124 protein-coding genes and 1 tRNA gene (1 of these 125 only partly in view) are annotated in these 101,659 nt (G+C 63.6%); 74 read left to right on the top strand and 51 right to left on the bottom strand.

The genetic code is table 11. The annotated features are described in order from the left end of the window. Positions 1-229 precede the first annotated feature (229 nt). Positions 230-400, top strand: coding sequence for a hypothetical protein (locus tag GTK01_RS05210; protein ID WP_252924783.1), 171 nt, complete (start codon positions 230-232; stop codon positions 398-400). A 210-nt stretch (positions 401-610) separates the two neighbouring features. Here GTK01_RS05210 and GTK01_RS05205 read toward each other — a convergent pair whose 3' ends face one another. Continuing rightward, positions 611-2,050: an FAD-binding oxidoreductase gene (locus GTK01_RS05205; protein ID WP_252924782.1), complete on the bottom strand. Its 1,440-nt coding sequence runs from the start codon at positions 2,048-2,050 to the stop codon at positions 611-613. A 229-nt stretch (positions 2,051-2,279) separates the two neighbouring features. Here GTK01_RS05205 and GTK01_RS05200 point away from each other — a divergent pair, with 229 nt between their 5' ends. Both GTK01_RS05200 and GTK01_RS05195 read left to right on the top strand, forming a co-directional pair. Then, positions 2,280-2,597 carry a c-type cytochrome gene (locus GTK01_RS05200; protein WP_252924781.1) on the top strand — a complete coding sequence of 106 codons (318 nt, stop codon included), beginning with the start codon at positions 2,280-2,282 and terminating at the stop codon, positions 2,595-2,597. Positions 2,598-2,805: 208 nt separating this feature from the next. Continuing rightward, a complete protein-coding gene (locus tag GTK01_RS05195; protein ID WP_252924780.1) occupies positions 2,806-4,098 on the top strand; it encodes a sorbosone dehydrogenase family protein in 1,293 nt (430 codons plus the stop codon). A gap of 167 nt (positions 4,099-4,265) precedes the next feature. Here GTK01_RS05195 and GTK01_RS05190 read toward each other — a convergent pair whose 3' ends face one another. Beyond that, positions 4,266-4,550 carry a DUF6074 family protein gene (locus GTK01_RS05190; RefSeq protein ID WP_252924779.1) on the bottom strand — a complete coding sequence of 95 codons (285 nt, stop codon included), beginning with the start codon at positions 4,548-4,550 and terminating at the stop codon, positions 4,266-4,268. A 174-nt stretch (positions 4,551-4,724) separates the two neighbouring features. Next, a complete protein-coding gene (gene gpmI / locus GTK01_RS05185; protein ID WP_252924778.1) occupies positions 4,725-6,233 on the bottom strand; it encodes a 2,3-bisphosphoglycerate-independent phosphoglycerate mutase in 1,509 nt (502 codons plus the stop codon). Positions 6,234-6,408: 175 nt separating this feature from the next. On the opposite strand from gpmI, the gene GTK01_RS05180 reads away from it, so the two are divergent. Further along, positions 6,409-7,725, top strand: coding sequence for an NAD(P)H-dependent oxidoreductase (locus GTK01_RS05180; protein WP_305883883.1), 1,317 nt, complete (start codon positions 6,409-6,411; stop codon positions 7,723-7,725). A gap of 824 nt (positions 7,726-8,549) precedes the next feature. Here the strand turns inward: GTK01_RS05180 and proC are convergent. Beyond that, positions 8,550-9,365: a pyrroline-5-carboxylate reductase gene (gene proC / locus GTK01_RS05175; protein WP_252924777.1), complete on the bottom strand. Its 816-nt coding sequence runs from the start codon at positions 9,363-9,365 to the stop codon at positions 8,550-8,552. Positions 9,366-9,550: 185 nt separating this feature from the next. Here proC and folD point away from each other — a divergent pair, with 185 nt between their 5' ends. After that, the gene (gene folD / locus GTK01_RS05170; RefSeq protein ID WP_252924776.1) at positions 9,551-10,450 is read left to right on the top strand and encodes a bifunctional methylenetetrahydrofolate dehydrogenase/methenyltetrahydrofolate cyclohydrolase FolD; all 900 of its coding nucleotides are present in this window, start codon (positions 9,551-9,553) and stop codon (positions 10,448-10,450) included. Between the two features lie 16 nt (positions 10,451-10,466). Next, the gene (locus GTK01_RS05165; RefSeq protein ID WP_252924775.1) at positions 10,467-11,429 is read left to right on the top strand and encodes a GlxA family transcriptional regulator; all 963 of its coding nucleotides are present in this window, start codon (positions 10,467-10,469) and stop codon (positions 11,427-11,429) included. A gap of 101 nt (positions 11,430-11,530) precedes the next feature. Here GTK01_RS05165 and GTK01_RS05160 read toward each other — a convergent pair whose 3' ends face one another. Then, positions 11,531-12,631 carry a GTP-binding protein gene (locus GTK01_RS05160; protein WP_252924774.1) on the bottom strand — a complete coding sequence of 367 codons (1,101 nt, stop codon included), beginning with the start codon at positions 12,629-12,631 and terminating at the stop codon, positions 11,531-11,533. A 5-nt stretch (positions 12,632-12,636) separates the two neighbouring features. Beyond that, complete coding sequence (locus tag GTK01_RS05155; RefSeq protein ID WP_371924273.1) at positions 12,637-13,740, bottom strand: D-alanyl-D-alanine carboxypeptidase family protein; 1,104 nt, start codon at positions 13,738-13,740, stop codon at positions 12,637-12,639. Between the two features lie 177 nt (positions 13,741-13,917). Here GTK01_RS05155 and GTK01_RS05150 point away from each other — a divergent pair, with 177 nt between their 5' ends. After that, positions 13,918-15,081 (top strand): M20 aminoacylase family protein, encoded by a 1,164-nt coding sequence (locus tag GTK01_RS05150; protein ID WP_252924772.1) that lies wholly within the window; start codon positions 13,918-13,920, stop codon positions 15,079-15,081. A gap of 87 nt (positions 15,082-15,168) precedes the next feature. Further along, positions 15,169-15,245: transfer RNA gene (locus GTK01_RS05145), tRNA-Arg, on the top strand. A gap of 9 nt (positions 15,246-15,254) precedes the next feature. Here GTK01_RS05145 and GTK01_RS05140 read toward each other — a convergent pair. The 13 genes from GTK01_RS05140 to GTK01_RS05080 all read right to left on the bottom strand — a co-directional run bounded on the left by GTK01_RS05140 (position 15,255) and on the right by GTK01_RS05080 (position 23,574). Continuing rightward, positions 15,255-16,328 carry a tyrosine-type recombinase/integrase gene (locus tag GTK01_RS05140; RefSeq protein WP_252924771.1) on the bottom strand — a complete coding sequence of 358 codons (1,074 nt, stop codon included), beginning with the start codon at positions 16,326-16,328 and terminating at the stop codon, positions 15,255-15,257. Continuing rightward, positions 16,328-16,510, bottom strand: coding sequence for a hypothetical protein (locus GTK01_RS05135; RefSeq protein ID WP_252924770.1), 183 nt, complete (start codon positions 16,508-16,510; stop codon positions 16,328-16,330). The genes GTK01_RS05140 and GTK01_RS05135 overlap by 1 nt, the downstream gene beginning before the upstream one ends. Positions 16,511-16,512: 2 nt before the next feature. Further along, complete coding sequence (locus GTK01_RS05130) at positions 16,513-17,664, bottom strand: DUF5131 family protein (RefSeq protein WP_252924769.1); 1,152 nt, start codon at positions 17,662-17,664, stop codon at positions 16,513-16,515. Beyond that, positions 17,657-18,148 (bottom strand): MazG-like family protein, encoded by a 492-nt coding sequence (locus GTK01_RS05125; RefSeq protein ID WP_252924768.1) that lies wholly within the window; start codon positions 18,146-18,148, stop codon positions 17,657-17,659. The genes GTK01_RS05130 and GTK01_RS05125 overlap by 8 nt, the downstream gene beginning before the upstream one ends. Then, positions 18,145-18,357, bottom strand: a complete 213-nt coding sequence (locus GTK01_RS05120) for a hypothetical protein (protein WP_252924767.1) — start codon at positions 18,355-18,357, stop codon at positions 18,145-18,147. Before GTK01_RS05120 ends, GTK01_RS05125 begins: the two co-directional genes overlap by 4 nt. A gap of 3 nt (positions 18,358-18,360) precedes the next feature. Continuing rightward, a complete protein-coding gene (dnaN, locus tag GTK01_RS05115; protein WP_252924766.1) occupies positions 18,361-19,491 on the bottom strand; it encodes a DNA polymerase III subunit beta in 1,131 nt (376 codons plus the stop codon). Positions 19,492-19,556: 65 nt separating this feature from the next. Next, entirely contained in the window at positions 19,557-20,480 is a 924-nt protein-coding gene (locus tag GTK01_RS05110) for a DUF2303 family protein (RefSeq protein ID WP_252924765.1), read from the bottom strand. A 27-nt stretch (positions 20,481-20,507) separates the two neighbouring features. Next, positions 20,508-20,867, bottom strand: coding sequence for a hypothetical protein (locus tag GTK01_RS05105; RefSeq protein WP_252924764.1), 360 nt, complete (start codon positions 20,865-20,867; stop codon positions 20,508-20,510). An 11-nt stretch (positions 20,868-20,878) separates the two neighbouring features. Continuing rightward, the gene (gene ssb / locus GTK01_RS05100; protein WP_252924763.1) at positions 20,879-21,373 is read right to left on the bottom strand and encodes a single-stranded DNA-binding protein; all 495 of its coding nucleotides are present in this window, start codon (positions 21,371-21,373) and stop codon (positions 20,879-20,881) included. Next, on the bottom strand, positions 21,370-22,008 hold the full coding sequence (locus GTK01_RS05095; protein WP_252924762.1) for a hypothetical protein: 639 nt from the start codon (positions 22,006-22,008) through the stop codon (positions 21,370-21,372). The genes ssb and GTK01_RS05095 overlap by 4 nt, the downstream gene beginning before the upstream one ends. Beyond that, positions 22,005-22,595 (bottom strand): hypothetical protein, encoded by a 591-nt coding sequence (locus tag GTK01_RS05090; RefSeq protein ID WP_252924761.1) that lies wholly within the window; start codon positions 22,593-22,595, stop codon positions 22,005-22,007. The genes GTK01_RS05095 and GTK01_RS05090 overlap by 4 nt, the downstream gene beginning before the upstream one ends. Before the next feature lie 10 nt (positions 22,596-22,605). Further along, positions 22,606-22,761 carry a hypothetical protein gene (locus GTK01_RS05085; protein ID WP_252924760.1) on the bottom strand — a complete coding sequence of 52 codons (156 nt, stop codon included), beginning with the start codon at positions 22,759-22,761 and terminating at the stop codon, positions 22,606-22,608. An 81-nt stretch (positions 22,762-22,842) separates the two neighbouring features. After that, positions 22,843-23,574, bottom strand: coding sequence for a S24 family peptidase (locus tag GTK01_RS05080; RefSeq protein ID WP_252924759.1), 732 nt, complete (start codon positions 23,572-23,574; stop codon positions 22,843-22,845). Positions 23,575-23,586: 12 nt separating this feature from the next. On the opposite strand from GTK01_RS05080, the gene GTK01_RS05075 reads away from it, so the two are divergent. The 33 genes from GTK01_RS05075 (at position 23,587) to GTK01_RS04920 (ending at position 50,645) form a co-directional block, all read left to right on the top strand. Beyond that, complete coding sequence (locus GTK01_RS05075) at positions 23,587-23,811, top strand: carph-isopro domain-containing protein (protein WP_252924758.1); 225 nt, start codon at positions 23,587-23,589, stop codon at positions 23,809-23,811. A 250-nt stretch (positions 23,812-24,061) separates the two neighbouring features. Next, a complete protein-coding gene (locus GTK01_RS05070) occupies positions 24,062-24,550 on the top strand; it encodes a hypothetical protein (protein WP_252924757.1) in 489 nt (162 codons plus the stop codon). Next, on the top strand, positions 24,547-25,080 hold the full coding sequence (locus GTK01_RS05065) for a GcrA family cell cycle regulator (RefSeq protein WP_252924756.1): 534 nt from the start codon (positions 24,547-24,549) through the stop codon (positions 25,078-25,080). Before GTK01_RS05070 ends, GTK01_RS05065 begins: the two co-directional genes overlap by 4 nt. Then, positions 25,077-27,698, top strand: coding sequence for a DNA methyltransferase (locus GTK01_RS05060; protein ID WP_252924755.1), 2,622 nt, complete (start codon positions 25,077-25,079; stop codon positions 27,696-27,698). Before GTK01_RS05065 ends, GTK01_RS05060 begins: the two co-directional genes overlap by 4 nt. Next, entirely contained in the window at positions 27,695-27,928 is a 234-nt protein-coding gene (locus GTK01_RS05055) for a helix-turn-helix domain-containing protein (RefSeq protein WP_252924754.1), read from the top strand. The genes GTK01_RS05060 and GTK01_RS05055 overlap by 4 nt, the downstream gene beginning before the upstream one ends. Next, positions 27,928-28,188, top strand: a complete 261-nt coding sequence (locus tag GTK01_RS05050; protein ID WP_252924753.1) for a hypothetical protein — start codon at positions 27,928-27,930, stop codon at positions 28,186-28,188. The genes GTK01_RS05055 and GTK01_RS05050 overlap by 1 nt, the downstream gene beginning before the upstream one ends. A gap of 15 nt (positions 28,189-28,203) precedes the next feature. Further along, positions 28,204-28,413: a hypothetical protein gene (locus GTK01_RS05045; protein ID WP_252924752.1), complete on the top strand. Its 210-nt coding sequence runs from the start codon at positions 28,204-28,206 to the stop codon at positions 28,411-28,413. Further along, a complete protein-coding gene (locus GTK01_RS05040) occupies positions 28,410-28,601 on the top strand; it encodes a hypothetical protein (protein WP_252924751.1) in 192 nt (63 codons plus the stop codon). The genes GTK01_RS05045 and GTK01_RS05040 overlap by 4 nt, the downstream gene beginning before the upstream one ends. Then, a complete protein-coding gene (locus GTK01_RS05035; RefSeq protein ID WP_252924750.1) occupies positions 28,598-29,845 on the top strand; it encodes a primase-helicase zinc-binding domain-containing protein in 1,248 nt (415 codons plus the stop codon). Before GTK01_RS05040 ends, GTK01_RS05035 begins: the two co-directional genes overlap by 4 nt. Next, positions 29,842-31,650, top strand: a complete 1,809-nt coding sequence (locus GTK01_RS05030) for a phage/plasmid primase, P4 family (RefSeq protein ID WP_252924749.1) — start codon at positions 29,842-29,844, stop codon at positions 31,648-31,650. The genes GTK01_RS05035 and GTK01_RS05030 overlap by 4 nt, the downstream gene beginning before the upstream one ends. Positions 31,651-31,987: 337 nt before the next feature. After that, on the top strand, positions 31,988-32,779 hold the full coding sequence (locus GTK01_RS05025) for a hypothetical protein (RefSeq protein WP_252924748.1): 792 nt from the start codon (positions 31,988-31,990) through the stop codon (positions 32,777-32,779). 127 nt (positions 32,780-32,906) lie between these two features. After that, the gene (locus GTK01_RS05020) at positions 32,907-33,263 is read left to right on the top strand and encodes an HNH endonuclease (RefSeq protein WP_252924747.1); all 357 of its coding nucleotides are present in this window, start codon (positions 32,907-32,909) and stop codon (positions 33,261-33,263) included. Positions 33,264-33,266: 3 nt separating this feature from the next. Beyond that, positions 33,267-33,518: a hypothetical protein gene (locus GTK01_RS05015; RefSeq protein ID WP_252924746.1), complete on the top strand. Its 252-nt coding sequence runs from the start codon at positions 33,267-33,269 to the stop codon at positions 33,516-33,518. A 108-nt stretch (positions 33,519-33,626) separates the two neighbouring features. Next, positions 33,627-34,112, top strand: coding sequence for a hypothetical protein (locus GTK01_RS05010; RefSeq protein WP_252924745.1), 486 nt, complete (start codon positions 33,627-33,629; stop codon positions 34,110-34,112). Beyond that, positions 34,099-35,805 carry a terminase large subunit domain-containing protein gene (locus GTK01_RS05005; protein WP_252924744.1) on the top strand — a complete coding sequence of 569 codons (1,707 nt, stop codon included), beginning with the start codon at positions 34,099-34,101 and terminating at the stop codon, positions 35,803-35,805. Before GTK01_RS05010 ends, GTK01_RS05005 begins: the two co-directional genes overlap by 14 nt. 4 nt (positions 35,806-35,809) lie before the next feature. Continuing rightward, the gene (locus GTK01_RS05000) at positions 35,810-37,114 is read left to right on the top strand and encodes a phage portal protein (RefSeq protein WP_252924743.1); all 1,305 of its coding nucleotides are present in this window, start codon (positions 35,810-35,812) and stop codon (positions 37,112-37,114) included. Further along, positions 37,092-37,949 (top strand): head maturation protease, ClpP-related, encoded by an 858-nt coding sequence (locus GTK01_RS04995; RefSeq protein WP_252924742.1) that lies wholly within the window; start codon positions 37,092-37,094, stop codon positions 37,947-37,949. Before GTK01_RS05000 ends, GTK01_RS04995 begins: the two co-directional genes overlap by 23 nt. Positions 37,950-37,963: 14 nt before the next feature. Further along, on the top strand, positions 37,964-39,340 hold the full coding sequence (locus GTK01_RS04990; RefSeq protein ID WP_252924741.1) for a phage major capsid protein: 1,377 nt from the start codon (positions 37,964-37,966) through the stop codon (positions 39,338-39,340). Positions 39,341-39,404: 64 nt separating this feature from the next. Next, on the top strand, positions 39,405-39,722 hold the full coding sequence (locus GTK01_RS04985) for a hypothetical protein (RefSeq protein WP_252924740.1): 318 nt from the start codon (positions 39,405-39,407) through the stop codon (positions 39,720-39,722). 61 nt (positions 39,723-39,783) lie between these two features. Beyond that, positions 39,784-40,392, top strand: a complete 609-nt coding sequence (locus tag GTK01_RS04980) for a hypothetical protein (RefSeq protein WP_252924739.1) — start codon at positions 39,784-39,786, stop codon at positions 40,390-40,392. Then, positions 40,392-40,739, top strand: a complete 348-nt coding sequence (locus GTK01_RS04975; RefSeq protein WP_252924738.1) for a phage head closure protein — start codon at positions 40,392-40,394, stop codon at positions 40,737-40,739. Before GTK01_RS04980 ends, GTK01_RS04975 begins: the two co-directional genes overlap by 1 nt. Beyond that, positions 40,739-41,200: an HK97 gp10 family phage protein gene (locus GTK01_RS04970; protein ID WP_252924737.1), complete on the top strand. Its 462-nt coding sequence runs from the start codon at positions 40,739-40,741 to the stop codon at positions 41,198-41,200. Before GTK01_RS04975 ends, GTK01_RS04970 begins: the two co-directional genes overlap by 1 nt. Then, positions 41,197-41,616, top strand: coding sequence for a DUF3168 domain-containing protein (locus GTK01_RS04965; protein WP_252924736.1), 420 nt, complete (start codon positions 41,197-41,199; stop codon positions 41,614-41,616). The genes GTK01_RS04970 and GTK01_RS04965 overlap by 4 nt, the downstream gene beginning before the upstream one ends. Beyond that, on the top strand, positions 41,613-41,822 hold the full coding sequence (locus tag GTK01_RS04960; RefSeq protein WP_252924735.1) for a hypothetical protein: 210 nt from the start codon (positions 41,613-41,615) through the stop codon (positions 41,820-41,822). The genes GTK01_RS04965 and GTK01_RS04960 overlap by 4 nt, the downstream gene beginning before the upstream one ends. A gap of 74 nt (positions 41,823-41,896) precedes the next feature. After that, the gene (locus GTK01_RS04955) at positions 41,897-42,349 is read left to right on the top strand and encodes a phage tail tube protein (protein ID WP_252924734.1); all 453 of its coding nucleotides are present in this window, start codon (positions 41,897-41,899) and stop codon (positions 42,347-42,349) included. Next, on the top strand, positions 42,349-42,774 hold the full coding sequence (locus GTK01_RS04950; protein WP_252924733.1) for a gene transfer agent family protein: 426 nt from the start codon (positions 42,349-42,351) through the stop codon (positions 42,772-42,774). The genes GTK01_RS04955 and GTK01_RS04950 overlap by 1 nt, the downstream gene beginning before the upstream one ends. Further along, positions 42,771-42,893: a hypothetical protein gene (locus GTK01_RS20950; protein ID WP_256483542.1), complete on the top strand. Its 123-nt coding sequence runs from the start codon at positions 42,771-42,773 to the stop codon at positions 42,891-42,893. The genes GTK01_RS04950 and GTK01_RS20950 overlap by 4 nt, the downstream gene beginning before the upstream one ends. Beyond that, positions 42,893-44,932, top strand: a complete 2,040-nt coding sequence (locus tag GTK01_RS04945; protein ID WP_252924732.1) for a tape measure protein — start codon at positions 42,893-42,895, stop codon at positions 44,930-44,932. The genes GTK01_RS20950 and GTK01_RS04945 overlap by 1 nt, the downstream gene beginning before the upstream one ends. After that, entirely contained in the window at positions 44,933-45,604 is a 672-nt protein-coding gene (locus GTK01_RS04940) for a hypothetical protein (RefSeq protein ID WP_252924731.1), read from the top strand. After that, positions 45,604-46,194, top strand: a complete 591-nt coding sequence (locus GTK01_RS04935; RefSeq protein WP_252924730.1) for a hypothetical protein — start codon at positions 45,604-45,606, stop codon at positions 46,192-46,194. The genes GTK01_RS04940 and GTK01_RS04935 overlap by 1 nt, the downstream gene beginning before the upstream one ends. A gap of 2 nt (positions 46,195-46,196) precedes the next feature. After that, positions 46,197-46,580 carry a hypothetical protein gene (locus GTK01_RS04930; protein WP_252924729.1) on the top strand — a complete coding sequence of 128 codons (384 nt, stop codon included), beginning with the start codon at positions 46,197-46,199 and terminating at the stop codon, positions 46,578-46,580. Next, on the top strand, positions 46,577-48,388 hold the full coding sequence (locus tag GTK01_RS04925; protein ID WP_371924271.1) for a fibronectin type III domain-containing protein: 1,812 nt from the start codon (positions 46,577-46,579) through the stop codon (positions 48,386-48,388). Before GTK01_RS04930 ends, GTK01_RS04925 begins: the two co-directional genes overlap by 4 nt. A 91-nt stretch (positions 48,389-48,479) precedes the next feature. Then, positions 48,480-50,645 carry a glycoside hydrolase family 55 protein gene (locus GTK01_RS04920; protein WP_252924728.1) on the top strand — a complete coding sequence of 722 codons (2,166 nt, stop codon included), beginning with the start codon at positions 48,480-48,482 and terminating at the stop codon, positions 50,643-50,645. Between the two features lie 2 nt (positions 50,646-50,647). Here GTK01_RS04920 and GTK01_RS04915 read toward each other — a convergent pair whose 3' ends face one another. Continuing rightward, positions 50,648-51,859 carry a hypothetical protein gene (locus GTK01_RS04915; RefSeq protein ID WP_252924727.1) on the bottom strand — a complete coding sequence of 404 codons (1,212 nt, stop codon included), beginning with the start codon at positions 51,857-51,859 and terminating at the stop codon, positions 50,648-50,650. A gap of 195 nt (positions 51,860-52,054) precedes the next feature. On the opposite strand from GTK01_RS04915, the gene GTK01_RS04910 reads away from it, so the two are divergent. Further along, positions 52,055-52,477 carry a hypothetical protein gene (locus tag GTK01_RS04910; RefSeq protein WP_252924726.1) on the top strand — a complete coding sequence of 141 codons (423 nt, stop codon included), beginning with the start codon at positions 52,055-52,057 and terminating at the stop codon, positions 52,475-52,477. A gap of 41 nt (positions 52,478-52,518) precedes the next feature. Here GTK01_RS04910 and GTK01_RS04905 read toward each other — a convergent pair whose 3' ends face one another. Further along, positions 52,519-53,499 carry a methyltransferase domain-containing protein gene (locus GTK01_RS04905; protein ID WP_252924725.1) on the bottom strand — a complete coding sequence of 327 codons (981 nt, stop codon included), beginning with the start codon at positions 53,497-53,499 and terminating at the stop codon, positions 52,519-52,521. A gap of 157 nt (positions 53,500-53,656) precedes the next feature. Here GTK01_RS04905 and GTK01_RS04900 point away from each other — a divergent pair, with 157 nt between their 5' ends. Genes GTK01_RS04900 through GTK01_RS04880 form a run of 5 tightly spaced genes read left to right on the top strand, consistent with a single transcriptional unit; the run spans position 53,657 to position 56,033 of the window. Next, positions 53,657-54,526, top strand: a complete 870-nt coding sequence (locus GTK01_RS04900; protein WP_252924724.1) for a hypothetical protein — start codon at positions 53,657-53,659, stop codon at positions 54,524-54,526. After that, positions 54,526-54,894 carry a DUF6527 family protein gene (locus GTK01_RS04895; RefSeq protein ID WP_371924270.1) on the top strand — a complete coding sequence of 123 codons (369 nt, stop codon included), beginning with the start codon at positions 54,526-54,528 and terminating at the stop codon, positions 54,892-54,894. The genes GTK01_RS04900 and GTK01_RS04895 overlap by 1 nt, the downstream gene beginning before the upstream one ends. A gap of 46 nt (positions 54,895-54,940) precedes the next feature. Continuing rightward, the gene (locus GTK01_RS04890; protein ID WP_252924722.1) at positions 54,941-55,270 is read left to right on the top strand and encodes a hypothetical protein; all 330 of its coding nucleotides are present in this window, start codon (positions 54,941-54,943) and stop codon (positions 55,268-55,270) included. Continuing rightward, on the top strand, positions 55,270-55,743 hold the full coding sequence (locus tag GTK01_RS04885; protein WP_252924721.1) for a hypothetical protein: 474 nt from the start codon (positions 55,270-55,272) through the stop codon (positions 55,741-55,743). The genes GTK01_RS04890 and GTK01_RS04885 overlap by 1 nt, the downstream gene beginning before the upstream one ends. Beyond that, a complete protein-coding gene (locus tag GTK01_RS04880; RefSeq protein WP_252924720.1) occupies positions 55,725-56,033 on the top strand; it encodes a hypothetical protein in 309 nt (102 codons plus the stop codon). The genes GTK01_RS04885 and GTK01_RS04880 overlap by 19 nt, the downstream gene beginning before the upstream one ends. 132 nt (positions 56,034-56,165) lie before the next feature. Here the strand turns inward: GTK01_RS04880 and GTK01_RS04875 are convergent, their stop codons facing one another. Both GTK01_RS04875 and GTK01_RS04870 read right to left on the bottom strand, forming a co-directional pair. Next, positions 56,166-56,354 carry a hypothetical protein gene (locus GTK01_RS04875; RefSeq protein ID WP_252924719.1) on the bottom strand — a complete coding sequence of 63 codons (189 nt, stop codon included), beginning with the start codon at positions 56,352-56,354 and terminating at the stop codon, positions 56,166-56,168. Beyond that, complete coding sequence (locus GTK01_RS04870) at positions 56,351-56,740, bottom strand: hypothetical protein (RefSeq protein WP_252924718.1); 390 nt, start codon at positions 56,738-56,740, stop codon at positions 56,351-56,353. Before GTK01_RS04870 ends, GTK01_RS04875 begins: the two co-directional genes overlap by 4 nt. Positions 56,741-56,822: 82 nt before the next feature. Here GTK01_RS04870 and GTK01_RS04865 point away from each other — a divergent pair, with 82 nt between their 5' ends. After that, positions 56,823-57,077: a hypothetical protein gene (locus GTK01_RS04865; RefSeq protein ID WP_252924717.1), complete on the top strand. Its 255-nt coding sequence runs from the start codon at positions 56,823-56,825 to the stop codon at positions 57,075-57,077. A 142-nt stretch (positions 57,078-57,219) separates the two neighbouring features. Here the strand turns inward: GTK01_RS04865 and GTK01_RS04860 are convergent, their stop codons facing one another. Further along, positions 57,220-57,396 (bottom strand): hypothetical protein, encoded by a 177-nt coding sequence (locus GTK01_RS04860; RefSeq protein ID WP_252924716.1) that lies wholly within the window; start codon positions 57,394-57,396, stop codon positions 57,220-57,222. Between the two features lie 163 nt (positions 57,397-57,559). Here GTK01_RS04860 and GTK01_RS21045 point away from each other — a divergent pair, with 163 nt between their 5' ends. The 3 genes from GTK01_RS21045 to GTK01_RS04845 all read left to right on the top strand — a co-directional run bounded on the left by GTK01_RS21045 (position 57,560) and on the right by GTK01_RS04845 (position 59,678). After that, on the top strand, positions 57,560-57,934 hold the full coding sequence (locus tag GTK01_RS21045) for a BLUF domain-containing protein (protein ID WP_371924269.1): 375 nt from the start codon (positions 57,560-57,562) through the stop codon (positions 57,932-57,934). A 146-nt stretch (positions 57,935-58,080) separates the two neighbouring features. Then, positions 58,081-59,289 carry an NAD(P)/FAD-dependent oxidoreductase gene (locus GTK01_RS04850; RefSeq protein ID WP_252924714.1) on the top strand — a complete coding sequence of 403 codons (1,209 nt, stop codon included), beginning with the start codon at positions 58,081-58,083 and terminating at the stop codon, positions 59,287-59,289. Then, on the top strand, positions 59,286-59,678 hold the full coding sequence (locus GTK01_RS04845) for a hypothetical protein (RefSeq protein ID WP_252924713.1): 393 nt from the start codon (positions 59,286-59,288) through the stop codon (positions 59,676-59,678). The genes GTK01_RS04850 and GTK01_RS04845 overlap by 4 nt, the downstream gene beginning before the upstream one ends. On the opposite strand, the gene GTK01_RS04840 is transcribed toward GTK01_RS04845, so the two are convergent. From GTK01_RS04840 to GTK01_RS04825, 4 genes are all read right to left on the bottom strand, one after another. Further along, the gene (locus GTK01_RS04840; protein ID WP_252924712.1) at positions 59,675-60,736 is read right to left on the bottom strand and encodes an ABC transporter ATP-binding protein; all 1,062 of its coding nucleotides are present in this window, start codon (positions 60,734-60,736) and stop codon (positions 59,675-59,677) included. The two genes, GTK01_RS04845 and GTK01_RS04840, sit on opposite strands and share 4 nt — an antisense overlap. Beyond that, entirely contained in the window at positions 60,733-61,521 is a 789-nt protein-coding gene (locus tag GTK01_RS04835) for an ABC transporter permease (protein ID WP_252924711.1), read from the bottom strand. The genes GTK01_RS04840 and GTK01_RS04835 overlap by 4 nt, the downstream gene beginning before the upstream one ends. Continuing rightward, the gene (locus GTK01_RS04830) at positions 61,518-62,405 is read right to left on the bottom strand and encodes an ABC transporter permease subunit (RefSeq protein WP_252924710.1); all 888 of its coding nucleotides are present in this window, start codon (positions 62,403-62,405) and stop codon (positions 61,518-61,520) included. The genes GTK01_RS04835 and GTK01_RS04830 overlap by 4 nt, the downstream gene beginning before the upstream one ends. Before the next feature lie 75 nt (positions 62,406-62,480). Then, complete coding sequence (locus tag GTK01_RS04825; protein ID WP_371924274.1) at positions 62,481-63,539, bottom strand: ABC transporter substrate-binding protein; 1,059 nt, start codon at positions 63,537-63,539, stop codon at positions 62,481-62,483. Between the two features lie 511 nt (positions 63,540-64,050). Between GTK01_RS04825 and GTK01_RS04820 the strand changes: the two genes are divergently transcribed. Both GTK01_RS04820 and GTK01_RS04815 read left to right on the top strand, forming a co-directional pair. Then, positions 64,051-64,464 (top strand): hypothetical protein, encoded by a 414-nt coding sequence (locus tag GTK01_RS04820; RefSeq protein ID WP_252924708.1) that lies wholly within the window; start codon positions 64,051-64,053, stop codon positions 64,462-64,464. Positions 64,465-64,532: 68 nt separating this feature from the next. Next, a complete protein-coding gene (locus GTK01_RS04815) occupies positions 64,533-65,729 on the top strand; it encodes a PqqD family peptide modification chaperone (RefSeq protein WP_252924707.1) in 1,197 nt (398 codons plus the stop codon). Here the strand turns inward: GTK01_RS04815 and GTK01_RS04810 are convergent. The 6 genes from GTK01_RS04810 to GTK01_RS04785 form a co-directional block, all read right to left on the bottom strand. Further along, positions 65,726-66,505 carry an anti-sigma factor gene (locus GTK01_RS04810; RefSeq protein WP_252924706.1) on the bottom strand — a complete coding sequence of 260 codons (780 nt, stop codon included), beginning with the start codon at positions 66,503-66,505 and terminating at the stop codon, positions 65,726-65,728. The genes GTK01_RS04815 and GTK01_RS04810 overlap by 4 nt on opposite strands. Next, positions 66,502-67,044, bottom strand: coding sequence for an RNA polymerase sigma factor (locus tag GTK01_RS04805; RefSeq protein ID WP_252924705.1), 543 nt, complete (start codon positions 67,042-67,044; stop codon positions 66,502-66,504). Before GTK01_RS04805 ends, GTK01_RS04810 begins: the two co-directional genes overlap by 4 nt. A gap of 165 nt (positions 67,045-67,209) precedes the next feature. Further along, a complete protein-coding gene (locus tag GTK01_RS04800) occupies positions 67,210-67,416 on the bottom strand; it encodes a dodecin (RefSeq protein ID WP_252924806.1) in 207 nt (68 codons plus the stop codon). A 61-nt stretch (positions 67,417-67,477) separates the two neighbouring features. Continuing rightward, positions 67,478-67,765, bottom strand: coding sequence for a GNAT family N-acetyltransferase (locus GTK01_RS04795; protein WP_252924704.1), 288 nt, complete (start codon positions 67,763-67,765; stop codon positions 67,478-67,480). Then, positions 67,765-68,382 carry an alpha/beta hydrolase gene (locus GTK01_RS04790; protein WP_252924703.1) on the bottom strand — a complete coding sequence of 206 codons (618 nt, stop codon included), beginning with the start codon at positions 68,380-68,382 and terminating at the stop codon, positions 67,765-67,767. Before GTK01_RS04790 ends, GTK01_RS04795 begins: the two co-directional genes overlap by 1 nt. Positions 68,383-68,389: 7 nt before the next feature. Further along, a complete protein-coding gene (locus tag GTK01_RS04785) occupies positions 68,390-69,322 on the bottom strand; it encodes a VOC family protein (RefSeq protein ID WP_252924702.1) in 933 nt (310 codons plus the stop codon). Positions 69,323-69,477: 155 nt separating this feature from the next. Here GTK01_RS04785 and GTK01_RS04780 point away from each other — a divergent pair, with 155 nt between their 5' ends. Beyond that, the gene (locus GTK01_RS04780) at positions 69,478-71,019 is read left to right on the top strand and encodes a sulfatase-like hydrolase/transferase (RefSeq protein WP_252924701.1); all 1,542 of its coding nucleotides are present in this window, start codon (positions 69,478-69,480) and stop codon (positions 71,017-71,019) included. A gap of 79 nt (positions 71,020-71,098) precedes the next feature. Here the strand turns inward: GTK01_RS04780 and GTK01_RS04775 are convergent, their stop codons facing one another. Beyond that, positions 71,099-72,208 (bottom strand): PRC-barrel domain-containing protein, encoded by a 1,110-nt coding sequence (locus tag GTK01_RS04775; RefSeq protein WP_252924700.1) that lies wholly within the window; start codon positions 72,206-72,208, stop codon positions 71,099-71,101. Positions 72,209-72,353: 145 nt separating this feature from the next. Here GTK01_RS04775 and GTK01_RS04770 point away from each other — a divergent pair, with 145 nt between their 5' ends. Continuing rightward, positions 72,354-73,340, top strand: coding sequence for a diacylglycerol kinase family protein (locus tag GTK01_RS04770; RefSeq protein ID WP_371924268.1), 987 nt, complete (start codon positions 72,354-72,356; stop codon positions 73,338-73,340). Positions 73,341-73,390: 50 nt separating this feature from the next. Here GTK01_RS04770 and GTK01_RS04765 read toward each other — a convergent pair whose 3' ends face one another. Genes GTK01_RS04765 through GTK01_RS04755 form a run of 3 tightly spaced genes read right to left on the bottom strand, consistent with a single transcriptional unit; the run spans position 73,391 to position 74,454 of the window. Beyond that, positions 73,391-73,624, bottom strand: coding sequence for a hypothetical protein (locus GTK01_RS04765; protein WP_252924699.1), 234 nt, complete (start codon positions 73,622-73,624; stop codon positions 73,391-73,393). A gap of 21 nt (positions 73,625-73,645) precedes the next feature. Then, positions 73,646-74,110, bottom strand: coding sequence for a hypothetical protein (locus GTK01_RS04760; RefSeq protein ID WP_252924698.1), 465 nt, complete (start codon positions 74,108-74,110; stop codon positions 73,646-73,648). Between the two features lie 8 nt (positions 74,111-74,118). Continuing rightward, positions 74,119-74,454 carry a YqjD family protein gene (locus GTK01_RS04755; RefSeq protein ID WP_252924697.1) on the bottom strand — a complete coding sequence of 112 codons (336 nt, stop codon included), beginning with the start codon at positions 74,452-74,454 and terminating at the stop codon, positions 74,119-74,121. Positions 74,455-74,580: 126 nt separating this feature from the next. Here GTK01_RS04755 and GTK01_RS04750 point away from each other — a divergent pair, with 126 nt between their 5' ends. Next, entirely contained in the window at positions 74,581-75,684 is a 1,104-nt protein-coding gene (locus GTK01_RS04750) for an AI-2E family transporter (protein WP_252924696.1), read from the top strand. 7 nt (positions 75,685-75,691) lie between these two features. Here GTK01_RS04750 and GTK01_RS04745 read toward each other — a convergent pair whose 3' ends face one another. Continuing rightward, a complete protein-coding gene (locus GTK01_RS04745) occupies positions 75,692-76,453 on the bottom strand; it encodes a cyclic nucleotide-binding domain-containing protein (RefSeq protein WP_252924695.1) in 762 nt (253 codons plus the stop codon). A gap of 181 nt (positions 76,454-76,634) precedes the next feature. On the opposite strand from GTK01_RS04745, the gene GTK01_RS04740 reads away from it, so the two are divergent. After that, the gene (locus GTK01_RS04740; RefSeq protein WP_252924694.1) at positions 76,635-77,039 is read left to right on the top strand and encodes a response regulator; all 405 of its coding nucleotides are present in this window, start codon (positions 76,635-76,637) and stop codon (positions 77,037-77,039) included. Here the strand turns inward: GTK01_RS04740 and GTK01_RS04735 are convergent. Both GTK01_RS04735 and GTK01_RS04730 read right to left on the bottom strand, forming a co-directional pair. Then, positions 77,025-77,573 carry a sigma-70 family RNA polymerase sigma factor gene (locus GTK01_RS04735; protein ID WP_252924693.1) on the bottom strand — a complete coding sequence of 183 codons (549 nt, stop codon included), beginning with the start codon at positions 77,571-77,573 and terminating at the stop codon, positions 77,025-77,027. The genes GTK01_RS04740 and GTK01_RS04735 overlap by 15 nt on opposite strands. Before the next feature lie 2 nt (positions 77,574-77,575). After that, complete coding sequence (locus tag GTK01_RS04730; protein ID WP_252924804.1) at positions 77,576-77,767, bottom strand: NepR family anti-sigma factor; 192 nt, start codon at positions 77,765-77,767, stop codon at positions 77,576-77,578. 252 nt (positions 77,768-78,019) lie between these two features. On the opposite strand from GTK01_RS04730, the gene GTK01_RS04725 reads away from it, so the two are divergent. From GTK01_RS04725 to GTK01_RS04710, 4 genes are all read left to right on the top strand, one after another. After that, positions 78,020-78,814: a response regulator gene (locus GTK01_RS04725; protein WP_252924692.1), complete on the top strand. Its 795-nt coding sequence runs from the start codon at positions 78,020-78,022 to the stop codon at positions 78,812-78,814. Between the two features lie 108 nt (positions 78,815-78,922). Further along, positions 78,923-79,090: a DUF1328 domain-containing protein gene (locus tag GTK01_RS04720; protein ID WP_252924803.1), complete on the top strand. Its 168-nt coding sequence runs from the start codon at positions 78,923-78,925 to the stop codon at positions 79,088-79,090. Between the two features lie 79 nt (positions 79,091-79,169). Next, positions 79,170-80,156, top strand: coding sequence for an HWE histidine kinase domain-containing protein (locus GTK01_RS04715; RefSeq protein ID WP_252924691.1), 987 nt, complete (start codon positions 79,170-79,172; stop codon positions 80,154-80,156). A gap of 273 nt (positions 80,157-80,429) precedes the next feature. Further along, a complete protein-coding gene (locus GTK01_RS04710; RefSeq protein WP_252924690.1) occupies positions 80,430-80,612 on the top strand; it encodes a hypothetical protein in 183 nt (60 codons plus the stop codon). Between the two features lie 7 nt (positions 80,613-80,619). Here GTK01_RS04710 and GTK01_RS04705 read toward each other — a convergent pair whose 3' ends face one another. Continuing rightward, positions 80,620-80,769: a histidine kinase gene (locus GTK01_RS04705; RefSeq protein ID WP_252924689.1), complete on the bottom strand. Its 150-nt coding sequence runs from the start codon at positions 80,767-80,769 to the stop codon at positions 80,620-80,622. Between the two features lie 148 nt (positions 80,770-80,917). Between GTK01_RS04705 and GTK01_RS04700 the strand changes: the two genes are divergently transcribed. The 3 genes from GTK01_RS04700 to GTK01_RS04690 are packed head-to-tail and all read left to right on the top strand — an operon-like array spanning position 80,918 to position 83,959. Continuing rightward, positions 80,918-81,505, top strand: coding sequence for a shikimate kinase (locus GTK01_RS04700; protein WP_252924688.1), 588 nt, complete (start codon positions 80,918-80,920; stop codon positions 81,503-81,505). A 1-nt stretch (position 81,506) separates the two neighbouring features. After that, positions 81,507-82,616, top strand: a complete 1,110-nt coding sequence (aroB, locus tag GTK01_RS04695; RefSeq protein ID WP_252924687.1) for a 3-dehydroquinate synthase — start codon at positions 81,507-81,509, stop codon at positions 82,614-82,616. Beyond that, complete coding sequence (locus GTK01_RS04690) at positions 82,613-83,959, top strand: HlyC/CorC family transporter (RefSeq protein ID WP_252924686.1); 1,347 nt, start codon at positions 82,613-82,615, stop codon at positions 83,957-83,959. The genes aroB and GTK01_RS04690 overlap by 4 nt, the downstream gene beginning before the upstream one ends. 6 nt (positions 83,960-83,965) lie before the next feature. On the opposite strand, the gene GTK01_RS04685 is transcribed toward GTK01_RS04690, so the two are convergent. Continuing rightward, positions 83,966-84,268 (bottom strand): BolA family transcriptional regulator, encoded by a 303-nt coding sequence (locus tag GTK01_RS04685; RefSeq protein ID WP_252924685.1) that lies wholly within the window; start codon positions 84,266-84,268, stop codon positions 83,966-83,968. A gap of 134 nt (positions 84,269-84,402) precedes the next feature. Between GTK01_RS04685 and GTK01_RS04680 the strand changes: the two genes are divergently transcribed. The 4 genes from GTK01_RS04680 (at position 84,403) to GTK01_RS04665 (ending at position 88,982) form a co-directional block, all read left to right on the top strand. Further along, on the top strand, positions 84,403-85,023 hold the full coding sequence (locus tag GTK01_RS04680; RefSeq protein WP_252924684.1) for a J domain-containing protein: 621 nt from the start codon (positions 84,403-84,405) through the stop codon (positions 85,021-85,023). A 75-nt stretch (positions 85,024-85,098) separates the two neighbouring features. Beyond that, the gene (cobS, locus tag GTK01_RS04675) at positions 85,099-86,085 is read left to right on the top strand and encodes a cobaltochelatase subunit CobS (RefSeq protein ID WP_252924683.1); all 987 of its coding nucleotides are present in this window, start codon (positions 85,099-85,101) and stop codon (positions 86,083-86,085) included. Between the two features lie 9 nt (positions 86,086-86,094). Continuing rightward, a complete protein-coding gene (gene cobT, locus GTK01_RS04670; RefSeq protein WP_252924682.1) occupies positions 86,095-87,990 on the top strand; it encodes a cobaltochelatase subunit CobT in 1,896 nt (631 codons plus the stop codon). Continuing rightward, positions 87,987-88,982 (top strand): esterase-like activity of phytase family protein, encoded by a 996-nt coding sequence (locus tag GTK01_RS04665; RefSeq protein WP_252924681.1) that lies wholly within the window; start codon positions 87,987-87,989, stop codon positions 88,980-88,982. Before cobT ends, GTK01_RS04665 begins: the two co-directional genes overlap by 4 nt. 25 nt (positions 88,983-89,007) lie before the next feature. Here GTK01_RS04665 and GTK01_RS04660 read toward each other — a convergent pair whose 3' ends face one another. Both GTK01_RS04660 and rpmB read right to left on the bottom strand, forming a co-directional pair. After that, complete coding sequence (locus tag GTK01_RS04660; protein WP_252924680.1) at positions 89,008-89,631, bottom strand: queuosine precursor transporter; 624 nt, start codon at positions 89,629-89,631, stop codon at positions 89,008-89,010. An 83-nt stretch (positions 89,632-89,714) separates the two neighbouring features. Then, positions 89,715-90,011 (bottom strand): 50S ribosomal protein L28, encoded by a 297-nt coding sequence (gene rpmB, locus GTK01_RS04655; RefSeq protein WP_252924679.1) that lies wholly within the window; start codon positions 90,009-90,011, stop codon positions 89,715-89,717. 250 nt (positions 90,012-90,261) lie between these two features. On the opposite strand from rpmB, the gene GTK01_RS04650 reads away from it, so the two are divergent. Genes GTK01_RS04650 through GTK01_RS04640 form a run of 3 tightly spaced genes read left to right on the top strand, consistent with a single transcriptional unit; the run spans position 90,262 to position 92,610 of the window. Continuing rightward, positions 90,262-91,011, top strand: coding sequence for a DUF3108 domain-containing protein (locus tag GTK01_RS04650; RefSeq protein WP_252924678.1), 750 nt, complete (start codon positions 90,262-90,264; stop codon positions 91,009-91,011). A 52-nt stretch (positions 91,012-91,063) separates the two neighbouring features. Further along, a complete protein-coding gene (locus GTK01_RS04645; RefSeq protein WP_252924677.1) occupies positions 91,064-91,939 on the top strand; it encodes a DMT family transporter in 876 nt (291 codons plus the stop codon). Then, on the top strand, positions 91,939-92,610 hold the full coding sequence (locus GTK01_RS04640; protein ID WP_252924676.1) for a lysoplasmalogenase: 672 nt from the start codon (positions 91,939-91,941) through the stop codon (positions 92,608-92,610). Before GTK01_RS04645 ends, GTK01_RS04640 begins: the two co-directional genes overlap by 1 nt. Here GTK01_RS04640 and gloB read toward each other — a convergent pair. Then, positions 92,607-93,374, bottom strand: a complete 768-nt coding sequence (gene gloB, locus GTK01_RS04635) for a hydroxyacylglutathione hydrolase (protein WP_252924675.1) — start codon at positions 93,372-93,374, stop codon at positions 92,607-92,609. The genes GTK01_RS04640 and gloB overlap by 4 nt on opposite strands. Before the next feature lie 78 nt (positions 93,375-93,452). On the opposite strand from gloB, the gene GTK01_RS04630 reads away from it, so the two are divergent. Further along, the gene (locus GTK01_RS04630) at positions 93,453-94,223 is read left to right on the top strand and encodes a class I SAM-dependent methyltransferase (protein WP_252924674.1); all 771 of its coding nucleotides are present in this window, start codon (positions 93,453-93,455) and stop codon (positions 94,221-94,223) included. A 98-nt stretch (positions 94,224-94,321) separates the two neighbouring features. On the opposite strand, the gene edd is transcribed toward GTK01_RS04630, so the two are convergent. The 3 genes from edd to zwf are packed head-to-tail and all read right to left on the bottom strand — an operon-like array spanning position 94,322 to position 98,296. Further along, on the bottom strand, positions 94,322-96,136 hold the full coding sequence (gene edd / locus GTK01_RS04625) for a phosphogluconate dehydratase (protein WP_252924673.1): 1,815 nt from the start codon (positions 96,134-96,136) through the stop codon (positions 94,322-94,324). Positions 96,137-96,150: 14 nt separating this feature from the next. Further along, a complete protein-coding gene (gene pgl, locus GTK01_RS04620) occupies positions 96,151-96,825 on the bottom strand; it encodes a 6-phosphogluconolactonase (protein WP_252924672.1) in 675 nt (224 codons plus the stop codon). 1 nt (position 96,826) lies between these two features. Beyond that, positions 96,827-98,296: a glucose-6-phosphate dehydrogenase gene (gene zwf, locus GTK01_RS04615; RefSeq protein ID WP_252924671.1), complete on the bottom strand. Its 1,470-nt coding sequence runs from the start codon at positions 98,294-98,296 to the stop codon at positions 96,827-96,829. Between the two features lie 158 nt (positions 98,297-98,454). On the opposite strand from zwf, the gene GTK01_RS04610 reads away from it, so the two are divergent. Further along, positions 98,455-99,582 carry a beta-ketoacyl-ACP synthase III gene (locus GTK01_RS04610; protein ID WP_252924670.1) on the top strand — a complete coding sequence of 376 codons (1,128 nt, stop codon included), beginning with the start codon at positions 98,455-98,457 and terminating at the stop codon, positions 99,580-99,582. Positions 99,583-99,846: 264 nt separating this feature from the next. Next, positions 99,847-100,101 (top strand): hypothetical protein, encoded by a 255-nt coding sequence (locus tag GTK01_RS04605; protein WP_252924669.1) that lies wholly within the window; start codon positions 99,847-99,849, stop codon positions 100,099-100,101. A 56-nt stretch (positions 100,102-100,157) separates the two neighbouring features. Here the strand turns inward: GTK01_RS04605 and GTK01_RS04600 are convergent, their stop codons facing one another. Together GTK01_RS04600 and GTK01_RS04595 are read right to left on the bottom strand one after the other, a co-directional pair. Beyond that, positions 100,158-101,444, bottom strand: coding sequence for an FAD-binding oxidoreductase (locus GTK01_RS04600; protein WP_252924668.1), 1,287 nt, complete (start codon positions 101,442-101,444; stop codon positions 100,158-100,160). 9 nt (positions 101,445-101,453) lie between these two features. Next, positions 101,454-101,659: the 3' end of a glutamine synthetase family protein gene (locus GTK01_RS04595; RefSeq protein WP_252924667.1), read on the bottom strand. It continues 1,162 nt past the right edge of the window; the window shows 206 of its 1,368 coding nt (coding positions 1,163-1,368); the start codon falls outside the window, past its right edge; the stop codon is at positions 101,454-101,456.

Here is a 101,659-nt window from a genome sequence, read left to right as displayed (position 1 = left end):
GCCGCCAGCACCGGAGGTCTTCATCCCAGCCTTCGCCGCGCGGACGGCCCTGCAAACCCAACCAGCGATGCCGCCCGCGCTGGCAACAAGACCGTCAATGCACTAACATTCCAGCCGGACCCGTCAGTGGGGGCTGATCAGCAGGGAGGCCGTTGCTCAGCGTCATGCAGCTCAATTTGAACAGGCGGGCGCGAAAAATCTCGACCTGACGGTGGATGAAACGCGGCAAGTGGGTGACGCGATCTATCAGTCTGGCACCTACTCGATGACCGTCAACGGGCCGAACGGAGAAATGCCTGTTGCCGGGGATTGGCTTGTCCTGGCCGAGCCAGGGGCTGATGGAAACTATGTGATCACCCGCCACATCTACAATATCGATATGCCGCAACCGGCGCAGTAAGGCTTGATTGACTGTCTGGGCGGCCTTTATCCGATCGGGTGGGGTCGCCCAACGGGAATTTGCGAAGGCCACGGCCAACCGCAACGTCGCCTCAAACTCGAATGCGAGATGAGTTCGGCCCCGATCATCCGAGCCTGGCTGGCAAGTCGTGCACATCCACTGGTCGAACCGATACCGTTTCTTCACTGATTGCGCCGCATTGCCTGGTCCTCATGCCGCGCGCACCTCTGCCATCGGCCGTATGTTCTGGTTCATCCGGAACACGTTCAATGGATCATATTTGCGCTTCACCTCGACGAGGCGCTTGTAGTTGGCGCCATAGGCTGCCTCGACCCGGTCCATTTCGTCCTCGGGCATGAAGTTGATGTAGGCCGTTCCGGCCGCATAGGGCCGTGCGGCATTGAACAACTCGCGCGCCCAGTCGATGCAGGGCCGGTCCATGCGGCTTTCGCGCCAGCGGGCGTGGACGTTCATGACATAGTGCGCGTTTCGCTGCGGGAAGGCCGTCGCGTCGGTCGCGACGCGGCCCGCGGCGCCGCCGACATGGCCGAGGAAGACTTCGCATTCGGGACCGGGCAGGCGCCCGATCGCGTCGGTGAGGACATCGATCGCCTTGTCCGGCAGTTCGGTGAAGTCGTGGCTCTTCCAGTAGTTGCGGGCGCCGGGAGTGAGGAGCGGGTCGAAAGCCTGCTGCCAGGCGACGAACGGGGTCGGGCCCACCACGTCGGCGATCGGCGTTCCGATCGAACGCAATTGCGCCGTCGCCTTCTCGCCCTCTTCGAGGTCGCCGCAATGGCAAATGGCGAGGACGATCACCTCCTTGCCATGCCATTCGGCGGGCAGGAAGGGCAGGGGCGGCGCCTGGCGCATGACGGCCCAGCAGGTGAGTTCGTCGGGGGCGGTTTCGAGCGCCTTGCGATACGCCTTCAGGACGGAGCGCGCCTCGGTGAATGGATGCACCACGAGGCCCGACAGGACCTGCGGACCGACCTGATGAAGCTGGAATTCGAAGGCGGTGACGATACCGAAATTGCCGCCGCCGCCGCGGATTGCCCAGAACAGGTCCGAATTTTCCGAAAGGCTGGCTTTCAACAGTTCGCCGTTGGCAGTCACCACATCGGCGCTCATCAAACTGTCGATGGTAAGGCCGAACTTGCGTGTCAGCCATCCAAAGCCTCCGCCGAGCGTGAGCCCGGCGACGCCGGTCGTCGAGTTGATCCCCGTGGGCACCGCGAGGGCGAATGCCTGGGTTTCCTTGTCGAGATCGGCAAGGAGCGCACCGGGTTCGACCCATGCGCGCCGGATCGACGGATCGACGCGAACCGAACGCATCTGCGACAGGTCGATCAGCAGGCCGCCTTCGCAGACGGCGTTGCCGGCAATGTTGTGTCCGCCGCCGCGCACCGAGACGAGCAGGCCGTGCTCGCGCGCAAAGCGGACCGTGTGGATGACGTCGGACGCACCGGCACAGCGCACTATCAGTCCCGGCCGCCTGTCGATCATGGCGTTCCAGATCGAGCGCGCCTCGTCATAGGACGGATCCCCCGGTTCGAGGACGCTTCCGCGCAATCTGGCCGCAAAAGCTTCGATCTCGCTGGCGCCGACCGTGGTTGTCCCGTTTTCGAGATTGGCGATTTTCGTGTCGCGCATGACCCGCTCCTCCAGGTGACTGGATCCGCCCACCGCCAGGGCCATCGTGCGCCCGCGGCGAAATGCCGGCAAGTCGGATACGCGACTATGGCACTCAACTCTTCGGGCTACCCGCACCGCGTGTGCAGGCATGCATGTCTCTGCCTCAAGCGCTCTGACCAGCCGTAGACGAAACCGACTTATCGTCGGATACTGGCCGGGCCACAATCAATCAGAGCCGGATTCTCCGATGAAAAACATACTCTTCCGAACTGTCGCTGCGGTCCTGGTATCGGGGCAATGCTCCGCCTTTGCGCAGGATTTGGCTGCTGGCGAGAAGCTTTATCAAGGTAGTTGCCGGGCGTGCCATGGTCCCAGCGCTCAAGGCATGGCCAGCTTCCCCAAGCTGTCGGGCAAACCCGCAGAACTTCTGGTCGAGCGGCTGCAGACCTATCGCGAGGGTGAGAAGGTTGGTCCCAATTCCGCATTGATGATCCCCCATGCGACTAAACTGACAGACGAGGATATCGAGAACATCGCAGCCTATATTACGACGTCGTTTCCGTAAGTTTTTCTGCGCGGCCATGCGTGCGATCTGGAGCTTGCGCGCGGATGGATCGTTGCCGCTGCCTTGTGGGCTGCCGGTCGCCGGCCTCACTAAGTATGGCTTGATGTAGCAAGACGCCGGAGTTAGCTTCGTGACCCCCTCCAGGAATGGGGGAGAATTGTACCAACGTTTGAGGCTGCAGCCTCAACAGCACTGGGAGGAGTGAATGTTGGAAAGATCTCTTATTTCAAAGACTTTGCCGTATGCGGCCGCGCTGGCGGGTTCGCTGGCATTCGCGGTTCCTGCGGTAGCGCTTGCTGCGAATACCACCAGCCTGCAGCACAGTGTCGTGCTGGAAGGGCTGCAGGCACCCTGGGATATGGCGTTCCTCCCGGATGGGACGATGTTCTTTACCGAAAAGTGTCACGGTCTCTCAGTTCTGCTGCCTTCGGGCGAGGTCAACAAGCTGCTCGGAATGGGCGGAGCGGAAGGCTATGCCACGACGGCCGACGATCTCGTTTGCGAAGGGCAGGCGGGCATGAACGGCGTGGCGGTCGATCCAGACTTTGAGGAAAATCGCCGGATCTATGTCTATTCGACCTCCAGCATGTCCGAACCGCGGACCAACAGGGTCCTGCGCCTCGAGGTCAACGAGGATTTGAGCGACGTTTCGAACCGAACCGATATCGTCGACGACATTCCGTACAAGGTCGCTGAATCCGACCATCCGTTCGGCGGCCCCGGCGCGCACAATGGTGGGCGCATCCGGTTCAACCCGGGAGACGGTTTCCTATATGTGACGACCGGCGACAATCACAACAGCGAAATCCCCCAGAGCCCAACCATCATGGGCAGCAAGGTGCTCCGCATCGACACGGACGGCAATGCCGCTCCCGACAATGCCCCGCCCGAGGGGTTCGACCAGCGCACCTATACTTACGGGCACCGCAATGTGCAGGGGATCGCGTTCCACCCCCAGACCAATACGCCAATCATCGTCGAACACGGGCCCTGGCACTCGGACGAGATCACCGTGCTCGTCAATGGTGGCAATGGCGGCTGGGACCCGCGGCCGAACATGGCCGGACGCGAAGATTGTCCGGATGATTATTGCGGCTATTCCCCCAACCAGATGGAAGGCATGAACCGCTATGAACGCGCGGCATTCATGCCGATGACCGACCTTCAAACCTACCCGGATGCCATGAAACCCATCTGGGACAACAACGGATGGTCGCAGGGTTCCGGCTCGGCCGAGTTCCTGACGGGGGAACAATGGGGCGACTGGGACGGTGCGATGGTGGTCGGCGTCATGGGGATCGGCTTCGGCGGCACGCCGATCGGTCAGCGCATCGATGTCGTTCAGCTGAATGAGGAGGGGACGGAAGTCGTCGACGTGACCGAGATGACGTTGCCCATGGAAGCCGGTCGCTTCCGCTCGGTCGTGCAAGGTCCTGACGGAAGCCTCTACACGGCTGTCGATGAAGGCATGATCCACAAGCTGACCCCTTCAGCGCAGTGAACATGCGCCGCTGCGCCGTCTTCGGGCGGCGCAGCGCTTTCAGTGTGGTGGCGAGTGACGAACTCTCATGTCGGCGCGCCTTGGCCCGTTTGAAGCGGCACGCCGACGAGACGTATCCAGACAGATCTCCCCGGTGAGAACGAGCGAAGGAAAGGTGTCGATCGACTTCAGTAAATCGGGCCATCGCGCATTTTGCCGAGGCGCACGAGCTCATCTCGCACTGCATCCTCGAACATGTAGAGTTCTGTGGCGATGACGACCGGATCTATGCCAACGCGCTGCAGCTCACTAGCAAGGGCATCCGTGACGCGAATCCAACGTCTCACCGCCATGTCCTCGGTCAAGCATCGCACGGTGAGAGCTTTGACAGCATGACGAACCGCTGCTGTGCGCGCGCGTAGCGGGAACGGCAAAACCGCCGCCGCGTTCGATGGCGATAGCTGTTCGTTCATGTCGATCCCTCCCGATCATACTTTAGTATATCGAGGGGGACTGGCGAATAGACCGATCGATCTAGACTGGCGACCGATCTTCCAGGTTGCGCTTCACTTGCGCCAATCAGGCCTCAGGCCGTCTTTCATCCGCTCGACTTGAGCCGGTAGAAAGGTCGATCCTCGCGGCTCCAATCACCTCAGCAGCGACCTTCCCGTCATCGCCTTTGGCTGCGCGATGCCCATCAGTTGCAGCAGCGTCGGCGCGACGTCGGCGAGGATGCCGTCCTGAACCGTCCCGTCCCACGGCCCCACGATGACGGGCACGGGGTTCGTCGTGTGCGCCGTGTGCGGCTCGCCCGTCACGCGGTCTATCATTTCCTCGCAATTGCCGTGGTCGGCGATGATCATCAGCTTGCCTCCGCGCCGTTCCACCGCCGCCGCGATGCGCCCCAGCGCTGCGTCCACGGTCTCCACGGCGCGGATCGCCGCGTCGAGGTCGCCGGTGTGGCCGACCATGTCCGGATTGGCGAAATTGACGACGACGAATTCGTAGCTGCCGCCGTCGATCGCCTCCAGCACGCGCTCGGACAGTTCCGGCGCGGACATTTCCGGCTTCAGATCATAGGTCGCGACCTTGGGCGAAGGCACCATGACGCGCTCTTCGCCGGGGAAGGGCGCTTCCTCGCCCCCATTGAGGAAATAGGTGACATGCGGATATTTCTCGGTCTCGGCCAGGTGTACCTGGCGCAACCCCGCCTTGGAGACGGTTTCGCTCAGGCCTTCGGCAAGCGTCTGCGGCTCGAACAGCACCTTCATATGTGCGTCGAGACCGCCGCCATAGGAAACCATGCCGACACGCGCGGCAAAATCGATGCGACGTGGCCGCGCGAATCCGTCGAAGGCGGGATCGACGAGCGCAGCCAGGATCTCGCGCGCGCGGTCGGAGCGGAAATTGAAGAAGACGAGCCCGTCGCCGTCCTGCATGCCGCCATAGCTGCCGATCACGGTCGGCGTGACGAACTCGTCGGTCTCGCCGCGCGCCTGCGCTTCGGCCAATGCCGCGCTGGCCGTTGCCGCGCGCTCGCCCGTCGCCTCCACCATCGCGTCATGGGCAAGCTTCACCCGCTCCCAGCGCTTGTCGCGGTCCATCGCGAAATAGCGGCCGCTTACCGTCGCGATGAAGGCGCCTTCGGGCCGCCGGCGTTCCAGATCGGCGAGGAATTGCGGCGCCGAAACCGGCGCCGTGTCACGCCCGTCGGTGAAGGCGTGGAACGCGACCGGAATGCCTGCCCCGGCAATAAGGCCGGCGAGCGCCAGCGCGTGTGCCACATGGGCATGAACACCGCCATCCGAGACGAGTCCGGCAAGGTGGCAGGTCCCGCCCGAAGCCTTGAGCGCATCGATGAGCCCGGTCGCGGCCAGACGCTCGGCAAGCTCCGCGCCTTGGGCCGCATGGTTGATGCGGGGCAGTTCCTGGTAGACGATGCGGCCCGCGCCGATGTTCAGGTGTCCGACTTCCGAATTGCCCATCTGGCCTTCCGGCAGGCCGACGCTCGGGCCGAAGGTTGTCAGCGTGGCATGCGGCCAGGTCGCCCATAGCCGGTTGAAGTTCGGCGTCGCTGCCAGCGCCACCGCATTGCCCTCCGCCCGGTCGCTGAGGCCCCAGCCATCGAGGATCGTCAATACCACCGGTGCGCTCATTCTCGGCCCTCTACTTCGCAATTCCGCTCGTAGATAGGCCAGTCACGCCCAAGGCCAAAGCGGAAAATCGTCATTTGCCGCAGTGAGCCGAAGGGTCGAATATCGCCCGCTTGGTTGACAAGCCGATGGCCGGTCAGTCATCTGCCGCGACTTTTGCGCCCTGAGGAACTGCCTGATGTCGAATGTCGCCCTGACGGGGCTCGCCCGCGATCTTGCCCGCCGCGCCGAAAGCGGCCACCCGGTACGCATCGGCGTCATCGGCTCGGGCGAAATGGGCACGGACCTGGTCACGCAGGGCATGCTGATGCCCGGTATCGAGGTGGCGGCGATCGCGACCCGCCGGCCCTGGACGGCCCGCGCCGCCATCAAGATCGCCTATGGCGACGAGTCGCGCGCGGCGGAGGCCGACACCCCGTCGAAGGTCACGGCGGCCATCGAGGCCGGCCGCATCGCCATCACCTCGGTCGAGACGATGGTCACGAACCCGCTGATCGATGTCGTCATCGACGCGACGGGCAAGCCGGGCGTTGCCGCCGACTACGACCTCATGGCGATGGAGCACGGCAAGCATCTCGTCATGATGAATGTCGAGGCGGACGTGACGATCGGCGCGTGGTTGAAGCGCGAGGCCGACAGGCTCGGCGTCGTCTACACGGTCGGCGCCGGCGACGAGCCGTCGTCGTGCATGGAACTCATCGAATTCGCGACCGCCCTCGGCCTGCGGGTCGTCTCCGCCGGCAAGGGCAAGAACAATCCGCTCAATCACGACGCCGTCCCCGACCAGTATCGCGAGGAAGCCGAGCGCCGGAACATGAACCCGCGCATGCTGGTCGAGTTCATCGACGGCTCCAAGACCATGGTCGAGATGGCCGCCATCGCCAACGCGACCGGTCTTGTGCCGGACAAGCCGGGCATGCACGGCCCGAACGCCGGGCGCGAAGATCTCGCCCGCATCCTGATCCCGCGCGAAGATGGCGGCGTTCTGTCGAAGAAGGGCGTGGTCGACTACACGATCGGCAAGGGCGTCGCGCCCGGCGTCTTCGTCGTCGTCGAGGCGACGCACCCGCGCGTCATCGAGCGCATGGACGACCTCCATGTCGGCAAGGGGCCATACTATGCCTTCCACCGGCCCTACCATCTGACCAGTCTGGAAGTCCCGCTCTCCTGTGCCCGCGCGGTTCTTTATGGCAAGGCCGACATGGTGCCCCTGGCACGGCCCTTCGCCGAAGTCGCCGCCGTCGCCAAGCGCGACCTCGCCGCCGGCGAAACCTTCGACGCCATCGGCGAGACCTGCTACCGCTCCTGGACTATGACGGCCGGCGAGGCCGCCAACGCCCGTGCCGTCCCGGTCGGGCTTCTCGAAGGCGGCAAGGTCCTGAAGCCGGTCAAAAAGGGCGACCTCCTCACCTTCGAAAACGCGACCCCCGACACCACCACCCGCCTCTGGGCCCTCCGCCAAAAGCAAGAAGGGATGGTCGCCACCCTCGGCTAGCGGCGACGGTCTGCGCTCTACGAACACCCCCACCCTCTATCCCTCCCCACAAGGGGGAGGGAGGTCGCCAGCGTCGCTCTCTTGTCCTCAAGCTTGGCAAGAATGCCGACGAATGTATCGCCGCGCGAATGCCCTCCCTCCCCCTTGTGGGGAGGGATAAAGGGTGGGGGTCTCCTTCACAAAAACCACCAACGAACCACCAGCCCAGCGCAACCCGAATTGGCTCCCCCGAGGAACCACAAGGCCTTGGTCTGCCCGTCAACACGGCTCTCACACCAGATGAAAGGCGCCACGCCGACGCCCTCCCTCCCCCTTGTGGGGAGGGATACAGGGTGGGGGTCCCCTTCACAAAAACCACCAACGAACCACCAGCCCAGCGCAACCCGAACTGGCTCCTGCCAAGGCGTAGGAGCAGGCGGCAGATCTACCTTCCACCCACTCTCACAAAAATTTATCCCCGTCCCCTCAACCTCACCCATAATCCCCCCATCGCCCTCGTGGGAACCGGTGCGCACCGGGTGTCGGGAGGGCGGCGATGACCTCCCCCTGACGGGCGTCGGAACCTGTCGGGCACGTGAGGGCTGGGAACAGGCCGGCGTCCGCTGGAGCGCGAAAGCGCCCCGAAGGATGCGGGAAAAGCCGCGGCGGAGGTGATCTTCGGATCGTTCCGCTGTGACCGGCCGAAAGCCAGACAGCCATCGGCGGGGTGCGCGGGTTCGCGCCACTCACAAAACCATAGGAAGGCACGGCCCGCGCGCCCCGCTTCCCGTTCTTTGACAATGGCCGGATGCCGAAAGGCAGGCGCGGCGCCGATCTTCCGCGCCTTACGACCGGCCTAGTTCCACGGACCGCGCGCGCGCTGCCTCGACGGCCTTGCCAACCAGTTTTTCCAGCCGGCCCTCATCCATGAACACGGCCAGCGCGGCGGCGGTGGTGCCGTTCGGGCTCGTCACCTGCCGGCGCAGTTCGGCCGGTTCCTCGGCGCTCTCGGCCGCCAGACACCCCGCGCCATAGACCGTCTGCATGGCGAGCAGCTTTGCGACATCGCTCGGTAGCCCGGCCGTCTCGCCCGCCTTGGTCAGGCATTCGATGAAGTGAAACACATAGGCCGGCCCGGAGCCCGACACCGCGGTCACGGCGTCCATCAGCGCCTCGTCGTCGATCTGTGCCACCTTGCCGCTCGCCGAAAGCAGCCCGGCCACGAAATCCTTCGTCGCATCGGAAACCTTCTCGTTCGCAACCGTCACCATCATCCCGCGCCCGATCGAGGCCGGCGTGTTCGGCATGCAGCGGATGATCGGGACGCTGCCGCCCAGGAGCGCCTCGAAGGTCGCGATGCTCGTCCCTGCCGCGACGCTCAGAAACGTTGTGCCGCCATCGGCCAAATGCCGGTAGGCCGGCACGACCTCTCCCATCACCTGCGGCTTGACGGCGAAGATGACGAGTTCGGGCCGTGCGTCGGCCAGTTCTGCAACGGATTCGTGCGCATGGGTGCCAAGTTCGTCGGCCCGCAGCCGCAGCACGTCGTTCGGTTCCACCACGCCGACCTCGCCGGCCTCGAGCCGTCCCGAGGCGAGCCATCCCGACAGCATCGCAAAGCCCATATTGCCGCATCCGACGAGAATGACTCTGATACCCATCTTTGTTCTCCCTTGAAGTTTCATTGCTCATGGACCGGCAATCGATTCCGTGCAACCGATGTCGCGTCGCCGAAAACCGGCTGGCGGTTCTGGCTTTATCGCGTCAAAGAAGGACGCGCAGGCAAAAGCGCGCCGCGGCGTTTTGGTGACGATGCGATACGGCTTGAAGGGCAGGGGAGCTAAGAATGGCAGAACGGATCGACGGCAAGCAGGTGGCCGAGGAAGTGGTCGCGAAGGTCAAGGCGGCCGCGAGCGATCTCGTCGCTGAGACCGGCGTCACGCCAGGTCTGGCGGTGGTGATTGTCGGCGAGGACCCGGCAAGCCAGGTCTACGTCTCGTCGAAGTCGAAGAAGGCCAAGGAATGCGGCTTCTTCTCCGATCAGCACACGCTGCCCGAAGACACGTCCGAGGCCGATCTTCTCGCGTTGATCGAAAAGCTCAACGCCGACGAGCGCGTTCACGGCATCCTCGTCCAGCTCCCGCTCCCCGGCCACATCGACTCCGGCAAGGTCATCCAGGCGATCGCGCCGGAAAAGGACGTCGACGGCTTTCACTTCGTCAATGTCGGCAAGCTGGGCACCGGCGAAATCGACACGGCCTTTGTCCCCTGCACCCCGGCCGGCTCGATGCTGCTGGTGGAAAAAGTCCGCGGCCGCGATCTGTCCGGCCTTTCCGCAGTCGTCATCGGCCGATCAAACATCGTCGGCAAGCCGATGGCCAACCTGCTTCTGGCCGCCAATTGCACCGTCACCATCGCGCACAGCCGCACCAGGGACATCGCCGCGCTCTCCCGCACGGCCGACATCCTCGTCGCTGCCGTCGGCCGCCCGGAAATCGTCAAGGGCGACTGGGTCAAGCCCGGCGCGACGGTGATCGATGTCGGCATCAACCGCATTCCCGCGCCCGAGAAGGGCGAGGGCAAGTCCCGGCTTGTCGGCGACGTCGCCTATGACGAGGCGGCACAAGTCGCCGGTGCCATCACGCCGGTCCCCGGCGGCGTCGGTCCGATGACGATCGCCATGCTGATGGCCAATACGCTTGCCTCCGCCTGCCGCGCCGCCGGGCGCGAGCCGCCGCGCTTTTAAGGGGGCATCCACCATCATGCCCGAACCGTCGCCCAACGGCCGCCAGTTCGCCTTTCTGCTGGTGGACCGCTTCTCGATGTTCTCGCTCGCCGCGGCCATCGACACGGTGCGTTCGGCCAACCGCCTGCTCGGTCGCGACGTCTATTCCTGGACCACGGTTTCGGCCGATGGCGAGGCGGTCTCGGCCTCGAACGGTCTGCCGATCAAGATCGACTATGCGATCGCCGACGCCCCGCCGGTCGACATCTTCTTCGTTTGCGTCGGGCTGACGACGGAGTTTCCGGGCAAGAGCAAGGCGCTTGCCGCCCTGCGCAATCTCGGCCGTCGCGGCGCGACGCTGGGCGCGCTCTCCGTTGGATCATACCTCTTGGCCGAGGCCGGCCAGCTCGACGGCCACCGCTGCACCATCCACTGGGAAAACCGCGCCGGCTTCAAGGAGCGCTTCCCCGACATCGAATGCACAGGCAACGTCTTCGAGATCGACCGCAAGCGCTACACCTGCGCCGGCGGCACCACCTCGATCGACCTGATGCTGGAGATCGTCCGCGCCGATTTCGGGCAGAACCTTGCCAACGAGGTGGCCAACCAGTTCCAGTACGAGCGTATCCGTTCGGCCGGCGACCGCCAGCGCGTCGGGCCGGAACGCGACCTGACGGGCAAGTCGGAGAAGCTGAAGAAGATCGTCGAACTGATGGCCGACAATCTGGACGAACCATATTCCGCGGTCGAGCTGGCAAAATCAGCCGGGCTGTCCGTGCGCCAGGTCGAACGGCTCTTCCTGCGCCACCTCAACGTGACGCCCGGCCGCTATTACATGCGCCTGCGCCTCGAGCGCGCCCGCGAACTCCTGCGCCAAACCAACCTGCCGATCCTAGACGTCGCCATCGCCACCGGCTTCACCTCGCACTCCTATTTTGCGCAAAGCTACCGTCTGCTCTTCGGCCGCCCCCCAAGTGAGGAACGCCGCACGACGTATTAGTCGCGAGACCGCCCGAAGCGCGGAGCCAGGTTGCCGGTACGACCTGCGGCTCGTGTCAGATGGGGGTAGTTCCCGCGCTGACCGATCCGGTCAGCGACCAACTACCCGGCGCGAAATCCCGCGATCGCCAGCGGGTTATCCACCATCGCCGCGCGGTCCGGCGCGTCCACCGCCGGTTGCCCCACGAACGCACCGAAAAGTCGCCGGACGTAATCCTCCGGCAGATCGTGGGTGATCAGCACCAGCCGCGTCCCGCGCTGGCCGTCTGGCCAGGCAGGAAGCCGTGCGGGTGGATGCAGCAGCTTCTGGACGCCATGAATCACCAAAGGCCGGTCCGGGTCCTCGGCGATCTCGATGATGCCCTTCATGCGCAAGAGCCGCTCGCCCTGCGTGGAGCGCAGGAGGTCGAGAAACATTTCGATGGTCGACCATGACACCGGCCGGTCGTGAACGAGCGAGAAGGTGCGGATCGAAGCGTCATGGTGCGAATGCGCATGGTCGTGCGCGTGATCGTGATCATGGTGATGGTCGTGATCGCTCTCGCCCAGCCAACGCGCGACGTCTGCCGTCTTCGTCGCGGGGTCGTAGAGCCCGCAGGCGATCAGCGCCGCCGTGCCCGATGTCGCGTCTGCGGCCTCGACGATCTCGGCGCCCGGATTGAGCCCGCGCAGCTTCGCCGTCAGCTCGGAAACCTCGTGCCCATCAGCCAGGTCCGTCTTCGACAGGACGATGCGGTCCGCGACCGCCACCTGACGCCGCGCCTCCTCATGCTCCAGGAGCGTTGCGCCGCCATTGACGGCATCGACGACGGTGACGACCCCGTCGAGACGGAAGGCGTGCATCAGCGCCGGATGGCCCATCACGGATTGCAGCACCGGAACGGGATCGGCAAGGCCGGTGGTCTCGATCACGATCCGGTCGAGCGCGGCGACCTTGCCGGTCTGCACCCGGTCGACGAGATCGGCCAGCGTGTCGACGAGTTCGCCGCGCACCGTGCAGCAAAGGCACCCGTCGGAAAGCTCGATAATCCCGTCGCCCGACTGTTCGACCAGTAGATGGTCGATCGCGACCTCGCCGAACTCGTTGATGATGACGGCGGTGTTGGTCAGTGCCGGGTCCTTCAGGAGCCGGTTGAGCAGCGTGGTTTTTCCTGAACCGAGGAATCCGGTGAGGATGGAAACGGCAATCGGGTCCGTGCGCATTTCTACTAGCCGCCCTGCGCCTGGACGGATTCCGGTGAGTAGGCGGGGCGGGGCGTCGGGATCGGCACGTTGGCGTAGCGCGGCTGCGTCGAGCGCGGACCGGTGGCGCCGCCAAGGCTAATCGCCATCGCGACGGGCTCGCCAACGCGCTCGGTGAGGAATTTCGAATGGTAGATCGGCTTGCCTTCCGCGTCGCGCCGTTTGGCACGCTCGCGCCAGGCCTCTTCTGTGCACACGACCGGTCGCAGATTGGTCGCCTGGGGGTCGACATTGGCGGCGGGCTGGAGATTGGCGAGAAGCGGAGCATCGCCGGCCGGTTTTGCAAAGGCGTTGCCCATCAGGTCGGCGGCCTTGTCGGCGCGTTCCTCGGGGGAGAATTCGCCGATAACGACGGCGAGCAGCGAGCGTCCCTGCTGGGTGGCGGAGGCGACGAGGTTGAACCCCGCCGGGCACGTATAGCCCGTCTTCATGCCGTCAGCGCCCTCGAACCGGCCCATCAGCGTGTTGTGGTTCTCCATGATGTTCTGGCCGTCGGCCAGCGCATCGAGCTTGAAATAGTGCGCATGCTGCGGAAAATCGCGGCGAAGGGCGATCGCGAGCACGGCAAGGTCGCGCGCCGACGTGTATTGCTGATCCGAATGCAGGCCATGCGCATTGACGAAATGCGACTGCGTCATGCCGAGCCTTTTTGCCTCGGCATTCATGCGCTGCGCGAAAGCGGATTCGGAGCCGCCGATGTTGATGGCGAGCGCGGTGGCGATGTCGTTCGCGGACTTCACCATCAGGATCTTGATCGCATTGTCGAGCGTCAGCACCGAACCGGCGGCATAACCCATCTTGGAGGGCGGCTCCTTGGTCGCTTCGGTGGTGATTTCGATCGGGCTGTCGAGTTGCAATTCGCCGGCCTGCACCGCGCGGAACGCGACATAGGTCGTCATCAGCTTGGTGAGTGAGGCTGGGTAGGACGGCTTGAATGCGTCTTCCTGCGCCAGCACCTGCCCGGTGTTGAGGTCGACCAGGATCGAGGGGCCGGCGAGCGCGGGTCCATGCCACGCCGCCACTGTGAGCGCCGCCGCCAGCGTCGCCAGAACAAGCCTATTGCGCATCATTGACCAATTGCCTCTTGCCGTCGCCATCGTCCGGTATTTAGTCTCATGACCGGGCGGGTCGAGGAACGCTCGCCCGCCACCCGTGAAGAACAGCGGACCCCGCCACCGTCGTCTCTCGACTATTTAGACTATGTGACGCCAAAATGGCAGGTCGACCGGACAAGGAACTCCTCCCACATGCCGATTTTGAACCGAGCTGCCGAGATGCAGGAAGAAGTCGCCGGTTGGCGGCGTCACATCCATTCCAACCCCGAAATCCTCTACGACTGTCACCAGACGGCGGCCTTCGTCGCCGAACGGCTGAAGGAATTCGGCGTCGACGAGGTCGCGACGGGCATCGGCCAGACCGGCGTGGTGGGGCTGATCAAGGGCAATCTCGGTGACGGCCCCACGATCGGCATGCGCGCCGACATGGACGCGCTGCCCCTGACCGAGATAACCGGCAAGCCATATGCCTCGACGACGGAAGGCAAGATGCACGCCTGCGGCCATGACGGGCACACGGCAATGCTTCTGGGCGCGGCGAAGTATCTTGCCGAAACGCGCAATTTCAAGGGCGCGGTCGCGGTCATCTTCCAGCCGGCCGAAGAGGGTGGGGCCGGCGGCCTCGCCATGGTCAAGGACGGCATGATGGAGCGTTTCGACATTGCGCGCGTCTTCGGCATGCACAACATGCCCGGGCTGCCCGTCGGCCAGTTCGCGCTGCGCCCCGGCCCGATGATGGCGGCGACGGCGGAGTTCACCATCAAGGTCAAGGGCAAGGGCGGCCACGCGGCCATGCCGCACGGCACCATCGACCCCATCGTCACCGGCAGCCAGATGGTTCTGGCGATCCAGACCATCGCCTCGCGCTCGGTCGACCCGATCGAATCGGTTGTCGTCTCGATCACCAAGTTCCACGGCGGCGACGCCTACAACGTCATCCCGGAGGAGATCGAGTTTGCCGGGACGATCCGCACGTTGAAGCGCGAGGTTGCCGAAAAGGCGATCGAGCGCATGCGCGCGATCTGCCAGGGAATCGCTCTTGCCGGCGGCGCCGTCGCCGATGTCGACATCGACGTCAATTACCCCGTCACCTTCAACGATCCAGAGGAAACCGTCTTCGCCACCGGCATTGCCAAGGGCGTCGCGGGTGAGCCGAACGTCAACGACAAGATCAATCCGGTGATGGGCGGGGAGGATTTCTCCTACATGCTGGAATCCCGTCCCGGCGCCTTCATCTTCATCGGCAATGGCGACACGGCGAACCTTCACAACCCCGCCTACGACTTCAACGACGAGGTCATCCCGCACGGCGTCAGCTACTGGGTGCGCCTTGCCGAAACGGCACTCGCCGCCTGATCGGCCGCGCGTTGACAACAACGGCCCGCAGCCGCGGGCCGTTTGCACTTGGCGAACGCGCACGCCGGGTCTATGACTCCCAGCCGTGGTCCCGTAGCTCAGTAGGATAGAGCATCAGATTCCTAATCTGAGGGTCACTGGTTCGAATCCAGTCGGGATCACCAAGCCTTTTCTTAGGCGCTGTTTTTGCTGATCTTTCTGGACTGATCCCCGCACCCGGATTGCTGGTGCGGGTATAGAGCGTTCGCGGCCCGTTCCGCTCCCGCCATCCGGTTGGCCTTGCGGATGTAGACTTCCGCCATGCGGGTGTTCTTCCAGCCGTACATCGCAGCGAGGTCGAGTTCGTTGGCACCGTTCTGCGCGGCGAAGGTGGCGCCTGCCTTGCGCAGGCCGTGCGCGCGGCCGGGAACGCCTGCGGCGATGCATTGATCGGCAAACCAGTTGCCGAACGATTCCGTTGTCCATGGCCCGCCTCTGCTGTTGCACAGTAGGGCAAGGTCACCCGTCTTCGTCGCTGCGATCGACGCCGCCAACGGCGGCAGAAGCGGGATGGCGATCTCCATGCCGTTCTTCGTCGCGCGATAGCGAATAAGGCCGTTGCGGATGTGCTGGTGACCGATTTTCGCCGCGTCACCACGGCGCAGGCCGGTGTAGAGCAGCACGTCGAGTGCCAGGTGCGCCTGCGTGCCGATCGGATGCGCCTCGCGGAACTGCTCGACTTCCTCGATCGTCCATGTGTGATGGCCGTCGGTCGCCGGCGCGGACTTGTCCGCTTTCGTCGCCGGGTTCTCCTCGAGATAGCCGGCGTCGACCGCGAAGGCGAAGAGCTGGTTCATCACCTTGACGTAGTTCTGCGCGGCGAAGGGCGTTGCCTCGCGGCGCACCTTGCCCTTCATGATGTCCTTCGTGGTGATGGTCGCGAAGGATCTCTCGCCGCCCGTCGAGCAGACGTTGAGCAGAATCGCACGGCGCATCTTCTGCGTCCCGGGCGCAAGGCGGACGAACCGGCCGCTTTCCATGTAGCGATCGACGAGCCAGCGCAGTGTCGTGCGCGGCGTCGAGATGTGCGGTTTGATCGGCAGTCCCGTCAGCGCGGCATGGTAGCTCGCCTCGAACTCTGTCGAGCCATAGTCGCCGTCGAGCCGGATGCGCTTTTCCTTGCCCCGGCGGAAGTACCAGACGGTGCGACCATGGCGCGTGACTTCGCGCTGGATGTAGGGCTTGCGAGGGCGGGGCATCGCGGCCATCAAAGATAGCCCTTCTCTTCCTCGTCAATCCGTCGGCTGTCCTGTGGAGGAATTGCGTGTTGTTCGGGGATAAGGCGCACGAAGACATTGCCGATCTGGACAACAGGTGCATAGCCGGCCTGCTTCGCGCCTTCGCATAGCGCGGTGACCTGCCGACGTGTGAGGGCGAGAGGCTTGGTCATGGCTATCGCTCCTTTGGCAGAGCGCTGTGCTCTACTCCATCCAAGAGCCTGCCAGCGGCCTTCTTTCCGACTCTACGCATCACGTGGAATCTCTCGCCGTGGAATCCACGTCCTCCGGCTAAATTTATCCAGCGCGATTTGCCTCGATCAATAAAGTCTCTGGAGTAGTCTGCGCGCCAATCAGCGTCATCTCGATCACGGTCGATTGCCGTTTCCCATTCACCCCATTGCTTGAAAAAGAATGGTGTTCCCGCATCTCGGCACTGGTCGCGCAAGGAACGAGCCCAGTCCGGATGCATAGGTCGCGCATTGGCTCCGCTCTCACCGCCGACGATGACCCAGTCGAGCATTGAGCGCTCGACACCAGACCTGTCGGCAACCGCGTAGCCATCAAGGGCGTCAATGATCGTATGATGATCGGGGGAGATGCGAACTCGCCGCAGATTGATAGAGCCGATTAACGGCTCTGCCGAAAGAAATCTCACCGCTGCCGGCGTCGCCAGCAAATCAGGAATTCGCTCGTTGGCGCGGACTTGATCCTCGGCTGAGACGCCGAGCCAAACATTGGGAAGCGGTGCGCGAGGCCAAGCAGGTCTGCCGAGCAGCTTGCCGTCTTCGGTCCAAAAGCGCGCATCGTCAGGAATCGAAAGCGCATCGATGGCCGATTCGACTTGGTGCCAGCGGTCATCAATACCCGCAGGCTGTGCCGGTATGCTGAGATCGCCGATGTGGAAGCCTTCACGAGCCGGACGCTGCCATGTTTCCTCGAAGTACGCGCGCATGCGACCAGCGCGCTTCGTCAGCACCTGATATGTATGCCAAGGGGTGATTGCCATGATAGCAAAGACCTGGTCGATCCAGGCATCAGGAACGCTCTCGTGAAACAGGTCTCCGTGCGCGCAGACGAAGATCAATCGCGGGCGTTTCCATCTTAACGGATCGCTGAGCGATTCCTCGTTAAGGCGGACCTTCCCGTTCCAAACCGGGCCGTTCTTCGAATCGACTGTTAAACCTGCGCGGCTTGAAATGTGACGCAGGCGGGATCCGGCCAACTTCATGGCGTAGCAATTTGTGCAGCCGGGCGAGACGACGGAACAACCAGTGATCGGGTTCCACGTCGCATCCGTCCATTCGATGAGAGATGTTTCAGCCATTGCGCAACTCCTGCAAGCTGACGCTGAGGCGGTTCTTTTCTGATGTCGCATTGAATTTGGCGACGACGCATTTCTGCAGGTCGATGCCCGCTGTTATTGCGCACAGGACGGCTGTGTGGATGACGTCCGCAAGCTCTTCGCCGAGATCGGACACGGATGCTCGCGAGCCGCGCCAGCCGTGCCGCTCGCGTTCGAGCTTCTTGATGATGTTGCAGGCCTCTCCAACTTCACCGGCCATCTCATTGCCGCGAAACGACAGGTCTGGCTTCTGCTCAGGACACCATTCTTCCTGCCGATCGACATGCGCCTTCTGAAGCGCGCGGAATGTCAGTCCCAGCTTCAAGGTCGCGACCTCGCGCAGTGCGGCGGCGCGCTCCTCTATGACTTGCTGGTGCAGCCGGCTCCATTCGGCATCGGCAGCGCGGAGCCGGTCGATCTCGGACGTGAGGGCATCGATCGATGCGCGATTTTCTTGAACGGTCATTGGCCGCCCCAGTGCTGCTCGTCCTGCAGGAAGTCCTCGTCGACCTGCCTGTCGATCCGCTTCAGGATGAACAGGAGCAGGGCGAGCAGGATCAAAAACAGGAGCGGGAAGCCGTAGATCAGGACGCGATCGGGCGTCAGGCGGGCGACGATCGCCATGAAGGCGAGGCCGACGGTGGCGCAAAGCGCCAAGGCGATTGCAATCTTCATGGGTCAGACCCTCATCGGCATGAGAACGAAGAGATCGGCGCTGTTGGCGCCGGTGATGACGGCGGGCGATCCGGGATCGGCGAGGGCAAAGGTGACGTTCTCGCCGACCACTGCGCCGAGCGCGTCGTGGCAATAGCGGCCGTTGAAACCGATCTCGGTTTCTCCCTCACCCTCAGTGCCATCGACAACGACACTGTCGCTGGCCTCGCCCATATCCGGATGCATGCATTCAAGCTGCACCTCTTCGCCGCCGAACCGGAACTTCACGGCCCGCCCGCGCTCGGCCGAGATCGTCGACACGCGATCGACAGCGGATGCGAGCGCTGCGACCTTGAGCGTGTAGCGCTTTGGATTGCTAGCCGGGATGACGCGCTGATAGTCGGGATAGGTGCCGTCGATCAGCTTCGACGTCAGGACGGTGCCGTCCGGCATCGACAGGCGGACCTTGGCCGCGGACACTTCCAGTACGAGCCGTTCGGCATCGTCGATGCCCTTCGTCAGCTTCAGCATCTCCGCGACGGTCTTGCGGGGGATGATGATCGCGGGCATCTCGCCGCTATCCGTGGGCGCAGGCATTTCGCTGCGCGCCAGGCGGTGGCCGTCCGTCGCGACGGCGCGCAAGGCGGCTTCCCCATCGCTCGCTGCCCGGTGGAGATAGATGCCGTTCAAATAGTAGCGCGTCTCCTCGCTCGAGATCGCAAACTGGACCGTCGACAGGATGCGCGCGAGGGCCTGCGGCGCGATCTCCATGCGCGTGACGAACTCGCCGCCCGCCAGCTCGGGGAAATCCTGCGGCGGCAGGAACGGAAGATGGGCGCGGGTACGGCCGGCCGCGACGCGGATGCGCCCTGTCTCGCCTGCCGTGAACTCGATGATCGCCGATTCGGGAAGCTTCTTGATGAAGTCGCCCAGCAGCGCCGCCGGCAAGGTGACGTCGCCTTCGCCGGCACTCTGCAATTCCGCGGTCGCGGTGATCTCCATGTCGAGATCGGTGGCCGTCATGCGCAGCTGGTCACCCTCGACCGTCATGCGCATGTTGGCGAGAATCGGGATGGTGTTGCGACGCTCGACGATGCGACCGACGCGATCGAGCGCGGGCAGAAGCGCGGAGCGGTGGATGGTGAATTGCGTCATGCGTCAGGTCTCGCGCTCGATCGGGATCAGGGGCGGGCGGCCATCATCGGCCGCCCGCTATGGGCTCAGGCCTCGGGCTTGCCTTCGAAGGTCGGCAGCTCGGTCTTGGTCGCCGCGTCGAAGAGCGTCGCGCGGACGTGCTCGGTGATGAACTGGTCGGGCCGATAGACCTGGTAGAACCAGACCGTCTTGCCGCCGGTGATCCGGTAGCGCAGCCTGACCGGGATGCGAACCTTCTCGCCCATGAAGAAGGGCGCGATCGACAGGATGAAGATGCCCGGCACCTTCAGCGGCTTGCCATCGGCACCCTGATGCTCCTCGACGAAGCGGATCTCGCCTTCGCCCGACTGGAGCGTCGTCGCCGCCTTCACCTGCGCGGCGACGTTCACCTGCAGGCCGCGCGACAGTTCCACGACCTGGCTGGGCGTCGCGATCGTCGTGGCGAAGTCGCGCTCGTAGCGAATCTTCTCTTCTTCGGTCGGCGCCGACAGTTCTGGGATGCGATCCTCGAGGAACCAGGCGAAGTCCTTCTGCTCCATCGGGGTCTTGTCACTCTCCATCCACGCCTTCCATTCCTCGGACAGTGGATAGGCGTAGTGGATGCGATGCTGGAGCCAGTCGGCCTCGCCGTCGCTTTCGTCCTGGTGATAGTCGACGACGGTCGTCAGCGAGGGTTTCCGCCAGTCCATGTCGGCAAAGATGGCGCTGTCGTCCGTCTTGTGCCGGTTCGTCAACTCGCAGAAGCTGGCGAAGGTCTGCGCGATCGCGGTGCCCTTCTTGCGTGCAGGATGGATGCGGTACTGCTCCAGCACATTGTCGATCGCCTTGACCTGCGGATTGTCGCCACGGATCAAAGCCAAAGGAACTTCGGCCGGCAGGCCGACGAAGCCCTTCGGCAGCGTCACGTTCTCAATCTCGACACCGCCGGCGCGCTCGGCCAGCTGGGCGATGGTATCGACCTCGTTCTGGAAATCGGTCTCGTCTTTCACGGAAGGTTCCTTTCGGGGCTCAGGCTATCAGGCGCTTTGGACGCCGGGATGCGTGCGATCGCCGGCCTCGCGCGGGCCGGAGAACATGTCTTGCTGCTGGGGGTGCTCGGTCGAAAGCGAGCCGTCGTCGAGAACCCAGAAGAACGAAGAACCGCGCAGCGGCTTCGGTGTCTTGGCATCGATGTCGGCCGTGATTGTCGCAGTGCCGGCCTCGACCTCCATATTGATCTTGAGGGTGACCGAGCCCTTGACCTTGTTCTTCGGCCGGTTGCCGGCGAGTTCCTTCAACTCGGCAAGGGTCTTGGTGATCATGCGGGTCAGCTCGGCGGCGGTTTCGCCGGACTCGAGCGAGCCGATGATGGTCTGCGAATCCCGAATGCGCTTCATTTTGGCCTCTCTCAGAAGGGGATTTCGTCGTCGAGGTCGCGCTCGCCGCGTGACTGCGACGTGCCCGACTGGTCGGCATAGGAACTGGAAGACGAGGATCGGGTGCCGGTCTGGCCGTAGTCGTCGGGCCCCGCGGCCCCCGGTCGGCCGGTGCCCTGGCCGTTCGGCATCAGGATCAGCTCGCCGTTGAACGCCTTCAGGACGACCTCGGTCGAATAGCGCTTGACGCCGGCCGTGTCCTCCCACGAACGGGTGGCCAGCATGCCCTCGACAAACACCAGATTGCCCTTCTTCAGGTACTTCTCGGCGATGTCGCACAGCGCCTTGTTGAAGATGACGACCGTGTGCCACTCGGTGCGCTCGCGCTTCTCGCCGGTCTGCTTGTCGCGCCAAGTCTCGGACGTAGCGAGGCGCATGTTGACGATCGGGTCGCCGCTGTTCATGCGGCGGATCTCCGGGTCCGCGCCGAGGCGACCCATGATCTGAACCTTGTTGAGCGAACTCATGCGCCCCTCCATTCGATGCCGAGATAGCGGTTGAGCCGTTCGAGCCACGCTTCTTCGGCCTTCATCGCTGCCCAGGCGCGGATTGCACCGGTGAGACGCGGGGCAGGGCGGTCGGCAGCGGGACAGTGGAGCGCGGCCTGCGAGCCGAAGAGCGCGATGGCCTCGGCGCGCAACATGCGATCGTCCATGTCCTTCACCTGGCGCGCGTAGTCCGGCAGGTTTTCGAGCGGGGGCAGGCCTGCGCGCTCGTGGATAGCGCGATGCAGGTCGGCCTTGGCTGCGCTCATCGCAGCGCTGACCGCGCGGGCGGCGACGCCGTGCGTGCGTGAGAGATAGACGCCGAGAAGGCTCATCGTCGGTCGCGTGACGTCGCCCGTCAGCCCTTCCTCAGCGTCGTGCAGCAGGAAGATGCCCGACAGGACGGCGTCGCCGGTCTCGACGAACAGGGCATCCGCGCCCATGACGCAGTGCTGTGCGACCGAAAAGCCGATACCGCTGCATCGGCCATTGAAGCGGGCGATGCGCGACAGGGCGCCGGCGATCTCCGTCCAGACGATGTCGTGCTGCTGGACGTTGGCGAGATCGAAGACCGAACCGTCGGGCCGGAAGGAAGGAACGAGCGGCTCGAGGTTCATGCGTGACCCCGCGCCTTGCTCACCTTGAGTTCGGCGGCAATGGCGAACAGGACGCGATTCTTCTCGCGCTGCAAAAGCGGCGTGCCGACGCGCAGGAAGGTGTCGAGCAGGGCAACGCACCGCTCGCGCTGGGCAATCCAGTCGTCGAGCTTGCAGGCCGCGCGCGCTCCGCAATAACGCGACCAGGCCTCGGCAGCACCGGCGAGTGGCTCGACCCCTGCCATGCGGGGCATGATGTGCGCGGCGGCGACGAGCGCTTTCTCGATGATCTCGGGCACCCGATCATACTCGGGCGCAAGCTGTCGCACGAAGCCGGCGCGCAGGAGGCGACGAGCTTCGGGGCAGTGCTCGACGATCTCGGGTAGCGAAAAGCCCCTGGCGATCAGCTCGGTTTCGCTGCACCCGCCTTCGGAGCCGACGACTTCGCGGATTGCCTCGCACATGTCGACGGCGCGCGGGTGCGGCGTACCGGGTTCTTCGGGATGGCCGGGGCGAAGCTGCTCGCTCACGCGGGCGCCGGGCTTTCCGGTGAGGGACGCGCGGATGTCGGAAGCGGCGCGCGTGGCGGAATAGGTCTGCTGCTGCATGGTCGGCTCCTCACCAGGGCAGGAAGAGGAGGACGACGATCAGGCCGCAGGCGACAAACAGCCCGCAGGCATCCTGAACCGGCGTGGCCGGACGGGCCGGACCATCGGGCTGGCGATGCGCGCGGCGGCCTTGGAAGGTGCCGAGATGTGTCGAATGGGGATGCATGATCGTGCCTCCATCGGGGGATGAAGGCCAATCATATGGAATTAAATTCCAGCGTCAAGAAATAACTGAATTAAATTCCGACTACGCGATTTTCAGATTGAGGCGTCCCTGGACGCCGCCTTGCCTCATGGCCCTGCGAAAGGTGGAGGGCGGGATGACAGCGAATATTTCGCCGATCCACTCGAGCTGCACGTTCTCGATTGGCTGTGCGTTCCAGGAGATCAGATTAACGCCGCGCTCCCCTCTAAAGATGGTCTTGATGAAGCGTCGCCCGTCACGTGTGCGGACGGCTGCTTCTTCGCCGTAGAAGCTTTCGATGGCGCGCCGCTGCTCCCTAAACACTACGACGATTGTATCGTCTCTGAACTGAGGAAGCATCGAATCCCCTTTCACGCGGAACGCGATCATGTCATCAGGCAGGGGAAACGGTATAGTTACTTGCTCGAGGCCTTCGGGCGGGATCTGCTCGTAATCCGGCTCCACTTCTGCGCCAGCTCCCAGATACCCCATAATAGGCACTTCAGTGTCGCCCGTAGTCGGGCTAATGCCTCGGGCAAGGAAGATGGGGTCAATCTCCAGCGCATGGGCAAGGCGATCAAGGGTGTCGCCTCGCGGCTGCTTGACCTCACCAGCAACGTATTTTGTGACGTTGTCATAGGGCACGTCTGCGCGACGAGATAGCTCGCGCTTCGACCAGCCCTTCTGCTCCAGCGCATCGCGCAGTCTTTGATCCCAGCTCATGGCTGAAGAGTAGTTTGAAAATAATTCCGAAGGGTCGGAATATGGCGCTTGAAACATGGAATTTAATTCCATATGGTGTGCCTCATGAGAACAGTGGCCGAAATTATAAAAGATGCAGGTGGCGCTAAAGCGATTGCTGATCGGAGCGCGGGCGCTCTGCAGCGGGACGCTGTCTACAAGTGGACATCGATCGGCATTCCGGATCGGCACTGGACACTTCTGATTGAGCTGGCTGGCTCCAACCCTGCTGAATTGTATGAAGCCAATCTCGGTGCTCGCACCATCGCACCAAGCGAGGCTGCCGAATGAGCGCCGCCCGTTTCGTTTTCGTCTCCCCGCTGCTCCCCCTGGTAGCGGGTTCCTGCCACGCCGACCGGCTGCCGCACCTCTCCTGCGCCGGCCGGCGTGGCCTTTACTGCGCCGAGCGGGCGCCGCCGTGATGTGATGTTTTCGCTGCGGGTTTTCATACCCGCAACATGACCCCCAATCCCTTGCCTGGCATGGAAATTTCGAGGCTCGAAATTTCCTTGACGGCGAAGCCTTGCCGAAAGTTCGACCCGTGAACAAGCTTCCCCGCCCGACACAGCCCGAAGAGCTTCTGGACCTCAAGGCCGCGACCCGTCGCGACCTGTCTCTGGCGCGCGCCAATGCCTTCGCCCTGATCACCCGCGTCGATGCGCCTGTGCTGTCGAAGTATGGTAGCCCATCGGAGCTGGGGCACTTCATGCCCATCGACGTCCTCGTCGACCTGATCCGCGACACCGGTTCGCACGACGTTCTGTCGACCATCGCCGGGCTCGTCGGCATGAAGCTGGTGCCGATGGATGGCGGCGAGGGTGATGAGCTCACCTATGACGACGCCACACGCATGATCAAGGAATCGGGTGAGGCCGGGCCGGCGGTTCTCGCGGCGGCCGATCCTGCCAAGCGTGACTGCCTCGACACGATCGGGACCGCGCGGCGGGAGGTTCGCGAGGGCATCGCAGCCAAGCAGGACGTCTATCGCAAGCTCGCGCTGCGCGAGCGCCGGCTGCGGAGGGCGTCATGACCGGCGGCTGGACAGAAGAGCGCCAGGCGACGCTGACCCGCCTCGTGCATGCGGGCAAAAGCGCAGGCGAGATTTCCAAGGTTCTCGGCGTGTCGCGCTCCGCCATCATCGGCCGCGTGCATCGCTCGACCGACCTTCATCTGACAGGGCGCAGCGTCAAGACGACCGTTGCCCTCGGCACGGCGAAGGGCATTCCCAGTACCAAACCGAAAAAGGCGGCGCCCGTCCATCCAGGCAACCTGCGCGGCAAGCGGGAAGGGCGTAGTGGCGATCCGGTCTTTCACCAGCCGATCACGACGGCGGAGGCCTACGCCTTCGACGCCGCCAGCCGCGCGCTGCCGATCGGCAAGCTGCGCCTTCGGGGCGATTGCAAGTTTCCAGTGAACGAAGCGGCGCCAGGCGAGCCGCATCTTTTCTGCGGCCTACCGACCATGCGCGGCTCCTGGTGCGACCATCATCGCCGTCGCGTGGCCGGCGCCGGCACGCGCGGCGAGCAGGCTGCATCGGAAGAGCCGAGGGGGCGGCGATGAGCCTTGAAGCCTATCGCCAGTTCCTCGATGCCAAGACGGCCACGGCTGCACCCGTCGGCATCGTCATCGAGGCCGGACGCGTCAACCCGATCTGCAAAGATCATCAGCGCGCGATCATCGAATGGTGTGTGCGCGGGGGCCGTCGCGCGATCTTTGCCGCCTTCGGTCTGGGCAAGACTTTCATGCAGCTCGAGACGATCCGGTGCACGCTGGACAATCTCGAAGCCGACGCGCTTGGCCTGATCGTGGCACCGCTCGGCGTGCGCGGCGAGTTCCTGCGCGATGCCAAGACGCTCGGCATTGCGATCGCCTTCGTGCGGACGATCGAGGAAGCGCGCGCGATCTTCGCCGAGACCGGCTGCAGGATCTTCCTGACCAATTATGAGACCGTTCGGGACGGAAAGCTTGATCCGCGCAACTTCGCCGCGACGTCGCTGGACGAGGCGTCCTGCCTGCGCGGCTTTGGCGGGTCGAAGACCTTTCGCGAGTTCATGAAGCTCTTCGCTGGCGACGATCGCCAGACCGGCATTCGCACGGAGGGCGTGCGCTACCGCTTCGTCGCCACCGCGACGCCGAGCCCGAACGACTATATCGAGCTGCTCGCCTATGCCGCCTATCTCGGCATCATGGAAGTGAGCGAGGCGAAGACCCGCTTCTTCAAGCGGAACTCGGAAAAGGCCGACCAACTCACGCTCCACCCGCACAAGGAGGATGAGTTCTGGCTGTGGGTCTCGTCCTGGGCGATCTTCCTGCAGAATCCCTCCGACCTCGGCTACAGCGACGACGGCTACGACCTGCCGCCCGTCGACCTGCACTGGCACGAGTTGCCAGCCGACCTGTCGACGCGCGAGACCGAGCGGAGCGGGCAGGGCATCCTGATCCGCGATCCAGGCAACGACATCATCGGCGCTGCGCGCGAGAAGCGGGACAGCATTTCGGCGCGCGTCGGCAAGGCTGCAGAGATCTGCGCCGCCGATGCCGACGATCATTTCATATTCTGGCATGACCTCGAGGCCGAGCGGGAAGCCCTCGAACGGGCGATCCCTGACCTCGTCTCGGTCTACGGCAGCCAGGACCTCGAAGCGCGCGAGCAATCGATCGCGGACTTTTCCGACGGACACATCCGGCGCCTCGCCGGCAAGCCGGTGATGCTCGGCTCGGGATGCAACTTCCAGCGCCACTGCCATCGCGCCGTCTATGTCGGCATCACCGCGAAGTTCAACGACTTCATCCAATCGTGGCACCGCCTGGTTCGATTCCTCCAGACCCGGCAGGTCCGCGTCGACATCATCTACACCGCCGCCGAGCGCGGCACGCGCCGCATCATCGAGCGCAAGTGGAACCAGCACCTCCGACAGGTCGAGAAAATGAGCGAGATCATCCGGAAATACCGGCTGAACGAACAGGCCATGGCGCAAGCCCTGGAGCGTTCGATCGGCGTGGAGCGCATCGAAGTGAAGGGCGAGACCTTCACTGCCGTCAACAACGACAACGTGCTCGAGACGTCGACCATGGCCGAGAACTCCTGCGGCCTGATCGTCACCTCGATCCCGTTCTCCACCCAGTACGAATATACGCCCAGCTACAACGATTTCGGCCACACCGACGACGACGACCACTTCTGGGCGCAGATGGACTTCCTGACGCCGCAGCTCCTGCGCGTGCTGCAGCCTGGCCGATGGGCCTGCATCCATGTGAAGGACCGGGTCGTTCCGGGCGGATTGACGGGCTTCGGTTTCCAGACGCTCTCCACCTTCCATGCCGACTGCATCTACCATTTCAAGCGGCACGGCTTCGCCTTCATGGGCATGAAGACAATCACGACGGATGTCGTGCGTGAGAACAACCAGACCTATCGCCTCGGATGGACCGAGCAGTGCAAGGACGCGACCAAGATGGGCGCGGGCGTGCCGGAATATCTCCTGATGTTCCGCAAGCCGCAGAGCGACGACGCGCGCTCCTATGCCGACGTACCGGTCGTCAAGGCCAAGAAGGAATGGGACGGCAAGGCCGACGCCTGGATCAACGAGGACGGTTACAGCCGTGCCCGCTGGCAGATCGATGCGCACGCGTTCTCGCGCTCGTCCGGCGACCGGCCGATGAAGCCGGAGGAGTTTCAGGGGCTGCCGGCCGACCAGGTCTACAAGATCTGGAAGGCGTTCAATCTCGATGCGATCTACGATTTCGAGCACCATGTAGCGATCGGCGAGGCGCTGGAGATGCGCGGCGCGCTGCCGCCCACCTTCATGTTGTTGCCACCACACTCGCGTCATGACGACGTGTGGACCGACGTCGCGCGCATGCGCACGCTCAACGGCGTGCAGTCGGCCAAGGGCAAGGAGATGCATCTTTGCCCGCTTCAGTTCGACATCGTCGAGCGGGCGATCGCGCAGCTCTCCAATCCGGGCGACCTGGTCTTCGATCCCTTCGGCGGGCTGATGACCGTGCCGTACTGCGCGGTCAAACTCGGCCGCCGCGGTCTCGGCGTCGAACTCAACCCTGGCTACTTCCTCGACGGCGTCGCGCATTGCAAGGCCGCCGAGGCCTCGATGTCGATCCCGTCGCTGTTCGACTATCTCGACCTGCGCGAGACGCCCCAGACCGAGGCGGCGCAATGAGCGGGTTCGATCCGAAGCGCTACGATTTCCAGATGTTCGCGCTGTTCCTTGAGGCGCGGCGGGTGCACCGCGGCGTGAGCGTCGGCGCGCTTGCCCGGCTTGCCGAGGTGACGCCGGATGCCGTGTCGCGCGCCACCGCAGGGCGTAACCCCGGCGAAGACGAGTTCATAGCGCTCGCCGCCTGGATGGGCGAACCGGCCAACCGGTTCCTGAAGGCGGAGGCACGCTGATGGAGCCGCGGGCCTCCTACGACTATCGCGGCCTTGGGCTGATCCTGCGCGACCGCCTTTCGGCCGACGGGCGCGGCTGGCGCGTCTGCGCGGCCGAGATCGGCGTGACGGCGTCTGACCTGTCGCGCCTGTCGAGCGGACAGCACGTCTCGGCGGCCAAGGTGATCGCGGTGTGCGACTGGCTCGCCGTCTCCTTCCGCGCCTTCTACCGCCCGCCCGGCGCGAAGCAAGGCGACGACGTCTCACGTGATGCGCACTGAAACAGGGGGTCGATCATGAGCTTTCCAACCATCCAGCGCGCCGGGTTTTCGGCCCTGCCACCCGCCATGCAGCGCGAAGCGGTGCTGCTGATGTTCGAGGCTGACAAAGGCGTCTCGGAGATCGGCGCTTGCACCGGGCTGCGCCTCGCCGACATCGGCGATCTCGCCAGCCATGTGCCGGCTCGCCACAGCTTGGCACCGCTCCAGACGGAGTCGGCCGAATGAACCGGGATTGCGAACGCGACCGCGTGGACGCGCGCCGATATACGGGCGGCGCACGCAAGAATTTTGTCAGTGCCGTCGTGAAACTTGCCGACGAGGTTCGCCAAGGCCGCTCGCCTTCCGAATGCTGGCGTGAGGTAGATCGCAAGATTGCCGAGTTGAACGGACGCATGCCAGGAGCGCGCAAGTGAACGCCGCGGTGGACGAGCTGGTCGAGCGTGCGCGGGGCGTTTCGATCGAGGATGCAGCGCCGCTTCTGGGGCTCAAATTCTCGGGCAAGCGGTTCGAGCATGCGCAGCCGTGCCCCGTCTGCGGCGGGACTGACACCTTCGCGTTCAACACGCAGAAGAACAAATGGAACTGCCGCGCCGGCGGAGTCGGCGGCGGGGATGCGCTCGGGCTGGCCGGGCACATTCTCGAACTCGACCTGAAGCGGCGCGCGACGTTCCTTGAGGCGTGCTCGGCCGTGACCGGCCTAGCGGTGCCGGATATCGCCGAGCGCGAAGAGCCTGCCGAGCGCGAAGCGCGCCTGAAGCGGCTCGAGGATCTGCGCATGCAGCACTATGAAGAGGTCGCGGCGCGGCATGCCTCCCAACGCGATTATCGCGAGCGCGAGCGGGAACGGGCGCGCGGGATCTATCGCGCGGCCGGGCCGATTGAAGGCACTCTGGCGTCCGATTATCTGCGTGCGCGTGGATGCGGAATGGCGCCAGGCGGCTGGCTACGTTTCCAAGTTGCCTTGTCCTACTGGCACGGCAATGACGAGCGCGGCCATTCGCTCGAGCTCTACAGCGGCCCCGGCATGGTCGCGCCATTCATCGATGCCGCCGGCATTGTCATCGGCTGCCACCAGACATGGATCGATTTGCGACAGGGGCCGAAATTTCGGCCGCGCCTCGTCGACCCGGAAACGCGCGCGGCTCTGCCAACCAAGAAAATGCGCGGATCGAAGAAGGGCGGCGTCATTCCTCTGGCTGGCGACCCCTCGGCCGAGCGCTGGCTGGGCGCCGAAGGGATCGAAAACACACTCGCCTTCGCGCGCTGGGAAGAGGTGCGTGCCGACACGTTCTATTTCGCGGCCGGCGATCTCGGCAATCTCGCCGGGCCGGCCGAACCCAAATCACGCTTCGCACATCCGACCCTGACCAAGCCCGACCGCAATGGCGTCGAGCGGCCGGTGATGATCCCCGGCCCTGTTCCTGCTGCGCAAAAGGACGACGAGCCCGACGCGATGGTCGTGCCCGACCATGTCGGCGAACTGGTGCTGCTGGCCGATGCAGATTCGGAGCGGGTCTTTACCGCGTCCGCCATGGCGCGCGCAAAAGCGCGGCATGCGCGCGAAGGGCGGCTGATCCCCGTCGTGTGGCCGCGGCCAGGGACCGACTTCGCGGCCATGCTGGCAAATGCCGACCAAGCCTATGAGGACCGCGCGTGACCAAGAAGAAACTGCCCGACCAGGTCGGCGCGATCCTTGCCGAGGCGGAGCGGCAGGCGGCGCTGCTTGGCCCCGCAACCCCTTCAGGCCAGGATCGAACTGTCGCGGATGATGCCGACGAAGGCGAGGCCGGCATTTCGCATCGTGACGGCGAGCGCGTCGACATGGACACCGTGGCGCGCTGCGCTGCACTCGACCATTCGGACACCGACAATGCGGAGCGGCTGCTTGCCCATTTCGGCGAGGATCTGCTCGTGCTCGCGCAATCGAAAGCGCGCAAGGCTGCGTTCGCCGTATGGGCGGGCGATCACTGGGACATTGACACCGGCGACCCCCGGGCGCTTGCAATCGCGCAGAAGCTCGGCGGGCGTATTGCGCTCGAGGCGGGCGTCCTGAAGATGACGAAGGAAGACCAGGAGCTTGTCGACCGCGCCAAGGCGGCGGAAGCCAAGGCTTCGAACGATTTGACGCAGGTCGAGCGGCTCGTCATCGCAAAGGCCGAAAAGGCCGTTGAGGCCTATCGCAAGCGCGTGCAGCGCCGGCATAGCCATGCCGTGTCGTCGAAGAACAAGGGGCGACTGGAAGCGATGCTGGCATGCGCCGCGCCGCATGTCATGCGCGGCCCTGACGAGTTCAACGCCGACGCGCTGAAGGTTGCCGTGAAGGGGCACACGCTCGCCTTCCGGGTGAAGGAAAAGCGCGTGCCCAACCCCGTTTGGGGCGCAGATGGCGATGACCCGACCATCGACCGCAGCAAGATCGCGCAATTCGTCATGCAGAAGGACGTGCAGCTGCTCGTCCGCAAGGGGCACGCCCGCGAGGACCTGATCACGCAGATCGTGCCCGTCGATTACGACGCCAAGGCGACGTGCCCGCGCTGGCTCGACTTCATGGATGACAAGCTGCCGCTGGCTGACGTTCGGCGCATGGTGCAGGTGGCTTCCGGTCTCGGCCTCGTCGGCCTGACGGTTCAAAAACTGTTCTTCCACTACGGTTTCGGCGCAAACGGCAAGTCGGTCTACATGGAGACGCTGTGCCGGCTGCTCGGTGAGATTGCCGTGACGCTGCCGTCCGAATCATTCACCGGCGAGGGCAAGGGTGGTGGCGCTGCAAATCCGGACATGGCGCGGCTCTATGGCCGCCGGCTCCTGCGCGTGAAGGAAATGCCCGAAGGCGAGGACCTGCGCGAGAACCTCGTGAAGGACCTGACCGGCGGTGAGGATTTCACCGTCCGCGACCTCTTCCAGGGCTATTTCGACTTCAAGCCCATCTTCGTCGGCCACATGTCCGGCAACGCCTATCCGCGCATCAGCGGCACGGATAACGGCATCTGGCGGCGCATGGCCGTGGTGCACTGGCCGAAGACTATCGCGGAGGCCGACCAGCTGCCCTTCGAAGAGGTTCTGGCGCAGTTCGCGCCCGAATATCCCGGTATCCTCAACTGGCTGATCGATGGGGTGAAGATCTTCCTGTCCGAGGGGCTGGTGATCCCCGAGAGCGTGAAGGCGAAGACGCAGGAATATCGCGACGAGATGGACCCGACATCGGCCTTCTGCGCTCGCTGCATCGTCGCGGAGGCGACGGCGCCACCCGTCAGCGCGAAGGACTTCTACCAGGCCTATGTCGACTTCACGATCGACCAGGGCGGTAAGCCGATTTCGCTGACGCGGTTCGGCCTGATCATGAAGAAGAAGTTCACCCGCGAGGATGGCCGCATCGTGCTCTACCACGGCATCCGCCTGCAGGAGGTCCCGCGCCCGCCCGCCAACCATGGCGCGGACGACTATGAAAGCCATGTGCGATGATGCGAACCGCTCCCCGCAACCCCTTCCAGCCGCGTCGTTTGCGCCTGCATTTCGCTGTCTTGCGCGATAGTCGCGACAGTTTGCGAGACTTGGCGACACTTGCAATACAGCGAAAAGATGAGCGAAATCAATGTATTGCGATAGTTTGCACCAGTTTTGCGCGCCTATAGGGATTGGGGGTTCGGGGGAGTGGGGAAAACGTTGCGTGTATTGGGCCGGCTTCAACTAGTGCAACTGGTGCATTTCCATCCCAAGACATTGAAAAGTAACGAAATACTCTCTCCTGAAACTATCGCCAAACTATCGAAAAAGTATCGCAAGTGGTGCAGAGGATAAGATGACGAGCCTGACGATTGAGAAGCTGTTGCAGTGGGCCTTCACGGAAGAGCTTCCGAAAGGCGGCGGCGTTGACGGGTTGGCGAATGCGAATTCGGCCTGGCGGATGCTGTTCGCCTCCAGCTGGGGCAAGATGGCAGAGTTCGCCGAACTTTTGACGCTGGTCGACATGGATCGCGGCGGAAGCGACTTCCATGTCGAGCAGGGACCGGCGCACCCGGATGCGTTGGCGGTTGGCCGCGCGGTCGCTGAGATCGGGCGCAGCGCCTTCATCATCATCCCCGACGATTGGAACCCGATGGCCGACTGGATCGCGGATGACGAACTGATGGCGCATCATCTTGCGCCGCATGTCGAGCGGGCGCGGGCACAGTATCGCAGCCGCACCGAGGCAAAGCAGGGCGCGCTCGTCGTCAGCCTCGTGACGCGCTGCGCGGTGCTTGCCCAGCGGCCGGAGTGGGAGGCCGATGCGCCGAAGCTGCGCATGGTGATGCGTGGAGGCAAGCCGGCATGGTTCGTGGCGCGGGAAGTGACGGACACGTTTGGGCGCAAGAGCGTGATTGAGGTGCAGGGCATGAATGGCCGATCGCATCGGCCGCACCAAGGCGCGTATCGAAAGCTCGAATTGTCGCGCGATCCGCTGTCCGATATTCTCGGGCGGCTCGACTATCAGCTTTGGGTCGGTGCGCTTCGGCGCATGGAAGCGGCGCTGGCGGGCAGTCTCGTCGCGCACCGCCTCGAACCGTGGCGCTGCCGTATGGCGCCCTGGCAGGCCGCTGCTGCGGTCGTATGAGATTGATGTTGACGTGCAGCAGAAAGTTGACATACACCTTGCACAACGGAAAAGGTTCGAAGCCCGGCGCACACGCGACCGGGCTTTTGCTTTTCCGGACACTCACGACATCGATGGGAACCGTCGCATGGGCAGGCTGAAGAGCATCGCCCCGCGTGTGGGCAAGCTCGCGCCTCGCATCGGCTATGCTGGCGGAGACGAGCCGGCGCGGTCGCGGATGCGCGATGCGACCATCGCATGGCGCGCCTGGTACAAGACAAGCCGATGGCAGAAGCTGCGCTGGAAGGTGCTCGTCCGCGATCTCTTCACATGCCAGATGGTCGGATGCGGTCGGGTTGAGGCGGATACGTCGCAGCTCGTGGCGGATCACCGCACCGCTCATCGTGGCGACGAGGCTCTGTTCTGGGATGAGAACAACCTGCAGTGTCTATGTAAGCCCTGCCACGACAAGGTGAAGCAGGCGGAAGAGCGGCGCGGAGGCTGACGCATGCAGATCGCTATGATCGAGAACGCCACGCGCATCATCGGCAAGAGCCAAGGCTACCTGGGCCTGCCTCTTCGCGACGAGATGATTGTCTGCTCGGTCAATGGTGAGGGCACGCCTGCCATGGTGACGGCTTGGCAGCCCACACCTGACGAGCTGGAGCGATTGAACGCTGGTGCCTCGGTGCACCTGCGCATCCTCGGGGTCGCACACCCGCCCGTCATGGTCGAAGTCGGACCGACCCCGACCGAGTGACCTCGACCTGCCTCGATGTGACCGAAATGTCACATCGGGAGGGGGGGGTCGAAAGTCGGGGCCGGCAAAACCGCCAGACCCGCGCCCCCCCCATTTAGAGATTTTTTTATGGCCGATGCTGTTTTTGACCTCTTCGGCAATCCCTGGGTTGAGAAGCCGAAGCGTCGCGGACGTCCCGTGCATGAGGTTTCGCAGAGAAACCGCAATCGCGTCAGTATGTTAGTCGCTCTGGGCTGGGCCAATCCACGCATCGCAACCGTTCTCGGCATCACACTGCCGACTTTGCACAAGCATTATTTTTATGAGCTTCGCCAACGAGAGGGCGCGCGCGATCAGCTGGAAGTTCGCCGTCTGGAACTTGCTTGGGAAATGGCCGAAGCAGGCAACGTCGGCGCCTTGCGTGAGTTCGGCAGGCTCCTCGATCGCAGTGACCAGATGGAGATCGAGCGGGCCATGGCGTCGCGTCCTCCTGCGGAAAGCCAGACGAGCGAACGACCGGGAAAGAAGGCGACCGACGCGCAGCGCGCCATGGCTGCCGACGCCGATCTGATGGCCGAGCTCGAGCAGGAAGCTGCGCAGAATGCCCACCACTGAGGCTCAGCCCCGGTTCGCATGTCCCGACTGGTGGGACCGCCTTCAGGCCGGCCAGATCCCGATGGCGGACGTTCCGCTAAACGAGGCGAAGGCTGCCAAGGCTCTTGCGTTCTTCAATCGACTGAAGCTCCCGGATGTGCCGGGCACGCCGCCCCTGTCAGAAGCTTGCGGCGACTGGTTTCGGGACATCCTCTGCGCGTTCCTCGCCAGCGAAGACCCTGAAACCAAGCAGCGGCTCGTCTGGGAGCTGCTGTGCATGGTCCCGAAGAAGAACTCGAAGACCACATACGTCGCGGCGCTGGGCCTGACCGCGCTGTTCATGGAAGAGGCGCCCAACCGTCAGATGCTTCTTGTCGCGCCCAGTCAGAACATCTCGGAGCGCTGCTTCAACCAGGCACAAGGGATGATCCGGCTGGATAGTCGCCTCGATGCAATCTTCAAGGTGCAGGATCACCTGAAGTGCATCACCCGTCGCAAGACCGGCACCATGCTCGATGTGAAGACGTTCGACACGTCGATCGTCACGGGCGAAATTCCGATCCTCACGATCATCGATGAGGTTCATGAGCTGGGGAAGAAAGCCAAGGCTGCAGCGGTTATGCAGCAGATTCGCGGTGGCGGTATCACCATGCAGGGTGGCCAGGTCCTCATGATCACGACGCAGTCCGACGAGCCGCCCGCGGGAATCTGGGCGACCGAGCTGAAGAAGGCGAGGGCGATCAGGGACGGGAAGGGTGGAAAGTCGCCGATCATGCTGCCCGTTCTCTACGAGTTTCCAGTCGAGAAGCAGCGCGATCAGGAATTCTGGCGCGACATGCAGAACTGGAAGTATCTGTTGCCCAATCTGGGCCGGTCGATCGACCCCCAGCGGCTCGCCGATGATTATGAGAACAATGGCAAGGTCTCGAAGGAGGCCGAGCAGATATGGACGTCGCAGCATCTCAACATTGAGATCGGCGTCGGCATCGGCGGCGACGGATGGTCCGGCGCGCCGCACTGGGAATCGTGCATCGACCTGAAGATCGCAGATCTCGATGACCTGTTGAAACGGTGTGAGGTCTGCACCATCGGCATCGACTGGGGCGGCGCGGACGATCTCGCCGCGCTTTACGTCATCGGCCGAGAGAGGTTCACGAAGCGCTGGCTGGGGTGGGGGCAGGCCTGGGCGCGTGCCACGGTATTCGAGCAGCGGAAAGGGATTGCTCACCTCCTACGGCAGTTCGAGGAATGCGGCGACCTGATCGTCGCAAAGTCGGGTGAAGACCAGGCAGAATCGGCCGCAGCGGTTTGCAAGAAGGTGTACGAGGCGGGGTTGCTTCCGGCCACGGGCGGAATCGGCCTCGATAGCGCAGGCGTTGCATTGCTGGTCGATGCCCTGGAAGAGGCTGGTCTCGAAGACCCGATCGTCCAGGCGGTCACGCAGGGGTGGAAGCTGCAGACCGCTGTCTCGTCGGTTCCCCTCAAACTCGAAGATCGGCGGTTCCTCCATGGCGGGCAGCCAATCATGGCCTGGGCCGTCGGCAACGCGAAGCAGACCTTGCGGGGAAGCAATTACGTGGTGACCAAGGAGGTTTCGGGCGCCGCGAAGATCGATCCGCTCATGGCGCTGTTCAACGCTGCCATGCTGATGTTCCTAAATCCGGAGGCAGCCGGGACTTCGGTCTACGAGTCTCGCGGCCTTCTGATGGTGTGACCGGATGAGCTTTATCGACCGTCTGTTTGGATCACCGACAGCGAGCGTGCCGGCGGAACGTCCTGCTGCTGCCGTGCCGATCGTGCCGCGCTCGGCGGGCTTGTCGGCGATCAATGCAATGGGTGGCGAGGTTGCCGCTTTCAACGGTCTCGACGATCCGCGCATGCTGGAATTCATCCGCGGCGGCTATGGCGGCCTGACCCAGTCCGGCATCAGCGTGTCGACGAAGGCGGCGCTGAAGAACACGACCGTCGTGCGGTGCGTCTCGCTGATCTCGTTCGCCATCGGCACGTTGCCGCTGCACCTTCGCTACAAGGGGACGAAGGAAAAAGCAGACCAGCATCCGCTGTTTCGCATCCTGCACCGTCGCCCGAACGCCTGGCAAACGGCATTCGAGTTTCGCTCGCTCATGCAGCAGCGCGCACTGGTCGATGGTGATGCTTATGCGCTGATCGTGCGCAGCGGCAACCGCATCCTGCAGCTGGTGCCGATTCCAACCGAGCGCGTGACCCCGCGCCAGCGCAGCGACTGGGCCTTGGACTACGAGTACCGGGACGGGAAAGGCGCGACCCGACTTCTGCCGCAGCAGGAAATCTTCCATCTGCGCTACGGGTTGTCGGAAGACGGCATCCGCGGACTGTCGCTGGTCAAACAGGCGGCCGAGGCGATCGGCCTCGCGCTTCAGACCGAGCGGGCCGCGGCGCGGTTGTTCCGGAACGGTATAATGGTCGGCGGCATGATGTCGGTGAAGGATCGACTGTCGCCGGAAGCCTTCGAGCGCCTCAAGGCTCAGATGGATGAGCGCGAAGGCGCCGAGATGGCGCACAAGTGGATCATCGGCGAGGAAGGGCTTGAGGCCAAGCCGTTCTCTCAGTCCGGCCGCGACAACCAGGCGATCGAGCAGCGCAAGCATCAGATCGAGGAGATCGCCCGTCCATTTGGCGTTCCGCGACCGCTGCTCGGCGTCGATGACACATCCTGGGGTTCCGGCATCGACGTGCTCGGCCAGTTCTTCGTTCGCTACGGTCTCTCGCCCTGGTTCGGTTCTTGGGAGCAGGCGATCGAGCGATCGCTTTTGACGGAAGCCGAAACCGAGCTGCTCGAAGCCAAGTTCAATGAGGGCGCGCTGCTGCGCGGCTCGATGAAGGATCAGGCGGACTTCTTCGCCAAGGCCCTGGGGTCCGGCGGTCATCAGCCATGGATGAACTATGGCGAAGTACGGAACATCATGGATCTGCCGGAAAGCGAAATCGCGCCAAATCCACTTTCGAATAGGAGCAGCGGCAATGAGCCTTCGCAACCTGCCTGAAGTAAGGGCGTTCCAGAAGCCGGAATGGCTGAACTTCGATGCTCCACACGAGAACGTTGAGGCATTCGACCCCGCAGTGGTCTCAGCGTCTGGTGACGATGAAACCACCATTACGATCTACGGCCAGATCGGCCTTGATCCCTTCACGGCGGTCGACAATACCGAACGGCGCATTGCCGCCGCGCTTCGCGCGATCGGCAATCGCGAAGTCACCGTCAGCATCAATTCCCCCGGTGGAAGCTTTCTGTCAGGCCTTGCCATCTACAACCTCCTTCGCGCGCACCCGGCGAAAGTGACGGTCCAGGTCATCGCCATGGCGGGGTCGGCGGCATCGGTCATCGCCATGGCCGGTGACGACATCCAGATGGCCGATGGATCGTTCATCATGGTCCACAAGGCCTCCGCCATCAGCATGGGCAACGAATTCGACATGCAGGACGCGGCCGAACTCCTGGCCGAGGTCGATGCGTCGATGGCGGAAGTCTATGCCGCCCGCGCGGGGGTCGACCGCAAGATTGCCGCCTCCTGGATGGAGCGCCGCCGCGGCGACGGAACGATGTTCAGCGCTTCCTCGGCAATCCAGCATGGATTGGCCGACCGCAAACTCAACGCCTCCGCGATCAAGGTGAAAGCAGAGGCGCCAAAAATTGTGCCGCACGAGCGTGTTCTCGAGAACGCGCTGATGGCTGCGGCCAACATGTCTCCGCAGCAGGCCAAGGCCTTCGTTGCCGAGATGAAGACCGGTACGCGCGACGCTCCGGTCATCACCGTCACGCGCGACGCTGACGATCTTCGGGCGGCTATCGAGCAGCTCCGTTCCACGATCAACGCCTAACAGAGGGCACTCACATGAAAGTCTTTTCCCTGGCTGGCGCCTTCTGCGCCATGCTGGTCGTCGGCGTCTGCGCAGCGTATGCCGGCACCAGCGTTCCCGATTTCACTCTTGCCCACGCTCACCTTTTCTCGGCCGGCGACGTGCTGACCGCGATGGGCCTGGCCGTCCCTGCTGCCCAGATGCGCGGCGTCATCGGCATTCGTGCTGACGGCGGCGAGCTGACCAGCCTCATCCGCGCGCTCAACAGCGATGTCGAAACCTTCAAGGCGACGATGGCCGAGAAGGATAGGGAAATCGCCAAGCGCTTCGATGATGTCGTCACGACCGAGAAGCTCGAACGTGTCAACTCGAGCATTTCCGAACTGCAGGCGGCGGTCGACCAGGCCAACACGAAGCTGGCTTCCATGTCGCTCGGTGCGAGCGGCGACGGTGGCGAAGTTCGCGATCGCGAGTATACCGATGCCTTCCGTGCGCACTTCCGCAAGGGTGACGTCCAGGCGGCACTCAACAAGGGCGCCGACGACGAGGGCGGCTATCTGGCGCCGGTCGAATGGGATCGCACGATCACCAGTGAGCTGATCCAGATCTCGCCGATGCGCCAGATCGCGCAGGTGCAGAATATCTCGACGGCCGGCTTCACCCGCCTTCTCGCCGATCGCGGTACCGGCTCCGGCTGGGTCGGGGAAACGGCCGCACGCCCGCAGACCACGACGCCGAAGTTCTCGCCCCTCACATTCCGTCCTGGCGAGATCTATGCGAACCCGGCAGCTACCCAGCAGCTGCTCGATGATGCTGAGATCAACCTCGAGCAGTGGATGGCGGGCGAGGTGCAGACCGAGTTCGCCTATCAGGAGGGCCTCGCCTTCGTCGCAGCTGATGGCGTGAACAAGCCGCGCGGCTTCCTCACCTATATCGACGGTGGTGCCAGCGACGACATTCATCCCTGGGGCAATATCCCGGTGATCGATGCAGCCGCTGTCGCCGCGATCAATCCCGACGAAATCCTCGACATGATCTATGATCTGCCGAGCGAATATACCGCCAACGCCCGGTTCACGATGAACCGGTCGACGCAGGGCAGCATCCGGAAGCTGAAGGACGGCCAGGGCAACTATCTCTGGCAGCCGACCATGGTCGCGGGCCAGCCCTCGACGCTGGCCGGCTACCCCGTCACCGAAATGCCGGCAATGCCGGATGTCGCGGCGGCGGCCATTCCGATCGCGTTCGGCGACTTCCGCCGCGGCTATCTGATTGTCGATCGGATCGGCGTTCGCGTCCTGCGCGATCCCTACACCAACAAGCCCTACGTCCACTTCTACACCACGAAGCGCGTGGGCGGCGGTGTGCAGGATCCGACCGTGATCCGGCTGCTGCGTATGGCGGCTGCCTAACCGGCTCATGAAACCAGGCGGCGTCCGCGCCGCCTCCGCCCATCTCTTCAGGAGACCAAAAATCATGACAGCAGCAAAGGACAAGGCAGCGGAAACGGCTGCCGCTTCGGGCACGCCGGCCAATCTTCCGCCAGCTCAGGGTATGGACGGCGCATCGGGCGCGATCATCGAACCCGCCGTCACACAGGGCGTCGACACGACCCACCCGGCGATCGACAACAATCCGCGCGAAGGCACAACCGTGGGCCAGAATACCCGCGACATGAATGATCCACGCCGTCGACGTCCGAACGACCGCGACTTCGCGGGGCAGGGGATTGACCCGACGCCCTACGGCAAGAAGGCCGAACCCAAGAAGTCGAAGGCCAAGAAGGGCCGCTAACCGATTGGCTCATCAAGGCGGGCGGCGCTGTCGCCCGCTCTATGAACCAATGGAGATGTGAATGCACCGTCCGGTTCTCGTCACGGCCCCGACCGTCCTGCCAGTCTCGCTCGAAGAGATGAAGCAGGCGCTGCGCATCCTTGAGCGGGATGGCGCGGGCAATGTGTTGCCGCATGAAGACGACGATCTCGTCACCGATGAGATCCAGTCGGCCGCGGCGCACTACGAGGGCTGGACCGGCGTTCTGGGCATTTGCCTCGTCGACCAGACCTGGCGGCAGGACTTCGACGCGTTTTGCCGTGGTCTGCACCTGCCGCTCGGGCCGGTGATCGCGCCAGTGAGCGTCACGTGGCGTAACAGGGCAGGGCAGGTCGCAACGGTCAACCAGGCGGAATATTCGCTGGAGACCGATGCCGGCGGGCGCTCGTGGCTGCGGTTTCGCAATGCCTACACCCTACCGTCCGATGTCTATGAGCGGCGCGCCGTGACGGTTGAATATCGGGCCGGTTGGCCGGTGGTCGAGGGTGCGGGAACCGTGCCTGCGGACATCAAGGCCGCGATCAAGCTGCGCGTCGTCGCCGCCTATGACGAGGCGGCTCGCGACGGTGCGAAGAACCTTGAGCGCATGGAGAACGACCTGGTGTCCAAATACCGGCGTTGGAGCATCTGATGGCGTCGGGTCCTGTCACGGCCACCGATCTTCGCCATCGCGTCAGCTTCGGCAAGCGGGTCGAGATCGATGATGGTTACGGCAACACGGTCGGCGATTTCGCGGTCGAGTTCTCGTGCCGGGCGGCGCTGCGGCATCGCGGCGGGTCGGAAGCGGTCATGGCGGCGCGGCTGGAAGGGCGGCAGATTCTTGGCGTGTATGTGCGTTCAAGCGAGAACACGCGCCGGATCACGCCCGACTGGCGGATGCAGGACGAGCGCGGCACCGAATACGCCATCGACGTCGTCGACAGCATCACCGATCGCCGCTGGGTCTACCTGACGGTCGAAAGCGGGAGTGCGGCCTGATGGTCGAGGGGCTGAAAAGGCTGGAGCGCAAGCTCAAGAGAACCATTCCTGCGAAGGCGATCGCGTTCACTCGCAAAGCCATGGAGCAGAGCGCAGACGAGATCGTCGCGATGATGAAGCGCCTTGTTCCGGTCGGCCGAAGTGAGGATCGCAAGGCCGGGCGTCCGGCAATTCTTGAAACCATAGACTGGACGTGGGGTGATGCGCCTGCTGGAGCCATGGTGATCGGCAGGAGCAGCCGTCGGGCTGATGGTCTGCGGATCACGATCTACGCCGGCAACGAACGAACCATGGTTCAAGGCCGCAGCCAGTTGTTCCAGCTCGCGCGACTGATTGAGCATGGAACGCAGGACATGGACGCACAGCCATTTTTCTTCGTCTCCTGGCGCGCTCTTCGTCGTCGCGCGAAATCGCGGATCAGCCGGCAGATGCGCAAGGGCATCAAGGAAGGTGCTGCATGAGCGCGCAGGCGGAGCTGCAGAAACTGATCCTCGACACGCTGAAGGCGGATGCGGCGGTCATGGCGCTTGCGAATGGCGCCTATGACCGCGTGCCGTCCTCACCATGGGGTCCGGATTCGATCAACGGCTACATCAGCTTCGGCCCGACCGACGTTGTCGAGGACGACGCCGACTGCATCATCAGTGGCGAGCATACCGTCCAGATCGATTGCTGGTCACGGCAGGTCGGCATGGTCCATGCGAAGCGGATGGTCGATGCGGTGAAGGCGGCGCTGCACGAGCAGGAACTGACCCTGGCCGAAAGCGCGCTGGTCGACATGCGCGTGACGATGCGGCGCGTCGTTGCAGACCCCGACGGGCTGACGTCGCACGGCATCGTCATGATCAGGGCAATGATCGAGGAGGTGGAGACATGACCATGGCCTGGGCGATCTTCAATCGCGAGTTCAACTGGCGCCGCAAACGCTCCGTCTATTCCTTCAACGTCAAGCCGTCGCCCGAGCCACAGCAGCGCCCGCGTGATGTCGTCGACGCCGCTATCGCCGCCGGCGCGGCCGAGGAAGTTCCATCGCCCTCGCGCGAGGAAAAGAAGGCCATAACCGGCCGCAAGCGGGCGCGCTAGCCCATCCGTCAATCGGGCTTCGGCCCTTCGTCATCGGCTGGTCGTGACCGGCCTCTTTGTCATGGAGACAGGAAATGCCTGAATACGCCGAGACAGCCAATTTCCACGAGATGGTGCTCGAGGTCGAAACCGAGACCGAGGGGACCTTCGCCCGCATCTGCGGTCTGACGTCGCGCGGCGTCACGCGCGCGCACAACATGAACACGTCCGAAGTTCCGCCCTGCGACGACGAGAGCCTGCCCGCCGCTGTCGAGCGCGCGGTGCAGTCGTCCGAGGTGACGATCTCGGCATCCGGTGTCTATGCGCGCCAGAGCAAGCAGATGCTGGAGGACTGGTGGTATTCCGGCCAGACCAAGAACATCCGGATATTCCATGCCACCGCTGCCGTCGGCGACACCGAGTATGAGACCGGACCGGCCTATCTCGCCAACCTCGGCAACGTCGCAGAGCGCGGCACGAAGGTCACCGCCGAAATGGAAATCCAGTTCGATGGCATGCCGACCCGGACGGCGAAGGTCGCTCCCTGATGGGCAAGGATATCACCTGGGCCGGTGGCGAGCATCGCTTCCACATGGAAATCGAGCACCTGCGCGCGCTCCAAGAGAGATGCGACGCCGGCCCAGAATGGATTCTGGCGCGGCTTTCGTCGAAGCAATGGTTTGTCGACGACGTCGTCTCTACCATTCGTCTCGGCCTCGAAGGCGGCGGGATGGAAAAGGAAGACGCTCGCAAGCTGGTCAAGCGCTATGTCGAAGATCGGCCGCTGACGCTGTCCGTGCTGACGGCCCGTGCCGTCCTGATGCTCGCGCTGTACGGCGATCCGGACGACCAGCCGGGGGAAGCCGACGCGGGGACGGACGAGCCGACCGCTCCCCGCGGCCACGAGGCAAATGGCGCTTCGCCGACTTCTACCAGTGGGCCGGCATCCTCCATCGCGACATCGGCCGCATGACTGTTTGGGAATTCGCCTGCGCGGTCGAAGGCTACGCGCGGGCGCATTCGACGGAAGAGGCCGGAACTCCGGCCATGGACGACAAGCGTCTGGCTGATCTGGGTATCGAGGGCTTCTGATGGCAACAGACGTCGAGCGGCTGATCGTTGCGCTTGAAGCGAGGACTCGCGCCTTTGAGAACGCGATGAACCGGGCTAACGGCGTCGCCAATCGCCGTGCCACGGCGATCGAGAAGCGATTCGCCACCATGAACCGGAACATCACGTCGAGCTTCGTCGGGCTGAACCGGGGCCTTGCTGCGGCCTTCCTCGCCGGCGTGTCGGCTCGTGGGGCACAGCGGCTTGTCGACGACGCGACGCGCATCCAGAACGCGCTCAAGGTGACTGGCCTTGAAGGCGAGGCCCTGAAGACCGTCTATGACGACCTCTTCGCCGCGGCGCAGCGCCAGTCGGCACCGCTCGAAAGCCTCGTCAACCTCTACAGCCGCATCGCGCTGTCGCAAAACGAGCTTGGCGTCTCAAGCGCGGAGATCGTCACGTTCTCCGAAACCATCGGCATGGCCCTGCGTGTACAGGGCGCATCGGCAACGGAGGCGGCAGGCGCGCTGACGCAGCTCTCCCAGTCGCTCGGCGGCGGCGTGGTGCGGGCCGAAGAGTTCAACTCGATCATCGAGGGTGCCCCGGCGATCCTTCGAGCCGCCGCAGCTGGCATTGCCGAGGCCGATGGGTCGGTCGCGAAGCTCCGGCAGATCATGCTTGACGGCGAACTGTCGTCGCAGGCGTTCTTCCGCGGTATCGAAGCAGGCGCCCACGTCCTGGAAGATCAACTCGCGGGTGCGGAATCGACCGTCAGCCAGGCGTTCGTTCGCTTCCAGAACGTACTGCAGGACGCTGCCGGCAGGTTGAATGAGGGAACGGAAGCGAGCGAGACGCTCGTCGGTGCCATCAACTGGCTGACCGATGTCGTCGCCGGAGCCGATTTCGGGCCGATAGTCAGCGGCCTTGGTCGCGTGGCCGACACGGCGGCCGAGGTCGTCGGCTGGATCGACGCGATCGGCTCGGCGCTCGGGCGCCTGACGGGCCTCGATCAGGTCGGCGAGTACGCCCGTGGACGCATCCAGCAGTCCGACATCAACGATCGTCTCAACCGCGCCTTCGGTGACAATGGGGCGGCAGCCAAGGGCGACCGGCCAACGGCGTTGCCGGCGATCGAGGTCAAGGCTACGCCGAAGCCGATCAGCATCGCGGACTATCCCGTCAGCGGCGGCGCGGGAGGTGGCGGCAGTGGCAGCCGGCGCCGGGGCGGCGGCGGTGGGCGCGGGGGTCGTTCGGGTGCAGACGGCTATCAGCGTGAGGTCGAGCAGATCCGCGAGCGCACCGAAGCTCTTCGCGCCGAAACTGCTGCGATGGCGGGCGTCAATCCACTGATCGACGATTTCGACTATGCGATCACCAAGGCGCGCGCTTCGCAGGAGCTGCTAAACGGCGCCAAGAAGGCCGGGCTGGCGGTGACCCCGCAGTTGCAGGCGAGCATCGATGAACTCGCGGAAGGATATGCCCGCGCGACCGTCGAAGCGAACCAGCTCGCGTATGCGCAGGACAATGCCCGACGTTCGGCCGAGGAGATGCGCGAGCTCGGCAAGGACGTGATGGGCGGGTTCATCTCCGATCTTCGCGCTGGCAAGTCCGCCAGCGAAGCGTTGGCGAACGCACTCAACAAGGTGGCCGACAAACTGCTTGACGTCGCGCTCAACAGTATCTTCGACGCCAAACCCGCAGCAGGTGGCGGCGGTGGATTTCTCGGCGGTCTTCTGGGTTCGGTCGGCAAGTTCTTCGGATTCTCGCAGGGGACAGCAAACACGGGCGGCCGGCGCGGGCAGGCGCGGGGCGTGGTTCATGGCCAGGAGGCGGTCATCCCATTGCCGGCTGGCGGCAAGGTGCCGGTGCAGATCCAGTCGCCCGGTGCGGCCGGGCGTGCATCGACGGAAACCATCCGCGTCGTTCTTCAGGACGACAGCGGCCGCATGGCCGAGATCGCCGATCAGCGCATTCAGACGTCGGCTGGGACTATCGTCCAGGTGTCGGTCGAGCAGAGCACGCGGGCCGTCAAACGAAACTTGGCCGGCATGATCGCAAACGCTCAGACGAGGGACATGTGAATGACGATCAGATGGCCCGAGCAGGTGTTGCGGCCGCAGAATGTCGCGTTCGATATAGCCTCGCGTTCTCTGTCCGCGCCCGCGTCGATGAGCGGCGCGGTGCAGGTCGTCTCGTCCGATGCCGGCATCTGGAAAGCGACGTTCGGCAATGTGCTGGTTCGTGGTCGTGATCACGTGCTGGCTTTTCGCGGCATCGCCAACCTCCTCGAGGGCCGGCTCGGCAGGATCCTCGTCCCACTCTGTCGGGGGTATCAGCCGCTTTTGCCGGCGTGGCAGCCGCTCTATGAGCCGGTGCCGCATGCCGACGATGCATTCTTCAGCGATGGCGCGGGCTATGTTAGCCAAGTCACTAGCGTAACGCTGGCCGGGTCTGTGGCGGCTCGTGCGGTGTCCGCCAATGTGCATGTTGCCATCGCCGACACTCTGCAGCCTGGTCAGCACTTTTCGATCGGCGAGCGGCTCTATCGCCTGCGCACCGTCAGCTACACGAGCGAAAACACGGCCGCAATCACGTTCCGCCCGCCGCTTCGTGAGGCGGCGGCGATCGGCGCGCGGCTTGAGTTCGACGATCCAGTCTGTCGGATGCGGCTCGCCAGCGATTCCGAGATGGATCTCGAATTGGCGCTGCGCCGCTTCGGCGCGCCAACCGTGTCGTTCGTGGAGGACGTCTGATGGCCTTTTTCACAACCGATCAACTTAGCGCCCTTTCGTCCTCCACTGTCCGCCTCGATATTCTCGTCAAGATGGAGTTCAAGAGCGGCACGGTCTACGTCTGGAACGGCAACACCGATCTCGAGACCGGAGGGCAGACGTGGCGACCGATGCATGGTCGCGGCACGATCGACGGCATCGGGATTTCCAGCGGCACTGTTTCGGAAGCGGTGACGCTGACCCTCTCGGGCCTTCCGGAACAGCAGACCGACCTACTTGCGCTGGCGCTTGAGGAAAGTCCGGACGTCGCACAGCAGTCCGTGACGATCTACGTGCAGTTGTTCGGCGACGACTGGCAGCCAATCGGGGCGCCTATTGGCATCTGGTGGGGCTTCATGCAGCCGCCGCGTGTCGAGCGCAGCCAAATGCAGGGCATCGAGGGCGCACAGCAGGCCGTGTCGGTCGTGGCGGAGAATGCGTTCTTCAACCGCAGCCGGCCGCCCTATGGCCGCTACACCGACCGCGACCAGCAGAAGCGATACCCCGGCGACAAGTTCTTTCAGTTCATGTCCTCGCTGCTCTTCAAGACTTTCGTATATCCGGATTACTGATTTTGGACCCCAAAGAGTTCGTAACCGCCATCGCCGCGGAGCCTTTCGCGTGGGGAAAAAACGACTGCGGATCGATTGCCGACAGGTGGATAGCACTCAAGGCTGGCCGCTCACCTCTTGAGACCTACGGTCGGCGCCACACCAACCGCGAGGCTGCCCTAAAGTGGCTTTCCGAACCCGGCGGCGTCGCTGTTGCGGTCAATCGCGTCATGCGGGCGAACGGTTTCCGGCGCACCAAAAACCCACAACCCGGCGATCTCGGCCTGGTCATCTTCGACGGCCGCATGTGTATCGCAATCCATGCAGGCGGCATCTGGTTCAGCCGTCACGAAGACGGGCTCATCGGCGCGCCGCTCGACAACTTCTGGAAGGCGTGGGCGGTATGAGAACTCGGTACATCGGCAACACGCTACACCTGGAAAACACGACAGCGCTTTACGGTCCCGGCATGGCCCGAACCGGCTTCATCGAGGGCGCCATCCTTCTGGCGTTCACGTCTGCCGGCGTTACCGGATCTGCGCTCGCCATCGGCACAACGCTTCTTGCCGGCGCCGTCAGCATCGGCCTTTCGACCGGCCTCAGCTTTCTTGCGCAATCGCTATTTCGCCCGTCGGCTCCGAAGCCGGAAGACGTGCAGCAGTCCGTCAGGCAGGCGACCGCACCCCGCATGCGCCACTACGGTCGCGTCAAGGCGTCCGGCCCATGGGTGTTTGCGGAATCCAAAGGAGGAGCATTCTACAAGGTTCTTGCCCTTGGGCAGGGTCCGATAGATGCCATCGAAGAATACTGGATTGACGATGAGGCCGTCACACTTGACGGCGCCGGCGAAGTCACGAACGGAAAGGCAGCGGGTGCCGCTGCCATCGAGTCCCGGCTAGGGCAATCCACCGAGGCCGCCTACACGCGAATTCTGTCCAACTTCCCCGAGTGGACGGCCGACCATAGCGGCAATGGTGTCGCATCACTTCAGATCTTCCAGGCTCCCACTCCGGATTCGGAATTTCTCTCTATCTTCCCGAATGGCATCAACACGAATTATCGCGTTGTTCTGCGTGGTTCGCGCGTCGTCAATCCAGTCACATCCGTGACGGAATGGAGCGACAACGCCGCTGCAGTCATTCGTGATTACCTGACACACCCCGACGGCATGCGGTTGCCGGCGTCGATTATCTCCACGCCGCTCGCCGCCTACGGATGGGAAGTTGCATATTATCGGTCGATTGAAGCGATCCCACTTGCCGCCGGCGGAGATGAGCCTCGCTATCGCCTCTGGGGCTCCTACCAGCTTAACGAGCGTCCTGCGGACGTGCTTGGCCGCATGCTGCAGGCTTGCGACGGTCGGCTCGTGCCGACGCCTGATGGCGGCCTTACATTGGATATCGGCAACTGGGCAGAACCGACCGTCACGATCGGGCCGGAAACCATTACGGGCTTTTCCGAGCTCGGGCGTCGCCGCGATGTTCTGACGACGGCCAACACGATCCGCGCCACTTACCTCGAACCAAATCAGGACTACCAAGCCGCAGAGGCCGACCCATGGGCGGACGAGGTGGACGTAAGCGAGCGCGGCGAAATCGCGTCTGACGTCCAATTCAACATGGCCCCCTCGCACAGCCAGGCTCGGCGGCTGATGAAGCTCGCGGCCTTTAGGGCTAATCCAAATTGGGTTGGCACGTTCCAGTGCAATCTTCGCGCACTCGCCGCGATCGATCAGCGCTTCGTCCGCATTCAGTATCCGCTGTTCGGCATCAACTCTGTCTTTGAGGTGCAGGATCTGCGCTTCAATATTGGCGAGGGTGGCTTGCTGACCGGCGTGACACTTCAGGTTCAGTCGATGCCGAGTGCTGCATACGACTGGGATACCTCGCAGGAAGGAACAGCGCCCGTCTACAACGAGTCGGAAGGCAGCGACGGCGTCCCTGTGCCGGGCGCTCCCACGGTCGATTTCGTCGGCGGCGCCGCGGATCTGACGTTCAGTCCTTCGCCGTCAATCCTGCTGTTCTATCAAGTCCGCTACAAGACGACGTCCGGCACTGAATGGACGACGAGCGGCAATCTAGCGAACGACGCTACGAGCTTCACGACCGGCACACTGACGGCTGACACGGAATACGAATTCCAGCTTCGGTTCATCACTGAAAAGGGCCGTACCGGTGATTGGTCCACCGGCACCGTAGCGACGACGCCCGCCTAGCAAGCGCAACCGCGCGGCGCGCCGGCGCCACCCCCGAAAATCAGTCCTTCCCAACCGTGCCTTGGCGCGGCGCTTTTGCATGGAGCATTCAATGAGCCTTGACCTCGATCCGAGCGTGATTTGGCGCGACTTCACGACCGATGGCATCCCGGCATCGGGCGCACATGACCCGCGAAAGGTCGAGATCAGGCAGAGCCTTTCGGCGCTTCGCCAGGCGGTCATCGCGCTGCTGGCAGATGCCGATCCGGGCCTCACGCTGCCCAACCTGCTCATCCGCGCGACGGACACCGGGGCTGGCACGCCGAACGCCATTCAGGCGACGACGAACCTCACGCTGCCGGCCGGCGATGCGACAGCGCTGATCGCGCTCAACATCTTCGAGATGAACACCGGCTCACCCGTCACGGTGTCGTTCAACGGCGGCGCGGCTCTTACCATCAAGACGGTGGCCGGGAACAATGTTGAGCCCGGTGCGCTTCCCGGAGGGACGAACGTCCTCGGGATCCGTGTCGGCACGAACTTCCAACTGTTCTCCGATCAGGCGAGCGCGGCGCTCCTGACCGAAATGGAGGAGTTGCTTGAGGACTTCCAGACGCTATTCCTTGGTGTGCGTGCGGATGACCCGACGACTGGCCCGGGGGGTGCCGCGCTGCAGGAGGGCGCGCTTTATTACAACAGCACCTCTAGCCAGCTTCGTGTCTATGACGGCTCGGTCTGGCAGCCCATCGACACCATCGACTTTGCGTCTCAGGCAGAAGCTGAGGCGGGCACGGACAACACAAAGGCGATAACGCCACAGCGTGTTGTCGAGAACCTGACATATGCCGGCATTGCTTCTGCCAAGTCGTACGGGATCAAGGGGGACGGCACAGACCAAACCGCGTTGATCAACTTTGTGTTGGGGCTAGGAACGCCGGTCTTTTTCCCTCGTGGCGACTATCGCGTCTCGGCGACCATCCAGGTCCCGAACGGCGGTGGCATTGTGGGGGTGGGTGAGAATACGAATTTCATCCGTGCGTTCTCGTCCGGCCGTCCTGTTATCGAATACACGGGCGACGGTGGCGACGTCGGGCAGCAACCTTGGTTCCGCCGCTTCTCGATCACCAACAATCTCGGCCAAAGCGTTGCCGTCAATGACAACGGTCTGGAGATTGGTCTTGCCGGTCCTTGGGGCGGACGCGGGGACATCGGCGACATCACCATCGTCGGGCAATACGACAACTTCAAATGGAAGGGTGGCACTGTCAGCACCATCCATGCCGTCCGTTGCTACGAGGCCAAACGGCACAACTTTTTCGGTGTTAATCCTCGTGGCGAATTGGTCGAGTGTCATGCCGAGTACGGTGAAGGCAACGGCTATTACATTTTTGCGGAGAACTCTGGCGAGACCGGGGTTCGCCTCATCAATTGCGGCACGTTCGGCAATCAAGAGTTCGGTCTGCAAGCTGACGCAGCCAGTGGCGTAAGCGGCGCGAACATTTGGCTAATCGGCCGGTTCTCGTCGTCCTTCGACGGGCGCGGCGGCATCTATTCTGACAAGCCGATTATTCAGTTTCTTTGGGACAAGCTCTTTGTTGAGTACGCTGGGTATGCCGTCAATTTCAAGCCAGATTTTACAGTGTACACCGGCGCCAAGGGGATTACCCTCACAGGGCCGAACGTCGAAAAGATTGCTGGCGGCGATATTGAAGTTTTGAATTGTCGCGGACAGGGCATCCTTATCGATGCCGCTGATGTCCAGTTATCGGGCATTTCCAAGGTCATCAACAACGGGACCGGCGGCGGTTCGGGCGCAGATCGCGTCGGCATCGGCATTCAGAACGCGGCCCGGGTTCACATTCAGGAACTTTACACCGAAGCGCATAAGGGATCGACCAGCCAGACGACCGACTTGGCGATCAACACGGGCGATTGCGTTACCTCTTTGGGGCAGTCAGATTTGCGCGCGGCTTTCTTTGCCGCTGTTGCCAACCATCAGTGGACTGGAGAGTACAAAAACCTGTCTGATCCGTCGATTGCCAGCGCGAGCGATATCACGGTTGCGCCGTGGGCGCGGCGTGTCACGCTGACTGGCACGGCAAACCTCTACAACATCGCCCCGACCTTCAAAGGCCATCGGATCAAGATCAGGTTCACTGGCATCTTGACGGTGGACAATGGCGGCAACATTCTCCAGCAAAGCACTGTGGTGACAGCCGCCGGAATGATCCTCGAATTTGAATGCGATGGGACCAACTGGTGGCGCGTTAGTCAGTAGGTCTAGCGATTAGCCACCCAGCAATCGAACGGAACCCGAAAAATCGGCCCGACCGGCTCGGATGAGCATTGTTCCATCCGGTCGGTTAGGACCGCGTCGATGCGTTGAACGCCAGTGAAGTCGTTCGTGTAAACGGCTGCGGCTCGTTCATCGCGCGGCACATGCAGTTCCCCAATTGTCAGCAGGTAGTTGAAAATTGGTGTTAACTCCGGAAAATTGACGATGGTGGCAGAATTTTCGCGCCGGTTAGATTCAGCCTGATAACCGCTGTGCTCTACAGCCTCCCGCAAAACTTCTAGGCGGGTCGCATCGATAGGTGATGAGCCGATCAATACAGCGAAGAGAACCGCAACGGATCCTGCAGAGGCGATGATTGGCACTGTAGCCCCCTTTATGTGGATGTCGCGAACTAGCAATATGCAGAGCCCAAACGGCGCCAAGGTAGTGAGGGAAAAGAGGGTTTTCTTGAAGCCATAGTAGCTGCCAAGTCCGGCTACTGTGTGTGCTCCCCATAATGATGCCGACAAAGCGAAGGACGCGAAGATAAGGCAGCCGATAGCCACAATGGTCGGATCATTCCGCCGCGCCCCCATCAGGGCGCATCCCGCTCCAATGAGGCCGGTGGCAGCAACAAGAACGGCCTGCATGACGGGTTGGTCGACCGCGAGCAAGTCTAAACCGCCTTCGTGGGTGCCAATGTCCAGCATTGCTCTCACGGACGGGTGGAATGCAAGGAAACCGAGACTCGCAATCGCCCAGTATCCGACGCGCCAGCGGCCCGATTTTGATGTGACCCCCTCAAAGCATAGAAGCACTCCGTATGCGGCTATGAGTTGAAGGGCGGCGATCATATGAGCGAAGCCGATGGTGATCGTAGCCGCCAGGAAAAGTGCATCTCGGCGCAAATGGCTCTGAGATGCCATCGCCGCCAAGAACGCACAGTACGCCAAAGCTGTCGCTACAGCTTGGCTGTAGAAGTAATTGCCCCTCAGTTCAAAGCCATGGATCGGCCAATCCAAGAGCGCGAGACCGGCGAGAATGCATACTGCGACGATAGCCGCGGACTTGGAAACCAGTGCCCCCATCGAAAACAATGCGACGTACACGACAAACAGCGAGGCCATGCCAAGGTTGAACATGGAGACCAGACCAGAATCCCATATCGGCGATAGCCATGCGGCGAGGTAGTGCGCCAGGGGCGGGTAGTGGTTCATCTCGCCGAGGTTCGGGAGCCAGTCAGGGCGAAATGGCCCATGTTCGGTAAGGACGCGAATCAGTGCGTAATGGTGGGCAATGTCAACCGATCCCGACCACAGTACGCCTGACGACCAATAGAGAACGGTGGCTAGTCCAGCGGCTATCGAGACAACTGAAACTGCGCGGCTCGCAATTCGCTCCATATGGTGCCCTTGACCAGTGTTATTGAAAAGCTCGAACCAACACGTTTTGGTTCTTCGAGCGAGACAGCAATGACATCAACACCACTGCGGGCCTCTTGGACGCAGGACTACCTGTGCACGATGACTGAAAGAATAGGAAACATTGCGAACCTAAAACGGCGGCAGCTTTTCGTGACCGCTTTCGATCGTCCACTGATCCATCGGTTCCGTGACGCGGCCAGAGCGAACGTCACTCAACAGTTTTTCGACTTCACGTTCGCTGCGGATAACGATGGCGGCGATGTTGCTCGGCCCAAGTCCCTTTCGAGCAAAAAAACACGCCAGTGCCGGCCACCGTGCTTTCAGGTCTGCTTGAGTTATCGTCAATTCGTTGCCCCGGAAAAGTTAGTGAAGCCGGCGTATATTGCACATTGCCTAATGCTGACAATCTGAAAATCCGTTCAGATAGGTTGAGCTGTGGAAGTCAAGCTGAGCTATCTGTGTCGTCCAAGCCGTGCCAATGCACCTAAAATTCCACCGGATATTGACGCTTCGACGGTAGTGATCCTGGCGTCCGCTTGTTCCGACCGACTCGTAAGGGCTGCATGATCTTCGGCGAGCGCTGCGTGGTCTTTTGCAATGGCCGGAAGTCGCTCTGCCCATATATGATTTACGCCCTCGCTCAATCGCGAAAGTCCTTTAGCCAGATCGTCCATCTCTAGCCGGGAGGCCTTTTCGTCTAGGCGTTGGGATATGCTTCGATCGAATTGTTCAACAGCCAACTCGTATGACAGACCGGTCGGCCCGCTCAATAGACTGGATATTGATATTCCGCCGGCCTTCTGTGCGACTAAAGCATAGTCTTGGCTGGGGCCCTGAAGAACATGTCGTATTGAGGTTTTTTCAATCCTATCGTCTTCGTGGAGACCGATTATCGCGCAGTCTGCGAAGCCGGAAAATTCCGCGGCGAATTGGAGCAGAGTTGAAGGGATAGGCCTGTTGTGGGTCGCATCGAGGAAGAAGCTGAGACTTGAAACGCGGATGTTGTCAGGATTGGGTGTTTCGAGAATAAGCAATCCGCCGGGCCGTAGAGCGCGTTGCGCTTCTCCAATCAACTGGAGGACGGCCTCAAACGGTAGATGCTCGACAAGATGAAAGGCTGAGACGACATCGAGACTTGCATCTTTTGCGTCGGAGATGCTCGTGAGGGCATCTTGCTTGATCGCTTGAAGTCCCAAACGGGTGGAGACCGCGAGCATACCGTCGTCCAGATCAACGCCGCGCGCATCCAGACCTTCTTCGGTCATCAACTCTAGCCACTCGCCGCGTCCGCAACCCAAGTCGAGCGATACGCGAGCTTCGATGGCCCGCGTGAACTGCAGATAAGTTTTCAGTCGGGACTTTATCAGGTCTCTGGAACCCCGGAATCGATCTTCAAACGCCTTGTAGAACCCTTCGAGACTGATCCTATCCACGCGGCGTTCCCCCTATTTCCTGGCGCATTGCCTCATAGCCGCGCAAGGGCGCTTTGAGAAGAGCGGCGTATTTGGATTTGCCGAAGACGTCTCTTCGCAATCTCCCCATAACTGAAACCTTCAATCACCCGGCAGCACCGGGGGAAAGGCTTATCCTATGGACCCGACCGTACCGGCCGGCGCTGCCCGGCTGCTCGACTTCGCTCGCCAGACCGAGGTCGGCACTGAGGAACCTCGTGGCTATGACGTCATCTACGGCTTCAACCAGGACAAGCTTGCCAAGCCGGTGACGCAGATGAGCGTCGACGAGGTGCTGGCGCAGCAATCCTCCTGGTCGAGCCGCTTCGGTTCGTCCGCAGCCGGCGCCTATCAGTTCATGCGCGCCACGCTCGGGGATCTGAAGCGCGAGCTTAATCTGCGCGGCGGGCAGATCATGGATGCGAACCTGCAGGATCGGCTCGCCTACCACCTTCTCAAGCGGCGCGGCTATGAGCAGTTCATCGCCGGCTCGATCGACCGCACAGAGTTCGGCAAGCGGCTGGCGCAGGAGTGGGCGTCGTTCCCAGTTCTTGCGGCGGTACGGGGCGCCCACCAGCAGCTTGCGCGCGGGCAGAGCTACTATGCCGGCGACAGGCTGAACAAGGCACTGGTGTCGCCTGAGCGGTTCGAGGCTGTGATCGACGAGGCTCTGGCTCTTGCGCGCGCGCCTGTCGCCGCTCCTGTCCCGCTGCCGCGTCCCGAGCCAGAGCCGATCTATCCGCCGATCGGTCACAATGGCGGCCCGCCGCTCGAGCCCGTCCATCCGCGCAATCCCAAGCCGTCGCCGGTCGAGCAGTCGGCCAAGGCTGTCGGTGCCGGCAAATGGGCGGCCATTGCCGGCGCGCTGTGGACGGCAGTCGTTTCGGTGGACGTCCTCCCACCGGCTTTCACCACGCCTGAATTCGTCGCGGCCGTCACGGCGATGATCACGGCGGTTGCCGGCGCTGTCGGGAGTTACCGCGCCCCCAAAAATGCGGAGCCGAGCTGATGGGCGCGCGCGGAGTTCTACGCACGCTTGAGGGCGGCGGACTGATGTTCTGGTGTCCGGGGTGTGAGGAAGCTCACCAGGTGAAGATTGGTGAGGGCCGGGGTCCGCGCTGGGGCTTCAACCGCGACTATGACCGACCGACCTTCACGCCCTCGGTGCTGGTGCGCTCTGGGCACTTCGTGCCGGGCCATAAGCCAGCTGACGGATGCTGGTGCACCTACTGTGCCGAGGACGATGAAGACGGTACACCCGGCTTCTCCTGCAAGCAGTGCCATTCCTTCGTCCGCGATGGACAAATCCAGTTCCTTGGCGACTGCAGCCATGCACTCGCCGGGCAAACCGTCCCGCTGAAGCCGTTCCACGATTGACCCGCCCCCGGCCGGTCGCCGGGCACCCTCACAAGGAACCATCACCATGCGCATGCTGATCCTTGCATCGGCGGCAAGCCTTGCGCTTGCCAGCTGTTCCACGACCGATCCCGTCACCGGCGAACCGTCGCCGATCGAGAACGTCCAGTCTGCCACCGCTGCTGCCTGCCGGTTCCTGCCGGCGGCCGAGACCGTTGCCGAGATCCTCGCATCCGGCGATACGCGACTGACAACCGCGTCGGCTGTCGCCCGCGCAATCTGCGCCGTAGTCGCTGACCAGGCTCCGGCCGGGGTCGCGACCCTATTCAGCGCGCCGCCCACGGTCAACGGTGTCGTCATTCGCGGCGAGCGGCTGCCTGGTGGAGGCGGCACGTGATGGACGGCCAGAAGGTTCGCCACCATTCGCTCCGCAGCTCGGTCGAAGGGCTGTGGGTCGAATATCTCTACGGCGACGGGTGGCGCCTCGTGGAAATCATCCTCGGTCTTCAGATCGTCTTCCGCGCACTGGCTATTCTGTTTCTCGGTGGGATGGCCGCCAGCTACTATGCGACGTTCCCGTTTGTGGACCATGCGCTGGCATGGGGTCTCCTGACCCTCGGCATCGGTCTCGCACGCATCGCCGGCACAATCATCAATGGCCGATGGAAACGATCTCCCCGCCTTCGCTGGGCTGTCGGGGCACTCGCTTTTGGCTATCAGGGCCTGCACTGCTTCTTCTTCTGGCAGATCGGGTTGTCCGTCATCGCGATTGGCTATCTGCTGTGGACCGCCCTTGAGGGCATGGCGATCATTCGCTCCACGATCGACATTGCGCGCAAGAGGTCCGATGGATGTGGGACTGGTTCGTAAACAACACCGCCGCCGTCACCGCGCTCGTTACCGCGCTGGGGATGGCCCTGTTCATTCCACTCTTCGATTTCCTGGGCAAGTTCTTCCATCGCCATGGGCCAGTGCCGCCGCCAGCTGCCTATGACGCACGCGACCTTCCCGACCATCCGCTGCTCGTTTCAGCAAAGGTTCACCTGAACGAGCCGGAGCTTGAGATGCTGCGAGAGACCGCCGCGCGCACGCGCCGTATGGAAAGGCAGCTCGACCGCGTCATCGAGAAGATCGACCATGTGAACGATCGGCTCGACTGACGAGACGCCATAGGAACATTCGCGATCCATCGCGGTTCGTTGCGAGGGAGCTCCCCGGCTCCCATGTTCCAACATTCGCCATGATATGACTGGCCCGCTGTCTCTTCGGAGATGGCGGGCCTTTTTCAACGTTCAGGATTCGGGGTCGGGGAACCGTTCTAGGACGGCGGCGCGGGCGGCAGCGTCGTGGCCAAGGTTCTCGTTCAGCGCCAGCTCGAGCAGATAGTCGAGCATTTCGTCATTCAGCTCCTTCGCCAGCCTGCGGGCATCCATGATGTGCCGGGTGATTTCGATCCGCCTGGGGTCAAGCGCTCTGATCATGGCATTCCCTTCTCGGCGTAGATTCGCTCGCGCGACTGGCGCCAATACTCTGCAGCTTCGACGGCGCTCGCAAGCACATCGGCCGGCACCACGTCGAGAAACCGGCGATAGGCTTCCTCGGCCTTCCATGCCGCCTCGCGCGGCGCCGGGCAATATCCGCGCCAGGCGCCCATCTTCGGCCTCACGGAGCCCTTGTCCGAGCCCGGCGCAATGCATTGCCACATCCACTCGTCGGGCACGCCCGGCGTGTGGTTCGTCACGAGGTGGATGTTGGCGACGGTGGACAGCCCGCATCGGTCCGGGTCAATCGCGTTGAAATGCGTATCGCAGCCGGGCCACGACCGGCGCCACGTGAGGGCGAGGGGGTATCGAGGATCGTCTTTCATGGGGCGGCAATCTGCATGGACGGCTTGACCCGTGCAAGGGTTTTGTTCCTATTCCGTTCTCATGGCGCATTACCGGATGAACATGCTGAGCCACGCCGCAAGGCAGGGCTACCTGCTGCGGCCAAGGTGCCGCGGCTGCGGTCGCGAGGCGCTGTTCGTCGCGCGCGACCTGATGGTCATGTACGTCACCGACCGGCGGATCGATTCGGTGCGCTTCCATTGCCAGCAGTGTGATGGCCGCGACCACGAGATACGTCTCGTCCATCCCGACGAGCTGTTCGAGCGCGAATATGTGGTCTGGCGGCCGGCGATCGTGAAGGGCAAGCAGAAGGCCTGAACTGGTGCGGGCAGGCCACGGGATTTCCCAATGGTTTCAAGGGACCGATTTCGAAACCCGGTGCGGGCGTCGTCCGAATTTTGACGAGCGATTTCAGTAAATTGGCGGAAATCGCCGCAATACAGTCGGGATCACCACTGAGTCATCCTTCCGCTTTCATCGTCTTCGCAATGTCCAGCAGGCGTTGGTGATCGGTTCCTCGCATGGCCACGAGTTCCTTGGCCTGGTTGGGCGACAGATCGGTGTTTTCCACGAGGTACTTGATCGCGGCCTCGCGCTCGTCGTCAGGGCTTGTCCAGTCGTTGCGGTCTTCCGTCATGAGGTATCTCCTTCTTGAGGAGAACTGAACCGGAAGATCAGTGTTCCAACGAAGCCAGACGACGCGAGAGACATCTGGTCGATAGGGCGACCGGGGCTTGGCGGCGCGATGGACAGTTCAAGCGTCCTGAAGCAGGGGTAGGTATGTCAAATGGTAATTCGCCGTGATCCCGGTTGGTTTAACATTTGGACATCTACCGAATCAGAAAGTCCTTCGTGCTAACGCGTATCGTCTATCTCTCCACTCTCAGCGAACACACGACGGCACGAGAGATCGACGCCATCGTCGAACGCGCCGCCTTGTTCAACCGAGAGCAGGAAATAACGGCATGCTGGCCCTGGAAGACCGCCGGATTTGCCAGATTCTGGAGGGGCCGGCCCACGCGGTCGACTTTCTATACGTCTCGATCAAACAGGATGAACGACATTTCCGCGTTACGGAGCTGGCGCGCCACCGCATTTTCCACACCTCGTTCGAGCGCTGGGGCATGGTTCGGCGTCCGATGATCGACATGGTCACGCTCGCCTTTCGCGAGTAGCAATCATCGCAGAACCATTTCGCAATTTGCCGCGCGGCCCATGTTTCGGTAACGGGTGGGCGATCATACGCGAAACGATTGCCAGCTCAACCTCGCGGTTCGCTCCAATCCGAGGATGACTGGGTGTGAGCCAGCCAGGACAACTTATGCGCACGGAAATCTTCGACACCGTCATCCTTGGCGCTGGCGCTGCCGGGATGATGTGCGCAATCCACGCTGCCGCGCGCGGCGGACGGGTGCTGGTGGTCGACCACGCGAAGGCCCCGGGGGAGAAGATCCGCATCTCGGGCGGCGGGCGCTGCAACTTCACCAATATCGGCACCGGCGCAAAGAATTTTCTCTCAGCCAATCCGCATTTCGCCAAATCCGCGCTTGGCCGCTATACGCAGCACGATTTTCTGGCGCTCGTCGAAAAGCACGGCATCGCCTGGCACGAGAAGACGCTCGGGCAGCTTTTTTGCGACAGTTCCGCCAAGGACATCATCGCGATGCTGCTGGACGAGATGGACCGGGCCGGTTGCGAACTGCGCTTGGCGACGACGCTCGATTCGGTCGAGCGCGACGAAAACGGTTTTGCCGTCACGCTCGGCGGCGACGGTGCAGCCAAGATACGCTGCCGCCATTTCGTCGTCGCTTGCGGCGGCAAGTCGATCCCGAAAATGGGCGCGACCGGGCTCGGCTACCAGATCGCCGAAAAGTTCGGACTGGCAGTCACCGAAACCCGCCCCGCGCTCGTCCCGCTCACCTTCGGGGAGGACGTGCTTGCTGGCTTCCGCGAAATCGCGGGCGTCGCGGCGGATGCGCGCGTGTCGTGCGGCAGGACGGCATTCGAAGAGGCGCTGCTCTTCACCCATCGCGGCCTTTCGGGACCGGCGATCCTGCAGATCTCGTCCTACTGGCGCGAGAGGGAGCCGATCCGCATCGCTTTTCTGCCCGGCGACGATATTCAGGCTGCGCTCTTGTCCGCCAAGCGTGAAAACGGCCGCCGGGCGATCGCCACTGTGCTCGCGGAAATCCTCCCCAAGCGGCTGGCGGCTCATCTCGCTGAGGCCCATTGCTGGACAGGCCCGATCGGCGAGGCGAGTGACAGGAAGCTGGCCACCATCGCCGGGACGCTGCAGGGCTGGGAGGTATTTCCGATCGGCTCGGAAGGCTACCGCACCGCAGAGGTGACGCTCGGGGGCGTCGACACGGCCGGGCTCAATTCGCGGACGATGGAGACGAAATCCGTCGGCGGGCTCTATTTCATCGGCGAGGTGGTCGACGTGACCGGCTGGCTCGGCGGCTACAATTTCCAATGGGCCTGGTCGTCCGGCTGGGCGGCGGGAACGGCAATCGCGGAGAAGCAGACATGAACGAAGCGCTGACCGAACATCTTGCCATCGCCATTGGCGGCTACGCGCTTGCTGCCGGCGTCGGCTGGTGGCGTGCGCCGGCGCGCTTTTCGCGCATGTTCGACGGCATGCGCGACAGTTCGGCCGCCGCCTTCATGACCGGCCTCGTCTGCTATTTTCTCGGTGCGTTTCTGCTCGTCTTGCACCACCGCTTGGATGACTGGCTGGCGGCGGTCGTCACGCTCTTCGCCGCCGGCGCGATGATCGAGGGGCTCGGCTTCCTGATCGGTTCAGGCACCTTTGTAGCACTGGCGCAGCGCATCGGGCTCGCGGGCTCGTGGCGCATCTGGGCTTCGGTCTATGTCGTCTTCGGCATTGCGATGATCGCGGCAGGGCTCGCCCGGCTCTAGTCTTCCATCACCAGGAGATCGCCCGGCGCGAAGCTCACCGTCGCCTGATCGCCCGGCTGCGGCGGCGGGGCGGACGGGCTGTTGAACGTGTCGAGCGAGACGGTGCCCGAACCGACCGCGACGCGCACGCGGATGACCGAGCCGAGGAAGGAGACATCCTTGATCGTGCCGGAAAGATGCACGTCGCGCGCCTCGTTGCGGCCGAGCGTCACCGCCTCGGGGCGCAGCGCGAGCGTGATTGCATCTCCGGCCTGCCGCGCAGCGAGGCGGTAGCCGAGGGAAACGGTCGAATCGCCAATCGTCACCGAGCCGGTAGCCGGGTCGAGCACGCGGGCCTCGAGCGTACTCAGCGTGCCGACAAAGGAGGCGACGAAGCGCGTCGTCGGGCGGTTGTAGATCTCGAACGGCGTGCCGACCTGGTCTGCGCGGCCCTCGTTCATGACCACGATCCGGTCCGACATGGAGAGCGCTTCTTCCTGGTCGTGGGTGACGTAGATCGTGGTGATGCCGAGCGTCTTCTGGATGGCGCGGATTTCCTCGCGCAGCGACACGCGGATCTTGGCGTCGAGCGCCGACAGCGGCTCGTCGAGCAGCAACACCTGCGGGCGCACGGCAAGCGCGCGCGCGAGCGCCACGCGCTGCTGCTGGCCGCCCGAAAGCTGGAACGGGTAGCGCTCGGCCAGGTGCGGCAGCTTGATGATCTCGAGCATTTCGCCAACGCGCGCGTCGATCTCCGCCTTCGGCCTGCCCGCGACCTTCAAGCCGAAGCCGACATTTTGCGCCACGGTCATGTTGGGAAACAGCGCGTACGCCTGGAACACCATGCCGATATTGCGCTGGTTGGGCTTCAAGTTGACGACGTCGCGCCCGTCGATGCGGATGACGCCGGAACTCGGCTGCTCGAAGCCGGCGACCATGCGCAGCGTCGTCGTCTTGCCGCAGCCCGACGGGCCGAGAAAGGAAACGAACTCGCCCTTCTCGACCGCAAGATCGAAATCCTTGACGACGCGGATGCCGCCGAAGTCCTTCTGCAGGCTGGCGATTTCGAGAAAGCTCATCGGCGGGCCATCGTGTGTTTCTGGAAGCGGGTGACGAGCTGGATCAGCCCCATGCAGGCCCATGTGATCGCGAAGGCGATGACGGCGAGCGCGGCGGGCTCATAGGCGCGGTTGGCGCCGATGAGCTGCAGATAGGGCCCGAAGGCGGGTCGGTTCAAAAGTGCGGCGAGCACGAACTCGCCGATCACGATGGCGAAGGTCAAAAATGCGCCGGACAGGACGGCGACGAGCACGTTGGGCAGGATCACGCGCCACATGATCGTCAGCCATCCAGCGCCCAGGCTTTCGGCCGCCTCGGTCAGGGTCGCCACGTCGATGGCGCGAAGCCCGGTATCGACCGCGCGATACATGTAGGGCAGGGAAAGCGTCATGTAGCCGAACATCAAGAGCAGGTTCGTCCCCGCCGCGGTGCCCGTCAGCGGCAGCCAGGACGAGGTGTTGTAGAGCCGGATATAGCCGAACACGATGACGATGGGCGGGATGACCAGCGGCAGGAGCGTGACGAACTCGATGAAGGGCCGCCAGTGGGGCAGCTTCAGCCGGATCCAGTAGGCGGTCGGCACGATCAGCACCACGCCGGCGATAATCGTCGCCACCGCCATCATGACCGAATAGCCGAATGTCGCCTGAAAGCGTGGATCGGCCAGCACCGCCCAATAGGCGTCGAGCGAATATTCGCCGCGACGCATCTTCAGCGAGAATTCGACCGTCCCGAGCAGCGGCAGCACGAAATAGGCGATGCCGAGGATCAGGAATGCCCAGGACCAGAAGCGGTTCGCCTTCATTTGATCCACCGCTCCGCGCGTCCGCGCAGCCAGATATAGACGAAATTGGCGATCCCGGTGATGACGATCATGCCAAAGGCGAGCGCGTAGCCCAGATGCGGGTCCTGCAAGACGTCGCCGCGGATCTGCGCGAAGAGCAGGATCGGCACGATGGAGAGCGACGACCCGGTCAGCGCATAGGCGGTCGCGACCGCGCCGAAGGCGTTGGCGAAGAGCAGCGCGAAGGTGCCGAGAAGCGTCGGCCACAGGATCGGCAGCGCCACCATGCGCCAGTATTGAAAGCGCGAGGCGCCGAGGATCGCCGCCGCCTCGCCCCATTCGCGCTTCAGCCCGTCGAGCGCAGGCGTGACGATCAGGATCATCAGCGGAATCTGGAAGAAGAGATAGGTCAGCGTCAGGCCGGAGAAGGACAGGATGTTGAATCCCATCCCGTAAATATTGATGCCGAACCAGTCGCGCAGGATCAGCGTGACGAGGCCGAGCCGGCCGAAGGTGGCGAGAAACGCAAAGGCGAGCGGAACGCCGGCAAAATTGGAGGCGACACCTGAAAAGGTCAAAAGCGGCGAGCGCAGCCAGACGGGCAGCCCGCCGATCGTGATCGCCACCGCCATCAGGAAGCCGATCAGGCAGCCGAGGAATGCCGAGGCGAAGGAGATGCGGATCGAGATCCAGTAGGCCGACATGATCGACGGCTGAAAGAGGTTGGCGATGTTTTCGAGCGTGAACTCGCCCGCCGGATTGCGGAACGCGCCGGTGATGATCTGCAGCGTCGGCAGGATCAGGAACAGGAGTGCGAAGGCGAGAAATGGCACGACGCCCAGCCAGGCAAAGGACAGCGAGCGCCGTGGGGGCGCGGGCGAGGCCAGTGCGGACGGATCAGTCATGGAAGGCCGGCAGGCTGGAGCGCTTTCGTTGAAACGTCCCCTGCCTTGGCGCAGGGGACGCATGTTCTCGGTCTTTTACTGGACGTTCGCGCCGACGGTGGAGTCCCACCCCGAGGTGATCACGTTCTTGGCCGCTTCCTGCTCTTCGAGGGTCGGAAAATAGGCCTTCTCGTAGGATTCGGCCGGCGGCAGGGCGTCGAGCAGTTCCTGCGGGATCACGCCACGTTCGACCATGTCGTTGAAGCGGATCGGGTGGCAGTAGCCCTTCAGCCAGCCAAGCTGGCCTTCGTCGGAATACAGATATTCCATCCACAGCTTGGCGGCGTTGGGGTGCGGCGCGTAGGCGCTGATTGCCTGGACGTAGACGCCGGCGAGGACACCGGAGGCCGGCACGACAACTTCCACGGGCGGGTTGCCATTGAGCGCATCGCGGCCGGAAAGGGCGTTATAGTCCCACCAGATGACGATCGGCGTCGCGCCCTGCGCCAAGGTGCCCGACTTACCGATGGTGGGCACGAAATTGCCCTTCTCGTTGAGCTGCTTGAAGAAGTCGAGGCCGGCCCTGCCGGAAGCTTCGCCCGCTTCGGCGCCGGTCGCCATGCCTGCGGCCTGTACGCCCAGGATTGCCTGGTTGGAGGCGCGCGGGTCGCCCGCAAGCGCGACCGAGTTGGCGTATTCGTCGCTAAGCAGGTCGGCCCAGTCGGCCGGCACGTTCTCGACGATATCGGTGTTCACCGCGAAGGAAAGCACGCCGTAATAGTCACCATACCAGTGGCCGTCGGCGTCCTTGACGTTGTCGGGGATCGAATCCCAGGTCGACACCTTGTAGGGCATCGTCAGACCCTCTTCCTTGGCCTGTGGGCCGAAAGCGAAGCCGATGTCCAGAACGTCGGGGGCCTGCGGACCGGTATTGTCCTTGTTGGCGCGCACGGCTTCGAGCTCGTCGGCCGAGCCGGCATCAGGGTTGAGCTCGTTGACCGTGATCTCGGGATACCTCGCCTTGAAGCCGGCGATGACTTCGCCATAGCCGCACCAGTCATGCGGCAGGGCTATGGTCGTCAGCATGCCTTCTTCCTTGGCCGCGGCTTCGAGTTCGGCAAGGTCCTGCGCCGATGAGATCGACGTTGTCACCATCAGCCCGGCGGCGACTGCCGACAGGATGCGCCCCAATTTCGTCATACCCGTTCTCCCTGAGAAAAGACGCCGTTCTTGACGCCTGCGATGCGGCTACTGCCGTTGCGTGACAGTGACATGACGAAACGCGCAATCTCGCCCGCGGCAAGTTAGACTTAACTACTTTTCCGCAAGGGCAGCAATCGGGCAAGTTGAACGGCGACCGGAATTTCGCGCCCGCCTTTGCGGGCCAGAAAAAGCCGTCCGCCGGCGAGGCGACGTCGAGGAAATGCCGCTGCCGCGTGCCATCGCGGCGCGAACGCGGTCAGTGGCGGCTGGGAGGCTTTCTTGTGGGCGGCGGTGTCGGCCGTTGCAGGTCCGTCCTGCTGTTTGTCGGCAAACGTCGCGCGACGGCCTCCTCCCTTGGCCGCAAAAATTGTCGTGCGGAATAAAGCGGTGACCGTGCCGTTTGCCGATGGTGACCGGCCAGCGACGCCACGTGCGGCCGGCTTCCACGAAACAGGAGGTCAAGATGAAAGACGCTTCAAGGAATCCCGGCCTGCAGGCCGAAACCGTATCGCTCGGCCGTCGCCGCGCGCTTGGCCGGATCGGCCTTTTGGCCGCCGCTGCCTACAGCGCACCGGCGCTGCTGCAATTGAGCCAGGCTCGCGCCTCGGGCGCCGGGTCCGGGGGTGGGGCAGGCTCCGGTGGCGGCGGTGGCGGCTCCGGCGGTGGTGCCGGTTCAGGCGGGGGCGGCTTCGGCGGCGGCTCTGGCGGCTTTGGGGGCGGCAGCTTCGGCGGCTCGGGCGGTCGCGGCTCAGGTGGTCGCGGGTCGGGCGGACGCGGCGGATCTTTCGGCCGTGGCGCCGGCCAGGCGATCGATTCATTCGGCCGCGGAAGGCAGGACATGGGCCGCAGCATCGGCCGCGCGTTCGGCTTCAGATAGGCGATCAATGACCGACATACGGCCGGCCGGTACACTCCGGTCGGTCGTCATCCGTGAGGGACGTCACGATGCCTGCCAATCATTCCTGCGCGCTGGTGGATCGCCCGCTGCGTTTCGTCGATTCCGAACCCGTACTGGCGATCCTGAGACGCGTGACCCGCGGCTGGTCGTGGACCGCCGTTTCGGACGCCTGCAAACCGTTCCTCGAAGTGCGTCGAACCGGGGCGGGCTTCATGATCGACGAGCCGGGACGACGACGCTTCAGCGAACCGAGCGCGGTGAGCGCCGCCTGCAGCCTCGTGGTCATCCTGCTGAACCGAATGGTCGAGACGGATCCCTCGATGCTTTGCCTTCATGCCGGCGCGGTGTCGATCGCCGGTCGCAATTTCATCTTCCCGTCCTCCCACCGCGCCGGAAAGAGCACGCTGGCCGCAGCGCTCGCCTTCGACGGCGCGCAGATTCTGGCTGACGACATCGTGCCGGTCGATTGTGGGGGCGATCAACTCGGTGCGATCGTCGCCTCTGGTGTGCGCCCGCGCCTTCGCCTGCCATTGCCGCGCGCGCTCGGCCGCCGCTTCGCCTTCCATGCCTGGCGCCACAAGGGACCGGACGACGGCCACTATCGCTACCTGACGCTGCCGCCCGGGCGGCTTGCCCCGTTCGGGGAACGGCGGGAAGCAGATGCTTTCGTGTTTCTCGAGCACGCTCGTGGCGTGCGGTCGGAGCTTCTTGCGGTCGCGCCGGATCAGGCGATGAAAGTCCTGCTCGTCCAGAATTTCGGCAACGCCGCCCCTTCCGACATCGTCCTGCGGCGCATGAACCGGCTGGCCAGCCACTGCCCGGCCTTCCTCCTGCGCTACGAAGCCCTTGCCGATGCCCGCGAATTGCTGGCGCATCTTGCCGCGCGCGATGTAGCAACGACCCAGTCCGAACTTCGGCACGGCACGCCGCGTGTCTCATCGCACGACAGTGCGCAGACGCCTTCAAGCCTGCCCGCCGGTCGCATCGTGCGCGCCGAAGACGTCGTCCTCCAGCCAATGGGGGATGGCGGCGCGTTTCTCGCCGACCGTCTGGGTGGCGGCATCTTCGCGCTCGATGCGCTCGGCGCGGCGATCTGGGAGGCGCTTGCGGCGCCGGTCGCGCCGCTCGACCTCGCCGACGAACTTGCCGAGGCATATCCCGATGTCGCGCGCACGCGCATCGAGGCCGATCTTGCCGGCCTCATTGCGCGACTGGTGGAAACGGGGCTTGCGCGGACGCTCTAGCGCGTCGCCTCGTCGAGGGCGGCGCGTTCTTCTTCTGCCGTCAGCGCCGGCCCGGCTTCGATGGCGCCAAGATAGGCTTCGAGCGCATCGAGCGAGGAGGCCGGCGCATAGCCGTCGCCGCCAGCGGGAGCCGCTACCGCAAACCGCATCGCCCATTCGCCTGCCTGGCGGCACGAGACGGCGACCACGGATGCACTGGCGCTCCGGTCCACCTCGTATTCGCGGCACAGCGCGCCGCTCTGGTCGTTGAAGGAGGAGATCAGCCGCACGCGGCCCGCGCCGTCGGCGATAGCGATCTCCTCGCCCGATGCGGCGTTGTCGAGCACGCCGTCGATCTCGGCGCTGGAGAAGCCGGCAATGTCCGAGCCCTCGGGCGCCGTGCCGGGCGTCTGGCCGAGCTGGTAGGCGATGAAGCCAGCTCCGAGCGCGATTACTAGCGAGGCGGCGAGCGGCAATTGCCAGGACCGCTGCGCAAAGCCGAGGCGCTTGGTGCGTGCTTTTGCAAGCGAGACGACGTTCGACGCCGGTTGTGCCTGCGACGCGCGATGTCGCTCGACCATGCCATGGACCGCCGCTTCGAGCGCCGGGGGAACGGGCTCGGGCGGCGTGAACGCGTCGCGTGTTGCCGCGCGCATTTCCGTGAATTCGGCAACGCGCATCATCAGCGCGTCGTCGGCTTCCATGGCGCGCTCGACCGCCGTGGCCGTCGCCTCGTCCAGTTCGCCATCGGCGAACGCCATCAATGTCGCGTCATCGAAAGTCATCGGCTCGTTCATGGGTTTGCTTCCGTCGCACTGGAAGAACGACCTGGCGCCGGGCTTATTCCCGTCAATTCGGCAAGTCGTTTGCGCGCCCGCGCCAGCCGGCTCATCACGGTGCCGATCGGCACACCGAGAACCTCGGCGGCCTCCTTGTAGGAGAGGTCATCGACGCACACGAGCATGATGATCTCGCGCTGTTCGCCTGGCATCGTGTCGAGTGCGTCCTTGACCGACGACAGCGCCTGGCGTGCATCGACAACCTTTTGGCCGTCTTCGCCGACGAGGTCGTGGCGCTCATGGACGTCCTCGCTCGGACCGGCGGTCTTTTGCCGGCGGGTCCGGTCGATCCACAGGTTGCGGATGATACGGAACATCCAGGCGTCGAAGCGGGTGCCGGGCTCGAAGCTCGCCGCGTTCGCCAGCGCCCGCTCGCAGGCCTGTTGTACCAGGTCGTCGGCGATGTCCGGCGCGCGCGCAAGCGACAGGGCGAACCGGCGCATGTTGGGCAGGAATGCGATGAGCTCGTCGCCGATATCGTTGGATACGCCCATCATCGCCCGTCTTCTCGAGAAAGGATCGCCGCACAGGCATATGTGTTCTCGCCGAACGTTTTCAGGTGCCGCTTATTCCCAGTATCAGAAGCGGCGATCCCGGTGAAACGCTCCCAAGGTCAATCGCAGCAGTCATGGCGACCCGCCCGTCGAGACGGCGGGCAGGGACTATTCGAGCTTGAAGCCGATCTTCAGTCCGACCTGATAATGCGCGATCTTGCCGTTTTCGACATGGCCGCGAATTTCGCTGACCTCGAACCAGTCGACATTGGTCAGCGTCGAACTGGCGCGCGCTACGGCGCCCTGAATGGCATCCTCGATCGAATTCTTGGACGAGCCGACGATCTCGATCTTCTTGTAGACGTTTTCCATGATGGTCTCCTTCGCAGTCTGTGCCTTCATCAGCTATGGCGCTCTCGTGCGAAGGAAAGGCCGATCAGCGCCGCAATGTGTCCGCCCATTCGGGATGCTTGCGGAATTGCGCCGCCGCGAACGGGCAAAGCGGGATGATGGTTCTGCCGTCGTCCCGCGCATCAGCGACGGCGCGCTCGACAAGCTTCAGCCCGACGCCCTGTCCGCGAAAGGCTTCGGGCACTTCCGTATGGTCGATGATGATCTGGCTGGCGCCGACCTTGGAATAGGTCATCTCGGCCACGGCGCCATTGGCGCCGCGGAAGAAATAGCGCCCCTTCGAGCCGGCATCCTCGCGTTGGATCTCGCTCATCAATCGGTCTGCCACTGGCGCAGGAACTGACGCGCCGCGTCGATTTCGGCCGGCCGCACTTCATGCGCCCCGTCGTGCCAGACCGTCTCGACGCTTGCGTCAAGCCCTTGCAGATAGCTTTCCAGCCGGTTCGTGAGGTTGGGCGGGCAGATCGGGTCCTTGCGTCCGGCCGTGATCAGAATCGAGGTGCCGGAAAGTGAGCCCTCCACCTGCGGCTGGAACGGGATCAGCGGATGCATCAGCACCGCGCCGTCGAAAAGGTGGGGCCGTGCGAAGATGACCGAAGCGAGGATGTTCGCGCCGTTCGAATAGCCGAGCCCGAGCACCGCTTTCGGTTGCCGCTCGGCGACGATCGCCTCGATGAAGGCGGCCATGCGTTCGGTGCGCGCGGCAAGGTCCTCCATGTCGTAGACGCCCTCGGCGGTTCGGCGGAAGAAGCGCAGCGCCCCACCTTCCGAAACGTCGCCGCGCGGCGAGACGATGGTCGCCGACGGCATCAGGTCGCGGGCAAGGTCGGGAAACTGGTGCTCGTCGCCGCCCGTGCCGTGGAAGGTGAAGAGGAGAGGGGCATTCGCTTGCCCCTCTTCGATGCGGTGCTTGTAGCTGTCGGTGGTCATATTGGCCTCACGCGTCGATCGGCTGCAGATTCTGTTCCAGGTAGGGCCGCAGGTGCTCATGCTGCTTTGGCAGCTTCAGCGTTTCGCCCAGATGCGCGGCATCCTCGTCGCGGTCGAAGCCCGGCTCGTTGGTCGCGACCTCGAACAGGACGCCGCCCGGCGTGCGGAAATAGATCGCGTAGAAGTAGTCGCGGTCGATCACCGGCGTGATCTGCTGGCCCGTTTCCATCAAGGCCTTGCGCACGGCAAGCTGCGCGTCGCGGTTGTCGACCGCGAAGGCGACATGATGCACCGAGCCGGCGCCTTGCTGTCCCGGATTCATCAGCGGATGGGCCTCGAGATCGACGACATTGGCCTCGTTACCGCCCTCGACGACGAAGCGGCGCACCGCGCCTTCCTTGCCGGTTTCCTTGTAGCCCATCGCTGTCAGGAGCTCGGCCTGACGTTCCGTGTCCTGCAGACGCATGGAGACCGAGCGGAAGCCGCGAATGGCATGGTCGGCGCCAATGCCGTTGCCGGTCCATGGGGCACGGCCATCGCCGCTCGTCTCGACCAGCGCCAGGCCGTCACCGTCCGGACCCTCGAAGCGCAGCACGTTCTCGCCAAAGCGGTTCGACGGCTTGATGCCGGCGACGCCTTGCTCGGCCAGCCGCTTTTCCCAGAAGGGCAGGGAACCCTCGGGCACCGAAAATACGGTCGTGCCGACTTCTCCCGTTCCCGGCCGGCCGCGCGCGGCGTTGGGGAAGGGGAAATAGGTCATCACCGTACCCGGCGTGCCGGCGCCATCGGCGTAATAGAGATGATAGACGTCCGGCGCGTCGAAATTGACGGTCTTCTTGACCCTGCGAAGGCCGAGCGTGTCCGTGTAGAAGCGATTGTTCTCGCGGGCGTCGCGCGCCATCGCGGTAACGTGGTGGAGCCCCTTGATCTGGTCGATCATGTCGATTCCCTTCCCTGGCTTGAGCGGCGATTGCGCCGTGCGTTATCCATGGGTCATATGTCGGCCATCGGGGGCGGATTGGAAGACCGTTCGGCAGAATGGACCGTTCTCTATTGTCGAACAATCATTCCCAGATTGTTCAATCGGAGAGCTTCATGGCCAAACGGAAGTCGCGTCCCAACATCCTGTTCATCACTTGCGACCAATGGCGGGGCGACGCGCTCGGGGTCGCCGGGAACCAGGTCGTGAAGACGCCGAATGTCGACCGGCTTGCCGGCGAGGGCACGGTGTTCCTGCGCCATTTTGCCAATGCCGCGCCCTGCGCGCCGGCACGGGCCTGCATCTATACCGGGCTCTACCAGATGAACAACCGCGTCTGCCGCAACGGCACGCCGCTCGACAACCGGCACGACAACCTCGCGCGCGCCGCCCGCCGCGCCGGCTACGAGCCGACCCTGTTCGGCTACACCGACGTCGCCCCCGACCCGCGCATGCAGGACGCGAACGATCCGGCGCTGAGGGGCTATGAGGGAATCTTGCCGGGGTTTTCGGTCGGGCAGCTGCTGCCCGAGCACCAGCGACCGCGGCTCGCCTGGCTGGCCGCCCAGGGCATCGACGTTTCGATGGGATCGCCCGACATCCACTGTCCCGCGAACGGATCGAAGACGATCGACACGTCGCCGCCGGTCTATTCGGCCGAACAGACCGAGACGGCATTCATGGTGGAAGCCTTCATGCGCTGGCATGGCGCGCAGGAGGATGGCTGGTTCGCGCATCTTTCCTTCATCCGCCCGCATCCACCCTTTGCCGTCCCGGCGCCCTACAACACCATGTACGATCCGGCTGAGTGCGGCGGCTTCGCGCGCGCCGCCGATGCGGGGTGCGAGGCGGATGTTCACCCCTTCGTCGCCGCCGAGCTGGCCCGCACGAAGACGGCCAAGTTCCTGCCCGGCCGCAAGGGCAAGGTGCGCAAACTTTCGGACGCCGATTTCCGCCAGATCAAGGCGCTTTATTACGGCATGATCTCGGAGGTCGACGCGCAGCTCGGCCGCCTGTTCGATCATCTGACGGCGACTGGCCTGTGGGACGACACGATCGTCGTTCTGACCAGCGACCATGCCGAACTGATGGGCGACCATCATCTGCTTGGCAAGGGCGGCTATTTCGACGGCAGCTACCACGTGCCGCTGATCATCCGCGATCCGCGCCGCAAGCCGAACAGAGCAGGGGTCACACAATTTACGGAGGCCGTCGATCTTTTGCCTACCCTTCTCGACCTGATGGGCTTGCCGGCGCAGCCCTGGCTAGATGGGATGAGCCTCGTTCCGTTCCTGGATGGAAAGGCTCCCGATGGCTGGCGCTGCGAAGCGCATGTGGAGTTCGATTTTCGCTCCGGACCGGGCGGCTCGCCGAAACGCATGCCGGAATACCAACGCGCGGCCAATCTCGCGGTCCTGCGCGGCGAGCGATACAAGCTGGTCCATTTCGCAGCCGGACCTTCGCTCCTGTTCGATCTGGAAGACGATCCGACCGAAACCGTCGACCGCTCGCGTGACCCAAACTATCGTGACATCTTGGTCGACATGCTTGAACGGCTTCTCGCTTGGCGGGCGGTGCATCTCGACCAGTCGCTGGCGCTCGGCGAACTGAGCGATGAGGGACCACGCGGCCCCTTCGCGCCCCTGCCGCATCCGTAATATGCGCGCAACGGAAAAAGGCCCGGGAAATCCCGGGCCTTTCCGTCTCGAAGTCCGGCGATCGCTCGCCGTCCAGCGATCAGTTCGCGGGGCTGATCAGAAGCTGCTCGTCGCGTGCTTCGGCGAACGTCGCTTCGTCATATTCCGGCTGAGCTTCGAGCTGCTCTTCCGTGAACGAGGTGTAGAGATACAGCTCGCCGTCTTCGTCCGTCATGAAGGCGAGGTTTTCCATCGATACGGCAACTTCCTTGTCACCAAGACCGAGGAATCCGCCCACTTCGAGCGTCACGACGTCGACAGTGTCCCCGTCGAGGATGACATCTTCGATCGAACCGACGTTCTCGTCATTGGCGCCGTAGACAGTCGTGCCGATCAGATCGTCGGCGCTCAGGCCAGCGGCGTCGACTTCCGTCAGCGTCGTGCGATCGATCGCGGCGGTCGCCGTGCCGTCCGCCGCAGCAGCGTCGTCGTCCATGGCCGTATCGTCGGTCATCGCGGCATCGTCTTCGCCGTCAGCCGGAGCGGCAGCCATGCCGTCGGTCTGTGCGGCGTCGTCGGTCGCAGCCGTGTCGTCCGTCATGGCGTCTTCGGCATCATCCGCGGTTTCAGCGATGCTGTCGCCCGCGTCGTCGGCCATCTCGCCGGCAGTGTCGGCAGCGTCGTCATCGGCTGGCGCCGTCGCGGTCGCCGCAGCGCCACCCGTTGCGGCACCTGTCGCAGCCATGCTGTCTGCATCGTCCGGATCGTAGGCATCACGGTCGAATGCTTCCTGCTGTTCGAGCTGTTCGCGAGTCGTCGAGGCGATCAGCCAGGTCGAGCCATCCTCACGCTGCGCCCATTCAAGGCTTTCGTATTCGAGCGCCACGTCCTTTTCGCCGAGGCCCAGGAAGCCGCCAACGCCGACCACGACAAGCGCGGCCTGGCCATCTGCGCCAAGCACGATGTCGTTCACGGTGCCGATGCTCTCAGCGTCGTCAGCCACGCCATTATAGACGTCTTCACCGATGATGTTCGAGGCCAGGTGACCTTCGACGGGCTCAGGACCGGGGGTTTCGGCAGCATCGGCAGGAGCTGCTTCGGTCGCCGGCGCGGTTGCCGGATCTGTCGTTGCAGGGGCGGTCGTCTGGGCGAATGCGCCCGTAGAAAGGAGCGTCGCAATTGCGGTAGTCGCCAAAAGGGTGCGGATCATGATAAATCTCTCCTTGTGCATGTTCCATTGCACGGCCGCGATGTCCGAACTTTTCGCAGGGGGCGGGCGTCGCGGCCTTTCACATTGTCACAACGCCACTTTTCGACAGTTGGTTCCGCCGAAATCGGCGGTTGCTCGCGATTCCGTGAAGACGGCACGGAACAAGGGGCTCACACGCCCATTTTCCCGCCGTCTGAACGATGCGAAAGGCAACGCGGTGCATTTCAAGGCGATCCTGAACTCCGAGGGCGGAACGCTCCGCACGGCCGACACCGATGCGTTGTCGACCGAGATCCAAGACAAGTTTTCCGCCGGCGGGCACTCCGCCGACATCGTGCTGGTGCAAGGCAAGGACCTAGAGGCCGAACTCGATAGGGCCGTTGCCGACAACAAGATCGAGGGCGTCCTGATCGGCGGCGGCGACGGCAGCGTGTCGGGCGCTGCGGCGAAGCTGATGAACACGGGCAAGGTTCTGGCCGTCTTGCCGGCAGGCACGATGAACCTCTTTGCGCGCAGCCTGCAGGTGCCGCTCGACCTCAGCCAGGCGCTCGACGCGCTTGCCAGGGCGCCAGTGTCGGACGTCGATATAGCGACCGCGAACGGACGGCCGTTCGTGCATCAGTATTCGGTCGGCATGCACGCCAAGCTCGTTCACCTGCGTGAAAAGCGGGAATTCGCATCGCGCCTCGGCAAGATCAGGGCATCCGCTCAGGCTGCCGTCGATACCGTGCTCCACCCGCCGCGAATCCGTGTGCGTCTTGAAATGCCAGGCGGCACGGAAGTCGATGCGCGCACCTCCTCGATCGGCATCACCAACAACCTGTATGGCGAAGGCCACATCCCCTATACCGATACGCCCGATGGCGGCACGCTGGGCATCTATGTAACCAAGGCGCGTTCGCGCCGCGAGATGTTTGCCTTTCTGGCCAAGATGGCGCTTGGAAAGTGGGTAACGAACGCGCAGGTCGAAATCCACCAGACGAAGTCGGTCACCATGCACATCCTGTCTTCCCACCGGAGATTCCGCTGCGTGATCGACGGCGAATTGTGCAAGCTCGAGCCCAAGGTGGAGGTGAAGATCCACCCCGGCGCGCTCAAGGTCTTGCGGCCGGGCATCGCTGAGCCGAAATAAAGGAGGGCGCCTCACGGGGCGCCCTTCCATCATCTTCTCAGATTTTTATTTTACTCTGCCGGTTCCGGCGTCACTGGCGTGTCGACGCCGCCGGGAGCCTCGGCCGGCTGCTCCGTTGGTGCGCCACCCACGGGCTCTTCCGGCTCGATAGCGCTGCCGAAGAGGCCAACAGCCCAGCCGACAATGCCGGCGAGTACGAGAGCGACGACCAGAATCGTCAGAACATGTGTTCCCTTTCGCCCCTGCCGGGCTTCGGTCGCATTCTTTCGGACCTTATCATCCATGGCGATACCCCTTTTGTTCCATTACGGTCGGTTGAGAGGATCACGCCCAGGGCGCCCGCGCGCCGGCTTTGCGTTTTCCTTGTAGATCAGGTAGCCGACCATCCCCAGAACGGGAACGATCAGGGCGACGGCCGAGCCCCGGCGGGCGAGCAGCGCCGGCAGGGCCGCAACAGCCGCCGTGGTCGCGATGGCCTTCGCGTCGACGGAGCGGCGCTTGGACGCCTCCCGCGCCTGCCGCTTGGCGGCTGACCCGTGAATGACGATGATCAGGATGGCGAGTATGATGAACGCACCGGCCAGCGCCAGCGCGGCCGGAATCGGCCCCCAATGGCCAGCGACCCAAACATAAAGCGCGATGAGCCCGAACATTACGGCGAAGAGCACCATCAGCCCGGCGATCGCATAGGCGATTGCCGCGCGCTTGGTGCGCCCAACGATGTCGGCGGTTTCGCCCGATACGATGGATGCGATGAGTGTAGCGAGCATGTCGCGCCTCAGCGGCGCGTCAGGAGTGCGAGCACGAAGCCAACGCCGGCCGCGATCGCAAGCGAGGAAATCGGCTTCTCGCGAACGGCTTCCTCAAGCTGCGCTTCATAGTCCTTGGCCTGGCCCCGGATATCCTCGATTGCAGCTTCGCTGCGCGCCTTGACGCTCTCAAGTCCCGAAGAAGCGGCGCGCTGCGCCGATCGGTAGGTCCGCTGGCCGGTCTGGCTGAGCTGGTCCTTGAGCTTGGTGACGTCGCCCTTCAGGCGCTCGACCTCGGCCTCGAGTTCGGCCTTCGTCTTCGCATCATTGTTCTGAATCTTGGCGCTCGTGGTGGGTGAAGCCATGGATCTCTCTCCTGTTACTCGTGTTGCCGTCCATTCAACGTGTGCGTGCGCGTCCAGTTCCAGCCTTGCATAAGCAGGAACGAAATTATCCCGAACCGCGTTGCGGACGGTTGCCGGAGAAAACTTGTGTCCCCATCGAGATATGAAAAGCGCCCGCCCATCGTGCGCCTGCCACCCAAGTCCAACAGTGAAATCGTGCTCCAGCGCGGCTCACAGGTGGCGCTCATCGCTCTCGGCCTAGTCGGCCTTTGCTTTGCCCTCTATATGGGGCGCTACATACTGGCCCCGGTCGCATTCGCGCTTGTCATCGGCCTGATGCTCGGGCCGGTCGCGGCGCGCATCGAGGCGCGGGGCATTTCGCCTTACATCTCCGCGGTGCTGGTCTTCATGCTGTTTATCTTCAGCGTGTGCCTCGTCGCGCTCGCCCTGGTCGGGCCGCTTTCCTACTGGGCGGACCGCGGTCCTCAAATGTGGCAGGAGTTGCAACTGCGCATGTCGCAGCTTCGCGAGCCAATGGAGGCGCTGCGCGACATCCAGGAAGGGCTACGCAGCGCGACCGGCGAGACCGGCCTGACCGTCTCTGTCGACGAGAACTCGCCGATGGACAGCCTGATCACCGTCGCTCCAGCGATCGGCGGACAGGTTCTCATCTTCATGGCGACCTTATATTTCTTCATCGCCACGCGGCACGAAACGCGCCTCGCTGTGCTGCGGCTGTGCGTAGGCCGTCGCCTGCGCTGGCGCACGGCCCACATCTTCCGCGACATCGAGACGCTGGTGTCGCGCTATCTCCTGTCGATCACTGCCATCAATATGGGCCTGGCGGTGGCCGTCACCTGCGTGCTGTGGCTTGCCGGCGTGCCGTCGCCCGCGCTTTGGGGCATTCTCGCGGGCCTGTTGAACTTCGTCATGTATATCGGTCCGGCGATCATGGCCGCCATTCTCTTTGCCGTCGGTCTGGTCACCTTCGACACGATCTCCGGCAGCCTGATGCCGCCGCTGGTCTATCTGGCGGTCAATCTCATGGAAGCGCAGTTCATTACGCCCATGATCATCGGCCGCATGATGACGCTCAATCCGTTCATCGTGCTCATCGCGCTGACCTTCTGGATCTGGATCTGGGGTCCGATCGGCGGCTTTGTCGCCATTCCAGCGCTGCTCGCCGGCTACGCGATGGCGCGCAATCTCATCCCAGGCTGGGGACCTCCCGAGCCGCGCCTGCCGGATTGACAGCGCCCTAGATGAAGGGTCGCGGCTTTTTATGCATGTCGGTCGACCAGTCAGCGAGGCGTTCCAGCCCTTCGAGATCAAGGACTACGCAGCCCCGGTCGCGCCATTGCAGCAATTGTCGCTCAGCGAGCTTTCGGACCGTCTTGTTGGTGTGGACGAGCGAGAGCCCAAGCGTGTCGGCAATATGCTGTTGGGTGATCGGAATCTCGATCGGCTCCTTCGTCGTATTAAGTCCCGTTCCCTGCGAACGGCGAACGATGAAGGCGATGAGGTAGGCAAGCCGCTCGGAAGCGTTTCGCCGACCGATGCTCAGCATGTTCTCGTCGAGCATGCACTCCTCCCGCGAGGAGAGCCAGGTAACGTCGTAGGCAAGCTCGGGATGCTCACGGTAGAGCGTCAGCAGTTCATCGCGCTCGAACACGCACAGGATCATCGGCGACAACGCCTCGACGGAATGCTCCATTTCGCCCGTCACGGTCCCCTGGAGACCGAGAAGGTCGCCCGGCATCGCGTAGTTGACGATCTGCCGGCGCCCGTCCGGAAGCATCTTGTAGCGGAAGCTCCAGCCCTGCAGCACCGTGTAGAGATGCGGGTTGCGCGTGCCCTCGGCAAGCACGGTCGCGCCGCGATCGACTGTCAGTTCGCCCTTCTTGAAGCGGCTGACGAAGTCGAGTTCGGGCTTGGTAAAGGAACGGAAAATTTCACGTGCGTGAAGCGGGCATCTCTCGCAAGGGTACTTCCTTGCCGAACGGATTGCGATGTCGGCCACCAGCGGCTCCAGTAGAGGAAAAAATCAGTCCCTGAAACGATCTATAGAGAGCCCGCCGGCCATTGTCAGCGGCCAGGGATTAGCTCCTCAAATATATTCGCAAAAGCTCATGAACATGTCATAGTTAAATGACATGACGCCGTCCGGCAGGCCAATTGCCAGCATGTCGGGAGCTATGAATTTGTCGGAGAAGCCGCTCAAGGATCTGCGCATTCTGGTCATGGAGGACGAGTTCCTCATTGCCATGGATGTCGAGCAGCTGTGCCAGGACCATGGCGCCGAAGAGGTAGTCATTTTGCGCACGTTGAAGGAACTGGGTGACCGTCCAGTCGATCAGCGCGGCATAAATGTCGCCGTCGTCGATGTGATGCTGGCGGGCGAATCCACCGTCGAATTCGCCAAGACCCTGCAACAGAGCAACGTCCCATTTGTCTTCGCAACGGGCTATGCCGAGAACGAGAGCCTGTTCGAGGCTTTTCCGGGCGTGCGTGTCGTTGGCAAGCCCTATGCCGGCCCCACCCTCATCACCGCCATCGTCGAGGCGGTGAATGCCAGGCAGGGCCGGGAAGCGTCAGGCGGCGTTTGAGCCCATCACCTGGGCCGCGATCGAGTCCGGACCGTAGTCGGATTCTCCCGAGACCTTGAGAAGTTCCTGCAGTCGCGTGCGCGCTCGGCTGACCCGGCTCTTGATCGTGCCAACGGCGCATTCGCAGATCTCGGCCGCCTCTTCATAGGAAAAGCCCGACGCGCCGATCAGGATGATCGCCTCGCGCTGGTCCTCTGGCAAACGCTCGAGCGCGTTGCGGAAGTCCTCGAGATCCATCGAGCCGTGCTGGCTGGGATGCACGGCAAGCCGCGCGGTCATTGCGCCGTCGCTGTCCTGCACCTCGCGGCCGCGCTTGCGCATCTGCGAATAGAACTCGTTGCGCAAGATGGTGAAGAGCCACGCCTTGAGATTGGTGCCCGGCTGGAAGGAGGACTGCTTGTCCCACGCCTTGACCAGCGTCTCCTGGACGAGGTCGTCGGCACGGTCGGAATTTTGCGACAGCGAAACCGCGAACGCGCGAAGGCTCGGCACTGCACCGAGCAGCCCCGTCTTGAAATCGATATCGGCAGCCATTCTCAGTCTCCCTTGCGAGCGCTGGTACCAGCTTCGCGATCCTCGAGTTGCCTCAAAAGATCGGCGAATCGGTCGGGGACTTCTTCCGTCACGAGTTCGTCGTAATATTGTTTGAGCTTTCGCCCGATCTCGGAATTGGAGCCAAGCGGCTCCGCTCGCTCCGTTGCGGCCGGCTGATCCTTGTTCGGCTTCATTTCTGCCTCGGTTCCCCCTGAATTGTCGTGCCAACGTGCGGCCATTGCCATGCGTCGCTTCCCCTGTCATCTGTTGCCTGCGACGCGCCGAGCAGGGCCGCCACGGCGCCGTTACTGGCGCACAAAATCGATATTAAACGCAAACCATCGACTAATCGTTCCTTGACTGGGAACTTTTTTGCTGCGGGCGAGTTTGAAGGGCGCTACTGATCCGCATTTCCTGCCTTTATGTCTTGAGGGAGACGTCCAATCATGAGTTTGTCCGCAAGGATCGCGCCACACTTGCCGTTCTTGCGCCGGTTTGCCCGCGCAGTATCCGGCTCCCAGACCAGTGGGGACGCGCTCGTCGCGGCCACTCTGGAGGCCATCATCGCCGATCCGAGTGTCTTCCCGGCCGCCTCGACCGACCGGATCGCCCTCTATCAGATCTTCACGAAGCTGTTCTCGTCCGTCGCCGTGCGCGTACCTGACGAGGCGCCTGCCAATCCTTGGGAAAGCCGCGCCGTGGCCAACCTTTCTTCGCTGGCGCCCCTGCCACGGCAGGCATTCCTGCTCGTCGCCGTCGAAGGGTTCGGCGAGCGCGAGGCCGCCGAGGTGCTCGACGTCGAGCACGCGGAGTTCTCCCGCCTTCTCGGCCAGGCAAGCGACGAGATCTCCCGCCAGGTCGCGACCGACATCCTCATTATCGAGGATGAGCCGCTGATCGCGATGGATATCGAACAGATGGTCGAGAGCCTTGGTCACCGCGTGGTGGGCACGGCGCGCACCCACAAGGAGGCGACGGCGCTCTTCAAGACGAGCAACGCCAAGATGGTTCTGGCCGACATCCAGCTGGCTGACGGTTCGTCCGGCATCGATGCGGTCAACGAAATTCTGGCCTCGGCCAGTGTTCCCGTCATCTTCATTACCGCCTTCCCGGAGCGCCTTCTGACAGGCGAGCGCCCGGAGCCAGCCTTCCTGGTCACCAAGCCCTTCAATCCCGACATGGTCAAAGCGCTCATCAGCCAGGCTTTGTTCTTCGACCGGCAGTCGCAAGCGGCGGCCTGACGACGTTGAGGAAGTGCGGACAGGCAAGTTCCTGTCCGCACGGGAACAAGCTTGACCCGCACCGCGTTGGAAACCGATATGGCGGCGGGCATTCTAGGGAGAAGGCTGATGCTATACTGGGCTCTTGTATTTCTTGTCGTGGCGCTGATTGCGGGCACCCTGGGATTCGGCGGCATTGCGGGCGCTTCTGCGGGCATCGCACAGATCCTGTTCGTCATTTTCGTCGTTCTTTTGTGCGTCTCGTTGGTTGCCGGCTTCATGCGACGCGCCAACTGAGGATGGATGAACGACTATCAACCCGGCCGCTAAGCGGACCAAGGACGGACCACGGCCATTATCCGGGGGCATTTCGGGCGTGACTTTTGAGACCGCTGACATGATCGACGAGGAGCGTGTGCTCGCGACCGCGTTGAAAAATGCTGGCGTGGCTGTCATCGCCCAGGACTTGGAATTGAAGGTGCGCTGGGCGCACAATCTCCCGTCGTCCTGGCGCGGCGGATCGATTACTGGCCTTTCGGACGATGAGTTCCTGGCTCCCGCCGACGCCGAAGTCGCCATGACCATGAAGCGCCAGGCCATGGCCAGCGGCCAGCCCTCCCATTACGAGTTCCGCCAGGGCGCAGATGACGGCGGCCGGTGGTTCTCGGTCTGGCTAGATCCGCAGCGCGGGTCCGACGGGATCGTTAGTGGCATCGTCTCGACTATCGTCGAGGTGACCAGCCAGAAACATCGCGAGCAGACCCTGCGCACTCTTCTGCGCGAGGTGAGCCATCGCTCGAAGAACCTGCTCGCAATCATCCAGAGCATCGCGACCCAGACAGGTCGCTATTCGGGCACGATCGAAGTGTTTCTGACGCGCTTTCGCGGCCGCATCCAGTCGCTGGCCTCCTCGCAGGACCTCGTCACCTCGTCCAACTGGCGCGGCGCCACCTTGAATGAGCTCGTCGCCGGGCAGGTGAGCCGCTATTGTGAGGACCCAGCCTTTTCGATCCGGCTCAAGGGCGTCGATCCCTATCTCAACCCCAACGCCGCACTTCACATTGGCCTTGCGCTGCACGAGCTCGTCATCAACTCGTTGAGCCACGGGGCCTTGTCGCGCCCGAACGGCTATGTCGGCCTGTCGGCGGCTCTGGAAGACGATGAGGACGGCAAGCGCGCCATCCTGTTGAACTGGCATGAAAATACGCGCGTTTCCGAAAGTGCGATCGGTGACAAGCGCTTCGGCAGCGTCGCGCTCGAGCGGGTCGTGCCCGCTTCCGTCGAGGGCGAGGCCTCGCTCGAATTCGCTGACGGCTATCTCGACTATCGCCTGCGCATACCCGAAGGCAATTTCGAAATCTGAACCGAACCCCGCGAGCTCCGCACAAAAAAAGCCGGCCACGCGGGCCGGCTTTATAGGGGTGAAGAACGTGTTCGGGGGATCCACGCTTCTTCTTCAGCAAAGAGCCGTTCGCCAGGGGGCGATTGGAGGGGGGGGGCGGCGTCAGGCCTCTTTACTGTGCCATTTTAACTGTTTCGACCCGGACGGGTTCCGTTGCGTTCGTTCTTTTTTGCGACGTCGCGCTGGAACTGAAAATCCGGTGGTCCGTTTTGCTGTTCAAGGCAGGAGGTGGATATGGTCGCTCACATGATGAATCTGGAACGTGCGGCGCGTCTCGCCATGGGCGATCACCACAGCGAAAACCCTGAGCCCTTGCCGCCCGGGCCGAATTACGGACCATACGGCTACTTCCGACTGGCGCTGCTGGTATTTGCCGGACTGGTCGCCGGCACGCTCATCTTCAATATCCTGAGCTGAGTTCGGTTCAACGAGGGGGCTGCAGCCTTTCCGGCGGTATCCGCACGCTCATTTCGCCGCGATTGGGCTCAACGAAAAGCACCAGCGCATACATCGCTCCATAGACGATCCCCGCCAGGATAAGGAGCGTCATCAGAAACCGGAAAAGTGTAGGCATCGGTCTCCCGTTTGGCCGCCGCGCTCGCGTGTACCTTTATGGGACGCGGCGTCCGGGAGTGCAAGCATAAGTCGTATCAGCCCCGCGCCCGTCGATGCGCCTTGACGTTCGCCGCGTTCCTGTCGATACCCCTCGTGAGGAGTCGGGCATGGGCGCCACAGCGATGACGGAATTGATCGAGCACGTGCGCGCCCGCATCGGCACGAGAACCCTTGTTCTCGTTGGACTGATGGGCGCAGGCAAGACCTCGGTCGGCCGCAAGGTCGCGCAGGCCCTGCAGCTCCCCTTCGCCGACAGCGATCACGAGATCGAAAGCGTCTCGCGCATGACGGTCCCCGAACTTTTCGAGGCCTATGGTGAGGTCGAGTTCCGAGCGCTCGAGCAGCGCGTCGTGACCCGCCTGATTGCGGACGGCCCGGCGGTCATCGCGACCGGCGGCGGCGCGTTCATGAATGCGGACACCCGCGCAGCCATTCGCGCACACGCTATTTCGATCTGGCTCAAGGCCGATCTCGACACTTTGATGGAGCGCGTCGCGCGGCGCCAGAACCGGCCGCTCCTGAAAACGCCGGACCCACGCGCCATGATGCGAAAGCTGATGGAGGACCGTTATCCGGTCTATGCCGAGGCCGACCTGACCGTGACGAGCCGCGATGCGCGCCACACCGTCATTGCCGGCGAGATCATCGAGGCGGTCAACGCAAAATTGAACCAGAGCATGACGAAGGTCGATTGAGATGACGAGCCGTGTCGATGTCGAGCTTGGCTCGCGCTCCTATCCGATTCTCATCGGCCCCGGCACGCTGGACGAGGCAGGAGCGGCCCTTGCCGCCCGTCTTCCGCGCGCCCGGGTTGCCATCGTCACCGACGTCAACGTCGCCGACCGGCAACTGCCGCGCCTCGAAGCTTCGCTCAAGGCATCCGGCATCGCTCACGAAATTCTTGTCCTGCCGGCGGGCGAAGCCACGAAAAGCTTTCCGAGGCTGGAGGAAGTCGTCGATTTCGTCCTTGCCGGCCGCTTCGAACGCAACGACTGCGTTCTGGCGCTCGGGGGAGGGGTCATCGGCGACCTGACCGGTTTTGCCGCCGGGATCGTGCGCCGCGGCATGGAGTTCGTCCAGGTGCCGACCTCGCTTCTGGCGCAGGTGGATTCCTCGGTCGGCGGGAAGACCGGCATCAATACGAAGCGGGGCAAGAATCTCGTCGGCGTCTTCCAGCAGCCGGCGCTGGTCATCGCCGATACCGCCGCGCTCGACACGCTTCCGCCGCGCGAGTTTCGCGCCGGCTATGCTGAAATGGCGAAATATGGCCTGATCGACCAGCCCGACTTCTTCGCCTGGCTGGAGGAGAACTGGCGCGACGTCTTCGCCGGCGGCGCGGCCCGCGTCGAGGCGATCCGGCGTTCCTGCCAGTCCAAGGCTAACGTCGTCGCGCGCGACGAGCGCGAGACCGGCGACCGCGCGCTTCTCAATCTCGGGCACACTTTCGCGCACGCCCTCGAGGGCGCGACGGGTTATGACGGATCTCGCCTCGTGCATGGCGAGGCGGTTGCGATCGGCATGGTGCTGGCACATCGCTTCTCGGCGCGCCTCGGCCTGATCGATCCGGCCGATGCGGATCGTGTCGAGCGGCATCTGGGCGAAGTCGGTCTGCCGACGAAAATGATGGACGTTCCCGGCGGCCTTCCTGGCGCCGAGGCGCTTTTGACCTATATTGCGCAGGACAAGAAGGTATCGCGCGGCGCGCTGACCTTCATCCTCACCCGCGGCATCGGCCGGGCCTTCATTGCAAAAGATGTTGCGCCTGCCGACGTCCTTTCGTTCCTGACGGAGAATTTGCCGGCATGATCCTGACGATCGCCATCATCATCTTTCTGATCATGATGTCCTTCCTGTTCTCAGGAACGGAGACCAGCGTGACCGCTGTGTCGCGCGCGCGCCTCCACACGCTCGAACAGAATGGCGATGCGCGCGCCGGTGTCATCGCGCAGCTGATCGAGCGCAAGGACCGCATGGTCGGCGCGCTCCTCATAGGCAACAACCTCGTCAACATCCTGGCGTCTTCGCTCGCGACCAGCGTCCTGTTGACGGTTTTCGGTTCGGCCGGTGTCGTCTACGCCACGGTCGGCATGACCGTTCTGCTCGTGATCTTCGCGGAGATCCTGCCGAAATCCTGGGCCCTGTCGAAGCCCGAGCAATTCGCGCTCACCGTGTCTCGCTTCGCGCAATTCGTGGTGTTGATCTTCGGCCATCTGTCGGTGGCGGTGAACTACATCGTCCGGGGGATGCTCGGCCTCTTCGGCATCCATCTGGGCCGCGACGACAATCTCCTCTCCGCGCACCAGGAAATCCGCGGCACCGTCGAGGTGCTGCAGCGCGAGGGCGGCCTCGAGAAGCACGACCGCGACCGCGTCGGCGGCCTTCTTGACCTGCACGAACTGGAAGTCTCCGACATCATGGTCCACCGCACCTCGATGCGCTCGGTCAACGCCGACGAGGCTCCGGAGGCTGTGGTGCGCGAGATCCTGCAAAGCCCCTATACGCGCCTGCCGCTCTGGCGCGGCTCGACAGACAATATCGTCGGCGTCATCCACGCCAAGGATCTGTTGCGCGCGCTCAACGAGGTCGGCAACGATTTTGGCCGCATCGACATCATGAAGGTCGCGTCCAAGCCCTGGTTCGTGCCGGACACGACGACGCTGCAGGACCAGTTGAGCGCATTTCTGCGCCGCAAGGCCCATTTCGCCATCGTCGTCGACGAGTATGGCGAGGTCGAAGGCCTGGTGACGCTGGAAGACATCATCGAGGAAATCGTGGGCGAGATCGCGGACGAGCACGATGTCGAGATGCAGGGCGTCAAGCAGGAGGCCGACGGCTCCGTGGTCGTCGAAGGCTTCGTCCCGATTCGCGACCTGAACCGCGCGCTCGACTGGAACTTGCCGGATGAGGAAGCGACCACCATTGCCGGCCTCGTCATCCACGAGGCCCAGATGATTCCCGAGGAAAAGCAGGCCTTCACCTTCCACGGAATGCGCTTCGTCGTCCTGAAACGCGAGAAGAACCGCATCACGCGGCTGCGGATTCGCCCGCTGGGCGATGTCGCGGCGGCGCCGACCGCGCCACCGCAATTGCAGCTTCCCGCGCCCAACCGGGAGCCCGAGCCGGAAGCGGCCCGCGCGCCGTCGGCTTGACGCGCGCTACCAGCGCGTCGCCTCGCCCGGTGCGGCCGGCTCGATCGCCAGCGCATGAACGCCGGCCTCCAGTTCGGCGGCGAGCGCGGCATTGACGGCGCGGTGGCGCTCAATTCGGCTCATGCCCGCGAACTCGGGCGCGACGATGCGTACGCGGAAATGTGTCTCGCCCGAGCCGTCGAACGTCTCATGTTCGCCCGAATGCTGATGATGGTGACCGGCATGGAGGTGGCTTTCATTGATGACCGCGAGTCGGTCGGGGTGAAAGCGCTCCTGAAGCTTCGTTTCGATGGCAGTCTGGATCGTCATCTTGGTCTCCTTCATGCGGCGCGATGCCGCTGATTTCTGAATCACCGGCAGGACGTTCATTGGCCGCAGAATGTCAATTCTTGTTTCGCGCGCCGAAGCACCCATAATTCCCGGTTCGACGGTAACGAGTTTCCATGAACGCCTATTCGAAATATTTCGAGAAGATCAAGGTCCGCCGCTCGCCCGAGGCAGAGCGTGCCACGAGCGCGCCCGTGTGCCAGTGGGACGGGTGCGATGCGCCCGGCACCCACCGCGCCCCGGTCGGGCGCATGGCGGAGGGCGAGTACTTCAAATTCTGCTTCGACCATGTGCGCGAGTACAACAAGGGCTTCAATTATTTCTCCGGCCTTGCCGAAGGCGACATCGCGCGTTTCCAGAAGGAAGCGCTGACGGGACACCGCCCGACCTGGAAGATGGGCGTCAACAAGGGCGCGCAGGCCTCTCCCGATTTCTCGCAGAAGCGATCGGGCCGGTCCGGGCCGAACGGGCGCATGCGCGATCCCTACGGCATGTTCAACGATGGCATCGATCCGTCCGACCGGCCGCGCACCCGCAAGCTGAAGTCGCTTGAGGCCAAAGCAATGGAAACCTTGGGCCTGGACCCTTCCGCGACTGGAACGGCGATCAAGCAGCGCTATAAGGAACTGGTGAAGCGGCATCACCCTGATGCCAATGGCGGCGACCGTGCCTCCGAAGACCGGTTTCGTGATGTCATCCAGGCATACCGGATGCTCAAACAAGCGGGTTTGTGTTGATCGCACCGTCTGGTAAACGATGGCCAGCAAAGAGATTTGACGAACGGTGGCCGCGCTGCCGTGTGTGGAGACAAGATGAACAAGGTTGACCGCGACATCGCAAACCTGCCTGACACGACCGTTTCGGTTCGCGAGAAGTTCGGCTTCGAATCCGAGATGGTGGTGCCGGCCTATTCGATTGCCGACAGCCATGTGCCGGACATCGACCCCGACTATCTGTTCGACAAACAGACCACGCTCGCGATCCTCGCCGGCTTCACCTACAACCGCCGCGTCATGATCTCGGGCTATCACGGCACGGGCAAGTCGACGCATATCGAGCAGGTTGCCGCCCGCCTCAACTGGCCCTGCGTGCGCATCAATCTCGACAGCCACGTCTCCCGTATCGACCTGGTCGGCAAGGATGCCATCGTGGTGCGTGAGGGCATGCAGGTCACCGAGTTCAAGGACGGCATCCTGCCCTGGGCCTACCAGCACAATGTCGCGCTCGTCTTCGACGAATACGACGCCGGTCGCCCGGACGTGATGTTCGTCATCCAGCGCGTGCTGGAATCGTCCGGCCGGCTGACGCTGCTGGACCAGAGCCGGGTCATCCGCCCGCATCCCGCCTTCCGCATCTTCGCCACCGCCAACACGGTCGGCCTCGGCGATACGACGGGCCTTTATCACGGCACGCAGCAGATCAACCAGGCGCAGATGGACCGCTGGTCCATCGTCTCGACACTGAACTATCTGCCGCATGACGACGAGGTGAACATCGTCCTCGCCAAGGCCAAGCACTTCCGCAACGACAAGGGCCGCGACATCGTCAACAAGATGGTCCGCGTTGCCGACATGACGCGTTCGGCCTTCGTCAATGGCGACCTGTCGACGGTCATGAGCCCGCGTACGGTCATCACCTGGGCCGAAAATGCGGACATCTTCAAGGATGTCGGCTTCGCCTTCCGCCTCACCTTCCTCAACAAGTGCGACGAACTCGAGCGCAGCGTGGTCGCCGAGTTCTATCAGCGTGCCTTCGGCCAGGAACTGCCCGAATCCGCTGCCAACGTCGTACTGGCATAACGGGACGAGATGGCCGGACCGGGCGATAATTCCAGAGCGAAGAGCGGCAACGGCGCCGATACCGACGCCTTCAAGCGCGCGCTGTCGCTATGCGTGCGTGCCATTTCCGGCGATGCGGAGATGGAGGTCAGCTTCGCCAAGGAAAAGCCGGCCCTGGCCGGCAACCGCGCCCGCTTGCCCGATCTGCCGCGCAAGCCGAGCGCAAACGACATTGCCGTCACCCGCGGCCTCGGCGATTCGATGGCGCTGCGCCGCGCCTGCCACGACAATACCGTCCATTCGAAGCTCGCGCCGCAGGGAAAACAGGCGCGCGCGATTTTCGATGCGGTCGAGCAGGCCCGGGTCGAAGCGATCGGCTCGCGCGCGATGACCGGTGTCGGCGACAATATCGGCTCGATGCTGGAGGACAGATACTCGAAGGCGAATCTCGCCGCCGTCACCCAGCAATCCGAGGCTCCGCTGGAAGAGGCCGTCGCGCTGATGGTGCGCGAGCGCTTGACCGGCCGCCCCGCGCCGAAGAGCGGCGAGCGTGTCGTCTCGCTCTGGCGCGACTGGATCGAGGACAAGGCCGGCGAAACCCTCGATGGCCTCGCGATCAGTGTCGACGACCAGCAGGCTTTCGCCCGCGTCATGCGCGACATGCTGGCCTCGATGGACATGGCCGAGGACCTTGCCGAGGACGAGCAGTCCGACGACACCGAAGACAATGAGGACGACCAGCCCGAAGGTGAGGATTCGGCCGACGACGGCGGCGAGGACGATTCGGGCTCCGACCAGTCCCAGGCCGACGAATCGCAGGAGACGAGCGAGGATCAGGAGGCCGGCGAAACCGAGGCGACCGACGCGTCCGCCGACGACATGGCCGACGACGACGAGCTCGATGCCGAAACGCCGGGCGAAACGCGCCGCACGAACGACCCTTTCGCCAACCTGCCGAAGGAGATCGACTACAAGGTCTTCACCCGCGAGTTCGACGAGACCATAAGCGCAGCCGAGTTGTGCGACGAAGAGGAACTGGAGCGCCTGCGCGCCTTTTTGGACAAGCAGCTCGCCAATCTGCAGGGCGTCGTCGGGCGCCTCGCAAACCGTCTCCAGCGTCGTTTGATGGCGCAGCAGAACCGCTCGTGGGAGTTCGACCTCGAAGAGGGCTCGCTCGATCCTGCCCGCCTCGTGCGCGTCGTCATCGACCCGATGCAGCCGCTCTCCTTCAAGCGCGAGCGCGACACCAATTTCCGCGACACGGTCGTCACGCTGGTGCTCGACAATTCCGGCTCCATGCGCGGCCGCCCCATCACGGTCGCCGCCACCTGCGCCGACATTCTTGCCCGCACGCTGGAGCGCTGCGGCGTCTCGGTCGAAATTCTCGGCTTCACCACGCGCGCGTGGAAGGGTGGGCAGGCGCGCGAGAAGTGGCTGAAGGGCGGCAAGCCCGCCAATCCTGGCCGCCTCAACGACCTGCGCCACATCATCTACAAGTCCGCCGATGAGCCGTGGCGCCGCGCGCGCCGCAACCTTGGCCTGATGATGCGCGAAGGGCTGCTGAAGGAGAACATCGACGGCGAAGCGCTGTTGTGGGCGCACCAGCGCCTGATCGCGCGGCCGGAGCAACGCAAGATCCTGATGATGATCTCCGACGGCGCGCCGGTCGACGATTCGACGCTTTCGGTCAATCCGGGCAACTATCTGGAGCGTCATCTGCGCGCCGCGATCGACCTGATCGAGACCCGCTCGCCCGTCGAACTTCTCGCCATCGGCATCGGTCACGACGTCACGCGCTACTATCGGCGCGCCGTCACCATTGTGGACGCCGAGGAACTGGCGGGCGCGATGACCGAGCAGCTCGCGAGCCTCTTCGAGGAAGAAACGGCGCGCTCCGCGCGCGGCCAGCAGCGCCGGGCGGGATGATCGCCCGTCTTCTGGCGGCATCGCTCGCGCTGGCAAGCCTGGCCGGACCATCGCACGCATCCGGCGCCTTTCCAGTGGAACTGGAATTCAGCCGGATTTCAAAATTCCGCGTCGCCGGCGCGGAGGGCGATTACGGCCGCCTGACCTTCATCGGCGGCTTCTCGATGACGGGAGACCGGCGCGAATTCGGTCAGTTGTCGGGCTTCCGATTCCTGTCGGCGGGCACAGAATTCGTTGGTGTCGCCGACCACGGTTATTGGTTTTCCGGCGCGGTCCAGCGAGACGAGGATGGCGTGCCGGTGGGTCTCGGCGACTTTTCGATGCAGCAAATGGTCGATGAAGCCGGCCGCCCGATCGACGACAAGGAGCGCGTTGACGCAGAGGGCATCTCGGTCCATGACGGCATCGCGACGGTCACCTTCGAACGCCGCGCCCGCGTCTCCGAATATCGCCTGAATCCGGCCGCCATGTCCGGCCCGATCCGCGATCTCGATTTTCTGATCCCGAGCGGCGAGCTGCGCTACAATGCCGGCTTCGAAACCGTTGCCCGCGCGCCGGCCGATGGCCCACTGGCCGGAGCCCGCATCGTCGTCGCCGAAAAATCGATCGATCGCGAGGGCAACATCTTCGCCGCCGTTCTGGAAGGGCCGCACAAGGGCGTCTTCAAGGTACGCCGCACCGACGAGTTCGACGTTACGGACGGTGTCTTTCTGCCCGATGGCGACCTGCTTCTGCTCGAACGCCGCTTCTCCTACGCGCGCGGCGTCGCGATGCGCCTGCGGCTGATACCGGTAGACAACATCCGCCCCGGTGCGTTGGTCGACGGTGACATCCTTCTCGACGCCAATATGGCCTACCATGTCGACAACATGGAAGCGCTCGACGTCTTCCGCCGCACCGACGGTCGCCTGATCGTCGCGCTCATGTCGGATGACAACCAGTCGTGGATCCAGCGCAATCTCTATCTAGAGTTCGAACTGGCAGAGGAATGAGGGCTTGCGCGCGGCCGCGCCGAAATTACCGCACCGCGGGCGCCGGACGCAGCACCGACAACAGTGCCCCGTAAGGCCCGAGCATCGCGACGCCGAGCCCGATCTTCACGACGAGGTCGCCGAGCGCCAGCGACAGCCAGAGCGGCACTTCCGCACCCAGGAGCGGCACCGGAAAGCCCAGCGATCCGTCTTCCAGCCCGAACGCCGTGTCCAGCATGGCGAACCGCGCGGCGAAGGCGAGCGAGAAGAAAAGGGCGGTGTCGACGAGAGAGCCGATGACGGTCGAGATCAGCGGCGCCTGCCACCAGGCGTTCCGGCGGAGCCTGTCGAAGATCGCGACGTCGAGCAGCTGTGCGACAAGGAAGGCCGAACCAGAGGCGATGGCAATGCGCGGCGTCGCCAGCCAAACCGACAGCACGATCGCGATGGCAAAGCCGACGAGCACGACCTTGCGCGCCGCAGCCGGACCGAACCGACGATTGGTGAGGTCCGTGACGAGGAACGCGATCGGATAGGTGAACGCGCCCCAGGTCAGAAGATCCTGGAGGCCGAAATGCGGGAAGGGAAACTGGACGAGGATATTGGATGCGACGACGATGGTGGCCATCGCGGCCACGAAGGGCCAAACGGTAACGTTCTGGGTCTGCATTTTTTTAACCTGGGTTATGGAACCAGTCGGCGGGCGCCTTCGATGAAGGAACACCCGCCGTCGATAGGGCTAGACGGACGAAATCAGGCGGTAGCCTGTTCCTGCGTCTTCTTGGCGATCTGCTTCTTGAGCAGGCGCGCGCGCTGCGAAAGATCGCTGACGCCGGCCTTCAAAAGGAAGGCGTCGAGGCCGCCGCGGTGTTCGACCGAACGCAGCGCGTTCGCCGAAATGCGCAGGCGCACATTCTGGTTCAGCACTTCCGACATCAGCGTCACATTGACGAGATTCGGCAGGAAGCGACGACGGGTCTTGTTGTTGGCGTGGCTGACATTGTTGCCGGTCATCACGGCCTTGCCGGTCAATTCACATGCGCGGGACATAGTCTCAAACCTTCAGTTTCTCAAAACCGTCCCGACGACCCGAACCCGCACCAAATGGTCGGCGCGCGGGGTCATGTCAGGCGGCCTCATGGAAAAGTTGCCGTTCCTTAGTTGCATTTCCCGTTCGGGTCAAGCGCGAGGGGTGCGGCTGGAGACAACATATATTCGCCGAATTCGCACGATCAAAGAGGAAACGACAAACAGGCAGGCGGGAAGGGGCGGTCTGCTGCGAAATTCATGGAGATTCCGCATGGTCCGCACCATGTACGCCGCCCTGTTGACGATTCTGGCCGCCGCAGGTTCGGCCAGCGCCGCACAGACCTTCCAGACAGATTATTCGATCACGCTGATGGGCATTCCAGTCGGCAAGGCGTCCTTCACGAGCGTCATCGGCGATGACGATTTCCGCATCGACGGCTCGCTTGCCAGCGCTGGCGTAGCGCGGCTGTTCGATAGCACGCAAGGCACCACGTCGGTCTCCGGTGGCCTGTCGCAGACGGGCACCGCGCCGCGCAGCTACGACCTCAACTATCGCTCCGACAAGAAGACGCAGCGCACCGCCATCCGCTTTTCCGATGGCACCGTCACGGCCACCGAGAACGTCCCGCCCTCGCGCCCGCGCCAGGGCGACTGGGTTCACCTTCAGGACGACCACCTGACCTCCGTCGTCGATCCGATCTCATCGACGCTGGTCCGCGCGGCAAGCCCCGCCGAGGTCTGCAACCGCACGATCCGCATCTATGACGGAGAAATGCGGGCCGATCTGCGGCTGTCCCCGGCTGGTTCGTCTGGCGGGCAGGTGACCTGTGCAGCCAAGTTCGAGCCGGTGGCCGGCTATCGTCCCAGCCGTTCGGCGCTGAAATATCTGCGCGATCGCTCGCGCATCACCATCGCCTTCGCCCCGCTCGCCGAGACCGGCTTCTACGCCCCCGTCGACGCCTCCATCGGCACCCAGATCGGCACGGTGCGCATCGTCGCGCAGACCATGCGCACGCAGTAAGCTTGCACCGCCGCACGCCCCGCGCTACGCCACCTCCAAACGGGGACAGACCATGGCGCGGGCGACGGCAATCGGATTCTCGGCGGTCATCATGTGGGCGCTGCTCGCGCTCTTCACCGCCGCATCCGGCAATGTGCCGCCCTTCCTGCTTTCAGGGCTCACCTTTACCGTTGGCACGCTCGTCGGCCTTGCCATGCGCGTTGCCGCGCCGCCGCGGGAACGCATGAACATCCCGCCGATCGTCTGGGTGGTCGGCATTGGCGGCCTCTTCGGCTACCACTTCTTCTACTTCACCGCCCTGCGCAATGCGCCGGCCGTCGAAGCGAGCCTCATCGCCTATTTGTGGCCGCTCCTGATCGTACTTGGCTCGGCTCTGATGCCGGGCGAGCGGCTGGGCTGGCACCATGTCGCCGGGGCGCTGATGGGTCTTGCCGGCACTTTCCTGATCGTGACGAATGGCGGCAATCTCGCCTTCGACGCGACCTATGCGTTCGGCTATGCGATGGCGGCCGTCTGCGCCATCTTCTGGTCCGGCTATTCGCTCCTGTCCCGCCGTTTCGCAGCCGTCCCGACCTCGATGGTCACATGGTTCTGCCTCGCCACCGCGCTCCTCTCATTCGTTTGCCATCTCGCGCTGGAAGAGACGATCTGGCCGCAAGGCACGGGCGAGTGGCTTGCCGTCCTTGGCCTCGGCCTGATGCCCGTCGGCGCTGCATTCTACACCTGGGATCACGGCGTCAAGCACGGCAACATCCAGGTTCTGGGTGCGGCGAGCTATGCCGCGCCGCTCCTGTCGACGCTGGTGCTGATCGCGGCCGGCGCGGCAGCTGCCACCCTGCACATCCTTGCCGCCTGCCTGCTCATCACTGCGGGCGCGGCGCTGGCGGCGAAGAACATGCTCGTTCGCCGCCGTCCGGTTCAGGCCTGATGCTGCCCTTTCCCGGAGGCCTCGAAGCGCAGGCAAACGGCGCGCTGGTCCTCGCGGTCCTCGCCGCCATCATCTATCTCTACGCCCGCCCTCTGCCGGTCACGTGGAAGCGGAGCGCGATCAAGACCGTCCCGCTCGCCGCGCTCGCCTGGCTGAGCTTCATGGAAGGCGGACCGTGGTTGCTCACCGCCGCCCTTGCCATGAGCGCGCTCGGCGATCTGGCGCTCGCGCAGGAGGATGATGACCGTCTGTTCCTCGCCGGCCTCGGCGCCTTCCTCGCCGCCCACATCGCCTATGTCGTGCTGTTCGCAACCGGCAGCGGGGGCCTTGCGATCCTCGTCGCCGAGCCGTGGCGTCTCGCCGCCGCGCTCTCCGTCTGCGCCTTCGGCATCGTCATGCTGGCCCGGCTCTGGCCCGTCCTCCGCGGGGCGATGCGCCCGGCCGTATTGGCCTACATGCTCGCCATCGTCGCCATGGGGGTCGCCGCCTTTACCACGCAGTCGCTCGCCGTGATGGCCGGAGCGCTGCTCTTCATCGCCTCGGATGCCACCCTTGCCGCCGAACACTTCCTGCTGCGTCCGGAGGCACCGCAGCGCGCGATCACCGGACCGGCAATCTGGGTCATCTACATCGCCGCCCAGATCGCGATCCTGCTTGGCGTTCTGGCTTAAGAGACGTCCTTGCGCTTCCGAATCTCCGCGAACACCTCGGCGTCGCTCGCCTTTTCCATCCCCAGCCCCTTGCGAATCGCCGGGTCGTGCGGGCGCAGGAACGGATTGGTCGACAGTTCCTCGCCAATCGTCGTCGGCAGCGTCGGCTTGCCCTGAGCGCGCAGAGCCTCGATCTTCGTCACCCGCTCCTTCAGCGCCGGGTTGGTCGGGTCGATGCTCATCGCGAAGCGCGCATTGGAGAGCGTGTATTCGTGGCCGCAATAAACCGTGGTGGCCGGGGGAATGGCGGCAAGCTTCTTGAGCGAAGCGTGCATCGTCGCCGGCGTGCCCTCAAAAAGCCGCCCGCAGCCGAGCGCGAACAGCGTGTCGGCGGTGAACGCCACGCCCGACTTTTCGAAGACATAGCTGACATGCCCCGCCGTGTGGCCCGGCGTCTCGATCACCCGCACCTGCTCCTCGCCGAAGGTCAGGTCGGAGCCTTCCTCCACCGTCTCGTCGATACCGGGAATCTTCGCCGCCTCCGCTTTCGGCCCGACGATCTTCAGCTTGAACCGCGCCTTCAGCGCCAGATTGGCCTCGACATGGTCGGGGTGGTGATGGGTGACGAAAAGGACGCTCGGCGTCCAGCCGGTCCGCTCGATGGCCTGGAGGATCGGCCCTTCCTCCGGCGCGTCGATCAGCCCGACCGTCCCCGTCGCCTCGTCTCGGATAAGGATGCCGAAATTATCGGTGCGGCACATGAATTGCTCGACTTGCAGTCCCATCGAATTCTCCTTCGTCTTGGCGCAAACGATAGGGCGGCGGCTTTGCAAAGTCACCGAGGCGCGGCTAGTTTTCACATCATGAGAAACGACATCGTCGATCTGCGCGCCTTTTACGCCACGACGCTCGGCAAGCTCGCCGAACGATCGATCGCGATGGGCATCTCGTCGGTCTGGGCGAACCTGAGCCGCGAACGCCTCGTCGGCCTGGGGTACGCGCTGCCCTGGCTTGAGCGATTCGGCACGGATGCCGACCGTGTCTTCGCCTTCATGCCGGCCCAGCAGGGCGCCGTTCCCTGGCCGCCCGGCAAGCCGTGCACGACTGCGTTGGTCTTCGAAGAGGAATTGCCGCTCCACGACTCGTCCGTCGACCGCATCCTGCTCGTCCACGCCTTGGAACATGCCGAAAACCCGCGCGAGATGCTGGTCGAGATGTGGCGCGTGCTGGCGCCTGGCGGCCGTCTGGTGCTGGTCGTTCCCAACCGGCGCGGCGTTTGGGCGCGCATGGAGCACACGCCCTTCGGCACCGGCCGGCCGTTCTCGCGGGGCCAGTTGTCCAGCCTCCTGCGCGACGCGAATTTCACCCCCGGCCCATGGTCCGACGCGCTGCATTTCCCGCCGATGGAGCGCCGTTTCATGATGCAGCTCTATTCGCTTCTCGAGCGCACCGGTCGCCGCTTCTGGCCGGTCTTTGCCGGTGTTCTGGTGGTCGAGGCGCAAAAGCGCGTTTACCAGGGTCTTCCCGTCACGCAGCGCGCCTCGCGCCGCGTTTTCGTGCCGGTGCTTTCGCCGCAGGGTGCCGGTGCTGCACGGCTGCGGCGTGAGGAAAATAAGGACTTGCCGTTACCCTAACTGGCGAAGAGCCGCGCGAGGCTACCCCCACCCTGCATCCCTCCCCCTTGGGTAAGGGGTGGGGGGTAGCTCCGGCTACCTTCAACGTTCTCCAAAGATCAAAACACCGCCGCGCCCTGATCGGCGCGTCCGGCCACTTGCCTGAAGTTCTCGAACAGTTCGCGCCCCAGCCCGAACCCGTTGGCCGACAGATCCGGCAGTTCGACCGGCCGCGCGGCCAGCTCCGCCGCATCCACCTCGACCTGCAGCGCGCCGATCTCGCCGTCGACCAGCACGATGTCGCCGTCGCGGATCTTGCCGATGGTGCCGCCGTCCAGCGCCTCGGGCGTGACGTGGATCGCTGCCGGCACCTTGCCCGACGCGCCCGACATGCGCCCGTCGGTCACGAGCGCGACCTTGTGACCGCGGTCCTGCAGGATGCCGAGCACGGTCGTCAGGCGGTGAAGTTCGGGCATTCCGTTCGCCTTCGGCCCCTGGAAGCGCACCACCGCGACAAAATCGCAGTCGAGCTCGCCCGCCTTGAAGGCGGCATTGAGCGCTTCCTGACTGTCGAAGACCTTGGCCGACGCCTCGATGACGCGCTGCTCGGGCTTGACGGCGGAGGTCTTGATGATCGCCGCGCCGAGATTGCCCTTCAGGACCTTCAGCCCGCCTGTCGGCTGGAAGGCCTTGGGGAAGGGGGCGAGAACCTTTTCGTTGCCGCTGACCGCGGGCGCCGGCTCGCGCGCCACGGTTCCGTCCGGCCCGAGCTTCGCTTCCACGGCGTAGGGCCGCAGCCCTTCGCCCCAGACGGTCTGCACATCCTCATGCGCGAGACCTGCGTCGAGAAGTTCGCGGATCAGGAAGCCGAGCCCGCCTGCGGCGTGGAAATGGTTCACGTCGGCGAGCCCGTTCGGATAGACGCGCGCAAGCAGCGGCACGACATCGGAAAGGTCCGATATGTCCTGCCAGGTCAGCTTGATGCCGGCGGCAGCCGCCATCGCGATCAAATGGATCGTGTGATTGGTCGACCCGCCCGTCGCGTGCAGGCCGACAACGCCGTTGACGATGGAACGCTCGTCGATCATCCGCCCGACCGGCGTGAACTCGTTGCCGAGCGCGGTGATCGCCAGCGCGCGCCTGGCAGCCTCGCGTGTCAGCGCCTCGCGCAGCGGCGTGCCCGGATTGACGAAGGACGAGCCGGGAGTGTGCAGCCCCATCATCTCCATCAGCATCTGGTTCGAATTGGCCGTGCCGTAGAAGGTGCAGGTGCCCGGCCCGTGATAGGATTTCGATTCCGCCTCGAGCAGTTCGGCGCGACCCACCTTGCCTTCGGCGTAAAGCTGGCGCACGCGCGCCTTTTCGTCGTTCGGCAGGCCCGTCGTCATCGGCCCGGCCGGCACGAAGATCGCGGGCAGATGGCCGAAGGTGAAGGCCGCGATCGTCAGGCCGGGCACGATCTTGTCGCAGACGCCGAGATAGACCGCGGCGTCGAACATATTGTGCGACAGGCCGATGGCCGTCGCCATGGCGATCACGTCGCGCGAGAAGAGCGACATTTCCATTCCCGGCTGGCCCTGGGTGACGCCATCGCACATCGCCGGCACCCCGCCCGCCACTTGCGCGACGCCGCCCGCCTCGTGCGCGGCATCCTTGATCACTTGCGGATAGGTCTCGAAGGGTTGATGCGCCGAAAGCATGTCGTTGTAGGACGTGATGATGCCCAGATTGGGCACCACGTCGCCGGCGAGTGCCGCCTTGTCGGAGACGCTGCAAGCGGCAAAACCGTGGGCGAGGTTGCCGCAGGACAGCACCGAGCGATGCACGCCGCGTGAAATCTGCGCCTCGACGCGCTCGAGATAGGTCTCGCGCGCGCTCCGCGAGCGCTCGCGGATGCGGTCAGTGACGGCGGCGACGGTCTGGTGGAGGCTCATGATCGCTCGACTTTCTATGGCGCCCAGTAGGTGACGACAGGTGTTTGGGCGGCGGCGAGCACTTTCGCGATGGGAAGGTCCTCGGCGGCGGCCGTTTCCAGTACGGCGCGCTTTTGCGCGCCCTCGATATGTAGGAAGATCGCGCGGGCATTGCAGATGAGGGGGAGCGAAAGCGTCAGCCGCGGCTCTCCTGCGCTCGGAGCATAGACAGGCAGGACGGGTACCTGTTGATCCGGATCGGTCAACTGCGGAAGGTTTTCGGCATCGGCGAAAAAAGACGCCGTATGGCCATCCGTTCCCATGCCGAGCACGACGACGTCGATGGGACGGCCGAGGAGCGCTACGCCCGCGCCAGCCTGCCGCGCCGCATTTTCCACATCGCCGCCCTTGCCGTAGAGCGGCACGAAGCGGGCCAGACGCGCCTCGTTCACCAGAAGCCGCTCGCGCACCAGCTTCTCGTTCGACCGCGGATGGTCCGGCGGCACGAAGCGTTCGTCCACCAGCGTCACGATCACCTTCGGCCAGTCGAGCGCGCGCCGCGACAGGGCGTCGAAGAAGCGCTCCGGCGTGGTCCCGCCCGAAACCGCCAGCGTCGCTCGACCTCGTTTGGCAATCGCATCCGACAGCTTGCCCGCGACATCGGCTGCCAGCGCCTCCGCGACTGCATCGGAATCGGGAAATTCCAGCATCTCAGATACTCTCGTGCCAGGTCCGCCCGTCGCGCTCGATCAGCGCGATCGAGCCCGACGGACCCCATGTCCCCGACGTATAGCCCTGCACGCCCTGCTGGTTTTCGTCCCAGGCTTCGAGGATGGGGTCGATCCAGCGCCATGCGGCCTCGACCTCGTCGCGGCGCATGAACAGCGTCTGGTTGCCGCGCACCACGTCCATGATCAGCCGCTCATAGGCGTCCGGATTGCGCACGTCGAAGGCCTGCGCAAAGCTCATGTCGAGCGCGACGTTGCGAAGCCGCATGCCGCCCGGACCGGGGTCCTTGATCATGATGAACTGCTTGACGCCCTCATCGGGCTGGAGCCGGATAACGAGCTGGTTGGCGACGATATTGCCGGCGCTCTCCTCGAAGATCGAATGCGGGATCGGCTTGAACTCGATGACGATTTCCGAGACCCGTTCGGCCAGCCGCTTTCCGGTCCTGAGGTAGAAGGGCACGCCTGCCCAACGCCAGTTCTCGATCTCCGCCTTGATCGCGACGAAGGTTTCGGTCCCGCTCTCCTGGCCGAGTTCGTCGGCATAGGATTTCACCGCGCCACCCGCCGATGCGCCGGCCTTGTACTGCCCGCGCACGGTGAGCTTCGAGGAATCGCTGCCATTGACGCGCTTCAGAGCGCGCAGCACCTTCAGCTTCTCGTCGCGCACTGCGTCCGCATCGAGCGCGGCGGGTGCCTCCATCGCGACGAGGCACAAGAGCTGCAGCATGTGGTTCTGCACCATGTCGCGCAGCGCGCCCGCCTTGTCGTAATAGGAAACCCGTCCCTCCAACCCCACGGATTCGGCGACCGTAATCTGCACGTGGTCGATATGGGCCGAGTTCCAGAGCGGCTCGTAAAGCGCATTGGCAAAGCGCAGCACCATCAGGTTCTGCACCGTCTCCTTGCCGAGGTAGTGGTCGATGCGGAAGATCTGCTGCTCGTCGAAAACCCTGCCGATCGCATCGTTCAGTTCCCTGGCCGAGGCGAGGTCGCGACCGATCGGCTTTTCCACGATGATGCGGCTTGCCGGCGTCACCAGCCGGGCCTTCTCCAGATTGGATGCAATGTCGCCAAAGAGGGAAGGAGCGACCGCCAAATAGAAGGCGCGGATGCGGTCGGTATCGCCAATTGCATCCTTCAACTGGCTGAAACCTTCGCCCGATCTGGCGTCGACCTGAACATAGACGACGCGCTTGAGGAACCGCTCGACCTGACCGTCTTCGATGTCCGCCGCCGGCACATGCTCGGCAATCGCCTTGCGCGCAAACTCGCGAAACGCGTCGTCCGACAGTTCCGATCGGGAGGCGCCGAAAATCCGCGTCGGCTCGGAGAACTGCCCTGCCTTCTGGCGCTGGTAGAGTGCGGGAAGAAGCTTTCGCTCGGCAAGATCGCCGGTGCCGCCAAAGATGACGAAATCGAAAGGCTCGACGGGAATGGTCGTGCTTGTCATGCGCATAAAGCTCGCTGCTATCGTTGCGTTTTCGTATACTCTAATCGATTTAGGTTGGCCAGCCCCCGAGATAATCCTTCTTGCTTTGCCATGCCCGCGTTTTGGCCTATCTGTCAGCCGAAGGCAGCGAGCAGCCTGCCGCAAATACGGGAAACGTCATGCACAAGGTCGCCATCACAGGCACGGGTATCTATACGCCACCGCAAACTATCACCAATGCCGAACTGGTCGCCTCCTATAACGACTACGCCGCTCGGCAAAATGCCACTCATGCCGGCGAGATCGCGGCTGGCGCGCGCGAGGCGATGCCCATGTCGAGCGAGGAGTTCATCGTCAAGGCGTCGGGCATCGAGCAGCGCTACGTGATGGACAAGGCCGGCATCCTCGATCCGCAGACCATGCACCCGCGCCTGCCAGAGCGCGCCGACGACGACATCTCCATCATGGCAGAGATCGCGCTCGACGCGGCGAGAAAGGCGATGGATGAAGCCGGACTGACTGCTGCCGACATCGACGCCGTCATCTGCGCCGCGTCCAACCACGAACGTGCCTATCCGGCCATCGCGATCGAGGTGCAGGAGGCGCTCGGCATCAAGGGCTTTGCGTTCGACATGAACGTGGCCTGCTCATCGGCCACCTTCGGCATCCAGGCGGCTGCCGACATGATCCGCTCCGGCTCGGCCCGCGCGATCCTGATGGTCAATCCGGAAATCACGTCGGGCCATCAGGAATGGCGCGACCGTGACTGTCACTTCATATTCGGCGACGTGTGCACCGCCGTCATTCTCCAGCGCCTCGACCAGGCGACGTCGAAGAACGCCTATGAAATCCTGTCGACACGCTGCCTGACCGAGTTCTCCAACAACATCCGCAACAACAACGGCTTCCTGCGCCGCACCCGCGAAGGCCACATGGCGGATAGGCGCGACATGCAGTTTCGTCAGGAAGGCCGCAAGGTCTTCAAGCAGGTCGTGCCGATGGTGGCCGAACTCATGCTCACCCATCTGGCCGATGAGGGCATCGAGCCGGCGCAGCTATCGCGCCTGTGGCTGCATCAGGCGAACAAGGGCATGAACGACCTCATCGGTACGAAGGTCATGGGCCGCGAGCCGACCCGCGATGAGCAGCCCAACGTGCTGCAGGAATTCGCGAATACCTCCTCCGCCGGCTCCATCATCGCCTTCTCGCGCCATTCGGCGGACCTGCCGGCGGGAAGTCTCGGCGTCATCTGCTCATTTGGTGCGGGATATTCGGCGGGCAGTGTGATCGTGCGAAAGGTCGCCTAGCGGTGGCGGCCTGTTTTTACCCGTTGACCCCCACCCTTTATTCCTTCCCACAAGGGGTCGTCGGGCTCGCTCGACCATCAAAGACTTCCCTAACGACCGCACGCAACGCAAAACCGGGCATTCGGTTCATCAGCTTCTGCTAAACTCTTTGTGACTGACAAGCCGCGAAACTTCCGAAACTTCGTCGGCGAAACCTTCGTGACTGTTCGCGACTGGGACACAACCCAGCCCGAATTTGAAACAGAGAAACGAAGGGAATACGCCATGAAGACCATTCTGATCGCCACCGCCGCCATCCTCGCCTCCGGCTCCGCATTCGCCATGCAGCAGGGCCCGGTCAATGTCGGCAACTACGACGCCAGCGTCCAAAGCCAGTACGACTACAACACCGAATATATGGGCCCGTTCACGTTCGGCACGCGCGACACGATGACGACCGCCTCGATCGCCGAGGAAGCCGAGATGGCGACCCCGGAGACCCGTAGCGAGATGATCTTCGAGGACAAGAGCGGCCGTTAGGCCCGTCATCCGCCACTGACCAAAGGCCGCCCGCTCGTCGGGCGGCCTTTTCGCGTTCAGAGCCTGTCCCTGAGCGCATACCAGTTCAGCGCCAGGAACATCAGCGGCGCTCGCAAGCTGCGCCCGCCGGGAAATGCCGGTATCTTCAGCTCTTCGAACAGTTTCAGCCGGTCGCGGTTTCCCGCAACCGTCTCGGCGTAAAGCTTGCCCATGAAGTTCGACAGCATCACGCCGTGGCCCGAATAGCCGCCCGTCGAGATGACGTTCGGCATGACTTCCCGGACATAGGGCTTGCGCGACATGGTGATGCCGACATAGCCGCCCCATTGATGGGTGATCTCGACATCCTTCAGGGCTGGATAGACCTCGGCGATCTGACGGCGGATATGATCGGCGATGCCCTTCGGGTCGCCGGTCGAGTAAATCTCTCGCCCGCCAAACAGCAGCCGCCCGTCGATCGACTTGCGGAAGTAGCGCACTACGAAGCGCGAATCGTCGACGCTTTCGCCCCCCGGCAGGACCGGGCTGTCGTCGCCCAGCGGCACCGTCGCACCGATGAAGGAGCCGATCGGCATGATGTGTGCTGCGCTCTTTTCCTCCAGATTGCCGCCATAGGCGTTGACGGCGATCAGCGCCTTGGCGGCCGTTATCGTGCCGCGCGGCGTGGTGATCGTCACCTTGCTGCCGTTGCTCTCGATCTTCGTCGCCGGCGTGTTCTCGTGAATTTGCGCGCCCGCCGCCGCTGCCACGCGGGCCGTGCCGACGACGAGTTTCAGCGGGTGAATGTGCCCCGTCCCGGTATCGCGGATACCACCGAGATAGTGCGTCGACCCCAGACGCCGCGCCGTCTCGTTCGCATCCATGTAGCTGACATGGGGATAGCCGAACCGCTCGGCCATGAGCGAAGGATGCCCCTGATAGTCCTTGAGATATCGCTTCTTGTGAACGACCGACATCTGGCCGGGGCGAAAATCGATGTCGATGCGGTTCGTATCGGCAAATTCCAGGAGGTGCGCCTTCGCCTCCTCGGCCAGGTCGAACAGGGCTCTGGCGCGGGTGAGCCCGAGTTCTTCCTCGTACTCTTCCGGCCAAGCCCGTTGCCCGGTTCCAAGCTGACCGCCATTCCTGCCCGAGGCGCCGTCTCCGAACCGGTGCTGGTCGATCAGGACGACATTCGTCCCGGCCTTCGCCAGATGCGCCGCGGCCGACAGACCTGTAAAGCCGCCGCCGATGATCGCGACATCCGTCGTCACGCTCCCGTCGAGCGGCGCATATTCCGGTCGTTCGCCGACGGTCGCCTCATACCAGGAAATGCCGGGGGAAATGGGGGATTGGTAGGTCATGCACTCACATCAAACGTTGAGGAGAAGATACTCCCGCTCCCACGGGCTGATCACTTCCATGAACGTCTCGAACTCCGCCTTCTTGATCGCGGCGTAGGTTGAGATGAACTGCGTTCCGAGGATGCCCTTGAGATCGTCGTCGCCCTCGAAGAGCTCGACCGCTTCCAGCAGCCCGCGCGGCAGTTCGATCTCGTCCTCATTGACGCTCGAACCGG

Source organism: Aliihoeflea sp. 40Bstr573 (assembly GCF_024105655.1).
Lineage (GTDB): Bacteria > Pseudomonadota > Alphaproteobacteria > Rhizobiales > Rhizobiaceae > Aliihoeflea.
This window is presented reverse-complemented; position numbering and strand designations above follow the sequence as displayed.

Coding starts and splice junctions, on each gene's coding strand:
- GTK01_RS05205 (WP_252924782.1), bottom strand. CDS start 2,050: ATGCGCGACACGAAAATCGCCAATCTCGAAAACGGGACAACCACGGTC.
- GTK01_RS05200 (WP_252924781.1), top strand. CDS start 2,280: ATGAAAAACATACTCTTCCGAACTGTCGCTGCGGTCCTGGTATCGGGG.
- GTK01_RS05190 (WP_252924779.1), bottom strand. CDS start 4,550: ATGAACGAACAGCTATCGCCATCGAACGCGGCGGCGGTTTTGCCGTTC.
- gpmI (WP_252924778.1), bottom strand. CDS start 6,233: ATGAGCGCACCGGTGGTATTGACGATCCTCGATGGCTGGGGCCTCAGC.
- GTK01_RS05180 (WP_305883883.1), top strand. CDS start 6,409: ATGTCGAATGTCGCCCTGACGGGGCTCGCCCGCGATCTTGCCCGCCGC.
- proC (WP_252924777.1), bottom strand. CDS start 9,365: ATGGGTATCAGAGTCATTCTCGTCGGATGCGGCAATATGGGCTTTGCG.
- folD (WP_252924776.1), top strand. CDS start 9,551: ATGGCAGAACGGATCGACGGCAAGCAGGTGGCCGAGGAAGTGGTCGCG.
- GTK01_RS05165 (WP_252924775.1), top strand. CDS start 10,467: ATGCCCGAACCGTCGCCCAACGGCCGCCAGTTCGCCTTTCTGCTGGTG.
- GTK01_RS05160 (WP_252924774.1), bottom strand. CDS start 12,631: ATGCGCACGGACCCGATTGCCGTTTCCATCCTCACCGGATTCCTCGGT.
- GTK01_RS05155 (WP_371924273.1), bottom strand. CDS start 13,740: ATGATGCGCAATAGGCTTGTTCTGGCGACGCTGGCGGCGGCGCTCACA.
- GTK01_RS05150 (WP_252924772.1), top strand. CDS start 13,918: ATGCCGATTTTGAACCGAGCTGCCGAGATGCAGGAAGAAGTCGCCGGT.
- GTK01_RS05140 (WP_252924771.1), bottom strand. CDS start 16,328: ATGGCCGCGATGCCCCGCCCTCGCAAGCCCTACATCCAGCGCGAAGTC.
- GTK01_RS05135 (WP_252924770.1), bottom strand. CDS start 16,510: ATGACCAAGCCTCTCGCCCTCACACGTCGGCAGGTCACCGCGCTATGC.
- GTK01_RS05130 (WP_252924769.1), bottom strand. CDS start 17,664: ATGGCTGAAACATCTCTCATCGAATGGACGGATGCGACGTGGAACCCG.
- GTK01_RS05125 (WP_252924768.1), bottom strand. CDS start 18,148: ATGACCGTTCAAGAAAATCGCGCATCGATCGATGCCCTCACGTCCGAG.
- GTK01_RS05120 (WP_252924767.1), bottom strand. CDS start 18,357: ATGAAGATTGCAATCGCCTTGGCGCTTTGCGCCACCGTCGGCCTCGCC.
- dnaN (WP_252924766.1), bottom strand. CDS start 19,491: ATGACGCAATTCACCATCCACCGCTCCGCGCTTCTGCCCGCGCTCGAT.
- GTK01_RS05105 (WP_252924764.1), bottom strand. CDS start 20,867: ATGAAGCGCATTCGGGATTCGCAGACCATCATCGGCTCGCTCGAGTCC.
- ssb (WP_252924763.1), bottom strand. CDS start 21,373: ATGAGTTCGCTCAACAAGGTTCAGATCATGGGTCGCCTCGGCGCGGAC.
- GTK01_RS05095 (WP_252924762.1), bottom strand. CDS start 22,008: ATGAACCTCGAGCCGCTCGTTCCTTCCTTCCGGCCCGACGGTTCGGTC.
- GTK01_RS05090 (WP_252924761.1), bottom strand. CDS start 22,595: ATGCAGCAGCAGACCTATTCCGCCACGCGCGCCGCTTCCGACATCCGC.
- GTK01_RS05085 (WP_252924760.1), bottom strand. CDS start 22,761: ATGCATCCCCATTCGACACATCTCGGCACCTTCCAAGGCCGCCGCGCG.
- GTK01_RS05080 (WP_252924759.1), bottom strand. CDS start 23,574: ATGGAATTAAATTCCATGTTTCAAGCGCCATATTCCGACCCTTCGGAA.
- GTK01_RS05075 (WP_252924758.1), top strand. CDS start 23,587: ATGAGAACAGTGGCCGAAATTATAAAAGATGCAGGTGGCGCTAAAGCG.
- GTK01_RS05065 (WP_252924756.1), top strand. CDS start 24,547: ATGACCGGCGGCTGGACAGAAGAGCGCCAGGCGACGCTGACCCGCCTC.
- GTK01_RS05060 (WP_252924755.1), top strand. CDS start 25,077: ATGAGCCTTGAAGCCTATCGCCAGTTCCTCGATGCCAAGACGGCCACG.
- GTK01_RS05055 (WP_252924754.1), top strand. CDS start 27,695: ATGAGCGGGTTCGATCCGAAGCGCTACGATTTCCAGATGTTCGCGCTG.
- GTK01_RS05050 (WP_252924753.1), top strand. CDS start 27,928: ATGGAGCCGCGGGCCTCCTACGACTATCGCGGCCTTGGGCTGATCCTG.
- GTK01_RS05045 (WP_252924752.1), top strand. CDS start 28,204: ATGAGCTTTCCAACCATCCAGCGCGCCGGGTTTTCGGCCCTGCCACCC.
- GTK01_RS05040 (WP_252924751.1), top strand. CDS start 28,410: ATGAACCGGGATTGCGAACGCGACCGCGTGGACGCGCGCCGATATACG.
- GTK01_RS05025 (WP_252924748.1), top strand. CDS start 31,988: ATGACGAGCCTGACGATTGAGAAGCTGTTGCAGTGGGCCTTCACGGAA.
- GTK01_RS05020 (WP_252924747.1), top strand. CDS start 32,907: ATGGGCAGGCTGAAGAGCATCGCCCCGCGTGTGGGCAAGCTCGCGCCT.
- GTK01_RS05015 (WP_252924746.1), top strand. CDS start 33,267: ATGCAGATCGCTATGATCGAGAACGCCACGCGCATCATCGGCAAGAGC.
- GTK01_RS05010 (WP_252924745.1), top strand. CDS start 33,627: ATGGCCGATGCTGTTTTTGACCTCTTCGGCAATCCCTGGGTTGAGAAG.
- GTK01_RS05005 (WP_252924744.1), top strand. CDS start 34,099: ATGCCCACCACTGAGGCTCAGCCCCGGTTCGCATGTCCCGACTGGTGG.
- GTK01_RS05000 (WP_252924743.1), top strand. CDS start 35,810: ATGAGCTTTATCGACCGTCTGTTTGGATCACCGACAGCGAGCGTGCCG.
- GTK01_RS04995 (WP_252924742.1), top strand. CDS start 37,092: ATGAGCCTTCGCAACCTGCCTGAAGTAAGGGCGTTCCAGAAGCCGGAA.
- GTK01_RS04990 (WP_252924741.1), top strand. CDS start 37,964: ATGAAAGTCTTTTCCCTGGCTGGCGCCTTCTGCGCCATGCTGGTCGTC.
- GTK01_RS04985 (WP_252924740.1), top strand. CDS start 39,405: ATGACAGCAGCAAAGGACAAGGCAGCGGAAACGGCTGCCGCTTCGGGC.
- GTK01_RS04980 (WP_252924739.1), top strand. CDS start 39,784: ATGCACCGTCCGGTTCTCGTCACGGCCCCGACCGTCCTGCCAGTCTCG.
- GTK01_RS04975 (WP_252924738.1), top strand. CDS start 40,392: ATGGCGTCGGGTCCTGTCACGGCCACCGATCTTCGCCATCGCGTCAGC.
- GTK01_RS04970 (WP_252924737.1), top strand. CDS start 40,739: ATGGTCGAGGGGCTGAAAAGGCTGGAGCGCAAGCTCAAGAGAACCATT.
- GTK01_RS04965 (WP_252924736.1), top strand. CDS start 41,197: ATGAGCGCGCAGGCGGAGCTGCAGAAACTGATCCTCGACACGCTGAAG.
- GTK01_RS04960 (WP_252924735.1), top strand. CDS start 41,613: ATGACCATGGCCTGGGCGATCTTCAATCGCGAGTTCAACTGGCGCCGC.
- GTK01_RS04955 (WP_252924734.1), top strand. CDS start 41,897: ATGCCTGAATACGCCGAGACAGCCAATTTCCACGAGATGGTGCTCGAG.
- GTK01_RS04950 (WP_252924733.1), top strand. CDS start 42,349: ATGGGCAAGGATATCACCTGGGCCGGTGGCGAGCATCGCTTCCACATG.
- GTK01_RS20950 (WP_256483542.1), top strand. CDS start 42,771: ATGACTGTTTGGGAATTCGCCTGCGCGGTCGAAGGCTACGCGCGGGCG.
- GTK01_RS04945 (WP_252924732.1), top strand. CDS start 42,893: ATGGCAACAGACGTCGAGCGGCTGATCGTTGCGCTTGAAGCGAGGACT.
- GTK01_RS04940 (WP_252924731.1), top strand. CDS start 44,933: ATGACGATCAGATGGCCCGAGCAGGTGTTGCGGCCGCAGAATGTCGCG.
- GTK01_RS04935 (WP_252924730.1), top strand. CDS start 45,604: ATGGCCTTTTTCACAACCGATCAACTTAGCGCCCTTTCGTCCTCCACT.
- GTK01_RS04925 (WP_371924271.1), top strand. CDS start 46,577: ATGAGAACTCGGTACATCGGCAACACGCTACACCTGGAAAACACGACA.
- GTK01_RS04920 (WP_252924728.1), top strand. CDS start 48,480: ATGAGCCTTGACCTCGATCCGAGCGTGATTTGGCGCGACTTCACGACC.
- GTK01_RS04915 (WP_252924727.1), bottom strand. CDS start 51,859: ATGAACCACTACCCGCCCCTGGCGCACTACCTCGCCGCATGGCTATCG.
- GTK01_RS04900 (WP_252924724.1), top strand. CDS start 53,657: ATGGACCCGACCGTACCGGCCGGCGCTGCCCGGCTGCTCGACTTCGCT.
- GTK01_RS04895 (WP_371924270.1), top strand. CDS start 54,526: ATGGGCGCGCGCGGAGTTCTACGCACGCTTGAGGGCGGCGGACTGATG.
- GTK01_RS04890 (WP_252924722.1), top strand. CDS start 54,941: ATGCGCATGCTGATCCTTGCATCGGCGGCAAGCCTTGCGCTTGCCAGC.
- GTK01_RS04885 (WP_252924721.1), top strand. CDS start 55,270: ATGGACGGCCAGAAGGTTCGCCACCATTCGCTCCGCAGCTCGGTCGAA.
- GTK01_RS04880 (WP_252924720.1), top strand. CDS start 55,725: ATGTGGGACTGGTTCGTAAACAACACCGCCGCCGTCACCGCGCTCGTT.
- GTK01_RS04875 (WP_252924719.1), bottom strand. CDS start 56,354: ATGATCAGAGCGCTTGACCCCAGGCGGATCGAAATCACCCGGCACATC.
- GTK01_RS04870 (WP_252924718.1), bottom strand. CDS start 56,740: ATGAAAGACGATCCTCGATACCCCCTCGCCCTCACGTGGCGCCGGTCG.
- GTK01_RS04865 (WP_252924717.1), top strand. CDS start 56,823: ATGCTGAGCCACGCCGCAAGGCAGGGCTACCTGCTGCGGCCAAGGTGC.
- GTK01_RS04860 (WP_252924716.1), bottom strand. CDS start 57,396: ATGACGGAAGACCGCAACGACTGGACAAGCCCTGACGACGAGCGCGAG.
- GTK01_RS04850 (WP_252924714.1), top strand. CDS start 58,081: ATGCGCACGGAAATCTTCGACACCGTCATCCTTGGCGCTGGCGCTGCC.
- GTK01_RS04845 (WP_252924713.1), top strand. CDS start 59,286: ATGAACGAAGCGCTGACCGAACATCTTGCCATCGCCATTGGCGGCTAC.
- GTK01_RS04840 (WP_252924712.1), bottom strand. CDS start 60,736: ATGAGCTTTCTCGAAATCGCCAGCCTGCAGAAGGACTTCGGCGGCATC.
- GTK01_RS04835 (WP_252924711.1), bottom strand. CDS start 61,521: ATGAAGGCGAACCGCTTCTGGTCCTGGGCATTCCTGATCCTCGGCATC.
- GTK01_RS04830 (WP_252924710.1), bottom strand. CDS start 62,405: ATGACTGATCCGTCCGCACTGGCCTCGCCCGCGCCCCCACGGCGCTCG.
- GTK01_RS04825 (WP_371924274.1), bottom strand. CDS start 63,539: ATGGTGACAACGTCGATCTCATCGGCGCAGGACCTTGCCGAACTCGAA.
- GTK01_RS04820 (WP_252924708.1), top strand. CDS start 64,051: ATGAAAGACGCTTCAAGGAATCCCGGCCTGCAGGCCGAAACCGTATCG.
- GTK01_RS04815 (WP_252924707.1), top strand. CDS start 64,533: ATGCCTGCCAATCATTCCTGCGCGCTGGTGGATCGCCCGCTGCGTTTC.
- GTK01_RS04810 (WP_252924706.1), bottom strand. CDS start 66,505: ATGAACGAGCCGATGACTTTCGATGACGCGACATTGATGGCGTTCGCC.
- GTK01_RS04805 (WP_252924705.1), bottom strand. CDS start 67,044: ATGATGGGCGTATCCAACGATATCGGCGACGAGCTCATCGCATTCCTG.
- GTK01_RS04795 (WP_252924704.1), bottom strand. CDS start 67,765: ATGAGCGAGATCCAACGCGAGGATGCCGGCTCGAAGGGGCGCTATTTC.
- GTK01_RS04790 (WP_252924703.1), bottom strand. CDS start 68,382: ATGACCACCGACAGCTACAAGCACCGCATCGAAGAGGGGCAAGCGAAT.
- GTK01_RS04785 (WP_252924702.1), bottom strand. CDS start 69,322: ATGATCGACCAGATCAAGGGGCTCCACCACGTTACCGCGATGGCGCGC.
- GTK01_RS04780 (WP_252924701.1), top strand. CDS start 69,478: ATGGCCAAACGGAAGTCGCGTCCCAACATCCTGTTCATCACTTGCGAC.
- GTK01_RS04775 (WP_252924700.1), bottom strand. CDS start 72,208: ATGATCCGCACCCTTTTGGCGACTACCGCAATTGCGACGCTCCTTTCT.
- GTK01_RS04765 (WP_252924699.1), bottom strand. CDS start 73,624: ATGGATGATAAGGTCCGAAAGAATGCGACCGAAGCCCGGCAGGGGCGA.
- GTK01_RS04760 (WP_252924698.1), bottom strand. CDS start 74,110: ATGCTCGCTACACTCATCGCATCCATCGTATCGGGCGAAACCGCCGAC.
- GTK01_RS04755 (WP_252924697.1), bottom strand. CDS start 74,454: ATGGCTTCACCCACCACGAGCGCCAAGATTCAGAACAATGATGCGAAG.
- GTK01_RS04735 (WP_252924693.1), bottom strand. CDS start 77,573: ATGGCTGCCGATATCGATTTCAAGACGGGGCTGCTCGGTGCAGTGCCG.
- GTK01_RS04730 (WP_252924804.1), bottom strand. CDS start 77,767: ATGAAGCCGAACAAGGATCAGCCGGCCGCAACGGAGCGAGCGGAGCCG.
- GTK01_RS04725 (WP_252924692.1), top strand. CDS start 78,020: ATGAGTTTGTCCGCAAGGATCGCGCCACACTTGCCGTTCTTGCGCCGG.
- GTK01_RS04720 (WP_252924803.1), top strand. CDS start 78,923: ATGCTATACTGGGCTCTTGTATTTCTTGTCGTGGCGCTGATTGCGGGC.
- GTK01_RS04710 (WP_252924690.1), top strand. CDS start 80,430: ATGGTCGCTCACATGATGAATCTGGAACGTGCGGCGCGTCTCGCCATG.
- GTK01_RS04705 (WP_252924689.1), bottom strand. CDS start 80,769: ATGCCTACACTTTTCCGGTTTCTGATGACGCTCCTTATCCTGGCGGGG.
- GTK01_RS04700 (WP_252924688.1), top strand. CDS start 80,918: ATGGGCGCCACAGCGATGACGGAATTGATCGAGCACGTGCGCGCCCGC.
- aroB (WP_252924687.1), top strand. CDS start 81,507: ATGACGAGCCGTGTCGATGTCGAGCTTGGCTCGCGCTCCTATCCGATT.
- GTK01_RS04690 (WP_252924686.1), top strand. CDS start 82,613: ATGATCCTGACGATCGCCATCATCATCTTTCTGATCATGATGTCCTTC.
- GTK01_RS04685 (WP_252924685.1), bottom strand. CDS start 84,268: ATGACGATCCAGACTGCCATCGAAACGAAGCTTCAGGAGCGCTTTCAC.
- GTK01_RS04680 (WP_252924684.1), top strand. CDS start 84,403: ATGAACGCCTATTCGAAATATTTCGAGAAGATCAAGGTCCGCCGCTCG.
- cobS (WP_252924683.1), top strand. CDS start 85,099: ATGAACAAGGTTGACCGCGACATCGCAAACCTGCCTGACACGACCGTT.
- cobT (WP_252924682.1), top strand. CDS start 86,095: ATGGCCGGACCGGGCGATAATTCCAGAGCGAAGAGCGGCAACGGCGCC.
- GTK01_RS04665 (WP_252924681.1), top strand. CDS start 87,987: ATGATCGCCCGTCTTCTGGCGGCATCGCTCGCGCTGGCAAGCCTGGCC.
- GTK01_RS04660 (WP_252924680.1), bottom strand. CDS start 89,631: ATGCAGACCCAGAACGTTACCGTTTGGCCCTTCGTGGCCGCGATGGCC.
- rpmB (WP_252924679.1), bottom strand. CDS start 90,011: ATGTCCCGCGCATGTGAATTGACCGGCAAGGCCGTGATGACCGGCAAC.
- GTK01_RS04650 (WP_252924678.1), top strand. CDS start 90,262: ATGGTCCGCACCATGTACGCCGCCCTGTTGACGATTCTGGCCGCCGCA.
- GTK01_RS04645 (WP_252924677.1), top strand. CDS start 91,064: ATGGCGCGGGCGACGGCAATCGGATTCTCGGCGGTCATCATGTGGGCG.
- GTK01_RS04640 (WP_252924676.1), top strand. CDS start 91,939: ATGCTGCCCTTTCCCGGAGGCCTCGAAGCGCAGGCAAACGGCGCGCTG.
- gloB (WP_252924675.1), bottom strand. CDS start 93,374: ATGGGACTGCAAGTCGAGCAATTCATGTGCCGCACCGATAATTTCGGC.
- GTK01_RS04630 (WP_252924674.1), top strand. CDS start 93,453: ATGAGAAACGACATCGTCGATCTGCGCGCCTTTTACGCCACGACGCTC.
- edd (WP_252924673.1), bottom strand. CDS start 96,136: ATGAGCCTCCACCAGACCGTCGCCGCCGTCACTGACCGCATCCGCGAG.
- pgl (WP_252924672.1), bottom strand. CDS start 96,825: ATGCTGGAATTTCCCGATTCCGATGCAGTCGCGGAGGCGCTGGCAGCC.
- zwf (WP_252924671.1), bottom strand. CDS start 98,296: ATGACAAGCACGACCATTCCCGTCGAGCCTTTCGATTTCGTCATCTTT.
- GTK01_RS04610 (WP_252924670.1), top strand. CDS start 98,455: ATGCACAAGGTCGCCATCACAGGCACGGGTATCTATACGCCACCGCAA.
- GTK01_RS04605 (WP_252924669.1), top strand. CDS start 99,847: ATGAAGACCATTCTGATCGCCACCGCCGCCATCCTCGCCTCCGGCTCC.
- GTK01_RS04600 (WP_252924668.1), bottom strand. CDS start 101,444: ATGACCTACCAATCCCCCATTTCCCCCGGCATTTCCTGGTATGAGGCG.